The sequence below is a fragment of the Pseudomonas sp. S1_E05 genome, from assembly GCF_056337105.1.
This window is the reverse complement of the sequence record NZ_JBFRHM010000001.1, coordinates 1,595,789-1,711,131: the sequence shown is the minus strand read 5'-3', so window position 1 is coordinate 1,711,131 and position 115,343 is coordinate 1,595,789. Positions and strand designations below refer to the sequence as shown.

General features: G+C 61.2%; 97 protein-coding genes and 4 pseudogenes (2 of these 101 running past the window's edge). 42 read left to right on the top strand and 59 right to left on the bottom strand.

Annotation, left to right across the window (positions count from 1 at the left end):
• Positions 1-783: the 3' portion of an NAD(+) diphosphatase gene (gene nudC, locus AB4N33_RS07860; RefSeq protein ID WP_476456920.1), read on the top strand. Its footprint begins 48 nt before the window's first position; 783 of the gene's 831 nt are visible here — the last part of the coding sequence; the start codon falls outside the window, past its left edge; it ends in the stop codon at positions 781-783.
• Here nudC and AB4N33_RS07855 read toward each other — a convergent pair.
• Together AB4N33_RS07855 and AB4N33_RS07850 are read right to left on the bottom strand one after the other, a co-directional pair.
• Positions 751-1,530 carry a TSUP family transporter gene (locus AB4N33_RS07855; RefSeq protein ID WP_460125319.1) on the bottom strand — a complete coding sequence of 260 codons (780 nt, stop codon included), beginning with the start codon at positions 1,528-1,530 and terminating at the stop codon, positions 751-753. The two genes, nudC and AB4N33_RS07855, sit on opposite strands and share 33 nt — an antisense overlap.
• Before the next feature lie 197 nt (positions 1,531-1,727).
• Positions 1,728-2,966, bottom strand: coding sequence for an acyl-CoA dehydrogenase family protein (locus AB4N33_RS07850; RefSeq protein WP_476456919.1), 1,239 nt, complete (start codon positions 2,964-2,966; stop codon positions 1,728-1,730).
• Between the two features lie 335 nt (positions 2,967-3,301).
• Here AB4N33_RS07850 and sfnG point away from each other — a divergent pair, with 335 nt between their 5' ends.
• Entirely contained in the window at positions 3,302-4,387 is a 1,086-nt protein-coding gene (sfnG, locus tag AB4N33_RS07845; RefSeq protein WP_476456918.1) for a dimethylsulfone monooxygenase SfnG, read from the top strand.
• A 98-nt stretch (positions 4,388-4,485) separates the two neighbouring features.
• On the opposite strand, the gene AB4N33_RS07840 is transcribed toward sfnG, so the two are convergent.
• Entirely contained in the window at positions 4,486-4,962 is a 477-nt protein-coding gene (locus AB4N33_RS07840) for a nuclear transport factor 2 family protein (RefSeq protein ID WP_460125309.1), read from the bottom strand.
• Between the two features lie 56 nt (positions 4,963-5,018).
• A complete protein-coding gene (locus tag AB4N33_RS07835) occupies positions 5,019-5,582 on the bottom strand; it encodes a TetR/AcrR family transcriptional regulator (protein ID WP_476456917.1) in 564 nt (187 codons plus the stop codon).
• 215 nt (positions 5,583-5,797) lie between these two features.
• On the opposite strand from AB4N33_RS07835, the gene pssA reads away from it, so the two are divergent.
• Positions 5,798-7,141, top strand: coding sequence for a CDP-diacylglycerol--serine O-phosphatidyltransferase (gene pssA / locus AB4N33_RS07830; protein ID WP_460125303.1), 1,344 nt, complete (start codon positions 5,798-5,800; stop codon positions 7,139-7,141).
• 135 nt (positions 7,142-7,276) lie between these two features.
• Here pssA and efeO (AB4N33_RS07825) read toward each other — a convergent pair.
• The 4 genes and pseudogenes from efeO (AB4N33_RS07825) to efeU form a co-directional block, all read right to left on the bottom strand.
• Positions 7,277-8,102: pseudogene (gene efeO, locus AB4N33_RS07825) on the bottom strand (iron uptake system protein EfeO).
• A 27-nt stretch (positions 8,103-8,129) separates the two neighbouring features.
• Positions 8,130-9,419: an iron uptake transporter deferrochelatase/peroxidase subunit gene (gene efeB, locus AB4N33_RS07820; protein WP_476456916.1), complete on the bottom strand. Its 1,290-nt coding sequence runs from the start codon at positions 9,417-9,419 to the stop codon at positions 8,130-8,132.
• A 15-nt stretch (positions 9,420-9,434) separates the two neighbouring features.
• Complete coding sequence (efeO, locus tag AB4N33_RS07815; protein ID WP_476456915.1) at positions 9,435-10,634, bottom strand: iron uptake system protein EfeO; 1,200 nt, start codon at positions 10,632-10,634, stop codon at positions 9,435-9,437.
• A gap of 77 nt (positions 10,635-10,711) precedes the next feature.
• Positions 10,712-11,608: an iron uptake transporter permease EfeU gene (gene efeU, locus AB4N33_RS07810; protein WP_476456914.1), complete on the bottom strand. Its 897-nt coding sequence runs from the start codon at positions 11,606-11,608 to the stop codon at positions 10,712-10,714.
• 197 nt (positions 11,609-11,805) lie between these two features.
• Here efeU and AB4N33_RS07805 point away from each other — a divergent pair, with 197 nt between their 5' ends.
• The 6 genes from AB4N33_RS07805 (at position 11,806) to AB4N33_RS07780 (ending at position 18,755) form a co-directional block, all read left to right on the top strand.
• Entirely contained in the window at positions 11,806-12,822 is a 1,017-nt protein-coding gene (locus AB4N33_RS07805; protein ID WP_460125289.1) for an AraC family transcriptional regulator, read from the top strand.
• Positions 12,823-13,042: 220 nt separating this feature from the next.
• Positions 13,043-14,707 carry an AMP-binding protein gene (locus AB4N33_RS07800; protein WP_476456913.1) on the top strand — a complete coding sequence of 555 codons (1,665 nt, stop codon included), beginning with the start codon at positions 13,043-13,045 and terminating at the stop codon, positions 14,705-14,707.
• 16 nt (positions 14,708-14,723) lie between these two features.
• Positions 14,724-15,485, top strand: a complete 762-nt coding sequence (locus AB4N33_RS07795) for an SDR family NAD(P)-dependent oxidoreductase (protein ID WP_476456912.1) — start codon at positions 14,724-14,726, stop codon at positions 15,483-15,485.
• Between the two features lie 11 nt (positions 15,486-15,496).
• Positions 15,497-16,684 carry an acetyl-CoA C-acyltransferase gene (locus AB4N33_RS07790; protein ID WP_476456911.1) on the top strand — a complete coding sequence of 396 codons (1,188 nt, stop codon included), beginning with the start codon at positions 15,497-15,499 and terminating at the stop codon, positions 16,682-16,684.
• A 155-nt stretch (positions 16,685-16,839) separates the two neighbouring features.
• Positions 16,840-17,967 (top strand): acyl-CoA dehydrogenase, encoded by a 1,128-nt coding sequence (locus AB4N33_RS07785; protein ID WP_476456910.1) that lies wholly within the window; start codon positions 16,840-16,842, stop codon positions 17,965-17,967.
• Between the two features lie 14 nt (positions 17,968-17,981).
• Positions 17,982-18,755, top strand: a complete 774-nt coding sequence (locus tag AB4N33_RS07780; protein ID WP_476456909.1) for an enoyl-CoA hydratase — start codon at positions 17,982-17,984, stop codon at positions 18,753-18,755.
• A 108-nt stretch (positions 18,756-18,863) separates the two neighbouring features.
• Here AB4N33_RS07780 and AB4N33_RS07775 read toward each other — a convergent pair whose 3' ends face one another.
• From AB4N33_RS07775 to argH, 11 genes and pseudogenes are all read right to left on the bottom strand, one after another.
• Positions 18,864-20,015: an acyl-CoA dehydrogenase family protein gene (locus AB4N33_RS07775; protein ID WP_476456908.1), complete on the bottom strand. Its 1,152-nt coding sequence runs from the start codon at positions 20,013-20,015 to the stop codon at positions 18,864-18,866.
• Positions 20,016-20,018: 3 nt separating this feature from the next.
• A complete protein-coding gene (locus AB4N33_RS07770; protein WP_476456907.1) occupies positions 20,019-21,125 on the bottom strand; it encodes an enoyl-CoA hydratase/isomerase family protein in 1,107 nt (368 codons plus the stop codon).
• A 270-nt stretch (positions 21,126-21,395) separates the two neighbouring features.
• The gene (locus tag AB4N33_RS07765) at positions 21,396-22,103 is read right to left on the bottom strand and encodes an HPP family protein (protein WP_476456906.1); all 708 of its coding nucleotides are present in this window, start codon (positions 22,101-22,103) and stop codon (positions 21,396-21,398) included.
• A 156-nt stretch (positions 22,104-22,259) separates the two neighbouring features.
• On the bottom strand, positions 22,260-23,441 hold the full coding sequence (locus tag AB4N33_RS07760) for an MFS transporter (protein WP_476456905.1): 1,182 nt from the start codon (positions 23,439-23,441) through the stop codon (positions 22,260-22,262).
• 104 nt (positions 23,442-23,545) lie between these two features.
• A pseudogene (locus AB4N33_RS07755) lies at positions 23,546-24,894 on the bottom strand (MmgE/PrpD family protein).
• Complete coding sequence (locus tag AB4N33_RS07750; RefSeq protein WP_460125263.1) at positions 24,891-25,778, bottom strand: polysaccharide deacetylase family protein; 888 nt, start codon at positions 25,776-25,778, stop codon at positions 24,891-24,893. The pseudogene AB4N33_RS07755 and the gene AB4N33_RS07750 overlap by 4 nt, the downstream one beginning before the upstream one ends.
• Complete coding sequence (locus AB4N33_RS07745; RefSeq protein WP_476456904.1) at positions 25,771-26,613, bottom strand: polysaccharide deacetylase family protein; 843 nt, start codon at positions 26,611-26,613, stop codon at positions 25,771-25,773. The genes AB4N33_RS07750 and AB4N33_RS07745 overlap by 8 nt, the downstream gene beginning before the upstream one ends.
• 60 nt (positions 26,614-26,673) lie before the next feature.
• Positions 26,674-27,498 (bottom strand): ABC transporter substrate-binding protein, encoded by an 825-nt coding sequence (locus tag AB4N33_RS07740; protein WP_476456903.1) that lies wholly within the window; start codon positions 27,496-27,498, stop codon positions 26,674-26,676.
• A 40-nt stretch (positions 27,499-27,538) separates the two neighbouring features.
• Positions 27,539-28,303, bottom strand: coding sequence for an amino acid ABC transporter ATP-binding protein (locus tag AB4N33_RS07735; protein ID WP_460141841.1), 765 nt, complete (start codon positions 28,301-28,303; stop codon positions 27,539-27,541).
• 10 nt (positions 28,304-28,313) lie between these two features.
• On the bottom strand, positions 28,314-29,192 hold the full coding sequence (locus tag AB4N33_RS07730) for an amino acid ABC transporter permease (protein ID WP_460141840.1): 879 nt from the start codon (positions 29,190-29,192) through the stop codon (positions 28,314-28,316).
• Positions 29,193-29,327: 135 nt separating this feature from the next.
• Positions 29,328-30,755: an argininosuccinate lyase gene (argH, locus tag AB4N33_RS07725; protein ID WP_476456902.1), complete on the bottom strand. Its 1,428-nt coding sequence runs from the start codon at positions 30,753-30,755 to the stop codon at positions 29,328-29,330.
• A gap of 318 nt (positions 30,756-31,073) precedes the next feature.
• Here argH and AB4N33_RS07720 point away from each other — a divergent pair, with 318 nt between their 5' ends.
• Positions 31,074-32,039, top strand: a complete 966-nt coding sequence (locus AB4N33_RS07720) for a LysR family transcriptional regulator (protein ID WP_476458792.1) — start codon at positions 31,074-31,076, stop codon at positions 32,037-32,039.
• Here AB4N33_RS07720 and AB4N33_RS07715 read toward each other — a convergent pair.
• The 9 genes and pseudogenes from AB4N33_RS07715 to AB4N33_RS07675 form a co-directional block, all read right to left on the bottom strand.
• Positions 32,036-33,415: a UDP-glucose dehydrogenase family protein gene (locus AB4N33_RS07715; protein ID WP_460141838.1), complete on the bottom strand. Its 1,380-nt coding sequence runs from the start codon at positions 33,413-33,415 to the stop codon at positions 32,036-32,038. The two genes, AB4N33_RS07720 and AB4N33_RS07715, sit on opposite strands and share 4 nt — an antisense overlap.
• 3 nt (positions 33,416-33,418) lie before the next feature.
• Positions 33,419-33,814 (bottom strand): 4-amino-4-deoxy-L-arabinose-phosphoundecaprenol flippase subunit ArnF, encoded by a 396-nt coding sequence (gene arnF, locus AB4N33_RS07710; RefSeq protein ID WP_460125246.1) that lies wholly within the window; start codon positions 33,812-33,814, stop codon positions 33,419-33,421.
• Positions 33,811-34,149 carry a 4-amino-4-deoxy-L-arabinose-phosphoundecaprenol flippase subunit ArnE gene (gene arnE, locus AB4N33_RS07705; RefSeq protein WP_476456901.1) on the bottom strand — a complete coding sequence of 113 codons (339 nt, stop codon included), beginning with the start codon at positions 34,147-34,149 and terminating at the stop codon, positions 33,811-33,813. Before arnE ends, arnF begins: the two co-directional genes overlap by 4 nt.
• A complete protein-coding gene (gene arnT / locus AB4N33_RS07700) occupies positions 34,146-35,795 on the bottom strand; it encodes a lipid IV(A) 4-amino-4-deoxy-L-arabinosyltransferase (RefSeq protein WP_476456900.1) in 1,650 nt (549 codons plus the stop codon). The genes arnE and arnT overlap by 4 nt, the downstream gene beginning before the upstream one ends.
• Entirely contained in the window at positions 35,792-36,676 is an 885-nt protein-coding gene (gene arnD / locus AB4N33_RS07695; RefSeq protein ID WP_460125238.1) for a 4-deoxy-4-formamido-L-arabinose-phosphoundecaprenol deformylase, read from the bottom strand. Before arnD ends, arnT begins: the two co-directional genes overlap by 4 nt.
• Positions 36,676-38,666: pseudogene (gene arnA / locus AB4N33_RS07690) on the bottom strand (bifunctional UDP-4-amino-4-deoxy-L-arabinose formyltransferase/UDP-glucuronic acid oxidase ArnA). Before arnA ends, arnD begins: the two are co-directional and overlap by 1 nt.
• Positions 38,663-39,682 (bottom strand): undecaprenyl-phosphate 4-deoxy-4-formamido-L-arabinose transferase, encoded by a 1,020-nt coding sequence (gene arnC / locus AB4N33_RS07685; RefSeq protein ID WP_476456899.1) that lies wholly within the window; start codon positions 39,680-39,682, stop codon positions 38,663-38,665. Before arnC ends, arnA begins: the two are co-directional and overlap by 4 nt.
• The gene (gene arnB, locus AB4N33_RS07680; RefSeq protein WP_476456898.1) at positions 39,679-40,827 is read right to left on the bottom strand and encodes a UDP-4-amino-4-deoxy-L-arabinose aminotransferase; all 1,149 of its coding nucleotides are present in this window, start codon (positions 40,825-40,827) and stop codon (positions 39,679-39,681) included. Before arnB ends, arnC begins: the two co-directional genes overlap by 4 nt.
• A 609-nt stretch (positions 40,828-41,436) precedes the next feature.
• Positions 41,437-42,591, bottom strand: a complete 1,155-nt coding sequence (locus AB4N33_RS07675; protein ID WP_476456897.1) for a MalY/PatB family protein — start codon at positions 42,589-42,591, stop codon at positions 41,437-41,439.
• Positions 42,592-42,759: 168 nt separating this feature from the next.
• On the opposite strand from AB4N33_RS07675, the gene AB4N33_RS07670 reads away from it, so the two are divergent.
• On the top strand, positions 42,760-43,851 hold the full coding sequence (locus AB4N33_RS07670) for an AI-2E family transporter (protein ID WP_476456896.1): 1,092 nt from the start codon (positions 42,760-42,762) through the stop codon (positions 43,849-43,851).
• A gap of 18 nt (positions 43,852-43,869) precedes the next feature.
• On the opposite strand, the gene AB4N33_RS07665 is transcribed toward AB4N33_RS07670, so the two are convergent.
• From AB4N33_RS07665 to AB4N33_RS07635, 7 genes and pseudogenes are all read right to left on the bottom strand, one after another.
• On the bottom strand, positions 43,870-44,439 hold the full coding sequence (locus AB4N33_RS07665) for an NAD(P)-dependent oxidoreductase (protein ID WP_476456895.1): 570 nt from the start codon (positions 44,437-44,439) through the stop codon (positions 43,870-43,872).
• 117 nt (positions 44,440-44,556) lie between these two features.
• The gene (locus AB4N33_RS07660) at positions 44,557-44,937 is read right to left on the bottom strand and encodes a hypothetical protein (protein WP_476456894.1); all 381 of its coding nucleotides are present in this window, start codon (positions 44,935-44,937) and stop codon (positions 44,557-44,559) included.
• Positions 44,889-45,083, bottom strand: a complete 195-nt coding sequence (locus tag AB4N33_RS07655; RefSeq protein ID WP_460125217.1) for a hypothetical protein — start codon at positions 45,081-45,083, stop codon at positions 44,889-44,891. Before AB4N33_RS07655 ends, AB4N33_RS07660 begins: the two co-directional genes overlap by 49 nt.
• A gap of 224 nt (positions 45,084-45,307) precedes the next feature.
• The gene (locus tag AB4N33_RS07650; protein ID WP_460126706.1) at positions 45,308-45,727 is read right to left on the bottom strand and encodes a phage infection protein; all 420 of its coding nucleotides are present in this window, start codon (positions 45,725-45,727) and stop codon (positions 45,308-45,310) included.
• 21 nt (positions 45,728-45,748) lie between these two features.
• Positions 45,749-45,946, bottom strand: a pseudogene (locus AB4N33_RS07645) (hypothetical protein); the annotation flags it as partial.
• A gap of 396 nt (positions 45,947-46,342) precedes the next feature.
• Positions 46,343-46,846, bottom strand: coding sequence for a copper chaperone PCu(A)C (locus AB4N33_RS07640; RefSeq protein WP_460125215.1), 504 nt, complete (start codon positions 46,844-46,846; stop codon positions 46,343-46,345).
• Positions 46,846-47,451, bottom strand: coding sequence for an SCO family protein (locus AB4N33_RS07635; protein ID WP_368558313.1), 606 nt, complete (start codon positions 47,449-47,451; stop codon positions 46,846-46,848). The genes AB4N33_RS07640 and AB4N33_RS07635 overlap by 1 nt, the downstream gene beginning before the upstream one ends.
• Before the next feature lie 407 nt (positions 47,452-47,858).
• Between AB4N33_RS07635 and AB4N33_RS07630 the strand changes: the two genes are divergently transcribed.
• Entirely contained in the window at positions 47,859-48,881 is a 1,023-nt protein-coding gene (locus AB4N33_RS07630) for a methyl-accepting chemotaxis protein (RefSeq protein WP_476456893.1), read from the top strand.
• A 150-nt stretch (positions 48,882-49,031) separates the two neighbouring features.
• Here AB4N33_RS07630 and AB4N33_RS07625 read toward each other — a convergent pair whose 3' ends face one another.
• Entirely contained in the window at positions 49,032-49,775 is a 744-nt protein-coding gene (locus tag AB4N33_RS07625; protein ID WP_476456892.1) for an SDR family NAD(P)-dependent oxidoreductase, read from the bottom strand.
• Positions 49,776-50,046: 271 nt separating this feature from the next.
• Between AB4N33_RS07625 and AB4N33_RS07620 the strand changes: the two genes are divergently transcribed.
• From AB4N33_RS07620 to AB4N33_RS07600, 5 genes are all read left to right on the top strand, one after another.
• Positions 50,047-50,739: a tRNA (adenine(22)-N(1))-methyltransferase gene (locus tag AB4N33_RS07620; protein ID WP_476456891.1), complete on the top strand. Its 693-nt coding sequence runs from the start codon at positions 50,047-50,049 to the stop codon at positions 50,737-50,739.
• A 183-nt stretch (positions 50,740-50,922) separates the two neighbouring features.
• The gene (locus AB4N33_RS07615) at positions 50,923-52,974 is read left to right on the top strand and encodes a 2Fe-2S iron-sulfur cluster-binding protein (protein WP_476456890.1); all 2,052 of its coding nucleotides are present in this window, start codon (positions 50,923-50,925) and stop codon (positions 52,972-52,974) included.
• Positions 52,975-53,202: 228 nt separating this feature from the next.
• Positions 53,203-53,832, top strand: coding sequence for a glutathione S-transferase family protein (locus tag AB4N33_RS07610; RefSeq protein ID WP_476456889.1), 630 nt, complete (start codon positions 53,203-53,205; stop codon positions 53,830-53,832).
• 163 nt (positions 53,833-53,995) lie between these two features.
• A complete protein-coding gene (locus AB4N33_RS07605; protein WP_460125200.1) occupies positions 53,996-54,916 on the top strand; it encodes a LysR family transcriptional regulator in 921 nt (306 codons plus the stop codon).
• Positions 54,916-55,824, top strand: coding sequence for a LysR family transcriptional regulator (locus AB4N33_RS07600; RefSeq protein WP_476456888.1), 909 nt, complete (start codon positions 54,916-54,918; stop codon positions 55,822-55,824). Before AB4N33_RS07605 ends, AB4N33_RS07600 begins: the two co-directional genes overlap by 1 nt.
• Positions 55,825-55,897: 73 nt before the next feature.
• Here the strand turns inward: AB4N33_RS07600 and AB4N33_RS07595 are convergent, their stop codons facing one another.
• Positions 55,898-57,613 carry a cation:proton antiporter gene (locus AB4N33_RS07595; protein ID WP_476456887.1) on the bottom strand — a complete coding sequence of 572 codons (1,716 nt, stop codon included), beginning with the start codon at positions 57,611-57,613 and terminating at the stop codon, positions 55,898-55,900.
• A 187-nt stretch (positions 57,614-57,800) separates the two neighbouring features.
• Here AB4N33_RS07595 and ppk2 point away from each other — a divergent pair, with 187 nt between their 5' ends.
• Positions 57,801-58,625, top strand: coding sequence for a polyphosphate kinase 2 (gene ppk2, locus AB4N33_RS07590; RefSeq protein ID WP_460125192.1), 825 nt, complete (start codon positions 57,801-57,803; stop codon positions 58,623-58,625).
• A gap of 4 nt (positions 58,626-58,629) precedes the next feature.
• Positions 58,630-60,417, top strand: a complete 1,788-nt coding sequence (locus tag AB4N33_RS07585) for a SulP family inorganic anion transporter (RefSeq protein ID WP_476456886.1) — start codon at positions 58,630-58,632, stop codon at positions 60,415-60,417.
• Positions 60,418-60,429: 12 nt separating this feature from the next.
• Here the strand turns inward: AB4N33_RS07585 and AB4N33_RS07580 are convergent, their stop codons facing one another.
• From AB4N33_RS07580 to AB4N33_RS07570, 3 genes are read right to left on the bottom strand one after another with little or no spacing between them, the layout of a single operon-like run.
• A complete protein-coding gene (locus AB4N33_RS07580; RefSeq protein ID WP_476456885.1) occupies positions 60,430-61,866 on the bottom strand; it encodes an efflux transporter outer membrane subunit in 1,437 nt (478 codons plus the stop codon).
• 1 nt (position 61,867) lies between these two features.
• Positions 61,868-65,059: an efflux RND transporter permease subunit gene (locus tag AB4N33_RS07575; protein WP_476456884.1), complete on the bottom strand. Its 3,192-nt coding sequence runs from the start codon at positions 65,057-65,059 to the stop codon at positions 61,868-61,870.
• Positions 65,056-66,276 (bottom strand): efflux RND transporter periplasmic adaptor subunit, encoded by a 1,221-nt coding sequence (locus tag AB4N33_RS07570; RefSeq protein WP_476456883.1) that lies wholly within the window; start codon positions 66,274-66,276, stop codon positions 65,056-65,058. Before AB4N33_RS07570 ends, AB4N33_RS07575 begins: the two co-directional genes overlap by 4 nt.
• 299 nt (positions 66,277-66,575) lie before the next feature.
• On the opposite strand from AB4N33_RS07570, the gene AB4N33_RS07565 reads away from it, so the two are divergent.
• From AB4N33_RS07565 to AB4N33_RS07535, 7 genes are all read left to right on the top strand, one after another.
• Positions 66,576-67,556 (top strand): quinone oxidoreductase family protein, encoded by a 981-nt coding sequence (locus AB4N33_RS07565; protein WP_476456882.1) that lies wholly within the window; start codon positions 66,576-66,578, stop codon positions 67,554-67,556.
• Positions 67,557-67,570: 14 nt separating this feature from the next.
• Complete coding sequence (locus tag AB4N33_RS07560) at positions 67,571-68,419, top strand: TauD/TfdA dioxygenase family protein (RefSeq protein WP_460141814.1); 849 nt, start codon at positions 67,571-67,573, stop codon at positions 68,417-68,419.
• A gap of 80 nt (positions 68,420-68,499) precedes the next feature.
• Positions 68,500-69,552, top strand: coding sequence for a beta-keto acid cleavage family enzyme (locus AB4N33_RS07555; protein WP_460125175.1), 1,053 nt, complete (start codon positions 68,500-68,502; stop codon positions 69,550-69,552).
• 89 nt (positions 69,553-69,641) lie between these two features.
• Positions 69,642-70,961, top strand: coding sequence for an MFS transporter (locus AB4N33_RS07550; RefSeq protein WP_476456881.1), 1,320 nt, complete (start codon positions 69,642-69,644; stop codon positions 70,959-70,961).
• The gene (locus tag AB4N33_RS07545) at positions 70,958-71,620 is read left to right on the top strand and encodes a DsbA family protein (RefSeq protein ID WP_476456880.1); all 663 of its coding nucleotides are present in this window, start codon (positions 70,958-70,960) and stop codon (positions 71,618-71,620) included. Before AB4N33_RS07550 ends, AB4N33_RS07545 begins: the two co-directional genes overlap by 4 nt.
• Positions 71,617-71,940: a Rieske (2Fe-2S) protein gene (locus AB4N33_RS07540; protein WP_460125167.1), complete on the top strand. Its 324-nt coding sequence runs from the start codon at positions 71,617-71,619 to the stop codon at positions 71,938-71,940. The genes AB4N33_RS07545 and AB4N33_RS07540 overlap by 4 nt, the downstream gene beginning before the upstream one ends.
• Positions 71,937-72,947 (top strand): YeiH family protein, encoded by a 1,011-nt coding sequence (locus AB4N33_RS07535; RefSeq protein ID WP_476456879.1) that lies wholly within the window; start codon positions 71,937-71,939, stop codon positions 72,945-72,947. Before AB4N33_RS07540 ends, AB4N33_RS07535 begins: the two co-directional genes overlap by 4 nt.
• A gap of 248 nt (positions 72,948-73,195) precedes the next feature.
• Here AB4N33_RS07535 and AB4N33_RS07530 read toward each other — a convergent pair whose 3' ends face one another.
• Positions 73,196-74,218, bottom strand: a complete 1,023-nt coding sequence (locus tag AB4N33_RS07530) for an AraC family transcriptional regulator (RefSeq protein ID WP_460141810.1) — start codon at positions 74,216-74,218, stop codon at positions 73,196-73,198.
• A gap of 344 nt (positions 74,219-74,562) precedes the next feature.
• Here AB4N33_RS07530 and AB4N33_RS07525 point away from each other — a divergent pair, with 344 nt between their 5' ends.
• The 7 genes from AB4N33_RS07525 to AB4N33_RS07495 all read left to right on the top strand — a co-directional run bounded on the left by AB4N33_RS07525 (position 74,563) and on the right by AB4N33_RS07495 (position 86,036).
• Positions 74,563-75,129: an RBBP9/YdeN family alpha/beta hydrolase gene (locus AB4N33_RS07525; protein WP_476456878.1), complete on the top strand. Its 567-nt coding sequence runs from the start codon at positions 74,563-74,565 to the stop codon at positions 75,127-75,129.
• A 123-nt stretch (positions 75,130-75,252) separates the two neighbouring features.
• Entirely contained in the window at positions 75,253-77,256 is a 2,004-nt protein-coding gene (locus AB4N33_RS07520) for a DUF1302 domain-containing protein (protein ID WP_476456877.1), read from the top strand.
• 41 nt (positions 77,257-77,297) lie between these two features.
• The gene (locus tag AB4N33_RS07515; protein ID WP_476456876.1) at positions 77,298-78,656 is read left to right on the top strand and encodes a DUF1329 domain-containing protein; all 1,359 of its coding nucleotides are present in this window, start codon (positions 77,298-77,300) and stop codon (positions 78,654-78,656) included.
• Between the two features lie 299 nt (positions 78,657-78,955).
• Positions 78,956-80,035, top strand: coding sequence for a WD40/YVTN/BNR-like repeat-containing protein (locus AB4N33_RS07510; protein WP_476456875.1), 1,080 nt, complete (start codon positions 78,956-78,958; stop codon positions 80,033-80,035).
• 31 nt (positions 80,036-80,066) lie between these two features.
• On the top strand, positions 80,067-82,586 hold the full coding sequence (locus tag AB4N33_RS07505) for an efflux RND transporter permease subunit (protein ID WP_476456874.1): 2,520 nt from the start codon (positions 80,067-80,069) through the stop codon (positions 82,584-82,586).
• Positions 82,587-82,593: 7 nt separating this feature from the next.
• Entirely contained in the window at positions 82,594-84,372 is a 1,779-nt protein-coding gene (locus AB4N33_RS07500) for an acyl-CoA dehydrogenase C-terminal domain-containing protein (protein WP_476456873.1), read from the top strand.
• A gap of 14 nt (positions 84,373-84,386) precedes the next feature.
• The gene (locus AB4N33_RS07495) at positions 84,387-86,036 is read left to right on the top strand and encodes a fatty acid--CoA ligase (protein ID WP_476456872.1); all 1,650 of its coding nucleotides are present in this window, start codon (positions 84,387-84,389) and stop codon (positions 86,034-86,036) included.
• Between the two features lie 30 nt (positions 86,037-86,066).
• Here AB4N33_RS07495 and AB4N33_RS07490 read toward each other — a convergent pair whose 3' ends face one another.
• The 6 genes from AB4N33_RS07490 to AB4N33_RS07465 form a co-directional block, all read right to left on the bottom strand.
• The gene (locus AB4N33_RS07490; RefSeq protein WP_476456871.1) at positions 86,067-86,954 is read right to left on the bottom strand and encodes a DUF2950 domain-containing protein; all 888 of its coding nucleotides are present in this window, start codon (positions 86,952-86,954) and stop codon (positions 86,067-86,069) included.
• Positions 86,951-88,426 (bottom strand): DUF3300 domain-containing protein, encoded by a 1,476-nt coding sequence (locus AB4N33_RS07485; protein WP_476456870.1) that lies wholly within the window; start codon positions 88,424-88,426, stop codon positions 86,951-86,953. The genes AB4N33_RS07490 and AB4N33_RS07485 overlap by 4 nt, the downstream gene beginning before the upstream one ends.
• Positions 88,427-88,524: 98 nt before the next feature.
• Positions 88,525-89,196, bottom strand: a complete 672-nt coding sequence (locus AB4N33_RS07480; RefSeq protein ID WP_476456869.1) for a MarC family NAAT transporter — start codon at positions 89,194-89,196, stop codon at positions 88,525-88,527.
• 22 nt (positions 89,197-89,218) lie between these two features.
• Complete coding sequence (locus AB4N33_RS07475) at positions 89,219-89,785, bottom strand: hypothetical protein (RefSeq protein WP_476456868.1); 567 nt, start codon at positions 89,783-89,785, stop codon at positions 89,219-89,221.
• Between the two features lie 393 nt (positions 89,786-90,178).
• A complete protein-coding gene (locus AB4N33_RS07470) occupies positions 90,179-90,859 on the bottom strand; it encodes a hypothetical protein (protein ID WP_476456867.1) in 681 nt (226 codons plus the stop codon).
• A 203-nt stretch (positions 90,860-91,062) separates the two neighbouring features.
• Positions 91,063-92,013 (bottom strand): site-specific integrase, encoded by a 951-nt coding sequence (locus tag AB4N33_RS07465; RefSeq protein WP_476456866.1) that lies wholly within the window; start codon positions 92,011-92,013, stop codon positions 91,063-91,065.
• Between the two features lie 182 nt (positions 92,014-92,195).
• Here AB4N33_RS07465 and AB4N33_RS07460 point away from each other — a divergent pair, with 182 nt between their 5' ends.
• The gene (locus AB4N33_RS07460; protein WP_476456865.1) at positions 92,196-93,185 is read left to right on the top strand and encodes a DNA-binding protein; all 990 of its coding nucleotides are present in this window, start codon (positions 92,196-92,198) and stop codon (positions 93,183-93,185) included.
• Between the two features lie 99 nt (positions 93,186-93,284).
• Here the strand turns inward: AB4N33_RS07460 and AB4N33_RS07455 are convergent, their stop codons facing one another.
• Together AB4N33_RS07455 and AB4N33_RS07450 are read right to left on the bottom strand one after the other, a co-directional pair.
• A complete protein-coding gene (locus tag AB4N33_RS07455; protein WP_169866583.1) occupies positions 93,285-93,956 on the bottom strand; it encodes a response regulator in 672 nt (223 codons plus the stop codon).
• Positions 93,931-97,308: an ATP-binding protein gene (locus AB4N33_RS07450; protein WP_476456864.1), complete on the bottom strand. Its 3,378-nt coding sequence runs from the start codon at positions 97,306-97,308 to the stop codon at positions 93,931-93,933. The genes AB4N33_RS07455 and AB4N33_RS07450 overlap by 26 nt, the downstream gene beginning before the upstream one ends.
• A 262-nt stretch (positions 97,309-97,570) precedes the next feature.
• On the opposite strand from AB4N33_RS07450, the gene urtA reads away from it, so the two are divergent.
• From urtA to AB4N33_RS07415, 7 genes are all read left to right on the top strand, one after another.
• Positions 97,571-98,815: an urea ABC transporter substrate-binding protein gene (urtA, locus tag AB4N33_RS07445; RefSeq protein ID WP_169866581.1), complete on the top strand. Its 1,245-nt coding sequence runs from the start codon at positions 97,571-97,573 to the stop codon at positions 98,813-98,815.
• Between the two features lie 72 nt (positions 98,816-98,887).
• Positions 98,888-99,805, top strand: a complete 918-nt coding sequence (gene urtB / locus AB4N33_RS07440; RefSeq protein ID WP_476456863.1) for an urea ABC transporter permease subunit UrtB — start codon at positions 98,888-98,890, stop codon at positions 99,803-99,805.
• 9 nt (positions 99,806-99,814) lie between these two features.
• Complete coding sequence (gene urtC, locus AB4N33_RS07435) at positions 99,815-100,990, top strand: urea ABC transporter permease subunit UrtC (protein ID WP_476456862.1); 1,176 nt, start codon at positions 99,815-99,817, stop codon at positions 100,988-100,990.
• Positions 100,987-101,748, top strand: a complete 762-nt coding sequence (gene urtD / locus AB4N33_RS07430; protein ID WP_476456861.1) for an urea ABC transporter ATP-binding protein UrtD — start codon at positions 100,987-100,989, stop codon at positions 101,746-101,748. Before urtC ends, urtD begins: the two co-directional genes overlap by 4 nt.
• Before the next feature lie 10 nt (positions 101,749-101,758).
• Positions 101,759-102,448 carry an urea ABC transporter ATP-binding subunit UrtE gene (urtE, locus tag AB4N33_RS07425; RefSeq protein WP_476456860.1) on the top strand — a complete coding sequence of 230 codons (690 nt, stop codon included), beginning with the start codon at positions 101,759-101,761 and terminating at the stop codon, positions 102,446-102,448.
• A gap of 164 nt (positions 102,449-102,612) precedes the next feature.
• Complete coding sequence (fmdA, locus tag AB4N33_RS07420) at positions 102,613-103,842, top strand: formamidase (protein ID WP_169866576.1); 1,230 nt, start codon at positions 102,613-102,615, stop codon at positions 103,840-103,842.
• Between the two features lie 89 nt (positions 103,843-103,931).
• Complete coding sequence (locus tag AB4N33_RS07415) at positions 103,932-104,279, top strand: FmdB family zinc ribbon protein (RefSeq protein WP_169866575.1); 348 nt, start codon at positions 103,932-103,934, stop codon at positions 104,277-104,279.
• A 202-nt stretch (positions 104,280-104,481) separates the two neighbouring features.
• On the opposite strand, the gene AB4N33_RS07410 is transcribed toward AB4N33_RS07415, so the two are convergent.
• A complete protein-coding gene (locus AB4N33_RS07410; protein WP_476456859.1) occupies positions 104,482-105,078 on the bottom strand; it encodes an NADPH-dependent FMN reductase in 597 nt (198 codons plus the stop codon).
• Positions 105,075-105,929, bottom strand: coding sequence for a sterol desaturase family protein (locus tag AB4N33_RS07405; RefSeq protein WP_169866573.1), 855 nt, complete (start codon positions 105,927-105,929; stop codon positions 105,075-105,077). The genes AB4N33_RS07410 and AB4N33_RS07405 overlap by 4 nt, the downstream gene beginning before the upstream one ends.
• Before the next feature lie 68 nt (positions 105,930-105,997).
• On the opposite strand from AB4N33_RS07405, the gene AB4N33_RS07400 reads away from it, so the two are divergent.
• On the top strand, positions 105,998-106,957 hold the full coding sequence (locus AB4N33_RS07400; RefSeq protein ID WP_476456858.1) for an AraC family transcriptional regulator: 960 nt from the start codon (positions 105,998-106,000) through the stop codon (positions 106,955-106,957).
• Positions 106,958-107,359: 402 nt separating this feature from the next.
• On the opposite strand, the gene AB4N33_RS07395 is transcribed toward AB4N33_RS07400, so the two are convergent.
• The 8 genes from AB4N33_RS07395 to AB4N33_RS07360 form a co-directional block, all read right to left on the bottom strand.
• On the bottom strand, positions 107,360-107,830 hold the full coding sequence (locus tag AB4N33_RS07395) for an Lrp/AsnC family transcriptional regulator (protein ID WP_169866571.1): 471 nt from the start codon (positions 107,828-107,830) through the stop codon (positions 107,360-107,362).
• A 26-nt stretch (positions 107,831-107,856) separates the two neighbouring features.
• Positions 107,857-109,158 (bottom strand): NAD(P)/FAD-dependent oxidoreductase, encoded by a 1,302-nt coding sequence (locus AB4N33_RS07390; RefSeq protein ID WP_476456857.1) that lies wholly within the window; start codon positions 109,156-109,158, stop codon positions 107,857-107,859.
• A gap of 91 nt (positions 109,159-109,249) precedes the next feature.
• Positions 109,250-110,089: a transporter substrate-binding domain-containing protein gene (locus AB4N33_RS07385; RefSeq protein ID WP_476456856.1), complete on the bottom strand. Its 840-nt coding sequence runs from the start codon at positions 110,087-110,089 to the stop codon at positions 109,250-109,252.
• 57 nt (positions 110,090-110,146) lie between these two features.
• A complete protein-coding gene (locus AB4N33_RS07380) occupies positions 110,147-110,905 on the bottom strand; it encodes an amino acid ABC transporter ATP-binding protein (protein WP_169866568.1) in 759 nt (252 codons plus the stop codon).
• Between the two features lie 15 nt (positions 110,906-110,920).
• Entirely contained in the window at positions 110,921-111,886 is a 966-nt protein-coding gene (locus AB4N33_RS07375; protein ID WP_476456855.1) for an amino acid ABC transporter permease, read from the bottom strand.
• A gap of 287 nt (positions 111,887-112,173) precedes the next feature.
• Entirely contained in the window at positions 112,174-113,817 is a 1,644-nt protein-coding gene (locus AB4N33_RS07370; RefSeq protein ID WP_476456854.1) for an acetolactate synthase large subunit, read from the bottom strand.
• A gap of 88 nt (positions 113,818-113,905) precedes the next feature.
• Positions 113,906-114,916, bottom strand: a complete 1,011-nt coding sequence (locus AB4N33_RS07365; RefSeq protein ID WP_460141776.1) for a helix-turn-helix transcriptional regulator — start codon at positions 114,914-114,916, stop codon at positions 113,906-113,908.
• Between the two features lie 4 nt (positions 114,917-114,920).
• Positions 114,921-115,343, bottom strand: partial view of an AraC family transcriptional regulator gene (locus tag AB4N33_RS07360; RefSeq protein ID WP_460141775.1) — the final stretch only. The gene runs 594 nt beyond the window's last position; only the last 423 of its 1,017 coding nucleotides appear in the window; its start codon lies off the right edge, out of view; it ends in the stop codon at positions 114,921-114,923.

Here is a 115,343-nt window from a genome sequence, read left to right as displayed (position 1 = left end):
GGCTGGGCGGTTGCGCGCAGCCCTGAAGGCTTTTTGTTCGATGACAATGGCGCACTGTTCCCGCGCGAATGGCTCAAGCGCCAGGACCTGTCGCTGATCGCCGAGCATGGCATCGGCTATCTGGACGGCGAACCCGTCTACCTGCTGGAGCTGCGTAGCAGCGCTGATGTGCCGGGTTGCAACTGGAAAGGCCTGCGGGCGTTCATGCTCGATGGCGACCACGTGATCTACAAGGTGCTCGGGTATGCCGCGCAGATCGGCACCTGGGCCCGTGAACACCGCTTTTGCGGCAATTGCGGACAGGCCACGCGGCAGGTCAGCCTGGAAAGGGCGATGTACTGCGAACCTTGCGATTTGCGGTATTACCCGCGTATTTCCCCGAGCATGATCGTGCTGATCACCCGCGGCGATGAAATCCTGCTGGCTCGCTCACCGCGCTTTGTCACCGGGGTCTACAGTACGCTGGCAGGGTTTGCCGAACCGGGGGAGTCGGCCGAGGACTGCCTGATTCGCGAGGTGCGCGAGGAAGTGCGCATCGAGGTGAAGAACATCCAGTACATGGGTAGCCAGTGCTGGCCGTTCCCGCATTCGATGATGCTGGGCTTCCACGCCGAGTACGCCGGGGGCGAGATTGTCTGTCAGGAAGACGAGATCGAGGACGCCCAGTGGTTCAATGTCCACGAGCTGCCGCCGTTGCCGGCGTCACGCTCGATTGCCCGTTACCTGATCGACGTCTATGTGGCGCGCCGTTTAGGCCACGCTGAACCAGTGCTGCCAGGCTAGGCGCACCGTCAGGCCCAGCACCACGGTGATGAACACCGGGCGAATGAACTTGGCGCCGCCGCTGATGGCGGATCGGGCGCCAAAGAATGCACCGACCATCACCGACAGGCCCATGCTCAGGCCAATGATCCAGTCCACCTGCCCGGAAAAGACAAACACCGACAGCGCCGCGATGTTGCTGACGAAGTTCATGCTGCGCGCCACGCCACTGGCCTTGACCAGATCGATGGGGTACATCAGCAGGCTGCTGACGGTCCAGAATGCGCCCGTGCCAGGACCGGCCACGCCGTCGTAGAACCCGAGACTGAAGCCTTGGGTCGACTGCCATTTCTTCTTGATCGGCGCGTTGGCATCCAGCGGCGCTTTTGGCGTGCCGCCGAACAACAGGTAGATGCCACAGGCAAAGACGATCACCGGCAGCATCTTGTTCAGCCATTCGGCGGGCAGGTAATGAGCAACGACGGCGCCCGTCAGCGCACCGATCAGGGTGCCGACGATGGCGTGCGTCCATTGACGGGGATGAAACAGTTTGCGCCGATAGAAGGTGAAACTGGCGGTGGCCGAGCCGAAGGTCGAACTGAGTTTGTTGGTCCCCAGCACCAGATGCGGCGGTAGGCCAGCAGTCAGCAACGCTGGCGTGGTCAACAGCCCGCCACCGCCGGCAATGGCGTCGATGAAACCGGCAATGAAAGCGACGATGGCCAGAATGGCGAGTGTGGTGAGGTCAACGCTGAGTTCGAAAGGCATGGAATCGGCTTAATTCGGCAGGGTGCAGCAATGGGCTGCGGGGAAGGGCCGATATGTTACCTGTATCCAGAGTTTGCGGCGACCTGTAGGAGCGAGCATGCTCGCGATGGAGGCCGGGACACCGCTGGGTGTCAGGCTGCCAGCGTTATCGTTGGCGACCATCGCGAGCGTGCTCGCTCCTACAGGGGTTGGTTATATCATTTTGTGGTGGGCCCATTCCCAATCTGCCACACATACGGCGGCTCGGTCCCGTTGATCGCCCAATCCCCGACAATCCGGGCCTTGTAGATCACCGGGTTATGCGAGGACACCGTGCGCGCATTGCGCCAATGCCGATCCAGGGATTTGCCTTCGCGGATGTCCGAAGCCCCCAGCGCATTGAACAGCTCGCTGGTGGCCCGCTGAATCAACTCCGAGACCACCACCTGCGCTTTGGCCGATTCGAGTTCCGCATCGACATTGGCCGCGCGTTCCTGCGCTTCATTCCCCGAAAACCGCGCCAGGTAGGCTCGTTGTGCCGGCTGCGCGGCTTTCAAGGCGCTGGCCTCGGCGGCGTACACCAGCGCTGCCACTTCACCCACCACTTGCTGGATCTGCGGGTCATCACTGACACGCGGGGCATTGCCATGGCTGTAAATACGTTTGCGGGTACGGACCTGCTGCGCCACATCGCGCAGTGCCGCACGACCGATGCCGGCCAGGGTGGCGAGCAGCACCAATTGGTAGAACGCCGTCTGATATTTGAAGCGCGTGGCGAAGTCGATGATGTTGTCTGCGTCGACCTCGGCATCCACAAACCGCGAAGTGCCACTGCCGGTCGTGCGCTGGCCGAAACCGTCCCAGTCATCGCTCTGCACGATGCCTGGCTGGCGCGTGCGGACGGCCGCGATCACGTCCCCGCCGGTGTCGCTGCGCTGGGCATAGACGTCGATCCAGTCGGAAAACAGGCTGCCGGTACTGTAGAACTTCTCGCCGTTGAGTCGCCAGCCGTCGCCTTGGGGCGAGACCTTGGTCATGACGTCGCCGATGGTCACATTGCCGATTTCGGTCCAGGCGCAACCGACGATGTCACCTTCGACGAAACGTTTGAACCAGAGGTCCCGGGCCGGCCCGGGCGTTGCGTTAAGGCGGTCCTCGGCAAAGGCGAAATGCCCGCGCAGGGCTTGCGGCACATTGGAATCGGCCTCGGCCAGCTCGATCAGCAATTCAAACAACTGCGGCAAGGAGGCACCGCCGCCCCCGTATTCAACCGGCACCCGCACCGCGCCGAACCCGGCTTCCTTGAGCCACTGGATCGGCTCGTGCGGCAGGCTGCGGGCCTGCTCGCGCTCGACCGCACCGGCGGCGATGCGCTGGAAGATCGGCCGGAACCGCGCGGCCAGGTTTTCGTAGTCGGTGCCAACGGACAGCGGGTTGATGATCTGGTGTTCGGTCATGGGGACAGCTCCTTGGATCGGCAGTGGATGCCAAGGGGGATTGCAGGGTCCATGCCGGGTGCAGAGGGCCGGGGTTTACAGGGGGTGGACGTAATAAATCGCCTGTAACTGTTGCTCCACCAACAGCCGCAGCACAATTTGCCCTGACACACCACAGCCCCCCTGTAGGAGCGAGCTTGCTCGCGATGGTGGACCAGGCACCGCTGGCTCGCAGGCAGTCCGCATCATCGTTGACGTCCATCGCGAGCAAGCTCGCTCCTACAGGGGGCGGAATCCTCGGTGGCACACTTGCTGCTCTACCCCTTGGCACATCCCAACATTCCGAGGTCATGCCAATGAGTCAGCAAGCCGTCAAATTCGCCTACTGGGTGCCGAACGTCAGCGGTGGGCTGGTGGTCAGCAAGATTGAGCAACGCACCCACTGGGGCATCGACTACAACCGCAAGCTGGCGCAACTGGCCGAGGCGGCGGGGTTTGAATATGCCCTGACGCAGATTCGCTTCACGGCCGGCTACGGTGCGGAGTATCAACATGAATCGGTGGCCTTCAGTCACGCGTTGCTGGGAGCGACGACCACGCTCAAAGTGATTGCCGCGATCCTGCCCGGGCCGTGGCAACCCGCCCTGGCGGCGAAACAACTGGCGACCATCGACCAACTGACCAACGGCCGCATTGCGGTGAACATTGTCAGCGGCTGGTTCAAGGGCGAATTCCAGGCCATTGGTGAACACTGGCTGGAGCACGATGAACGGTATCGCCGCTCCGAAGAGTTCATCCGCTCGCTCAAGGGGATCTGGAGCCAGGATAACTTCACCTTTCGCGGTGATTTCTATCGTTTCGACAACTACAGCCTCAAGCCCAAGCCTTTGGGCCAACCCGAAATCTTCCAGGGCGGCAGCTCCCGTGCTGCACGGGACATGGCCGCGCGGGTGTCGGACTGGTACTTCACCAACGGCAACACCCCGGAGGGCATCAAGGCGCAGGTCGACGACATCCGCCGCAAGGCAGCGGCCAACCAACACTCGGTGAAAATCGGCGTGAACGCTTTCGTCATCGCCCGCGACACCGAGGAAGAAGCACGCGCGGTACTTGCGCAGATCATCGATCAGGCCGACCCGGAAGCGGTAAACGCTTTTGGCGATGCGGCAAAGCAAGCGGGCAGGGCGTCGCCGGAGGGCGAGGGGAACTGGGCAAAATCGACTTTCGAGGATCTGGTGCAATACAACGATGGCTTCAAAACCAACCTGATTGGTACGCCTGAGCAGATTGCCGAGAGGATCGTGGCATTAAAAGCGGTGGGAGTGGATCTGGTATTGGCGGGGTTCCTGCATTTTCAGGAGGAGGTGGAGTATTTCGGGCGGCGCGTGTTGCCGTTGGTGCGGGAATTGGAGGCGCAAGTGAAACAAACTGAAGTGGCCTGATCCTGTGGGAGTGGGCTTGCCCGCGATGAGGGTGTGTCAGTCGATATTGGTTTACCTGACACACCGCCATCGCGGGCAAGCCCGCTCCTACAACGTATTTAAAGGCCCAACTCAGACAACCCGGCATGATCATCTGGGCGACGACCCAGCGGCCAGTGGAATTTGCGCTCGCTTTCCTTGATCGGCATGTCGTTGACGCAGGCGAAGCGGTGGGCCATCAGGCCGTTCTCGTCGAACTCCCAGTTTTCGTTGCCGTAGGAACGGAACCAGTTGCCCGAATCGTCATGCCATTCATAGGCGTAGCGCACGGCGATGCGGTTGTCGGTGAAGGCCCAGAGTTCCTTGATCAGGCGGTAGTCCAGTTCCTTGGCCCATTTGCGGGTCAGGAAAGCCTTGGCTTCTTCGCGGTTGTAGGCGAATTCGGCGCGGTTACGCCATTTGGTATCGAGCGTGTAGGCCAGCGACACGCGCGCCGGGTCGCGGGAGTTCCAGCCGTCTTCGGCCAGGCGAACTTTCTCGATGGCCGATTCACGGGTGAACGGCGGCAACGGCGGACGAACTTCAGCATTGGACATTTCTGTGCTCCTAATTGAAAGTCAGTTAAAGCAAGTTGTCGGGCTTGGTTAAAGCGTTACAGGTCCAATAACTTTCGCGCCATGCATTGCGCATTATCGGCGGCACTGAGATCACCCATGACCAGCGCGAGGGTAATGGCGCCGTCGATCAAGAGCAGCAGCTGTTTGGCTTGCGTCTCCGGATCGGTTGCACCATGTTCGGTACACAGCTCGCACACGTAGTCGAGCAGTTTCTGTTTGTGTTCTTTTGCCACCAGGCGCACCGGGTCTTGCGGGTCGCCGGTTTCGCCACTGGTGTTAATGAATGCGCAACCCCGAAAGCCTTCGGAGGCGAACCAGGTGCCGAGTACGGTAAACAGGTTGAGCAGGCGGTCGGCCGGCGTCGGGGCCTGGTCGACAGCCGTTCTGTACCAGTGCATCCAGCGTTCGTCGCGTCGTTGCAGGGCGGCGACGACCAGCTCCTCCTTGTTGGCGAAGTAGCGGTAGATGCTCTTTCTGGAGACGCCGGCGGTTTTCACCAGGAGATCCATACCGGTGGCAGCGATGCCACTTTTGTAGATCAACTTTTCGGTGACATCCAGAATGATGTCGCGTGTGTCGTTGCCGGTGATTTCGTTCATGGGCATACAGTAGAACGATCGTTCTCCTTGGTCAAATATTAATTGGTTTTATTTGTGCGGGCCTCATCGCGGGCAAGCCCGCTCCTACAGGGAGCGCTTTCCACACCGTAGGAGCGGGCTTGCCCGCGATGGCGCCAGAGCAGACACCCACAAGACCCCAGCCCCTCCTTGGTGTAAGCTCTCCCATTCTGTGAATTCGACCCATTGCGAGTCTTATGCCGTCGCTTTTCAAACGCTCCCTGCTGCCAAAACTGCGCAGTTTCCCGCTGACCGCCGAGTCTGTGTCCTTCCTGTCTGGCGCTGCCGAGTTCCGCCGTTGCCTGCTGGAAAAAATCGCCGCCGCCACCCAGCGCATCTACATCGTCGCGCTGTACTTGCAGCAGGACGAGGCGGGTCAGGAAATTCTCGATGCCCTGCACGCCGCGAAACTGGCCCGTCCAGAACTGGATGTGGTTGTGGTGGTGGATTGGCTGCGCGCCCAGCGTGGCTTGATCGGCGCGGGCAAGCAGCCGGGGAACTCGGCGTGGTACCAGGAAATGACCCGCACCCACAAAAGCGTAGTGCCGGTATACGGGGTGCCAGTGCAGACCCGCGAGCTGTTTGGCGTGCTGCACTTGAAAGGGTTCGTGATTGACGATTGTGTGATCTACAGCGGCGCGAGCCTCAATAACGTGTACCTGCACAAGTTCGACAAGTACCGTTACGACCGCTATCACCTGCTCAATAACCGCGCGCTCGCCGACTCGATGCAGCACTTGATCGAGCACGGCCTGGTGGCATCCAAAGCCGTCCATCGCCTGGACTTGCCCAACCTGCCCACCACCCGCAGCTTGCGCAAGGACATTGGCGATCTGCGCAGTCGACTCAAATACGCCGCGTACGACACCACGTCTGGCAATACGGACAAAACGGGTTTGACCGTCAGCCCGCTGCTGGGCGTCGGCAAGAACAACCCATTGAGCCGGGTGATCTGTGAACTGATCGCCAGCGCCCAACATCAACTGACCATCTGCACGCCGTACTTCAACCTGCCGCTGGCGGTGACCCGGGAAATCAACCGGGCGCTGGCACGAGGGGTGAAAATCGATATTGTGGTCGGCGACAAGACCGCCAACGACTTTTACATCCCGCCGAGCGAGCCATTCAGGGTGATCGCGGCGCTGCCTTACTTGTACGAGATCAGCCTGCGGCGCTTCGCCAAACGCCATCACCGCAGCATCGACAGCGGCCAGTTGAACCTGCATTTGTGGAAGGACGGCGATAACACCTATCACCTGAAGGGCATGTGGGTCGATCAGCGTTACACCTTGCTGACCGGCAACAACATCAACCCACGAGCGTTCCGCCTCGACCTGGAAAACGCCTTGCTGATCGACGACCCCAAAGGTGAATTGCTGGAGCCGCGACGCAAGGAATTGGGGGAGATTTTCCAGCACACCACCCGGATCGAGCGCTACCAGGCGCTGGAGACCCTGCCGGAGTACCCGGCAGGGGTGGCAAAGTTTCTCAAGCGGGTGAGTCGGGTGCGGATCGAGCGGTTGCTTTACCGCATTCTGTAAAGCCGGGAAATTGATGTTGGGACGGCTGGCCTCATCGCGGGCAAGCCCGCTCCCACGGGGTAGGTGTCGTACACGCATTGTGTGAACACCCTTTAACCTGTGGGAGCGGGCTTGCCCGCGAAGGCGATCTGAGGCTTAGTTCAGCCCCAACTTCCCGCGCAATGTCGACAAGTCTTCGGCCAGGGTATTCACCGGCCCGACCAGCGCCTTGCGATCGTTTTCCTTCACCTTGTCGTAGGTTTCAAAACCACCGTCCTTCGTCCGGTACTTGGCCAGGGTCTTGTTCACCGTGGCGAAGTTCTTGTCGACCTTGGCGATGAAGGCGGCATCCTGTTTCTCGATCTGCGGACGGAACAGGTCAACGATTTTCTTTGCACCGTCGATGTTGCCCTGGAAGTCATACAGGTCGGTGTGGCTGTAGCGGTCTTCCTCGCCGGAGATCTTGGTCGCCGCCACTTCCTCCAGCAGCGCCGCTGCGCCACCCACCACTTTCTCGGGCGGGAAGGTCAGGCCGGCGACGCGAGTTTGCAGGTCCTTGACGTCTTTGTTCAAGCCATCGGCCAACTCGCCCAGACCTTGGGTGCTCTTCTCGGAAAACAGTGAGTACTCGATGCGGTGGAAACCGGTGAAATCTTCGGCTTTCACGCCTTTTTCGTGGTCGTCGACACGGGAGTCGATGGACGCGTCCAGGTCACTGAACAGTTCGGCAATCGGCTCGATCGATTCGTAGTAAACCCGGGTGGGTGCGTAGAGTTTCTGCGCGGTGGCCAGGTCACCTTTTTTTACCGCGTCGGTGAATTGCTGGGTGTGGCTGGCCAGTTCGTCCAGTTGCTCGGTGACGTAAATCTTGTAGTCCGAGATCGGCCCCACCAACTCAAGCGGCGCCGTGCCTGCGAAAGCCGAAAAAGGGGGTATTGAGCAAACCAAGGGTCAGCAGTAGGGCGAGTGGCGACTTTCTCATGAGCGGGCTCCGTTGGGGGCTGTGTGGTCAGGCGGTTTTGGTCGGTTGTGTGGCGTGCAGCAGCGAGCGGCCGATGAAGTCCTGGTCGCCCGTGACACCCGGCAGGGTGAAGAAATACCCGCCGCCGACCGGCTTGAGGTATTCCTCCAGCGGCTCGCCGTTGAGTCGGGTCTGTACGGTGATGAAGCCTTTTTCCAGGTCGGCCTGGTAACAGATGAACAACAGGCCCATGTCCAATTGGCCGTTCTTGTTCACGCCGTTGGAGTAGTTGAAGGGCCGGCGCAGGATTAGGTTGGCCTGACTGGCTGGGGTACGCGGGTTGGCCAGGCGGATGTGGGCGTCGAGCTTGGTCAGTTTGCCTTCGGGGTCACTGGCATAGTTTGGCACCTCGGTTTCAAGGGCGCCTCCCATGGGGGCGCCACTGCTTTTGACGCGTCCAAGTATGCTTTCCTGTTCCTGCAACGGCGTGCGATCCCAGCGCTCGACGAAATTGCGGATGATGCGCACCGCCTGATAGCTGCCATGGGCGGCCCAGGCCGGTTCATCGCTGCCCGGTTGCAGCCAGACGACGCGGTCCATGGTGGTGCTGTCGTTGGAGTCCGGGTTGGCCGAGCCATCGCGAAAACCCAGGAAGTTGCGCGCACTCTGGGCCGGCACGCCCGGTTTCGCCGGGGCTTGGGGCGGCACACTGCCTTCCTGCTTCCAACGCACCAGCAGCAGGTCCGGCAGGTTTTTCACGATGTCGCGCAGGGCATGGATGTTGGTATCGGCGGTATTGGCGCAGAACTGCAGGCTGAGGTCGCCGTGGCAGCAATCGGCCTCCAGCGCGTCGTTGGGAAAACCGACCATGCGGCTAAGGCGCCTGGGCTTGGCGGCGGCGAGGCCAAAGCGCTCGTCGAACAGCGAGTCACCAACAGATACGGTGATGGTCAAGTTGTCCGGCGTGACCACCGGGCCAAGAATCCCCGAATCCACTGGCGGCAGTTTCGGATCCACCTGGGGCACCGGACCGCCCTTCATCAGGAAGGCAATGCGTTCGTTGAGGGTACGGAACAGTCGCTCCAGGTCTTCGCGGTCGCTGGCCAGTACATCGAATGAGACGAGCATGCCGGAGGCCGGACGCGGGGTGACGATGCCGCTCTGGTGCAGGCCGTGAAAATCGTGGCGATCTTCGGTGCGGTCGCTGCTCGGCGCCTCGGTGACTTGTGCGGGGCTGGCGGCCATGGCCGGGCAGCTCAAGGCCGAACCGGCCAGCGCCACACCAGCGGCGCCCATGCCCATCAATACTCGGCGACGTTGAAGGTTCAATTCGTTCATCTGCTAACTCTTCTGCTACAGGCCGGAAAGGCCGAGGGCGGGATCAATGGCGTCGAGTGCATGGGCCAGTGCCTTGGCCTTGTCGGCGATCTGTTTGCGCTGGTCGGCGCTGATGCTGTCGTAGCGGGCGTAGCCGTCGTTGACCTTGAAACGGTCCAGTTCGGCATCAAGATCAGCCACCGCGCTATCGAGTGTCGGCAGCAGATCGGCGGCGGATTTGCCCAGCAACGGGCGCAACAGGTCGACAGCCTTGCGCACCGCGTCGAGGTTGCCGGCGAATCCGTCGAGGTCGGTGTGGCTGTAGCGCTCTTCTTCGCCGCTGCTGGCGCGTACGTCACCCAGGTTGTTGAGGTTGCGAACCAGAATGCTGACCAATTGTTCGGGGGGCAGCGATTGGGCCAGCAGTTGTTGCTTGAGCGTGGTGACATCGGCCAGCAACTGCCGGGCGATCGGTTTCAGGCCGTCGAGGTTGCGTTGTTGGAACAGCGCGTACTCCACGCGGTGGAACCCGCTGAAGCCGAGGTCCTGCTCGCGTTTTTCAAAGTAGTCGGCGCGGGCGTTGATGCGGTTATCCAGTTCGGCCAGGCGTTGCGCGGCCGGGGCCAAACGTTGATAGGCTACGCGGGCCGGGACGTAAAGGGCTTGCGCCTGGGCCAGGTCGCCGGCCTCGATGGCCTGCTCGAGCGCGGTGACCGATTTGATCAACGCCGTGCCCTGGCTGCTCAGGTACACCCGGAACTCCGACAGCGGCCCAACGAACGCCACCATCGACGGCTTGGCCTTGGCGGCGGCGTCGGACGCGGCGGTCGGTGTCACGTGCAGGGTGCCGCGCGGGTTGCTGAGCAGGCCGCAGGTGATCGCGTAATCGCCGGGCAGCAGGTTGGCGTTGATCACCTGGCTCAAACCGGGGGCAATGTTCTCCCGTTCCTCGACCACCAGCACACCGTCGAGTATTTCCCATTCAACGGCCCGGTCCGAGCGGTTGACGATTCGGAAACTGGCGCGACCTGCCGGCACCGTCAGTGCATTCGGTTCACAGCTGTGCGGATGGATAGTTACCAGCACTTCGTCATGATTGGCCTGGAGTTTGGCCGCGGCCATCTTCGAGGCGTAGTAGAACAAGCCACCGGCGGCGATCATCACGATCACCGAACCGGCCACCGCCCAGCGCAGCGCGCGGGGAGGGGAGGCTTGGGGTGGGGATTGATTTGGCATGAGGGCCCTTATCGATTAAACAAATATGGGTGCGACAGACAGGCCCCTGTGGTAGCGGGCTTGCCCGCGATGGACTTTCAGACGCCGCCGTGAATCAGGTATCCCGCGTCATCGTTATCGACCAGCGCGACGGTTCGACGCTTCGACGTGCTCGCTCCTACAGTTGGGATTGGCGGAGGCCGGGAGAAAAACCCCACCAACGCCACCACCAGATAAATCAGATACGCACCCAACGTGCTCACCGTCGGCGCTTCCTGGTAACCGAACATGCCGGCCAGCACCGACCCCAGCGGGCTGTCCATCGGCAGGGCGGCGCTGAAGTCGAAAAGTACGGTTTGCAGGTGGTTCCAGACACCGGCTTCATGCAGGGCCTGTACCGAGTTGGCGAGAATGCCGGCGGCCACCACCAGGATGAACAGGCCGGTCCAGCGAAAGAACGCGCCGAGGTTCAGGCGCATGCTGCCGCTGTAGATCAAAAAGCCGACGACGATCGCCAGGATCAGGCCAAGCAGGGCACCGATCGGCGCGCCCGGGGCTTCGCTCTGTTGAAACACGGCGAGCAGGAAAAACACCGTTTCCAGCCCTTCACGGGCGACGGCGAAGAACACCATGGCGATCAAAGCGGTGACCTGGTGTCTGGAACCGGCGAGTGCGTGATCGAGCGACTCATGCAGCGAATGCTTGATCGAACGCGCCACCTTGCGCATCCAGAAGACCATGGAGCTGAGGATGCCGACCGCCACCAGGCCGACCACGCCTTCGAACAGCTCCTGTTGTTTTTGCGGGAACTCGGCGCTGACCAGTTCCAGGCCACCACCCACCAACAAGGCCAGCGCGGCGGCGAGGAACACGCCGATCCACACGGCGGGCATCCACTGTCCGCGCCCGGTTTGCTGGAGGTAACTGGCAATGATGCCAACGATCAGCGCGGCTTCAATGCCCTCGCGCAACATGATCAGGAAGGGAACAAGCATTCAGCACCGTGTCAGCAATTGATAGGGTGCTAAGTTGTAACATAATGACACTCATTCCCAAATGGCAATCATTGACATTTACCTGAACCTAAGCTGAACGCATAAGAAAAAGGACGATGCCCTCTCTACTTATGTGGGAGGCAGGGTGAATCAGCTAATATGCCGGCCATCCAGGCTATCCAGGTAACGGTTGTTTAATGTCGGCAAAAGACACCATTTCCATGCAACTCGTGCGTGAAGCGCTTTCGCAAAGTTGCGAACCGGGGGCAGCTACACGGGAGGTGTTGACCAAGGTCGGCATCGATCCAACCTTGCTGGAGGCACCCGAAGCCCGCGTCCCGGCCACGGCTTACGCGCGCCTGTGGCGCCTGCTGGCGCGGCGGCGCGATGATGAGTTTTTCGGCATGGACCCGCGCAAGCTCAAGTCCGGGAGCCTGGCGTTTCTGTGTCGCAGTTCGATGATTCAGCCCAGCTTGGCGGCCGGCCTGACCTCGGCCCTGGAATTTTTGTCGTTGATGCTCGAACACTTGCCAGCGCAACTGGTACGCCAGCAAAGCCTGGCGGAAATCGTCCTGCTGGAAGATGAGCAGGACCCGCGCCGTGCTTTTACCTATTTCACCTACTGGATGATCGTGCACGGTGTGGCCTGCTGGCTGGCCGGACGGCGGATTCCCATCCTGGCGATCGAGCTGCGTTGTTGCGAGCCGGACTTTTGCGACGATTACCGGGTGATGTTCTCGGAAAACCTGCGTTTCGAGCGCCCACGCACGCGGATGATTATCTCCGCCGACTGCCTGGACCTGCCGATCAAGCGCACGCCCGACGAACTCAAACGATTCCTGGCCGAGGCGCCGGCGAACATCCTGGTCAAGTACCGCGACCCGCAAAGCCTGGCCAGCCGGATCAAGCAGGACCTGCGGCATTTGCCCGCCCAGCAATGGCCGGAAACCGAGCCGCTGGCACAGCAATTGTGCATGTCGGCTTCGACCTTGCGTCGGCGACTGGCGGAGGAGGGCCAGACCTATCAAGGCCTCAAGGACAGCGTACGCAAGGAGTTGGCGATTGGCTGGCTGGCGGAACCGAGCATCAGTTTCGCCGAGATCGCCACCCGACTGGGGTTTGCCGATGCGAGTTCGTTTTACAAGGCGTTTCGCAAGTGGTCGGGGTCCAATCCCGGGCATTACCGGAGTTTGATCCTCAACGAGGTGGATTGAGTCGCCCTTTCGCAAGCCCGCTCCCACAGATGATCGTGGCCTCTGTAGGAGCTGGCTTGCCGGCGATGAGGCCCGAAAAACACCCCACCTCCAAACCCTTGGCCAAACCAGTCAAGCAACTTGATAGCTTTGACCATTGCCCGCCACCGCACACGGAGCGAGTATTTCCCTGGTTTTTACGGTTCCCCCAACCTAATAAAAATACAGAGGGATTCTGCCGATGCGCGATTACTTGTCTGCCACCTCACAGTTCAATTATCAGCACACCGTTGACGCCGCACTGGCGGGTGACCTGACGGCCCTCAATGCCTGCGTCGAGTGTTGCGACCGGCATGCGTTGCCCGGGCGTATCGCGTTGTTCTGGGAAGGGCGCGAGGGTGCCAGCGCGACGTACACCTTCAGCGAATTGCAGGAGCAAGCCGCGCGCTTCGCCAATTTCCTGTTGGCCCAGGGCGTGGGCAAGGGCGACAAGGTCGCCGGCCTGCTGCCGCGCAATATCGAGCTGTTGATCACCGTCTTCGCCACCTGGCGCATCGGCGCGGTGTATCAACCGCTGTTCACCGCATTCGGGCCCAAGGCCATCGAGCACCGTTTGGGCTGCTCCGGCGCCAAGGTGGTGGTCACGGATGCCGTCAACCGTCCGAAACTGGCGGAAGTCGCCGATTGCCCCACCATCGTCAGCGTCGGCGGTCCGAAGGGCCAGGGCATTGTGCGCGGTGATTTCAGTTTCTGGGCAGAGCTTGCCAATTATCCCGCCGAATGCGAGCCGGTCATGCTGACGGGCGAAGACCCGTTCCTGTTGATGTTCACCTCGGGCACCACTGGCCCGTCGAAAGCACTGTCGGTGCCGCTCAAGGCCATTGTCGCGTTCCAGAGCTACACCCGTGACGCCGTCGACCTGCGTCCGGAAGACGCCTTCTGGAACGTTGCCGACCCGGGCTGGGCCTATGGCATTTACTTCGGCGTGACCGGCCCTATGGGCTTGGGTCATCCGATCACCTTCTACGATGGCCCGTTCACGCTGGAAAGCACCTGCCGAGTGATCAACAAATATGGGATCACCAACCTCACCGGGTCGCCGACGGCATACCGCCTGCTGATCGCCGGGGGCAATGAGTTCGCCAAATCGATCAAGGGCAAGCTGCGCGTCGTCAGCAGCGCCGGCGAGCCGCTGAACCCGGAGGTGATCCGCTGGTTCGCCGACAACCTTGGCGTGGTCATCCACGATCATTACGGCCAGACCGAACTGGGCATGGTCCTGTGCAACCACCACGGCCTCGAACACCCAATCCATCTGGGGGCCGCCGGCTTTGCCTCGCCGGGCCACCGTATCGTGGTGCTGGACGATAACTACCAGGAACTGGGCGTCGGCCAGCCCGGCATCCTTGCCATCGACCGCACCCAGTCGCCGATGTGCTGGTTCGCCGGCTATGAAGGCGTCCCAACCAAGGCCTTCGTCGGCAACTACTACTTGAGCGGCGATACCGTGGAGTGGAACCCGGACGGCAGCATCAGCTTTGTCGGGCGCAGCGACGACGTGATTACTACCTCCGGCTACCGGGTGGGGCCGTTCGACGTGGAAAGCGCGTTGATCGAGCACCCGGCGGTGGTGGAAGCGGCAGTGGTGGGTAAGCCCGACCCGGAGCGCACCGAACTGGTCAAGGCCTTCGTGGTGCTCAGCGCCCAGTACCGTGCTGCGCCCGAGCTGGCAGAAGAGCTGCGTCAACACGTGCGCAAGCGCCTGGCCGCGCACTCGTATCCCCGTGAAATCGAATTTGTCAGCGAGTTGCCGAAAACCCCAAGCGGCAAATTGCAGCGCTTTATCTTGCGCAACCAGGAAATCGCCAAGGCTCAAGAGGCCGCGGCGAAGAACGTTTCAGCTTGAACCCAAGGAAACCATGATGCGGATTCAAAACAAGGTTTTTCTCGTCACCGGCGGCGCTTCCGGCCTCGGTGCGGCCACGGCGCAGATGCTGGTCGCCGCCGGCGCCAAAGTGATGCTGGTGGACATGAACGCCGAAGCCGTCGCGGCCCAGGCCGAGCGCCTGGGCGCACAAAGCGTGGTGGCCGACATCAGTAACGAGGCGGCTGCCGAGGCGGCGGTGCAAGCCACGGTCAAGGCCTTCGGCGGGCTCAACGGCCTGGTCAACTGCGCCGGCATCGTGCGTGGCGAGAAGATCCTCGGCAAGAACGGCCCGCATGCGCTGGGCAGTTTCAGCCAGGTGATCAACGTCAACCTGATCGGCAGTTTCAACATGCTGCGCCTGGCATCCCAGGCGATTGCCGAAACCGAGCCGGATGCAGATGGCGAACGTGGCGTGATCATCAACACCGCTTCGGCGGCGGCTTACGACGGCCAGATCGGCCAGGCGGCCTACGCCGCGTCCAAAGGGGCGATCGTCAGCCTGACCTTGCCCGCCGCCCGTGAACTGGCGCGCTTTGGCATTCGCGTCATGACCATTGCTCCGGGCATTTTCGAAACACCGATGATGGCTGGCATGACTCCCGAAGTGCGCGATTCACTGGCCGCGGGCGTACCCTTCCCGCCGCGCTTGGGCAAACCGGACGAGTATGCTGCGCTGGTCAGGCATATCATTGAAAACAGCATGCTCAATGGCGAGGTGATCCGTCTCGACGGTGCCTTGCGCATGGCTGCCAAGTAAGAGGATGAGTCATGAACAATGATCCGATTGTCATCGTCAGCGCCGTGCGCACCCCAATGGGTGGCTTCCAGGGCGAACTCAAGAGCCTCACCGCGCCACAACTGGGCGCCGCCGCGATTCGCGCGGCGGTTGAGCGAGCCGGTGTCGCACCCGATACCGTCGATGAAGTGTTGATGGGTTGCGTCCTGCCGGCGGGCCTCGGCCAGGCGCCGGCTCGTCAGGCTGCGCTGGGCGCCGGGCTGGATAAATCGACCCGTTGCACCACCCTGAACAAAATGTGCGGCTCCGGCATGGAGGCGGCGATCCTGGCCCACGACATGCTACTGGCCGGGAGCGCCGAAGTGGTCATTGCCGGTGGCATGGAAAGCATGTCCAATGCGCCGTATCTGCTGGACCGCGCCCGTGCGGGTTACCGCATGGGCCATGGCCGTGTGCTCGACTCGATGTTCCTCGACGGCCTGGAAGATGCCTACGACAAGGGCCGCCTGATGGGCACCTTCGCTGAGGATTGCGCCGAAACCAACGGATTCACCCGCCAGGCCCAGGACGCGTTCGCCATTGCTTCCACTACGCGTGCGCAGCAGGCAATCAAGAATGGCAGTTTCAAGGACGAAATCGTCCCGCTCACCGTGACCGTCGGCAAGGAGCAGGTGCTGATCAGCAACGACGAACAGCCGCCCAAAGCCAGGCTGGACAAGATCGCCTCCCTGAAACCGGCGTTCCGCGAAGGCGGCACCGTGACAGCAGCCAACTCGAGTTCAATCTCCGACGGTGCGGCGGCGCTGGTACTGATGCGCCGTTCCGAAGCCGACAAAAGAGGTCTCAAACCGCTGGCGGTGATTCACGGCCATGCCGCCTTTGCCGACACCCCGGGCCTGTTCCCGGTGGCACCGATTGGCGCGATCAAGAAACTGATGAAGAAAACCGGCTGGTCGCTCAATGACGTGGACCTGATTGAAGTCAACGAAGCGTTCGCCGTGGTGGGCATGGCGGCGATGACCCATCTGGAAATCCCCCACGAAAAACTCAACGTCCACGGCGGCGCCTGCGCCCTGGGCCACCCGATTGGCGCCTCCGGCGCACGAATCCTCGTGACGCTGCTCTCGGCACTGCGCCAAAAAGGCCTGAAACGCGGCGTGGCGGCGATCTGCATCGGTGGCGGTGAAGCGACGGCGATGGCGGTGGAATGCCTCTCCTGAGGTACCCTCACCCTCCTGTAGGAGCGAGCATGCTCGCGATGGTCGTCAACGATGACGCGGGCAGTCTGAATGCCAGCGGTGCCTGAGCCACCATCGCGAGCATGCTCGCTCCTACAGGGAGGTTTGCCTTCAGCATAATTTTTTAAGGACCCGCCATGATCCCAAACGACGAACAACAACAAATCAGCGACGCCGCCCGGCAGTTTGCCCAGGAGCGGCTGAAGCCTTTTGCCGCCGAGTGGGACCGCGAGCATCGGTTCCCCAGGGAAGCCATCGGCGAGATGGCCGAACTGGGTTTTTTCGGCATGCTGGTGCCGGAACAGTGGGGCGGTTGCGACACCGGTTACCTGGCCTATGCCATGGCGCTGGAGGAAATCGCAGCCGGCGATGGCGCCTGCTCGACCATCATGAGCGTGCACAACTCGGTAGGTTGCGTGCCGATCCTCAACTACGGCAACGATGATCAGAAAGAACGCTTCCTCAAGCCCCTGGCCAGCGGCGCGATGCTCGGCGCCTTTGCCTTGACCGAACCACAAGCCGGCTCCGATGCCAGCGGCCTGAAAACCCGCGCGCGCCTGGAAGGCGATCACTATGTGCTCAACGGCAGCAAGCAATTCATCACCTCCGGGCAGAACGCCGGGGTGGTGATCGTGTTTGCGGTGACCGACCCAAGCGCGGGCAAACGCGGGATCACCGCGTTGATCGTGCCCACCGACTCACCGGGCTACAGCGTTGCAAGGGTCGAGGACAAACTCGGCCAGCACGCCTCGGACACCTGCCAGATCCTCTTCGAGGACGTCAAGGTGCCGGTGGCCAACCGCTTGGGCGAGGAGGGTGAGGGCTACAAAATTGCCCTGGCCAACCTTGAAGGCGGCCGCGTCGGCATCGCCTCGCAGTCGGTGGGCATGGCGCGCGCAGCGTTCGAAGCAGCCCGTGATTACGCCCGAGAACGCGAGAGCTTCGGCAAGCCGATCATCGAGCATCAGGCCGTAGCCTTTCGCCTGGCGGACATGGCCACCCAGATCGCCGTCGCGCGGCAGATGGTGCATTACGCGGCGGCGCTGCGTGACAGCGGCAAGCCGGCCTTGGTGGAAGCCTCGATGGCCAAGCTGTTCGCGTCCGAAATGGCCGAGAAAGTCTGCTCCGCCGCGTTGCAAACCCTCGGTGGATACGGTTACCTGAACGACTTCCCGCTGGAGCGCATCTACCGCGACGTGCGGGTCTGTCAAATCTATGAAGGCACCAGCGACATTCAACGCATGGTCATTTCGCGCAATCTTTAAGAAGGAGTTCATTTGTGAGTTACGAAACGATTTTGCTGGAAACCCACGGCCGCGTCGGCCTGATCACGCTGAACCGTCCGCAGGCGCTCAACGCGCTGAATGCTCAGATCGTCAGCGAACTGAACCACGCCCTCGACGGCCTGGAGAAAGACGCGAACATCGGCTGTATCGTGCTGACCGGCTCGAAGAAAGCCTTCGCCGCCGGTGCCGACATCAAGGAAATGGCCGAGCTGACCTACCCGCAGATCTACCTTGACGACCTGTTCAGTGACAGTGATCGGGTGGCCAACCGTCGCAAGCCCATCATTGCTGCCGTCAACGGTTTTGCCCTGGGTGGCGGATGTGAACTGGCGCTGATGTGTGACTTCATCCTGGCCGGCGACAACGCCAAATTCGGCCAGCCGGAAATCAACCTCGGCGTGCTGCCGGGCATGGGCGGCACCCAGCGCCTGACCCGTGCCGTGGGCAAGGCCAAGGCCATGGAAATGTGCCTGAGCGGCCGCTTGATCGATGCCGTGGAAGCGGAGCGCTGCGGGATCGTTGCGCGCATCGTGCCTAGCGACGAACTGCTGGAGGAAGCCCTGAAGGTCGCGTCGCTGATCGCCAGCAAGTCGCTGCCGATTGCGATGATGGTCAAGGAAAGCGTCAACCGTGCCTTTGAAGTGAGCCTGTCCGAAGGCGTGCGTTTCGAGCGCCGGGTGTTCCATGCGGCGTTTGCCACCCAGGATCAGAAGGAAGGGATGGCGGCGTTTATTGGCAAGCGTGAGGCGCAGTTCCAGGGGAAGTGATGTAGCGTTGCTGCTGACGCCTTCGCGGGCAAGCCCGCTCCCACAGGGATCTCATCAACATTGAGCACCCTTGTAGGAGCGGGCTTGCCCGCGATGCTTTTAGGGGTTTCAGATCAGGTAATTCTTCAGCTCGCGGGCAATCACCATCCGCTGAATCTCGCTCGACCCCTCATAGATCTGGGTAATGCGCGCATCCCGGTAGTACTTCTCGACCGGGTAATCCTCCAGATACCCATACCCGCCATGAATCTGGATGGCCGACGAGCAGACCTTCTCGGCCATCTCGGAGGCAAACAGCTTGGCTTGCGATGCCTCTGACAGGCACGGTTTGCCGGCACTGCGCAGGCGGGCGGCGTGGAGGATCAGCAGGCGTGCAGCGTTGATCTGCACCTGCATGTCCGCGAGCATATTGGCGATGCTCTGGTGCTCGATGATCGGCTTGGCGAACTGCACGCGGTCACGGGAATAGGCCAGTGCCGCTTCGAACGCCGCACGGGCGATGCCCAGGGCTTGCGCGGCGATGCCGATGCGACCGCCCTCGAGGTTGGACAGGGCAATCGCCAGCCCCTTGCCGCGTTCGCCGAGCAGGTTGGCCTCGGCAATGGTGCAATCGTTCAGGGTTACGGCACAGGTGTCGGAAGCGCGAATGCCCATCTTGTGTTCGGTACGGTCAACGATGAAACCCGGGGTATCGGTTGGCACCAGGAACGCCGAGAGACCGCGTTTGCCCAGGTCTGGATCGGTCACCGCGAACACGATAGCCAGCTTGGCGCGTTTGCCGTTGCTGACAAACTGCTTGGCACCGTTGATCACCCACTGGCCGTCACGTAGTTCGGCGCGGGTGCGCAGGTTATGCGCTTCGGAACCGGCCTGGGGCTCGGTCAGGCAAAAGCAGCCGATGGTCTGCCCGCTGGCCAGATCCGCCAGCCAGGTCCGTTTCTGTTCCTCGGTGCCGTAGTTGAGCACCGGGCCGCAGCCCACCGAATTGTGGATGCTCATGAATGCGCCGGTGGCGCCATCGCCAGCAGAAATCTCTTCCACCGCGAGGGCGTAGGCGACGTAGTCGACGTAGGTGCCGCCCCATTCTTCGGGCACCACCATGCCCAGCAGGCCCAACTCACCCATTTTTGCCACCAGCGCGTCGTCGATCCAGCCTGCCTTTTCCCAGGCCTGGGCGTGGGGGGCGATCTCGCCACGGGCAAAGTCCCGGGCCATGTCGCGGATCATGACTTGCTCTTCACTCAATTCTATATCGTGCATGGCTCAATTCCCGATCTGGTCGAAGCCGCTGAAGAAACTGGCCACGTGCTCGGCGTCCAGCGCCTGCAGAGTGGGCGGGTTCCAGCGTGGGTTCTTGTCTTTGTCGATCAGCAAGGCGCGCACGCCTTCGATCAGGTCGCCACGCTCGAACCACTGGCGGTCCAGGTGCAACTCAAGAGCGAAGCAGTCTTCCAGGCTCAGTTGGCGACCACGTCGCAGCATTTCCAGGGTCACGCCCATGGCCAGCGGTGACCGGGTCTCCAGCAGGTCCGCTGTGGTCAATGCCCATTCATGGCTGTCGGCAACAGTGACTTCGCGCAATTGCTCCACAATACTCGGCACGTCGGGCAGGGCGAAGAAGTGGTCGATGGCCGGACGCAATTTGCTCAAGGGGGCGTCGGGCAATTGCTGTACCGCCAGTCGCGCCAGCAGACCTTGCAGGTCCTTGAGTGGCGAGTCCTGCCACTCAAGGTGATCGAGAAGCTCGTCGAGGGTGCCCTGTTTTTCGCTGTCCAGGTACCAATCTGCCAGCCCGCAATACAGCGCATCGGCCGCACGCACCTGAACGCCGCTGACGCCCAGGTAAATGCCCAGCTCACCTGGAATGCGCGGCAGGAAATAGCTGCCGCCGACGTCCGGAAAATAGCCAATCCCGACTTCGGGCATCGCCAGTCGGCTTTTTTCGGTCACGACACGCAAGTCGGCGCCTTGCACCAGGCCCATGCCGCCGCCCAGAACAAAACCGTCCATCAAGGCCAGGACCGGTTTGCGATAGTGGTGGATAGTCAGGTCGAGGGCGTACTCCTCGACGAAGAAGTCCTCGTGCAGGGTGTCGCCGCTTTTGAAACTGTCATGCAGCGATCGAATGTCGCCGCCGGCACAGAAGGCTTTCTCGCCAGCCCCGCGCAGGGCCACGGCATGGATCTGAGGGTCTTTGGCCCAGGCATCGAGCTGGCGCTGCAGCAGGCGGACCATGTTCAGCGTGATGGCGTTAAGGCCGGCGGGACGGTTGAGGGTCAGGTGACCAATATGGTTGCGAACCTCGGCCAGCACTTCAATTGGCGTGGCATCCATGGACGAAGTCCTCGGAGAAGAAACCTGAGCAGTCATCACTAACTCCCTGCTTTTATTGTTTTTTGTTCAGTAGCCCGCGTGCGAGCGATCATGGATCGTACCAGTGCAATTTTGTGATGTACAACGGGGATAAATGCAGGTGGTTCCTGCATTTTTGCATGCCCCAAGACGACTACTTCCCTGTAGGAGCGAGCATGCTCGCGATGGTAGTCCAGGCACCGCGGGCATTCAGACAGCCCACGTCACCGTTAACGACCATCGCGAGCATGCTCGCTCCTACGGGGGATAGGAAATAGTCGGAAGGTGTTAAACCGTGGTGCGGCTCAACACCTCACCAATACTGCGACGTTTGGCGTGTAACTCACTGGTCTGAATCAGTTTTTCCAAATCTTCCGGCGTTACATCGATGAAGGCTTCCATCTGTGCGAGGGCATGTTTCAGATCCTCCGCGGTGATCGACTGGCTGTCCACCGGCATGTCGGCGGGCACTCGTGCAGCGGGTTCACTGGCGTTCTTGGGGTAACGGATGCGCGTCAGGTTGTTGTACGCAACGGCGCTGACCAGCATCGTCCCTGCACACAGCATCAACGGCGCCATGGCTTTCCAATCCATGGCGATGGTCGCCGGGTCGGCCAGGACCATCAATAAGGCCACTGCGCCGGCGGGTGGGTGCAGACAGCGCAGCCAGCACATCAGGATCAGCGCCATGCCGGCGGCCAGGCATGCGCTGCTCAGCGTCCGTCCGAGCACATGAGCTGCCAACAGTGCCACGACACCGGCGGTCAGATAACCGCCGATGATCGACCAGGGTTGGGCCAACGCTCCGGAGGACACCGCAAACAACAACACCGCCGACGCCCCCAGTGGCCCGATCAGGTGTTGCGCGACCTCCATGCCAAAGAACTGGCCACATAGCCAGACGCTGAACAGCGTGCCAAGCGCCATGCCGATGGCAGCGCGGCTCCATTCCGAGGGGCGGGTGTTGATGGCAGCGGGGAACCAGCGAGCGAACATTGGGCAAACGATCCCTAGCAAAAATCGAGGCAAAAAAAAGGCTTAGCTGGGATATCCAGAAAGCCCTTGAAGAAGTTCCAACTATTGGGGGAGGAACGACACACAGTGTGCCGTTCATTGCGGATGCTGACTAATTCATATTAATGCTGCTTGAGTTCACAAATTTTGCTGTAAGGCGACACGTCGACCGCTCATGAAGCACAACGACCCACCCATCGCCGTCAATACGCTCAAGGCGTAGAACATGGTGGGCGCCGGCGTATGCATGAGCAGGAAACCGCAGATCACTGGGCTCAAGGCACCGCCCAGCGCCGCCAGGTTCTGGGCGCCGTAGTAGCTGCCCCGCAGTTCTTCAGGCGCCAGCGTGTCAACGAACAGAAATTCTGCCGGGTAAATGATCATTTCACCGAGGGTGAAAATGAACATCGCCAGGCACCAGGTCACCAGGCTATCGGCAAAACTGAAGCCAATCAGGCCGAGTATGAACAGGCTGGTGCCGCCGGCAATCCAATAACGCAGTTGTTCACGCTTGAGGAAACGGCCGATCTGGTATTGAAGCAGGATCACGGTGATTGCATTGCAGGCCAGCAAGGCCGCCATGGTTTGCAGGGCGCGTTTGGAGTCCACGACCACCAACAGGTATTGCGACAGGTACAGTGTGAACCGCCCGTGTACCACGGTGCTGAGCAGACAGCCACAGGTGAACATGATCAGCGTGCGGTCGTTCTTGAGGGTGATCAGGGTTTTCATGAAACTCTGGGGCTGACCGACTGCGGGAGCAGGGGCCGAGTCGCTGGGAATTCCGCTCATCAGGAAGATGCTGCCGAACGCGATGGCACCCGCAATCAGAAAGGGGGCTATCGGATACACCCCGGCGATCACCACCCCGAGCATCGGGCCCGTGGCGTAGCCAATGTTGGTCAAGGTGTAGCGTAGGGAAAACGCCTTGGCGCGTTGGCCCACAGGCAAGTTTTCGCTGAGAATTGCCTTGGAACCGATCAGGAACAGCGCAGACGCAGTCTCTGTGATCACCAACGTCAGGGTGGTCAGGTAAAGGTTTTCAGCGAAGGTCAGCAGCACAAAACCGATGGCGCTGGACAACATGGCCAGGATCAACAATCGGCGTTTTTCCAGGCGGTCAATGATGTAGCCGCCGTACAGCGCCAGCAGGGTGGCGATGAACACGGCGATGCCCAGCAGCAGACCAACGTCCTGTTGGTTGAGGCCCAGTTTGTTGCTCAGGAACAAGGTGAGCAACGGGCTGGTGATGGCGCGGCTGACGACAATCGTCAGTGAAACGATCATCAGGCGGCGGATGACGAGCGAGTAAGTGGCCACGGCGGGGCGGATGTCCTTATTCAGATGATTGTTGTTCGTCTCGTAACCGAGGTGCTTTTATCGCGAGCCTGCTCGCGACGACTTCGGATCGGCCAGTAACCCTTTCATCGCAACCACCGTTCGAGCGATTCGACCGACTCCAGGGTTTCCAGTCGCGCTAATTGTCCCAACAAACCTTCAGCCTGCTCACGGGCAATGACGCGTTGTGCCAGGCTGAAAAATTTCTCTTCCAGCGCCGCATCACTCAATGGATTACCCGGTGCGCCCAGAGGTGGGTCCACGCAAAGACGTGCCTGTCGACCGTCCACGGTGCGCAGGCTGACCACGGGCTCGCCATCCTCGGACAGTTGAGGGTCCACTTCAAGGCGGATGCGTGCCAACCAATGCTCGATTCGTGGATCCTTGCGCGCAGCGTCTTCATAAGCTTGTAGCCTGCAATGCCCGTGAACCAGGCGCGCAGCGAGCGCGTAACGCAGGCTCATTTGCGAGGCGGCCAACGTGCTCACATCCTGGGCACCGCACATGTCGTACAGAAAACCACACAGTGAAACCTCGATGTCTTCGACCTGATCGGCACCGACCTGCAATTGCTCCAGCAACAGCCCCAGCGCATCGATTGCCGAATGGGTGCCACGGCAGGATGCGTGGGGCTTGATCGAACAGCGCGCGAGTTTCCAGACAATGCCGAGATCCGCATCCAGCGCTTCAGGGACCGCTGTATGCGCCGCCAGCGTCTTGAGGAGGCCGCCCCAGACATCGTCGAACAGATGCGTCGGCCCACTGATGCCTTGCCGGGCAAATCGTGCCGCGAGCAATCCACCTTCGGCCGCCCGGCCACTGTGGAGTCTTTTGCTTTGCGAGCCGTCATGGATAAATGCCCACACCCCCCGCTGAAGCTGCCGGCGATGCCCAGCGCAGCAAGTGTTTGCCTGGCGTCCAGACCGAGAATCCGCGCACTGGCCGCCGCAGCGCCGAACACGCCGCAGGTGGCGGTGGAATGCCAGCCGGCGCCGTTGTGCGCCGAGTAACCGCCACACGCCTCGAGCACCCGCCGTCCGACTTCATAACCCAGCACGACTGCCGTGATCAGTTCGCGGCCGCTGACCGGGCCGGGCGCCATCGTTACCGTCGCCATGGCCGCGGGCAGGACCACTGCACCGGAGTGATCGCAACCACCGGTGTCGTCCACTTCCAGCGCATGGGCGGCCACGCCGTTGAGCATTGCCGCCTGCGCTACGCTCAAGTGCCGCTCACTGCCCCAGACCAGGCAATTCCCGGTTTCGCCTTCGAATACCTTTCGTGCTTGACGGGCGATATCGCTGTCGGCACCGGCCAGTGCCGCACCGAAGGTGTCCAGTATGTGACGTCTGGCTTGGGCCACCAGCGCCGGCGGCAAGTCGTCAAAACGTGTCTCGACGCAAAACTGCGCCAGCCGGTGCATGCGTTGGGTCATGGAAGGTAATCCCGATAGTGGCGCTCGTATACCGAAGCTGGATGGTCTTCGGTGGGGGGCGGTGCGGAGTCCGCCCACCATTGCGCGACCTCTTCACCTGTGGCGATCCACACGTCCTCATGTTGCTGGATGCCTTGCAGCAACTCGCGCAAGACGCCGATTCGCCCCGGCGTGCCCATGATCTCGGGGTGCAGGCGCAGCACATAACACAGGCCGAAACGGTGGAACCCGGCGAAGTCCATTTGGAGATTGCCCAGGGTGTGGCTATAGGAGGCGATCCGCGATTGTGCGGGCGGCACCGCCGGGCTCAGGTTGAAGGCAAAGTAGGGCTCATCCTCCAGTTCATAGTGCAGAGGCAGCTCGATGACCTCGTGTGCCGTCGGGTGGGCAAATGGCAGATCATCGCCGCGCCACGACGACGACCAGCGGATGCCGGATTCGCCCAGGGCCTGGATAAAACCGGGCGCGCCGTTGCCCGCCGGAATGCGAAACCCGCTGGGGACCCGACCGGTCAGCGCTTGCAGCGCTGCGCAACCGCGGGCGATTTCCTCTCGTTGCTGGGCAAGGTCGAGCGTGTCGTAGTTCTGATGGCGATAGCCGGCGCAGGCAATCTCGTGTCCGGCGGCCTGAATTGCCTGGATATGCTGCGGGTTTTCCTCGGCGACGATGCCGGGGATGAACCAACTGCTGCGTACCTTCAGTTCGTCGAACAGGCTCAGAAGCCGATCGACGCCTCGTTGGGTGCCGTAGCGCCACACCGACAAGGTCTTGTCGCGCCCGGCGACTTCCGGGGCCTGGGTCAAGATACCGTGGATATCGTTGTAATCGACCGTCAGTACGACGGCGCAGCGGTAGCCCTCGGGCCAGTAAACGGGATCAGCCATGGTGATGCTCCTTGAGCCACCACTGGGCGACATCGCGGCACGTGGCGAACCACACGTCGTCGCGCTGGCGCATGTGTTCGAAGAGTTTTTCCAATAACAGGATGCGTCCCGGCTTGCCAGTGATCTTGGGATGGAACAGGGTGGTCAGGCACAAGCCTTCATCCATGGCGCCATCGTATTCGCGACACCAGTTATCCAACGTCAGCTCGTAACTGGCCGTGCGGTCCAGGCCCGAGGGGAAATCCGGTGCCCGCGTATAGGCCAACGAAGCGTAATCGTCCATTTCCCAGCGTCCGGGGATTTCAACCAACGGCGTGTCGAAACCGGACACTTGCACCAGGTACGGGCGATCATCACCGCGCATGCTGCTGGAATAGGTCACGCCAGCTTCGACCAGCATTGCCGGCGTCTCGGCGCGCCAATCGCCAGAGGGTGTGCGGAAACCTTCGGCACGGATGTTCAGGTGGTTCCAGAACACCTCGCGGCTGCGCTGCATCACGTCCTTCTGCTGGTCCAGCGTCAGGGCGTAAAAGGATTCGTGTTTGTAGCCGTGATACGCCACCTCATGCCCGCGCTCGACAATCGCCTGACATTGTGTCGGCCAGTTTTTCACGACCCAGGCCGGGACGAAGAACGTGGTGGGGATGCGAAAGTCATCGAGCAAATCGAGCAAGCGCGGCAGGGCCCGATAAGGGCCGTAACCACCAAAACCGAAATACTCGGGCTTGCGCCAGATCGAGCCATTGAGCATCGCATCGCCGGTGGGGCCGTCGAGGTCGAACGCCAGGGCAAGACAGGCTTTGTATGGCGCAGGCCACAGGGGGGAGGAGGACATCGTGGTGCTCCAGCTGTCTGCAGGAGCGGACTTGCCCGCTCCTGCAGTGGTCGGTGGTGATTACTTGCCGGCGTTAATGGTTACCGTCTTGATCGCGCCCAGTTCCAGGTCCCATTTCTTCAGGATTGCCTGGTAGCTGCCGTCGTCAATCATGCTCTGCAACGCGACTTTCACCGCTTCGCTCAGCTCCGGTTTTTTCTTGCTCACGCCCAGACCCGTGAACTGCGACGAGATCGGCAGGCCGACGGTCTTGTACATGTCCTTCTCTTGGGTCTTGAGGTACGGCAGGGTTTCGCTGCCCTGCATGGCTGCATCAATGCGGCTCTGACGCAGTTGCGCGCGGGCATCGGCCGAGCCTTCGGTGCCGACCACGTTGATCGCAGGTTTGCCCGCCGCTTCGCAATTGACCTTGCTCCACTCGGCGATTTCTGCCGGGAAGGTCGTACGGCGGCTGGTGCCGACTTTCTTGCCGCACAGGTCAACGATCTCGTTGGTGTCCTTGTTTTTCTGCAAGGTGTAGAACTGCGGGCCGCTGGTGAAGTAGTCGACGAAGGTCACGCTGGCCTGACGTTCTGCAGTGTCCGTCATGCCCGACAGGACCATGTCGACACGGTCGGTGGTGAGCGCGTTGATCATCTGCTCGAAGCCGGTTTCCTGCCATTTGATCTTGATGCCCAGGCGTTCGGCCAGTGCATTGCCCAGGTCATAGTCCAAGCCGGTCAACTGGTTGGTGGCCGGGTCCTTGAAATCCATCGGCGGATAGTTCGGCATGATGGCGACGACAATTTCGCCCTTTTCCTTGATGCTGGCGGGCAACTCGGCGGCGAAGCTCAAGCTGGAAGCCATGACGCCTGCGAGTACTGCTGGGATAACGAAATTCTTCATGGGTCGTTCTCTTATGTGTGTTGTGGACGCCAACCGGCGCTCAGGTTCGAACGGCAGAAATGAAGCTTTGGGTGCGCGGGTTTTGCGGACTTATTAGTATTTCTTCGGGGCTTCCTGCCTCCACGATCTGTCCGCCGTCCATGAACACCATGCGGTTTGAAACCTCACGGGCGAAGCCCAGTTCATGGGTAACGACGATCATGGTCATGCCGGTCTGCGCAAGGTCGCGCATCACCGACAGCACCTCTCCGACCAGTTCCGGGTCGAGTGCCGAAGTGGGTTCATCGAACAGCATCAGCTTGGGGCGCATGGCCAGTGCACGGGCGATGGCCACACGTTGTTGCTGCCCCCCCGAGAGTTCGATCGGATAGCTGTTGCGTTTGTCGGCCAGGCCGACACGGGCGAGCAATTCCACGGCTTCTTCATGCGCCTCTTTGGGCGAGCGCTTGAGTACCTGGCAAGGCCCCTCGATGATGTTTTGCAGCACAGTCATGTGCGGAAACAGGTTGAAGCGCTGGAACACCATGCCGGTGGACAGGCGTTGCCGGGCAATCTGGGTCTCGGTCAGTTCGTGCAGCTTGTTGCCGACGATGCGGTAGCCCACCAGTTCGCCGTCGACCCAGAGGCCGCCCTTGTCGATTTTTTCCAGCTGGTTGACGCAACGCAGCAAGGTGCTCTTGCCGGAGCCGGACGGGCCGATGATGCACAGCACTTCGCCTTGTTCGACTTCGATGTTGACGTCCTTGAGCGCGTGGAACTGGTCGTAATACTTGTTCAGGCTCACGGCCTTGACGATGTTTCTCATGTTCGACTCCTCAGGAACGCTTGCCGGCGCCGCGAGCGAAACGACGCTCCAGACGGCTTTGACCGAAGGACAGCACGGTGACGGTCGCCAGGTACCAGATGCCCGCGACGATCAGTAGCTCCATCACCCGGGCGTTGGCGTAGTAGATGTTCTGGGCGTTGTAGAGCAGTTCCGAATACTGGATGACGCTCGCCAGGGACGTCATTTTCACCATGCCGATGAACTCGTTGCCGACCGGCGGGATGATGATGCGCATGGCCTGCGGCAGGATGATGCGGCGCAACGCTTGCAAGCGCGGCATGCCGATCGACTTGGCGGCTTCGTATTGCCCGGTGTCCACCGACAGTAAACCCGCACGCACCACTTCGGCGGTGTAGGCGCCCTGGTTGATGCTCAGGCCGAGGAGGGCGGCGACGAAGGGCGTCATCAGGCTCACGGTGTCGATGGCGAACAGACCGGGGATGCCAATGGTAGGAAAGATCAACGCCAGGTTGAACCACAACAGCAGTTGCAGGATCAGCGGTGTACCGCGAAACAGCCAGGTGTAGGTCAACGCCACGTAACGCAGGATCGGGTTGGCCGACATGCGCATGATCGCGGTGATCACACCGAACACAATCCCCAACGCCATGGCGAGTACGGCCATGACGATGGTGTTGAGCAGGCCCCACATGATCGCCTGGGAAGTGAGGAACTGGCCGATGTATGACCATTCGATCTTGCCTTCGGCGAACGCGCGTACCAGGCCGATGATTGCGATGACGATCACCGTGGCAAAGAAGATCCGCCCGTAGTAACGCCGGGGCACGTGCTCGTACTGGGTGATATCGAACTGGTTTTCCGCCAGCTTGCGCTCCGCCTGGAGTCGCTCTGCCTGGGTCTGGCTCATGGTGTTTCTCCGTACATGTTTCGGTCTCCTGTGAGAGCGGGCTCGCCCGCGATGACGGCGGTTGATCCGACATCATCATGGATTGACCCACCGCTTTCGCGAGCAAGCCCGCTCCCACAGGTACGGCGTAGTGATTTAAATGCGAAAGCCCTGGTAGTTCTCGGTCCACGCCTGCTGAGAGGCGAGAGCGGTTTTCAGGCGACCGATCTGCTCGCGTACCTGTTGCGGTGCGGTCCCGCCCCAACCGCTACGGGCAGCAATGGCTGCTTCGAGGGTCAGGCTGTCGCGCACTTGCGGGGTGAGACGTTGATCGACTTCAGCCAGCAGGGCCGGAGAGGCTTCCCACAGTTCGATGTCGTGTTTCTCACAGGCTTTGACCAGCGCGCCGGTGATTTCGTGGGCTTCCTTGAACGGTACGCCGCGCACCGCCAGCCAGTCGGCGACCTCGGTGGCCAGGGTGAACCCCAGTGGCGCCTGACGCCGCAGCTCCTCGACGTTGACGGTCATGGTCGCGACCATTCCCGCCATGGCCGGCAGTACCAGCAGCAGGGTATCGACGCTGTCGAGTACGCCGTGTTTGTCTTCGCTCAGGTCGCGGTTGTACGACAGCGGCAGGGACTTGAGCGTGGAGAGCAGGCCGGTGAGGTTGCCGATCAGGCGGCCGGCTTTGCCCCGAGCCAGTTCGGCGATGTCCGGGTTTTTCTTCTGCGGCATGATCGAACTGCCGGTGGCGTAGGCATCGTCCAGTACCACCCAGCGGAACTGCCGCGAAGACCACAGGCAAAACTCTTCGGCAAGGCGGGAAATATTGATGCCCAGCATGCTGGCGATGAACAGGAACTCAGCGACGTGATCGCGACTGGCCACGGCATCGATGGAGTTTTCGCAAACGCCGCTGTAACCCATTTCCTTGGCCGACTGTTGGGGCATGCGCGCAATGGCCGAACCTGCCATGGCCGCTGCGCCCAGTGGCGACAGCGAAGTGCGGTTGTCCCAGTCCACCAGCCGTTGCACGTCACGTAACATTGACTGAGCGTGGGCCAACAAGTGGTGGGCGAATACGATGGGCTGGGCCTGTTGCAGGTGAGTGAAACCCGGGCAGATGCTTTCGATGTGTTGTTCGGCCTGCTCGACCAGGGCCTGCTGCAAGGCCAGTACTTCAACGGTCAAGGTGCGCACGTGGTCACGCAGGAACAGGCGCAAGTCATTGGCCGTCTGGTCGTTGCGCGAACGGCCGGCGCGCAGCTTGCCGCCCAGCGGGCCGAGGCGTTCGGTCAATAGGCGCTCGATGAAGGTGTGGACGTCTTCGTCGTCCAGGGTCGGGGCGATGCTGCCGGCGCGGAAGTCGTCACCAATGCGCTCCAGCGCTTCGAGCATGGCTTGGGTTTCCGACTCACTCAGCAGCCCGGCGCGTTGCAGTTCACGGGCGTGGGCCTTGGAACCGGCGAGGTCGTAGGGGGTGAGACGGAAGTAACGTTCAGGGCACCGGGACAAGGCCGCCAGGGCTTCGGACGGGCCGCTTTTGAAGCGTGCACCCCAGAGACGTTCGGTGGTTTGGGACATTGTTGTTTTCCTCGTCGGTAAAGCGAGCTGAAATCGGTATGCCAGGCCTGGAACCGTTGCCGAAATCGATACAAATCGAGTGGGCGTGGTCAGACCAAAACGGTGTTCAAGGGCAGGGGGGAAACGAAGTTACGAAAGGGGCGAAGGCTGATCGAAACGTCAGCTTTTAATAGTTCGAACCCAGTGATCTGGCACTGATGTTCTGAAATTTTTGGCGGTTGCAAAGCCAGATTTTCTGTGTTCATTATTATTAGGCCAGCTATGTTTTTGTTGTTGGACACAGGTTGTTGAATATGGCGTCTGAGGTAAATGAGCATTATGGAAACCCCACTTTCCAATTCCGGAAACCCGCCGCCAAAAACGCCTTACCGCGCGCCATTGGCCCTCAGCGGGCTGGATTTCAAACTGCTGAAAGTGTTCAAGGCCGTGGTTGAGGCTGGTGGTTTCAGTGCTGCGCAAAACGAGCTGAATGTGGGGTTGGCCGCCATCAGCAAGCAGATTTCCGACCTGGAAATTCGCATCGGCATGCGATTGTGTACGCGCGGGCGTGAAGGTTTTCATCTCACTGAAGAAGGTCGTCTGGTCTATCAGGCTTCCATAGATTTATTTGCCTCTTTCGACAACTTTAGAGACCGGCTTAGTTCGGCGCAAAACGAACTTATCGGTGACCTTGGCGTAGGCGTTATTGATAATACGATCACAGATGATAATTCACCCTTAGTTGCCGCCCTGAGGCAACTTAATGAAACATCGCCGAAGGTCAGGTTTCAGATACAGGCCTCGCAACTGGATGAGGTGGAACGCGGTGTGGTGGAAGGGCGTCTGGTGGCCGGCATCGTGCCGGTCTACCAGAAACGCGAAGAGTTCGATTATTACAAACTGTATGAAGAACGTTCCTACGTTTATTGCGCCGTCGGCCATCCGCTATTCGATTTACCGGACGCCGACATTGCCAGTCACATGCTTAAAGATTACGAATGTGTGAACCACCGTTATGCAATCCATCGCGACAAACTGAACTTCGCGCGTTATGACAGTTTTTCCGCGTCTGCCACTCAAGTAGAGGCGGTGGCATTACTGGTCAAGACTGGGCGTTTTATTGGTTTTCTGCCGCAACACTATGCGGCGGCGATGGTCGCGCAGGGGCAGCTTCGGGCGGTGCGCCCGGACCTGGTCCACATCGCGACACCGTTCGATCTGATCCTGCGCCACAACACCGTGCGCAGTCCTCTGGTGAAAGCTTTTGCTCAGGCCTTGGGTGTTGATTTGAAGGCTACGGCTTAGGCCACTCCCTGCGCCACCGGCCACTGCTGATACGGTATGGGCAAATTGCGCGACTCGCCACGGCCCATCGGGAAGTAAGTAAATCCATTGCGAGCCAGGCGTTCGGCGTCGTACAGGTTACGGCCGTCGAAGATCACCGGGGCTTTGAGGCGCTGGCGGATCAAGTTGAAATCCGGGGCCTTGAACTGCTGCCATTCGGTGCAGATGATCAACGCATCGGCGCCTGACAACACCGATTCGGGCGTGCCCATCAGCATCAACTTGTTCTCGTCGGGATACAGTTGTTGGGTTTCCTGCATGGCTTCCGGGTCGAACGCTCGTACATTGGCACCGGCCGTCCACAGGGACTCCAGCAGCACCCGGCTCGGCGCGTCGCGCATGTCATCGGTGTTGGGTTTGAACGCCAGGCCCCACACGGCGAAGGTCTTGCCGCGAAGGTCGCCCTTGAAGAAGGCGTTGATGCGATCGAACAGCTTGTGTTTCTGCCGCTGGTTGATGGCTTCCACCGCTTGCAGCAGGTCGCTGGAGCAGTGGGCCTCTTCGGCGCTATGGATCAGCGCGCGCATGTCCTTGGGGAAACACGAGCCGCCGTAACCGCAGCCCGGGTAGATGAAGTGGTAGCCAATACGCGAGTCGGCGCCGATGCCCAGGCGTACCGATTCGATGTCCGCACCCAGGTGTTCGGCCAGTTCGGCGATCTGGTTGATGAAGCTGATCTTGGTCGCCAGCATGCAATTGGCCGCGTACTTGGTGAGTTCAGCACTGCGCAGGTCCATGAACATGATCCGGTCATGGTTGCGGTTGAACGGCGCATACAGGTCGCGCATCACATCACGTACCTCATCGCTTTCGCAGCCGATGACGATACGGTCCGGACGCCGGCAATCGGCGACCGCGGAACCCTCCTTCAAGAATTCCGGGTTGGAGACGATCTCGAACTGAAGCAAGCGTCCGACCTTGAGCAGGCATTTGTCGATATGCTCTCTCAGGGTGTCGCCGGTGCCCACGGGTACGGTGGATTTCTCTACCAGAATCACGGGTTGTTCCCGATGTCGTGCCACGGCTTCACCCACCGACAGCACGTATTGGAGGTCCGCCGAGCCATCGTCCCGAGAGGGCGTGCCCACCGCGATGAACAACACCTGGCCGTGCTGCACCGCGAGCTTCTCATCGGTGGTGAACTGCAGCCGCCTGGCCTCCAGGCTTTCGCGCACCAGGCTGGCCAGCCCGGGCTCGAAAATACTCACATGGCCCTGTTGCAACAGGTCGACTTTTTTCTCGTCGATGTCCATGCACACCACGTCGTGGCCGACTTCTGCCAGCACTGCGGCTTGCACCAGGCCAACGTAACCGCTACCAAATACACTGATTTTCATGGATCACTCCTGAGTTTCTGGCGCGTGAGCGGGTCGAGAATTGATGGTGATGACGCCGAGGATGACCAGCATCACCCCGAGGCTTTTTGTAAGGCTGAACCCTTCGTTGAATACCGGCAGCGTGGCCGCCAGCAGGTACACCAGGGCGTAGCTGATGCTCAACAGCGAATAGGCGCGGCCCAACGGAAGGTCTCGCAAAGCGGCGAGCCAACAGAGCATCGACAGGGCGTAGGCAAAAATGGCGGCCAGCACTACGGCCACCGCATTCGGTGCAATGGCGGCGGTCATCCAGCCTTCGGGAGACGGCAGACGCGTCATGCTCCAGCGCATGCCCAGTTGCGCGACGCTCACCAGCAGTACGCTGGCGAGGGCGAAAAACAGACCATGGCGCGGCTTCATGCGTGCAATCCCAGAAGCGTCACACCGGCTATCACCAGCGCCACGCCTAGCCAGTGCCGGCGGTCGATGCGTTCATCGAAGACAAAACGGGCGATCAGAGTGATCAGGACAAAATTCAGGCTCAGCATCGGGTAGGCAATACTGACTTCAAGCCGCTGCAACACCAGCAACCACAGAATCAACCCCGCGCCCATTGCGCTGAGTGCCAGCCAGATCCACGGCGTGCGCAGCTTGAAAGCCAGCCCCTTTGACGCTCCGCGCCAGCTTTCCACGGCGCATTTCTGGGCCACCTGGCCCAGGCAGGTCAGCAGGCAGGCTACCAGCAGCAGACTCATGATGCCTCCCGAGGAAAGACCAGAATCACCAGGTTGCCTCGCTCATAACGTTTGCCATCCTTGGGCAGGCGTTCGATTTCACCCAGTTCATCCTCTCCCTTGACCCGCATCAACACGCCCACGGAACCACGCTGGCGGGCGTCGTGCAGCCACTGTTGCACGCGGTCGGGGTCGACGCGCTGGTGTGCGCCGTCAGGATAGGCGAGGCCATATTTCAGTTCGCCTATCGTGTTGTAGAGTGCGACGTCCGGGCGTTTCAGGCGCCAGGCCAGCGCTGATGCAGCGCCCAGGTCATTACTCAACAGGGAGGTGGACTGGCCAAGCTCATCGACATGTTCGAGGACGAACTGGTCAGGCGTCTTGTTCGCCACCACCGACTCAGGCAGCGCAGCCGGCAGCAAACCGATCAACAGCAAACTGCCAATGGCCGGTGCCGCCCAGCATTGCAGAGGCCGAAAGGCTTGCAGCAAGTTGGCCATGATCCAGCCGATCAGCCCGATGAACACCAGCACCAGGCTGTGCAGTTCGTGGTCGTACACCGGTTTTTTCAGTTGCACGTAAACCAGGGCGAGCAGGGTGATGACGCCCAGCAGCAGGTTGAACAGCCCATTGATGCCCAGCGCCCGCCCTTGTTCCAGGCGCAAGCGGTCGGCCAGGGAGTGGCCCAGCAACAGTGCCAGCGGCAGCAGGCACGGGAAGATGTACGTTGGCAATTTGCCCTTGCTCAGGCTGAAAAACAGCAGCGGCATCAATAGCCACAGCAGCAGGAACGCGACAGGCGCCTGCTGGCGGGTTTGCCAGGCCTGGCGCAAGGCCGGTGGCAGCATGCCGATCCACGGCAGGCTGAACGCAATCAGCAACGGCAGGTAATACCACCACGGCGCATCATGCTGCGCATCGTCACCGGCGAAACGGCGAATGTGTTCATGCCAGAAGAAGAACCGCCAGTAATCGGGCTCCTGGGCGTGCACCGCCAAGGCCCACGGCAGGCTCACGATGATGGCCACGGCTATCGCCAATGGGCCGTAGATCAGCAGTTCGCGCCAGCGCTTTTGCCAGAGCATCCACGGCAGGATGATCAGCACCGGCAGCAGCCAGGCGAGGAACCCCTTGGTCATGAAGCCCATGCCACACGCCAGCCCCACAACGATCCAACCGATCAGGCGCTGGACACGACCCATACTGTCCAACGCGAACCACAACGCGACCAGGCTCAGGTTGACCCAGAATGTGAACTGGGGATCGAGATTGGCATAGCCGGCTTGGCCCCCAACCACCGTGAAACTCATGTACAGCAACGCACAGGCGAAACTCTTGCGTGGTTCGCGCCATAGACGATGTGCGATCAGGTAGCACAGCAGCACGCTGAGGGTGCAAGTCAGGGCCGACACGAAACGCACGCCAAACAGGTTATGGCCGAAAATCGCCTGACTCAGGGCGATCATCCAGTAGCCGGCAATCGGCTTTTCGAAGTAGCGCAGGCCCATGAAATGAGGCGACACCCAATCACCGCTCAGCAACATGCCTTGGCTGATCTGGGCGTAACGGGTTTCGTCGGGAATCCAAAGGCCGTGGCTGGCCAGCGGCAGCAAGTAAGCCAGCAAGCAAACAACCAGCAACAACGGGAGTGTCCAGCGTGTGCTCATGCGCCTTGCACTCCCAGCCAGCCTTCTCGCCCTGCCAGTACACCGCGCGACACACGGCCAACCGGTAAGGTGCCCGGGTTGGCGGGCAGCAAGTCGCCCAAGGGACAGAATTGGATGTGTCGTTGGCGCGCGGCGGCCAGCAGTTGCCGAAAGTCGTCAGCCATCACAATGCCTTCTACTTCGGCGTGAATCGTGTAGACGTTGAGGTTGTCCGCCGTAAAGCGGTCGAGGATGAACGCATTGAAACCCTCGACGGCGACGGTTGACCCCACCACTTCATCGAAGGTTGGCAAGTCGACCGGAATCTGCGGCGTGCCAAGGCTGCCGTTGGGCAGTTTGGGTTGAAACAGCCGATGCCCCCGACAGTCGCTGTTGTAGCGAAAGCCAAAGGCTTGCTTCGCCTCGATCACACGCTCGTCCGCACGCCAACCGGCGGCGGCCGAACAGGTAATACGTTCCCCGAGAATGTCGCTCAGGCTGTCCACGCCCTGGCGAATCTGCTCGATCAGTTGCACGTTGCTCCAACGCCCGGCATTGGCCTGCCAACCGTGGTGATCCCAGGCATGCAGGCCCACTTCATGACCTGCGTCCCGCGCCCGACGCATCAGGTGCCCCAGGTCACGGCCAATCGGCTTGCCCGGCCACGCAGTGCCGGCCAGCAGGATGTCCCATCCATACAGCCCGGCGGCGTTGGAACGCAGCATTTTCCAGAGAAACTGCGGACGTATCAGGCGCCACAAGTGCCGCCCCATGTTGTCCGGACCCACACTGAAAAAGAACGTCGCCTTGACCTGTGCCTCATCGAGCATTTCCAACAGGCGCGGCACGCCCTCGCGGGTGCCACGGTAGGTGTCGACGTCGATGCGAAGACCCGCCTGCATCAACGCTTGTCCGCGATTTCGAGCATGGCTTCACGCAGGAAGAAATCCAGCGTATTGCCGATCGTTTCGCTCATCTGCACCGACGGTGCCCAGTCCAGCAGGCGCTTGGCGTTATCAATGCTGGGCTTGCGGTGGGAGACGTCCTGGTAGCCGTTGCCGTAGAAGGCCTTGCTTTCGACCTCGCGAAAGCCGGCAAACGGTGGGAAGTTATGGCGCAGGGGGTGAGCTTCGAATTGCCGTAGCAACTCCTCGCCCAACTGGCGAATGCTGGCTTCGTTGTCCGGATTGCCGATGTTGATGACCTGGCCATTGCAGATGTCGTTCTGGTTGTCGACGATCCGTGCCAGAGCTTCCACGCCGTCAGCGATGTCGGTGAAGCAGCGCTTCTGCTCGCCGCCGTCGAACAGGCGAATCGGCGTGCCTTCCACCAGGTTGAGGATCAATTGGGTGATTGCCCGCGAGCTGCCGATGCGCGCCGAGTCGAGGCGGTCCAGGCGCGGGCCCATCCAGTTGAACGGGCGGAACAGGGTGAAATTCAGGCCTTTCTGGCCGTAGGCCCAGATCACCCGGTCAAGCAATTGCTTGGACGTGGAGTAGATCCAACGTTGCTTGTTGATGGGCCCGACCACCAGGTTGGAGGTGTCTTCGTCGAATTTGTCGTCCTGGCACATGCCATAGACTTCCGACGTAGATGGGAAGATCACCCGCTTGTTGTACTTGACGCAGTAGCGCACCAGCTTGAGGTTTTCTTCGAAGTCCAGCTCGAATACCCGCAGCGGATTGCGCGTGTATTCGATAGGCGTGGCGATGGCCACCAGCGGCAGGACCACGTCGCACTTCTTGATGTGGTACTCGATCCATTCGGAGTGAATGCTGATGTCGCCTTCCACGAAATGGAAATTGGGGTGGCTGCGCAGCCGTTCGATGGCGTCGCAGCCGATGTCCAGGCCGTAGATCTCATAGCGGTCATCGCGCAACAAACGTTCGGACAAATGATTGCCGATGAAGCCGTTGACGCCGAGGATCAGCACCCGCGTGCGTCGCGGTGCACGGCCGCTTTCGGCACCGCGCAACACCGAGCCCTCCACCAGCCCGAGTTCGCCGGCCAGTTGCGGCCCACTCAGGTACAGGCCGTTGTCGTTGCGCTGGCCGGCATGGATCACCAGGGAGTCCTCGCCACAGGCGATGCGCAGCGGGTCGACGCTGATGACCCGGCCCGGCGCCTGGCCGGCGTTGCCTTTGGTGACGTCCGCGCTCCAGACAATCAGCTTGTGTTCGCCCACGGCGCAGAACGCCCCCGGATACGGTTGCGTTACTGCTCGCACCAGGTTGAACAGTTCTTGGGCCGGTTTTTCCAGAACAACTGGCCGTCAGCCGGGGAACGACGACCGTACACGGTGGCTTGTGTTTCATCCTGAGGGGTTTCGCTAACCCTTCCTGCCAACAACGCTGGCAGGGTGTCGCGCAGCAGGTCTGCCGCCGCCACCCGCAGCTTGGCGTGCAGGCTCAATGCGGTGTCGCTGCGCTCAATGGCCACGCGTTGCTGGGCAACGATCGCGCCGGCATCGGCCCGTTTGACCATGCGGTGCAGGGTCACGCCGGTTTCACTTTCGCCGTTGACCAGCACCCAGTTGGCCGGGGCGCGACCGCGATAACGTGGCAGCAGCGAACCGTGCAGGTTGAAGGCGCCTTTACCCGCCGTGGCCAGGAGGGGTTCGCCCAGCAGGTTGCGGTAGTAGAACGAGAAAAGGTAATCCGGGGCGAGTTGGTTGATGCGCTCGATCCACAGGGGATGGTTGACGTCTTCCGGCGCGTGCACCGAAATACCCTTGCGCGCGCACAGTTGTGCCACCGAGGCATAGAAGGTGTTTTCCCCGGGATCGTCGGCGTGGGTGAACACGGCAGCAATCTCGTAACCGGTATCGAGCAGGGCTTCGATGCCGGCACAGCCGATATCGTGATAGGCGAAGACAACAGCTTTTGCGCTCATGGATGAACCTGATCGGGAGAAAGGGAAGGGAGGCCGTCGACGGTGACCCCCGCCACAGGGGCGGCGGGTTGGCTGCGCAGAACTTTTTCGATGAAGAAACGCGGGCGGGCGCGCACATCGCTGTACATGCGCCCCAGGTATTCGCCCAAAAGGCCCATGCCGATGAACTGGCCACCGGTGAATACGAACAGCACGGCAAACAGCACGAACGTGCCGTCGCCCGCCCAACCGGCGCCGAACACCAGGCGCAGGACAATCAGCGCAGCGGCAAACGCCAGGCCGAGTCCCGCCATGGCGAAGCCCACAATGCTCAGCAGGCGCAGCGGCGTGGTGGTCATGCACGTGATCAGGTCGAACATCAGGTTGACCAGCCGCATCGGGCTGTACTTGGATTCGCCGTGCTCGCGTTCGGCATGGGTCACCAGTATTTCCGTGGTGTGACGGGCGAAGCTGTTGGCGAGGATCGGGATGAAGGTGCTGCGCTCACGGCAAGCGAGCATGGCCTCGACGATCGAGCGACGGTAGGCCCGCAGCATGCAGCCGTAGTCGGTCATCGCCACGCCGGTAGAGCGTTGCACGGCGAGGTTGATCAGTTTCGACGGCCAGCGCCTCAGGGCCGAGTCCTGGCGGTTGCTGCGAACCGTGGCCACGACGTCATAACCGAGCTCGGCCTGGGCGACGAGGCGCGGGATTTCCTCCGGCGGGTTTTGCAGGTCGGCGTCGAGGGTAATGACGACATCGCCCTTGCATTGCTCGAAACCGGCCATGATTGCCGCGTGCTGGCCGTAGTTGCGGTTGAGGATCACCGCCACCACCGGGCTGCACTCGCGGCTGGCAGCTTCCTCGAGGATTTGGGCCGATTGGTCGCGACTGCCGTCGTCGACCATGACGATTTCATAGTCATGATGCAGTTGCCGGCACGCCGCTTCGGTACGTCTGAGCAGCTCAGGCAGGCTGTCCTGTTCGTTGTAGACCGGGATGACAATCGACACGCATCGGATCGGGTACGGTTTCACAGGTGGGCATCCAGTGTTTGTTCAATGGCACTGACCACGCGATCGATATCGCGGGTGGTCATGTCGGGGAACAACGGGATCGAGCACAGCCGCGCGGAGTTCCACTCGGTGTTGGGCAGGGAGACGTTGGGGAATCGCTGGCGGTAGTAGGTGTGCAGGTGGGTGGCGATAAAGTGGATGCCGGTGCCGATGTTCCGCGCCTGCAGGGCTTTCATGAAGGCTTCGCGGTCCAGCCCACAGCGTTCGGCGTCGATACGCAGGATGAACAGGTGCCAGGCATGCTGCTGCGCATACGCCGGCACGGTCAGCGGCTGCACTGGGGAACCTTCCAGTCGCTGCAGATAGGTTTTTGCCAGCGCTGCGCGCTTGAGGTTGATCTCTTCCAGGCGCTCCAGTTGCACCAGGGCGATGGCGGCGTTGATGTCGGCCAGGTTGTACTTGAACCCAGGCTCAATGACCTGGGCCTGTGGCTTGCGGCCGTGGGTCATGCGGTCGTAGGCGTCGACGCCCAGACCATGAAACTTGAGCATGCGCACGCGGTTGGCCAGGGCTTCGTCGTCGGTGACGAACATCGCGCCTTCGGCGCAGGTCATGTTCTTGATCGCGTGGAACGAGAAAATCGCGGTGCCCTGTGCGCCGACAGGCCGATTCTTGTAACGGGTGCCGGCGGCGTGGGCCGCGTCTTCGATAACGCAAATGCCGTGTTTGTCGGCCAAGGCGTAGAGCGGATCGAGATCGAACGCGGCGCCAGCGTAATGCACCGGGATGATTGCCCGGGTACGTGGCGTGATGGCCGCTTCGATGTGCTCGACGTTGCTCATCAGCGTGTCACGATCAACATCGACAAACACTGGCGTGGCGCCCAACAGGCAGATCATGTTGGCGGTGGAGACCCAGGTCTGGGACGGCGTGATGACTTCATCACCGGGGCCGATGCCCAGGGCCAGTAATGTGACGTGCATGGCACCGGTGGCCGAGGACAACGCTACGGCGTGCCGACACCCGACATAGTGGGCGAAGTGTTCTTCAAGTTGCTGGTTCTTCGGCCCGGTAGTAATCCAGCCGGAACGCAGGACTTGTTCTACGGCGGCTATTTCCTCATCACCGATACTGGGTCGGGAGAAGGGCAGAAAAACTTCATCCATGGAAAACCTCAGGGCGTAAGAATTCCTTCGGCTAAAGTGCCGAAATAAATAAAGTGCTACGAACAATCCGCCCGGAGGGCAGGCCATGCGCCTGTCCAAGGGTTATCGGTAAGACTGAGGTTAGGCGTTTTTTTGTGAAAGAAACATCAAAAAGCGGTTGGAGAATCGTCTTTCTGAACGTTATTAAGCGAATGTTCAGACTTTGCTCGTTAAACCAGAAAAGTCCTACGGAAGTTACCCGCCTTATATAAAAAATATTTCAGTTGTTAGTTGGTTTATATCCAATCAAACGAAAAACATACCACTGACACCTGACACTCTGCGGCGCTCTCCGGCTCATCGCGGGCAAGCCCGCTCCTACAGGGAGGTGGTCATCTGTAGGAGCGAGCTTGCTCGCGATGGAGGTCAACGATGACGCGGGCCACCTGACACTCCGCGGCGCTCACCGGCTCATCGCGGGCAAGCCCGCTCCTACAAGGGATGTGGGCATTTGTAGGAGCGAGCATGCTCGCGATGGAGCTCAACGATGACGCTGGGCACCTGACACTCCGTGGCGTTCTCCGGGGCATCGCGGGCAAGCCCGCTCCTACAGTGGGATTGAGGGGGCTGTCAGCGCAACCGCTGGATCAGGCTGCGCTCCATCCGCGCAATACCTTCTTCGAGCAACGCACGCGGACAGCCGAAATTCAGGCGGACGAACTGCTGATGGTCGTCGCCGAAGTCCAGGCCCGGGCTCAAGCCGACCCTGGCCTGTTCGAGGAAGAATTGTTGTGGGTTCTCAAGACCTAGTGCCGAGCAATCCAGCCAGGCCAGGTACGTGCTCTGCGGCGCGTTCAGGCTGACGCCCGGCAGGCGAGTGCGAACGGCGTTGACCAGGTAATCACGGTTGGCTTGCAGGTACTCGCGCAGCTCGGCGAGCCACGGGCCGCCTTCGCTGTAAGCCACGCGTGTGGCTTCCATGCCCAGGGGGTTGACGCTGTCGACCATGCCACAACGGGCGTGGTTGACCCGTTCACGCAGGGTGCAGTCCTGGATGATCATGAACGAAGTTTTCAGACCGGCAATGTTGTAGGCCTTGCTCGCCGACATCAGGGTTATTGTGCGCCGCGCCACTTCCGGGCTCAGCGAGGCGGTCGGAATGTGTTTGCGCCCGTCGAAGCACAGTTCGGCGTGGATTTCGTCAGAGATGATCCAGGCATCCTGCGCCACGCAGATGTCAGCGACCGCTTGCAGTTCTTCCCGTGGGAACGCCTTGCCCAGGGGATTGTGCGGATTGCTCAGTAACAGGGCGCCGCCCCCGGCAAGCGACTGGCGCAAGGTGGCGAGCGGCGTGCTGTAGGTGCCGTCCGCCTGGGCATCGAAACTCAGTTCGACCTTGTTCAACCCCCAATGGGTCGGTGCGTGACGCAGCGGTGGGTAGTTGGGTACCTGTACGACGACGTTCTGTTGCGGTTGAACCAGGGCGTGCAAGGCCATGTTGAACCCCGACTCCACGCCCGGCAGGAAGATCAGTTCATGCGGCGCGACCCGCCAAGCGTATTTGTTCCAGAGATCTTCGACGATGGCATGGCGCAAGTCATCCTGGGCCACGCTGTAGCCGAGCAAAGGGTGTTCCAGGCGTTTTTGCAGGGCCTGGACGATCACCGGCGGCGCAGCGAAGTCCATGTCGGCGACCCACATCGGCAACACGTCGGCTGGGTAACGACTCCACTTCGTGCTGCCTGTGTGGTGACGGTCGAACACCTGATCAAAATCGAAAGTCATGCTCATCTCATAAAGGGCCGGGGTTAATTCGGCAGACATGATAAGCGTCAATGTTTGCGGGGGCGAGGGCGGTGTAACAGGTGGAGGGCCGAGCGGCGCAAACCGGTCCTGACGTCTATGCTGGGCAAACCATCCCGTAGCGTTGCGTCGCCCCACCAGGAGAGAGCCATGGAGCCCACGATCTTCAATGAAAAAACGATGACACGCACGTTGCTGGATGTGTTGATCCGGGCCGGGCTGATTGTGGTGCTGGTGCTGTTTTGCTTCGATATCTTCAGCCCGTTCCGCGACCTGATGCTGTGGTCGCTGATTCTGGGAATCACCCTATATCCGCTGCAAAAGCGTCTGCGTGGGCCTCTGGGGCACAATGATGGGCGAATTGCGACGCTGATCATCGTTGCCGCGATCGTGATCCTGATGGTGCCGGTCTACCTGCTAGGCATATCGATTGCCGACTCGGTCACCCGGGCCATCGACGTGGTCAAGGCGGATACCTTTCGCATTCCGCCGCCCGCCGAGTCTGTAGCCAGCTGGCCTTTGATCGGCCGGCAGTTGTCCGCCTTGTGGCTGGATGCCTCAACCAATCTGCCTGATCTCGCTGCCAAATACCTGCCGCAAATCAAGGTTGCCAGCCTGACCGTGCTGAGCAAACTCGCGGGTGTCGGCATGGGGTTCCTGGTCTTTATCTTCGCCCTGATCATTGCCGGCATCTTCATGGCCCATGGCGAATCGGGCAGCCGCAGCGCGGTGCAGATCGCTTCGCGAGTCAGCAGCCCGGAGCGCGGCCCGAAAATCGCAGCGCTGTGCACCGCAACCATTCGCGCCGTAGCACTCGGTGTCGTGGGCATCGCGTTTATCCAGATGCTGCTGGTGGGCCTCGGATTTGTTTTCCAGGGCGTCCCCGGAGCAGGTTTGCTCGCCTTGGCGGTGCTGTTGCTGGGCATCATGCAATTGCCGGTGACGCTGATAACCTTGCCGGTGATCGCTTATGTGTTCGCCACCGACGGTGCCAGCACCGGGACCATCGTCTTCGCCATCTATGTGTTCGTCGCCGGGCTGGTGGACAACGTACTCAAGCCCCTGTTACTGGGGCGCGGTGTCGATGTGCCGATGCCGGTGGTACTGATCGGGGCGCTCGGCGGCATGGTGACCAGCGGCATCATCGGGCTGTTCATCGGCCCGGTCGTGCTGGCAGTGGGGTATCAATTGTTCTGGCAGTGGGTGCAGGACGAGCCCAAGGCCGCTCCACCCGGCATTTGAGGGCAGGGGTTCAGTCCTTCATCGGTAGCTGTATGGCGTTTGACCATTGGCCATCGCGTCCTGCAGGTCATCGGTGGCCAGTTTCATGGCATTGGCACTCGAAGCCTTGTGACCCAGGCGCCAGGTGTTACGTGCGATCAAGTCAAACAGCGGTTGCACGCGATCGATCGCCTCCTGAGGCCCACCGACCAACACGTTGAGCTGGCCGGCGGCCGCCACATCCGGGCAGCCCATGACTGGAGCCGCGATGTAGTCGATGCCTTGCGCGGTGTGCAGAGTAACCAGTTCATCGGCGAAGGTTACAGCGATGCTGGACAGGTTGACGTGAATACGCGGTCCCCTGACCTGAGCCAGCAGCCCGGAATCGAGTAACACCGTGCGTAGGGCATTATCGTTTGCGAGCATGCTGAAGACCACGTCGGCGTCGAACGCTTGCGCGGCAGTGATGGCGTCCTTTGCGCCCATCGCAACCATATTCAGCACCGCTTGCGGCGAGCGGTTCCAGACCCATAGGTCATGACCGCCTTTAATCAGGTTAGCGGCAATCTCCTGACCCATGCGGCCCAAACCCAGAAAACCGATTTTCATCAGTTGTGTTCCTTTTCTCACGAATTGTCCGGACGGGCGCTGACGCTGTGTGCTGTCCGATTGCGTTAAAACAAAGCCCGGAAACCCGGGCTTGAGGCAGTGCAAAGGGGCTCGCTGTTAGTAACGCTGGTATTTCGAACCGAACTCCGGGCGGTTTTCGGCAACGATCACGTTTTTTTGCACGGAGTTCTGTGCGACCCGCTCACGCAGTTCCTGGAGGCGATCGGCGCCACCCTCGGCCACACGACGTTCGATCAGGCGATCCGAGCCGCCCTCGGCCACACGACGTTCGATCAGGCGATCCGAGCCGCCCTCGGCCACACGACGTTCGATCAGGCGATCCGAGCCGCCTTCGGCCACACGACGCTCGATCAGGCGATCGGAACCACCTTCGGCCACACGACGCTCGATCAGACGATCCGAGCCGCCCTCGGCCACACGCCGTTCGATCAAACGATCAGAGCCACCTTCGGCGACGCGTTCACGCAGTTCCTGCAAACGGTCTGCCCCCCTTCGACCAACAGCTGGGTCTGGGTGTACGACGCGACGTTCGCAGTGTTGGCCGAGGCCAGATTCGACAGACCCAGGCCACCCACGAGTGCCAGGCCGATTGCGAGAGAGGAAACTTTCGAGAAATTGATCATGATGATGCTCCGTGCGTTTGATTTGAGTGAGCCGGTAGCTGCTGCTATCCGGTGAACACAGTTAAACGCTCGGGTGTATCGTCGATGTGTGCTTGAACGCTGCGAAGTCGAGGTCTGCGTATCTGTCGGGGGTTCATATACAGACAGATACAAATAGATGAGAAACCGCCACCGTGGGGTGGCGGTTTCAGGGGGAGTGGTGCGTGCCAGGCACCGTCTTGCGGTTACTGTTCGTTGAACTGGTCGGAGTAACTACCTTCATTCATGAGCGCGGACGCCACACGGTCCGAGCCAATACCGTTGCGGGAATACGCGAGACGGGCTGCGCCGACGTGGTCAGCGCCATCGGCAGCGAGCCTGTTGGCACCGACTTTGTCAGCGCCGTCGGCAGCAAGCCTGTTGGCGCCGACTTTGTCAGCGCCGTCGGCCGCAAGCCTGTTCGCGCCGACTTTGTCAGCGCCGTCGGCCGCAAGCCTGTTGGCACCGACTTTGTCAGCGCCGTCGGCCGCAAGCCTGTTCGCGCCGACTTTGTCAGCGCCGTCGGCCGCAAGCCTGTTCGCGCCGACTTTGTCAGCGCCGTCAGCGGCGAGTCTGTTCGCGCCGACTTTGTCAGCGCCATCGGCAGCAAGCCTGTTGGCACCCACTTTGTCAGCGCCGTCAGCGGCGAGTCTGTTGGCCCCGACCTTGTCAGCGCCGTCAGCGGCGAGTCTGTTGGCCCCGACTTTGTCAGCGCCATCGGCCGCAAGCCTGTTCGCGCCGACTTTGTCAGCGCCGTCAGCGGCGAGTCTGTTGGCCCCGACTTTGTCAGCGCCGTCAGCAGCGAGTTTGTTGGCGCCGACTTTATCAGCGCCATCCGCCGCCACTGCTCCCGCGCCCACATGATCCGCGCCGTCCGAGGCCAGCGCTCGCGTCTCTGCAGCCCAGGCGCCCGGTATCGTCACCGTAGCCGAGACAACCAAAACCACGCCTGAAAGAAATGTATATTTCATGGTGTTCTCCACGATCCATCAGCCACAAAGCGCTTGAGCACGCCGGTCGTTAGCGACACGGGCTGCTGGCTGGTTACGTTGGCGATAGGCACGGGTACGCCTGGCGGTGCACGGGTGCCGACGTGCTGCATGTAAACGAGAAAGAAAACCAGATGAGTATAGGCTGTCAGGCAAAAGGCGGGGGGATTGCGGGCAACTTCCAGATCAAGGGCGTTTCCGGTGTCGATTGAAGAGGCGGGCGCTGTTACTCGCTGCCCGCCTCTGGATGAATCAATGCATCTTGCTGTGATCCATTTTGCTGTGATCCATCATGTTCAGCGCACGTGCCGGGGCGTCAACGTTGATCACTTCCTTTTCACCGTTCGCGTGCTGGACGGTCAGCACCAGCGGCACCTTGTCGCCTTCTTTGACCTGGGCGACCAGGTCCATCAGCATGACATGGTAACTGTCAGTGTTGAACGCCACGGCTTTGCCAGCGGGCAGCTCGACGGACTCGACCTGTTGCATGCTCATCACGTCGTTTTTCATGCTCGATTGATGAATCTGCACGGTTTTCGCCACTGGCGATTGTGCGCTGATCAATTTGCCGTCACTGCTCGCCGTGATCGTCATGAAGGCACCAGTGGAAGGTTGTCCGGCCACCGTCGCGCGAACCCAGGCGTCATCGACCTGGGTCTGGGCGCTGGCGTAACCGGCCAGGCCGAGCATCGACAGGCCCAGCGCCAGGCGTCCCAGGCGTGCGCAAAAGCGCGGTTTAAAGGCGTTCGAGTTCATCAGCAGACCTCCATGACGGTCAGTAAGTCTTCCGTACACTCTTGTGCCGAAAGCGAATGGGACAAGCCGACGCGCAGGTTGCCCCGGGTGTCATAAACGAAGCTGGTCGCAGTATGGGAAATGGTGTACGTGGAACCGCTTGGCACCTTTTCGTAGAACACCTCGAATTCCTTGGCTGTCTTCGCCGTTTCCTCCAGCGTTCCGTGGAGCGCGACAAACGACGGGTCGAAGGTCTTGACGTAGGCGTCGAGCATTTCCGGGGTATCGCGCTCGGGGTCCAGGGTAATGAAGACCACCTGGAGCAAATCACCGTCCTTACCCATCAGCTTCTTGATTTGCGCCGCGCGGGCCAGCGTAGTCGGGCAGACGGCGGGGCATTGGGTGAAACCGAAGAAAATCATCGGCATCATGCCGCGAAAACTGGTCAGCGTCGTGGGATTGCCTTGGGAGTCTTTCAGCTTGAAGGTCCGCCCGAGAATCTTGTCGCTCAGATCCTTGCCGTATTTGTACGACAGGCGGACGCTGTTGTCGCAGCCTGTGAGCAGGCCCAGACCGAGTAAACCGATTCCTGCAACCACCTTGCGGCGGGTCAACAAAACACTCATTTCTACAGCCTTTCTGAATAGCCCAGTCCAGGGGCTCGTAGCGGATGATTGGCGCGGGCACGAGGCGCAACGCTGCGTGCGGGTCAAACCGGGTGAATTCTACCGTTTTTCAACGCGGGCAATCGCTTGCGGCAAGCCGTCACAGACCGGTTGATCACCCTGAAAACGGGTGTTGCGCGGTGTTTGTGCGGCGTACTGTCGCAGGTCTTTTTCGCCTGTTGCACATCCGTCCCAAAAACCTGCCTGGATGGCCCCGTGGGCCCTTGCCTGAATCGAATCAGCTGATCTAGAGTCAGCACATAATTTCAGAGTGCCACCACCGATGAGTGGCGCCGTAAGAAAACGACAACATTGCTTCGATTCAATAAGGCTGCCGCCGACTAACAACTCTTTGAAGCACAAAGAAAATGATCGAACCAGAACGAATTGTCACGCTGTCGCGGGAAGTCGAGGCGCTGGCAAACCGTGGCATCAGCGATATCCAGATGATCACCCGACAGACCCGCTTGCTTGCCATCAATGCGTTGATCGAAGCCGCACACGCCGGCAAGGCCGGGCAGGGCTTCGCGGTGGTGGCAGAGGAGGTCAAGGTCATCTCCGAACGCATTTCGAAAATCGCCGGCACCATGACCGAAAACCTGCAAGCGTCCGTCAACGAGTTGACCGCGCTGGGCGAAGGCATGTGCTTTGACGTACGTGGGCAGCGGCTGGCGGACTTGTCGCTGAACATGATCGAGATCATGGATCGCAACCTCTATGAGCGAACCTGCGATGTTCGCTGGTGGGCCACTGATGCCTCACTGGTCGATGCCCTCAAGTCGGCTGACGAGCAAAACCGTGCCTACGCTTGTGAGCGACTGGGCATCATCCTCGACAGTTACACGGTTTATCTGGACATCTGGCTCGCGGACACTCGAGGGCGTGTCATCGCTACCGGACGTTCTTCGGTTTATGACAAGGCAATGGGGGCCAACGTCAGCGAAGCACCCTGGTTCAAAATGGCGCTGAAGCACAGTCGCAGTGATCAATATGATGCGGGCAATGTCTGTGTCGAGCCGCTGCTCAACGGCGCCCAGACGTGCGCCTTCAGCGCGGCCGTGCGCCATCAGGGCTCGGTGACCGGCGTGATCGGCATTTTTTTCGATTGGGAAAACCAGGCCAGGTCGATCATCAACGGCGTGCGCCTGACCGACGAAGAACGCTCGCGCAGTTGTGTGATGCTGGTCGATGCCGGCAACAATGTCCTGGCCAGTTCCAACCCGCAGGCTGCGCTGGGCCAACGCATTGCGCTGATGACCAGGGCAGGCCAAACCAGCGGGTACAGTGTCCAGCTCAACAACAGTTTGCAGGGTTATTCGCTCACACCCGGCTTCGAAACCTATCCGGGCATGGGCTGGTATGGCGTCATCGAGCAGCAATTGCCCGAATAGTCCTGTGGGCGCGAGGGTACACATATCCCTGTAGGAGCGGGCTTGCCCGCGATGGTCGTCAACGATGACACGGGGTTGTCTGATACCCAGTGGTGTCTGGGCCACCATCGTCGGAACGCCGCCCGGAGCAAGCTCACTCCTACAGGAAGATCAGCGCACGGTGTAGCCTTTGTCCACCACCCAGTCCTGGCCATACACGCTTCGGGCGCCGTTGCTCAGTTGGAACAGGATGACATCGGCCACGGACCCCGCTTCCAGGAATTCGCCACCCAGCAGGCGCTTGTTGACCTGGGTGGCGACGTTGGCCAGGTCTTGGTGAGCCAGGCCCAGTGTTGACCAGATCGGCGTCGCGGTAGGGCCAGGGGAAACCATATTGATGCGGATCCCCTGGGGCGCCAGCTCTACAGCCAGTGTACGAGCATGGGCCTGCAGGGCTGCCTTGGAGGCGATGTAGGCGGCCAGTCCCGGGAATGTAATGCCCGTGAGAAACGTGGTGATGAAGACCACCGACGCCGGGCTGGCCAGGTGTCCGCGAAGGTGGCTCAGGGTGTTCAACGCCCCGGCGCCATTGACCGCCCATTGGCGATCGAAGGCTTGCAGGTCCAGGCAGTCCGCCAGTTCGGCGATACCGGCATTTGGTACCAGGTAATGGACCGGACCCTGGCGCGACGCGTGCTGCGCCAATTGCTCGAGGTCTTCTGCCTTGGTCACGTCGCCAGATACCCAGGTCAGTTGCCCGGCAAAGTGGCGAGCCAGTTCTTCCAACCCTCCCATTTTCCGTGACATGGCCAGCACTCGAGCACCTTGGGCCAGAAGACGGGCCGTCACGGCCAGGCCTATGCCGGAACTGGCACCGGTGACGACAGCCAGGCGTCCTTCGAAATCATTACTCATCGCTGTTTATCCTGAATGAACTTGAATGGGTTTGCGTACATACCCGGTAATTCAAAATGTGGGCCAGTTGTCAGATGCCCGTAATACGGGGGTTCCAGTGCGCATGAGGTCTTTATGACTGCAAGAATCGGCGGTGATAAAGACCCTGTGCAGTCATTAAGACGCGCCTTCGCGGGTGAGCATGACAGTTGAAATGCACAGCGATGCCCGACAAAATCGCGCGCCGGTCTGGCAGAGCGGGCCAGCCATTCAAAAGCAAAGAGAGATGCCGTTGAACCAACAGACCTTGTCCAGGCGCCTTGAACGGGTGGCGGCCCATGTGCCCGCCGATGCGCGCCTGGCCGATATCGGTTCGGATCACGCTTACTTGCCGGTGGCGCTCCTGCACCGTGGCGCCATTACGGCCGCGGTGGCTGGCGAGGTGGCCTTGACACCATTTCGCGCGGCCGAACGCACGGTGCGCGAAAACGATCTGGAACAGTCCATCAGCGTGCGCCTGGCCAATGGCCTGGCGGCGATCCAACCCGCTGACGCCATCACTGCCATCAGCCTGTGCGGCATGGGCGGTGAAACCATCCGCGACATCCTCGACAGCGGCAAGGCCTGCCTGAGCGGCCACGAGCGCCTCATCCTGCAACCCAACGGCGGCGAACAACCCTTGCGTCAGTGGCTGATGAGCAACGGTTACCGCATCCTGTTGGAGGAGGTGCTGCGCGAAAATCGCTTCGATTACGAAATCATCGTGGCCGAGCGCGGCGACCCGGTGCATTACAGCGCCGAGCAACTGTACTTCGGCCCGGTGCAGATGCAGGTCCGCAGCCCGGCGTTCCTTGCCAAGTGGCAACGTCTGCTGCGAGAGCGTCAGCGAACCCTGGCAAGTTTCTCCCGGGCGCGCAATGTGCCCGAGCAGAAGGTGCAGGACATCGCCCGACAAGTCCGTTGGATTAGCGAACTGCTGGCCTGAGTGTTGCCGCCGCTCCACCGTCTGCCTGGCACCATTTCATCTGGTGAAATAGTGGATTGCATTCTGTGCGCATTCCGCCGGCAACGCTTGAAGCGGAAGATGAGCGCTCACGACGAGCCCTGCTTCAATGGGTAGCTCAGAGCCCTGATCGAAGCCGCTGACGCCAGCGCGAGGAGACCCCCGATGGACGAAGTCTCGAAAGCCCCATCTTCCCCCTGGCATGAGGGTGAGCTGACCTTGCAGCGCGCCGTCGGCGCCATCGACATGATGGTGGGCGTTGGACAGCGGCAACTGGCGCGTACGTGGATGCCGGACCAACATCGTGATTTCTACGCGCAACTGCCTTTCGTAGTGCTGGGCGCCGTGGACCGACAGGGTGACGTCTGGGCGACCATGCGCACAGGCCAGCCGGGTTTCATGAATTCCCCGACACCTCCCATCCTGACCATCAACTTGCAACCGCAGCCCAACGACCCGGCGCAGGAAGGCATGCAGGTGGGCGATGCCATCGGCATGCTCGGCATCGAGTTGCACACTCGCCGGCGCAACCGCATGAACGGCAACATTTTGCGTGAACTGGGCGAGGGCATCGAGATCGGCGTCACCCAGGCGTACGGTAATTGCCCGCGTTACATCAACCTGCGCCAGTATGCCTTTGTCGACGAGGTCAAGGACACGGTGGTCGAGGTTTCTGTAGTAGACCCGCAGGTACGCCGCATGATCACTGGCGCGGATTCCTTTTATGTCGCCACCTACGTAGAGCGTGATGGCCAGCATCAGGTCGATGCCTCCCATCGCGGCGGCAAGCCGGGTTTTGTAAGAATGGAAGAGGATGGCACGCTGACCATACCTGATTTCAACGGCAACCTCTTTTTCAACACGTTGGGCAACATTCTGCTCAATCCTCGTGCCGGGCTGCTGTTCGTCGACTTCCAGAGCGGCGACCTGCTTCAAATGAGCGGTACAGCGCAAGTGCTGCTGGATGATCCCGAGATTGCCGCGTTCCAGGGGGCTGAGCGCCTGTGGCGGTTCAAGCCGCAACGCATTGTCTACCGTCAGGCTGCGATCCCGTTGCGCTGGGTGGAGGAGGACGAGGGGGAGTCACCCAACTCCCTGATGACCGGCAGTTGGGAGCAGGTTGCCGAGCGTTTGCAGGCCGACGCGTTACGCAACCACTGGCGGCCCCTGCGCGTTGCGCACATCGTCGACGAGAGCCCAAGCATTCGCTCGTTCTACCTGGAGCCCAACGATGGCCTGGGTTTGCCCGGGTTTGCGCCGGGGCAACACTTGCCCATCCGCATTGCACTGGAAGGGCAGCAGGCGCCCTCGATTCGCACCTACAGCGTGTCCAGCGCCTCCTCGGATGAATTCCTGCGCATCAGCGTCAAGCGCGACGGCCTGATCTCCTCGCATCTGCATGATCGCGTTCAGGTCGGCGACTGGATCGAGGCGCGAGCGCCCCAAGGGCATTTCACCGTCCAGGCTGCAGAACGCCGGCCATTGGTACTGCTGGCGGCGGGTGTCGGCATCACGCCACTGTTGTCGATGCTGCGCGAAGTGGTTTACCAGGGCAAACGGATGGGCCGCATGCGCCGGACCTGGCTGGTGCAGAGCAGCCGGACCGTGAGTGACCTGGCGTTTCGTGAAGAGATCGACGCACTGGTGGAGCAGGCCGCGGACGGGGTCGAGGTGGTGCGGGTCGTCAGCCAACCGCCCATCGACGGTGATGGCGAGGACTATGACGTGGCGGGCAGGATCGATGTCGAACTGCTCAAGGCCTTGTTGCCCCTCGATGACTATGACTTCTACCTGTGCGGCCCGGGCAGTTTTACCCAGGCGCTGTACGACGGCCTGCGCAAATTGCGTATTCAGGACGATCGCATCCACGCGGAAACCTTTGGACCGTCGACGCTCAAGCGCGATGTGCAAATCAGCGTGCCGGCGCCGCCGCAGGTGCCCATGGCCACCGAGTCGGTGAGAGTGCTGTTTTCCACCTCCGGCAAGGAAGCGCGCTGGGAGCCGGGCACCGGCACGCTGCTGGAACTGGCCGAAGCCCGTGGCCTTAACCCGGATTTCAGTTGCCGCGGAGGCTCGTGCGGCACCTGCAAAACCAAACTGAGCGGCGGCCAGGTGCATTACCTCAACACCCCGGACCTGGGCCTGGCGGCGGATGAAGTGCTGATCTGCTGCTCGGTCCCGGCAGAGGGCAGCGAAACCCTGATCCTGGATATCTAGCCCCTGTAGGAGCGAGCTTGCTCGCGAGGCGTTGTGTCAGGCGACTGCAGGTGCGTCAGGATCATCGCATCGCGAGCAAGCTCGCTCCTACAGGGCCTGGATCATTCCAGAAAATGAAATGCTGGATTGCGAAAGCTGGGGATTCCGCTGTTTGTGCCAGCAGTAGAGGATGACGCCATCGCCACGATCACCGTGCCGAGCCCTCAGAATGCCAACAAGGAGTACGTCATGTCCCAGAAAGCGATCATGCTTTACCGTCATCCGTTGTCCGGTCACTCTCACCGCGTTGAATTGGCGCTGTCCCTGCTGGGTGTGCCCACCGAACTGGTATTTGTGGACCTGATGAAGGGCGAGCACAAGACTCCGGAGTTTCTCGCGCTCAACCGCTTTGGCCAGGTGCCGGTGATCGACGACAACGGCGTAGTGCTGGCGGACTCGAACGCCATTCTGGTCTACCTTGCCGAAAAATATGACAAGGGCCACTTGTTGCCAAACGACCCGCTGGCCAAAGCCAACATCCAGCGCTGGTTGTCCGTGGCCGCAGGCCAGGTCAATTCGGGCCCGGCCGCTGCGCGGTTGATTACCGTGTTCGGCGCAGGCTACAACGCCGAAGACGTGATCAATCGCTCCCACGGCCTGCTCAAGTTGATGGAAGAGGAACTGGGCGAACGTAAATTCCTGGCCGGTGAAACACCGACCATCGCCGACGTGGCCGTCTACACCTATGTGGCCCACGCGCCCGAGGGCAACGTCTCGCTGGACGATTACCCGAACGTCCGTGCCTGGCTGGCCCGCATTGAGGCGCTGCCGCGCTTTGTCGGCATGCAACGTACCGCTGTAGGCCTGCAACAGGCTTGATACAGATAGTGGGGCCTGCCGGGAGGGTGTCTCGGCAGGCTCCAACCCCGTTCGAGTGCAACCGATTCATCCCCTCATCGTGCGAAAGTCGCCGCAACCGACAATACTGGCGATTGCCCTGCCTGCGCGTGCGACAACGACCTCAACCACAATCGGGTAACCCATGGATCGCTTTCAGGAAATGCAGATTTTTATGGCCGTTGCAGAGGAAGAGGGATTCGCTGCCGCAGCCCGCACGCTGCGCATTTCTCCTCCGAGCGTGACCCGCGCCATTGCGGCAATGGAAGAACGGATCGGCACTCAGTTGCTGTCCCGTACCACGCGCAGCCTGCACCTGACCGAGGCCGGGCAACGTTATCTCGAGGACTGTCGACGTATCCTGGGCGAACTCGACGAAGCCGAGGAGGCTGCCGCCGGTAGCTATTCGGTGCCCTGCGGCCTGCTGACCGTGACGGCCTCGGTCCTGTTTGGCGAGTTGTACATCGCGCCGCTGATGGCGGACTACCTGGATCAGTTTCCCTCCGTGCACCTCAATGCGATGTTCGTCGACCGAGTGGTCAACATGGCAGACGAAGGCATCGACGTGGCGATCCGCATCGGCCACCTGCGCGAGAGCAACCTGCACGCGGTCAAGGTGGGGGAAGTGCGCCAGGTCATCTGTGCCGCTCCCGCCTATTTCAAGCGTTATGGTCGACCGCAGCACCCTGAAGACTTGAGCACTGCCAATATCGTGATGTCATCGGCCAGTCATCTGCTCAGCGACTGGGTGTTCAATCACGGCTCCACCCCCCTGAGCTTTCGTTTCAACCCGCGCCTGGTGGTCACGGCCAATCAGGCGGCGATCAATATCGCCTGTCAGGGCTGGGGGCTTACACGGGTGCTGTCCTATCAGGTCGCCAGCCGTGTCGGCGCCGGTGAGCTGGACATCGTCCTCCAGGACTTCGAGCCTCCCGCATTGCCCATTCACGTGGTGTACCAGAAAACCAACCGGATACCGGCGAAAGTGCGCACCTTTGTCGACTTCCTGGTTGAGCGTCTGAAGCGCGACGAAGCGCTACTGCCGACAGCCAAAGGCATGACGTGATGGACCGCTATCACGAGATGCTGATGTTCACGGCGCTCTCGGAGCGCCCCAGCCTTGCGTCGGCAGCACGCCGACTCAACGTGTCGGGGCCGACCGTCATGCGCGCGGTCGCCCGGTTGGAAGCTCGCCTGGGTGTCACATTGTTGCAGCGAAGTACCCGGGGCATCACGTTGACCGACGCCGGTGCGGCGTTCATGGTCGATGCATCGCGCATCCTCAAGGCGGTTGATGAGGCCGAGGCATCTGCCAAGGGCCTTCACGTTCAGGCGCAAGGCAACCTCAATGTGTTGCTGCCGCTGCTGTTCAGCCGTTATGTGATGACGCCGGTACTGACCGGCTACATGGACCAGTATCCCGAGGTCGGTATTTTCGCGCGGTATCAGGATCACGCTGCCAACTTGTACGAAGACGGCGTGGACGTGGCGGTGCTGGTGGGGCACCTGCCCAACTCATCACTGATCGCGCGCCCCGTTGGCCATGTCCGCTCGATCGTCTGCGCAAGCCCCGACTACCTGGCGCTCCATGGCGAGCCCGATGTTCCCCAGGACCTGCACAAACATCGGCTGATCGCCACCCAACCCCATCAGAACAGCGTCCAGTGGCCCTTTCAGGATCAGGGGGAGTCCATCGTCGTCAAGGCGCGCACGCGACTCAGTTGTGCCACGTTGCAGGCCGCCATCGATGCCGCCGCCAATGGCGCCGGTGTCACTCGATGCCTGAGTTACCCGTTGTACGATTATCTGCGCACGGGGCGATTGCGCAGGGTGCTGCACGCCTACGACCCGCCTTCGACGCCAGTGCATGTGGTCTATCGGGAAAGGCGCAACGCTTCGATGCGCGTGCGCAGTTTCGTCAGTTATGTGGTTGATCGGCTGCGTGAGCATCCCGCGATGCGGGCGGACGCATGACTCCAGAACAATCCCGGAGGTTGCTGAGTCCCCTTGCTGCAATCAACATAAGCGCCTTGGGGTAACCCGACTTTCAACGAAACTCCTGATCCGCCTCGCCCGTGTAACACCCCTGCAACAGCTGATAGCGGTCACGGCGGATGTGCTCGACTCGTTCCTGGACCTGTTGTTCGGGGAAACCCAGCAGCACCAGGGCGTGGGAGGCGAGCATCAGGCTGGATTCCATCAATTCGGGCACCACTTCGCTGGCCCCGGCCGCCTTGAGCTCGGGTGCACGCTGGTCATCCTGGGTGCGCACCAGAATCGGCACGCTCGTGTTTAGACTGCGGGCTGCCTGCAGGATCTTAAGCGCGGTGTCGGTATTGTCGACTGCAATCACGAGCAGGCTGGCGCGTTCTACGCCGACCGCAGTCAGCAGTTCGCCTCGTTGCGAGTCACCGTAATGCACGGCGTTGCCTGTGGCCTCAGCGTCTCGCACCGCTTGGGGATCGGTATCGAGGGCGACACAGGATTGGCCGGCGTTGCGCAGGAACCGGCCGATGGCCTGACCCACTCGACCGTATCCGCAAATCACCACATGGCTGTTCTCCTGGGCGTTGCGTGCGCTGATTTCCTCGAGTTGCGCCTCGTGGTTGGGCTTGCGGTGCAGGCGGGCCGCAATGCGCGGGGCCAGGCGCAGCAGCGAAGGAGTGAGCAGCATCGAACAAAACGTCGCGGCGAGCAGCAACCCGCCCAGCTCGGCGGGCAGCAGGTCGTTCTGTTGCATCTGCGTCATCAGGGCAAAACAGAATTCACCGCCCTGGGCCAGTGCCAGGCCGCTACGCCACGCGGTTTCACTGTCTTGCCCGCGCACCTTGACCAACAGCGCGACCACGCAACCCTTGATCAGCAGCAGGCCCAGCGTGAGGGCCAGAATCAGCAAGCCATGGCTGGCAAACAGGCGCAGGTCGATAAGCATGCCGATGCTGACGAAAAATACCCCCAGCAGGATGTCCTTGAAGGGGCGGATGTCGGCCTCGATCTGGTGCCGATAGTGGCTTTCACCAAGCAACATGCCCGCGAGGAAGGCGCCCAGTGCCGGCGACAGCCCGATCAGGTGGGTCAGCCCCGCCGCGAGCAGCACGATCACCAGGGCCAGCAGCACAAACAGTTCGGAAGAGCGCGAGGCCGCCACTTCATGAAACAGATGCGGCAACACCCAGCGACTGGCCAGGGACAGCCCGGCGAACAGCAACAGGGTCTTGCCCAGCGTGATCGGCAGCGCCCAGTACCAGGCCTGGTCACTGGCACCGGACAGCACTGGCACCAGGGTCAACAGGATCACCGCCACGACGTCCTGGAACAGCAGCACGCCGATCGCATTTTGCCCATGGCTGCTGAACACTTCGCCGAGGCTGCCCAATTCCTTGACCACGATCGCCGTGGAGGACAGCGCCAGCCCGGCGCCGAGCATGAGTGCAGCCGCCGTCGGCAACCCGGCCAGCATTAGCAACCCGCCAGCAACGGCCCCGGTGAGCAAGATCTGCAAGCTGCCCAGGCCAAACACCACCCGGCGCAACTCGATCATTTTCGACAGGGAAAACTCCAGGCCCAGGGAGAACAGCAGGAACACCACCCCCAACTCCGCGACCAGCGCCAGCACCGCACTGTCGTTGACCCAGTCGAAGGCCGTGGGGCCAACCATCAGGCCAACGCAAAGGTAGCCCAGCACCGGCGGCAGGTGCAGCCGGTGGAAAAGGGCAATGATCACCAGCGAGGCGGAAAAAAGAATCAAAAGGCTGACTAACATGGTCGCTCCGTGACGGCGCTGTGCACTGCTGGAAAATTGTAGCTGGCGGACGGCAATGCGCCGGGTTGTGATGCAAAGATGTCCCGCGTCATGGCGCCTGAACTGTTTGGATCTACACTGGATTTCGAGGATGAAACCGGGGCGTTTTCAACGCTCAGCCGCTACGTCAATTTCATGAGGCTCGGTCATGGCAAAAGCAAAGAAGAAGAGCGCCCCCAAAGCCGATTCAGCCGACAGCCCAAAGCTGAAAAACAAGGACTATCTGGATGAGCTGCGTCACCTGCATGTCGAGCTGGTCAAGTTGCAGGAATGGGTGAAGCAGGAAGGCATCAAGATTTGTGTGATCTTTGAGGGGCGCGACGGCGCAGGCAAAGGCGGGACTATCAAGGCCATCACCGAGCGCGTCAGCCCGCGGGTGTTTCGGGTGCTTGCATTGCCCGCGCCCACCGACCGGGAAAAGAGCCAGATGTATCTACAGCGCTATCTGCCGCATCTTCCAGCGGCCGGTGAAATCGTCATCTTCGATCGCAGTTGGTACAACCGAGCCGGGGTCGAGCGGGTCATGGGTTTTTGCACCGAAGAGCAGGTCGAAAAGTTTCTCAAGTCTGTGCCGCAGGTGGAGCGGGCCATCGTCGATTCCGGCGTGATCCTGCTCAAATACTGGCTGGATGTGAGTCCGCAGGAGCAGACGCGACGGCTTGAAGGGCGCATCGAGGACGGCCGCAAAATCTGGAAGCTGTCACCGATGGACCTCAAGTCCTACAGCCGCTGGTACGACTATTCCCGGGCGCGCGACGAAATGTTCAAGGCCACCGACACCGAGTACGCGCCCTGGCTCGTGGCCAATTCCAATGATAAACGGCGTACGCGCCTGAACATCATTGCCGACCTGCTCAGCCGTATTCCCTACAAGGAAGTGCCGCGCGAGAAGGTCAAGCTGCCGAAGCGGCAAAAGCCCGGTGGCTACAAAGACCCGGATTATCCGTACCGGCATATTCCGCAGAAGTTCTAGGCACATGAGTGATTCCAATACGCCGCCGCCCGTGGCCGGGCCTGGCCGCATAGCCCGTAGCAATACGGCGGAACAAAGCGGTTGGCAGCGTTGGTTGCCGGGCTTGCAGACGCTACGTCGTTATCAACTGGCGTGGTTGCCCAACGACATTGTCGCCGGCCTGGTGCTCACCACCATGCTGGTGCCGGTGGGCATTGCCTACGCGGTGGCGTCCGGTGTGCCAGGCATTTACGGCCTGTATGCGACCATCGTGCCGCTGTTGGCGTATGCCTTGTTCGGTCCGAGCCGCATTCTGGTGCTCGGCCCGGACTCGTCATTGGCAGCGGTGATACTCGCGGTGATCCTGCCGTTGTCCGGCGGCGACCCGCAGCGTGCGATTGCGCTGGCGGCGGCAATGGCCATTGTTTCCGGGACGGTGTGCATCCTTGCGGGCCTCGCCAAACTCGGCTTCGTCACCGAGTTGCTGTCCAAACCCATTCGCTACGGTTACATGAACGGCATAGCCTTGACTGTGCTGATCAGCCAGTTGCCCAAGTTGTTTGGCTTCTCCATAGAGAGCGACGGGCCGTTGCGCAACTTGTGGGCCATTGGTTCCGGGGTGCTTGGCGGCAGAGCCAACTGGGCGACATTCCTGATCGGCGCCGCCACCCTGGTGGTGATCCTGATGCTGAAGAACCACAAGCGTGTGCCTGGCATCCTGATCGCCGTGGCGGCCGCGACGATTGTCGTCGGTGTCTGGGACCTGGCGTCCCACGGTGTCGCGGTCCTCGGTTCGCTGCCCCAGGGCTTGCCCGCGTTCGCCATTCCGTGGATTACCCGGGACGATATCGTCCCGGTGCTGATTGGTGGTTGCGCCGTGGCGCTGGTGTCGTTCGCCGACACCAGCGTGCTGTCGCGGGTGTACGCGGCGAGGACCCGGACGTCGGTCGATCCGAATCAGGAGATGGTCGGGCTGGGCGTGGCCAATCTGGCCGGAGGCTTGTTCCAGGGTTTCCCCATTAGCAGCAGCTCGTCCCGTACCCCGGTGGCCGAAGCGGCGGGGGCCAAGACCCAGTTGACCGGGGTGGTCGGCGCGCTGGCCGTGGCGGTGTTGTTGATGGTGGCGCCGAACCTGCTCAAGGACCTGCCCACCAGCGCCCTGGCCGCCGTGGTGATTGCCTCGGCCATCGGCCTGATCGAAGTCAGCGACCTGCGCCGCATTTATCGCATCCAACGCTGGGAATTCTGGCTGTCGATCGTTTGTACGGTCGGTGTGGCCGTGTTCGGGGCCATCGAGGGCATCGGCATCGCCATCGTGATTGCCGTGATCGAATTCCTCTGGGACGGCTGGCGTCCGTATTCGGCGGTCCTGGGACGTGCCGAAGGCGTGCAGGGCTATCACGACATCCAGCGCTACCCACAGGCGCAAAGGGTGCCCGGGCTGGTGTTGTTTCGCTGGGATGCGCCGTTGTTTTTCGCCAATGCCGAATTATTCCATGACCGCGTGCTGGATGCCGTGGCGACTTCGCCGACACCGGTGCGCTGGTTGGTGGTGGTGGCTGAACCGGTCACCAGCGTCGACGTGACGTCCGCCGACATGCTCGCCGAACTGGACGAAACCTTGCACGCTGCCGGTATCGAATTGTGCGTGGCGGGGATGAAAGATCCGGTCAAGGACAAGCTCAAGCGCTTCGGTTTGTTTGCTCGAATTGGCGAGTCGGCATTCTTTGCCACCATCGGCGCGGCGGTCAGCAGCTATCTCGCGCGGTATCCAGAGCAGTGGGGCACCGAGGAGCACGATGATTTCGATTAGCCGTCGCTCCTCTCATGGCTGAGTCGTCCGCGTATCCGCCGCGGTCAATTGCTCTGCCTCGGTCACCCAACCGCCACCGGTGGCCTTGTACAGGTTGATCATCGAGGTGAACACTGAACCACGGGTCTGCGTGTAGTTGAGTTCGGCGTCGAACAGGCTGCGCTCGGCATCCAACACTTCGATGTAGCTGGTGTAGCCGTTGTCATAACGCAAGCGTGCGTAATGGGCGTAAGTACGCAACGCCTCGACCTGACTGGCCTGGAAAGCCATTTGTTCGCGGGATTTACTCGACGCCACCAAAGCGTTTTCCACATCGCCAAACGCCGATTGAATGGCTTTCTGGTAGGTCAGCAACGCTTCCTGTTGGAAGGCTTCGGCCTGTTGAACCTGGCCGGCGATGGCGCCCCCGGTGAAGATCGGCATGTTCGCCGCGACGCCGTAGGACCAGGTGGCGGCGGGGCCGGTAAACAGGTTCGACAATTGGTTGCTGACCGAACCGAGTAGGCCCGTCAGGGAAATGGTCGGGAAGTACTGGGCCTTGGCTGCGCCGATCTGGGCGTTGGCCGAGATCAGGTTCAGTTCCGCCTGACGCAGGTCGGGACGACGCTCCAGCAAGTCCGAGGGCAGACCGGCAGGCACCGACGGCAACGTCAGTTGTGACAGGTCGCGCCCACGCAGAATGGGGCCCGGGTTACGTCCGAGCAGTATCGCCAGCAGGTTCTCCTGCTGCGCCACCAGGGGTTCGAGTTGTGCCACCGACGCGAGGGTTCGCTGATATTCGGACTGATTTTGCGCCAGCTCCATTTCGGAGATGGTCCCGGCGCCAAAACGCAGCTTGAAGATCTCAAAGGAGTCACCGCGCACCTTGGCGGTGGTGCGGGCGATTGCAAGTTCCTGATCCAGATCGCGCAGGGTGATGTAACTGGTCGCGACCGACGACACCAGACTCAGGATTACGCTGCGACGGCCTTCCTCCGAGGCCAGCAGATCGGCACGCGCGGATTCGTTGAGGCGGCGCAGGCGGCCCCAGATGTCCAGCTCCCAGTCGACACTGAGCAGCGCCTGATAATTCTTGTAGATCGGGTCGACCCCCGAAGTCAGCGACGTCGGGCCATTATCTCGCGGCGCGCGGTTGCGCGATCCCTGTGCGCCCAGACCGACCTGGGGAAAGTACAGCGAGCGGGTTTGGCCGTAGCGGCCCTGGAATTGCTCCACGCGGGCGGCGGCGATCTTGATGTCCTTGTTCTCGAGCAAGGCGCTGCGGATCAGCTCATTGAGCACCGGGTCCTGGAACTGCTCCCACCACAAGGTGTTGGACAGGTTTTTCGCTTCCTTGTCCGCGTAGCGCCAACTCGCCGGTGTTTCGATCTCGGGCGCCTTGTAGTCGGGACCGACCATGCAGCCGGCCAGGCCCAGGCACACCAGCAAGGCAAATGAGGGCTTATGCATGTCAGTCACCCTCGTGGCGGTGTTGTGGCGCGCCGTGGGGAACGGGGCCCGAATCAGTGGTCTTCTGCTCGGCATCCTTGCTGCCGAACATGCGTTCCACCAGGTAATAGAACAACGGGATGAAGAACACCGCGATCACCGTCGCCGCGAGCATGCCGCCGATTACTCCGGTACCGATGGAGTGGCGGCTGTTTTCCGAAGCGCCGACCGCAATGGCCAGCGGCACGCACCCGAGGATGAATGCCAACGAGGTCATGACGATAGGGCGCAGGCGCTCCCTGGCAGCGGTCATGGCGGCATCGTAGGCGGACATGCCGTTCTCGCGGTTGAGCACGGCAAACTCGAAGATCAGGATGGCGTTTTTCGCCGCCAGCGCCACCAGCATGGTCAGGCCGATCTGGAAGTACACGTCGTTGCTCAGGCCTCGGATCAGCACCGCAAGCAATGCGCCGAAGATGGCAAAGGGCACGGCCAGCAGCACGCCGACCGGCAACGACCACTTCTCGTATTGCGCCGCCAGGATCAGGAAGACCATCACCAGGCCGAAGATGAACACCTGTGACGAGGCGCCTCCGCTCTTTTTCTCCTCGAAAGCTTCGCCACTGAGGGCCAGCGAGTAGTCGTTCGTCATGATTTCGGCGCTGATTTCCTCCAGCGCCGCCAGGGCCTGGCCGGTGCTGTAGCCTGGCGCTGCGTTGGCCGTGAGCTTGACGGCGGGGAAGTTGTTGAAGCGGGTCAACAGGTCGGGCCCGGTGACATAACGTGTCGAAAGCACCGCCTTGAGCGGCACCATGTCCAGGTTCTTGTTGCGCACGTAGATCTGCTGCAAGTCTTCGGCCTTGAGACGGTAGGAAGGCTCAGCCTGCAAAATCACCTGCCAAAGGCGGCTGAACTTGTTGAACTGCGACACGTACAGCGAGCCGAACATGGTCTGCATGGCGCTGTACACGTCCTCGACCGGCACGCCCAGTGACTCGGCTTTTTCCCGGTCGACGTCGACCATCAATTGCCGGGAATGGACGTTGAAGGTCGAGGTGATGGCTCCCAGTTCCGGCCGGTCCTTGGCTTTGGCAATCAGGGTGCCGACTACTTCCGCCAACTGATCAACGCCGCCGTCGCCCTTGCTCTGCACCCAGACTTCCATGCCGCCGGTGGTCCCAAGGCCCGGAATGGACGGTGGGTTGACCGGCAGGATGATGCCTTCCTGCACGGTAGAAAAGGCACGCGCAGCTTTCTGGATCACCGCCGGGGCGCTTTGCTGTTCAATGGTGTCCGAGTCCTTGTAGCGCTCCTCGAAATCCTTGAACCCGACGAAAAACGCCGCGGCGTTGTTCTTGTTCTGGCCATCGAGCAGGCTGTAGCCGTTGACGATGGCCACGCCTTCGACCGACGGATCGTTCTGGAAGAAGTCACTGGCGACCTGGCCGACCGCGCCGGTGCGATCCAGGCTGGCGGCGTCGGGCATGATTACTGCGCCAAGGAGATATCCCTGGTCTTCCGGCGGCAAGAAGGCGCTGGGGATGCGCTGAGCCATCAGCACCATCAGCACGATCATCCCGGCGAACAGCAACAACGCCAGCACAAAACGCTTGATCAGGAATGCCACCGAACGCGAGTAGCCCTCGGTCATGCGCTCGAAACTGCGTTCGAACCAACGGAAGAAGGCGTTTTTCTCGCCGTGCTGCGGCTTGAGCAGCAAGGCGGCGAGGGCGGGCGACAGTGTGAGGGCGACCAGCCCCGAAATCACCACGGAAATGGCGATGGTAATGGCGAACTGTTTATACAGCTGACCGGTGATGCCGCCCATGAACGCCACCGGTATAAACACGGCGCACAACACCAGCACGATGGCGACCACGGGGCCGGCTACTTCATCCATGGCCCGCTTGGCCGCATCCTTGGGCGTCATCTTGTGCACGTGCATGTTGCGTTCGACGTTCTCGATCACCACGATCGCGTCATCCACCACGATGCCGATGGCCAGCACCATGCCGAACAGTGTCAGCATGTTCACCGAGAACCCCAGCGCGAGCATGCCGACGAAGGTGCCGACAATCGATACCGGCACCGCAATCACCGGAATCAATGTGGCGCGCAGGCTTTGCAGGAAGAGGAACACGACGATCACCACCAAGACCAGCGCTTCGAAAAAGGTGTGGATCACCTCGGAGATCGAGGCACGGGTGAAGGCGGTGGTGTCCATCACGATCTTGTATTCAATGCCTTCGGGAAAGGTCGCCTTCATGTCGGCGAGGGTCTTGGTCACTGCCGCCGAGACGTCAAGGGCGTTGGCGCCAGGCTGCTGGTAGACGGCGATCAGCGTTGCCGGTTTGCCCTGGTACGTGCTGCGTAGCGAGTAGTCCTTCTGCCCGAGTTCGGCGCGGCCGACGTCCTTGAGCCGCACGATGGCGCCGCCCTGGTTGCTGGCGCGCAGGATAATGTTCTCGAATTCGGACGGTTCGGTCAGGCGGCCCTTGGTGGTCACGGCAAATGACTGCTCGACGGCGGTGCCGGTGGGCGACTGGCCGACCCGACCGACCGCAAACTGCTGGTTCTGGTTGGCGACGGCCTTTTGCACATCGGCGGCGGTAATGCCCAGTTGGGCCATGCGATCTGGCTTGAGCCAGATGCGCATTGCGTAGTCCGGTGTGCCGAAGATGCTGGCCTGGTTTGCGCCGGGGATGCGCTTGAGCGCATCAAGCACATAAAGGTTGGCGTAGTTGGCCACGTAAGTGCTGTCGTAACGGTCACCTGCGGAATAGACCGCCAGCACCATCATGAACGCCGATGATTTCTTCTGGACCTGGATGCCCTGGCTCTGCACGGCGGAAGGCAGTTGCGGCAGGGCCAGGTTGACCCGGTTCTGTACGTCCACCTGGGCCAGCGCCGGGTCGGTGCCGATCTCGAAGAACACGTTGAGGGTCATGTTGCCCGTCGCCGAGCTCGACGAGTTCATGTAGATCATGTTGTCCGCGCCATTGACCTGCTGCTCGATGGGGGCGGCGACGTTATTGGCCACCACCTGCGCATCCGCGCCGGGGTAGGTCGCCGCGACAGTAATTTGCGGCGGCGTGATGTCCGGGTACTGGGCAACGGGCAGCGCCAACATGGCCACGGCACCGGCCAGGGTGATGACGATGGAGATGACCGAGGCGAAGATCGGTCGGTCGATGCAGTAGTGAGAAATGCTCATGGGCTTTTCCCGCCCGTAGCCGCGCCGGCTTTTATGGTTTGACCGGTTTCAGCGGGGGCGGGCGCAGGTGCATTGGCCTCGGTGATTTTCAGCGGCCCGCCGGGTGTCACCCGCAGCGCGCCATCGACGACGATGCGTTCGCCGCTGCGCAGGCCCTTGTTGATAAACCAGTTGTCACCTTGCCATTCGCCCACCTCGACTACCCGCTGTTCGGGTTTGCCTTCGGCATTGACCACCCAGACAAAATGACTCTTGGCGCCCTCAAGCACGGCTTTTTGAGGCACCAGGATGGCGTCCGGGCGCGACGCTCCACGGGCCAGCGCACGTACGAACTGGCCTGGGCGAAGCAGGCCGTTGGGGTTGGCGAGCACGGCGCGTACCAGGAAGGTCCCGGTTTCCTGGCTGTAGGATGGGGCGAGGAAGTTGACCTTGCCTTTCTCCGGCACCAGGGTGCCATCGGCCAGCATGATTTCGACGACGAAGTCGCTGCGTGGCGGAAATTTCAGGTGTCCGGCGGCGATTTCGTCGCGGTACTTGAGGTTTTCGTTTTCCGAAAGGCTGAAGTTGACGTACATCGGGTCCATTTGCGAAACCGAGGTCAGCAAGCCGGATTCGCCGGGGGTGACGTAGCTGCCTTCCTGTTTTTTCGCGTCGCTGGACAGGCCGTTGAGTGGCGAGGAAATGGTGGTGTAGCTGAGGTTCAACTGTGCAGTGCGTACCTCGCCCTCGGCGGCAAGCACGGCGGCCTTGGTTTCGCGCTCGGCGCCCACGGCATTGTCCAGGTCCATCTTGCTCACCGCGTTTTGCGCCGCCAACGGGCGCACGCGGGCCAGGGTTGCCTTGGCGACTTCCCAGCGCGCCTGTTGCTGGGCCAATTGCCCCTGGGCCGAGACCAGCGCGGCCTCGAAGGGCTTGCGGTCCATCTGGAACAGGACCTGGCCGGTTTTAACCAGGTCCCCCTCGGTGTACTGGCGTTTGTCGAGGAAGCCGGCAACCCGTGCGCGGATCTCGACTTCACGAGAGCTCTGGGTCTGGGCGACGAATTCGAAGGTGACCGGGGTATCGCGAGCCGTGACGGTCATCACGGTGACATCCGGCGGTTGGCGGGCTGGTGCGACCGGCTCTTTGCCGCAGCCTGCAAGCAGGCTCGAGAGCCCCATCAGAACGACAACTGGCGCGCACAAGCGCTGCCAGACAACGAATGAATTCACACCCATGCCCCCGCTCCCTAAAGGTCTCCCGATCAGAAGCGTAGTCACAAAGTATGCGCTGCGCTAACCGCGATGGAATCGGCACAAAACCCTGTAGGAGCGAGCTTGCTCGCGATGGACTCCAGGACAACGCGGGGCGTCAGGTATCCAGCGTTATCGTTGACCGCCATCGCGGGCAAGCCCGCTCCTACAGGGGGCTGTCATCAAATGAAAAGCCATTGTCGCCCGATGACAAGCGACTTCCCGGTCACCGCCCTACAGTCCAATCAGCGCAATTCGACAATGCTGACTGGGGAATAACAAAAATGGCCAAAGCCGTACGCTTCTACGAAACCGGTGGTCCCGAAGTGCTTCGTTATGAAGAGGTCGAGGTGGGTGACCCGGGCCCGGGCCAGGTGCGCCTGCGCCACGTGGCCGTCGGCCTGAACTACGCCGACACCTATTTCCGCAACGGTACTTACCCGATTCCGATGCCCAACGGCATGGGCGTCGAAGCGTCCGGGGTTGTCCAGGCCATTGGCGAGGGCGTGAGCAACGTCCAGGTGGGTGATCGCGTCACCTATACGGGCTTTCTCAATACCTTGGGTGCCTACAGCACCGAGCGCCTGATCCCGGCGGCACCGCTGATCAAGCTGCCGGAAACCATCAGTTTCGAAACAGCGGCGGCCATGACCATGCGCGGCCTGACGTCGTCGTACCTGATGCGCCGTATCTACGATTTCAAGGCCGGCGACAGCATCCTGTTGCACGCCGCAGCCGGCGGGGTCGGCCTGATTGTTTCGCAATGGGCCAAACTGCTCGGCCTCAATGTGATCGGCACCGTGTCCACCGAGGCCAAGCGTGAAATCGCCAAGGCCCACGGCTGCAATCATGTCATCAACTACAGCCATGAAGACGTCGCCCAGCGCGTTCGCGAGCTGACCGATGGCGTGGGCGTCAATGTGGTGTTCGACAGCGTCGGCAAGAACACTTTCGCCGGCTCCCTGGACTCGCTCAAACGTCGGGGCCTGATGGTGTGCGTCGGCACTGCGTCCGGTCCGATCCCGGCGTTCGATCCGGTGATGCTGGCCATGAAGGGCTCGCTGTTTCTGACCCGTCCGGCCCTGGCTGACTACATCGCCGACCCTGCGGAAAAAGCTGCCCTGGCTGGCGAGTTGTTCGATCACGTCGGCAGCGGCCGGATCAAGATCGAGATCAACCAGCACTATGCGTTGCAGGACGCCGTCCAGGCCCACCGTGACCTGGAATCGCGCAAGACTACCGGCTCTTCGATTTTCGTCATCTAAGGGAGTGCCCTGCCATGAAAGTCGAACAATTGACCTGCAGCCTCGGCGCTGAACTGCAAGGCGTGAACCTCGCCGATGCAGTGCATGACGACGGGCTGTTCGCCGAAATCCGCGCGCAGTTACTCCAGCACCGGGTGTTGTTCCTGCGTGACCAGGACATCAGTCGCGCCGACCACGTGGCGTTTGCCCGGCGTTTCGGTGAGCTGGAAGACCATCCGGTGGCGGGCAGCGACCCTGACCATCCGGGGCTGGTGCGCATCTACAAGAACCCTGACCAGCCGATGGACCGCTACGAAAACGCCTGGCATACCGATGCCACCTGGCGCGAGGCGCCGCCGATGGGCTGCGTGCTGCGCTGCGTCGAGTGCCCGCCGGTAGGCGGTGACACCATGTGGGCGAACATGGTCCAGGCGTACGCCAATTTGCCGGAAGACGTGAAGGTCAAGATCGCCGACCTGCGCGCCCGCCACAGCATCGAAGCCAGTTTTGGCGCGGCGATGCCCCTGGAAAAACGCCTGGCGCTCAAGGCGATGTACCCGGACGCTGAGCACCCGGTGGTGCGTACCCACCCGGAAACCGGGGAAAAGGTGCTCTTCGTCAACGCCTTCACCACGCATTTGAGCAACTACCACACCCCGGACCGTGTGCGCTTCGGACAGGACGCCAACCCCGGTGCCGGTGAGTTGCTGCGCTACCTGATCAGCCAGGCCTACATCCCGGAATATCAGGTGCGCTGGCGCTGGAAGCCCAACAGCATTGCCATCTGGGACAACCGCAGCACCCAGCATTACGCCGTCATGGACTACCCGCCGTGCCATCGCAAGATGGAGCGCGCCGGGATCATCGGTGACAAGACCTACTGATTTTTTGCATCCGCACTCGTAAAGCGCCCGCCCGGCAAGACTCCAGGCGGGCGGGACAATCATAAGAACTGGAGTAACCCATGCAATTCTTCGACGATTCCCTGCACCCCGAAACCATGGAAAAGGTGGTGATCACCGTGGCCCCGTACGGCCCGGAATGGATGCCGCAAGACTTTCCCGAAGACATCCCACTGACCATGGACGAGCAAGTGCAGAAGGCGGTGGACTGCTACGAAGCCGGCGCCACGGTGCTGCACCTGCATGTCCGTGAGCTGGATGGCAAGGGGTCCAAGCGTTTGTCCAAGTTCAACGAACTGATTGCCGGTGTGCGTGAAGCGGTGCCGGACATGATCATACAGGTCGGTGGTTCGATTTCCTTTGCTCCGGAAAGCGAAGGCGAAGCGGCCAAATGGCTGTCCGACGACACCCGCCACATGCTGGCCGAGCTGACGCCGAAACCGGATCAGGTGACAGTCGCCATCAACACCACCCAGATGAACATCATGGAGTTGCTGTATCCGGAGTACCTGAAGGGCACGTCGCTGGACAATCCCATGGTGCATGCCGCCTATAGCGAAATGACCGTACCGGCAGGTCCGGCCTGGGTTGCCGAGCACCTCAAGCGTCTGATGGACAACGGCATCCAGCCGCATTTCCAACTGACCGGCATGCACGCCCTGGAAACCCTGGAGCGCCTGGTACGTCGTGGCGTGTACATGGGCCCGCTGAACCTGACCTGGATCGGTATTGGCGGTGGTTTCGACGGTCCGAACCCGTTCAACTTCTTCAACTTCATCCACCGCGCGCCGGACGGCTGCACCTTGACCAGCGAGTCGCTGCTCAAAAACGTCATGCCCTTCAACACCATGTCGATGGCGATGGGGCTGCACCCGCGTGTGGGCAATGAGGACACTATCATTGATCACAAGGGTGATCGGTTTGGTTCGGTCGATCAGATCCGGCAGACCGTGCGCATCGCCCACGAATTGGGTCGCGAAATCGCCACCGGCAAAGAAGCCCGTGAGATTTATCGCATCGGTGTGAAGTACAACAGCATCGAACAGACCCTGCTGGCCAACGGCATGGCCCCCAACCGCAAGGCTGGGCAAAAAGGCGTGCCGCAACGCGGCTGACCGGTGGCGGGTGCGGCCCTGTGGTCACGCGCTCGCCGAATCGCTACACGCTTGATAACAACAATAAAACAAAGCTTCGAGGAGGCTGAATGGCCTTTCACCCAATCGCCGCAGACGACGATGTCGTCGCGGTCGCACGCCCATACGCCTGGATCGTCTTTGCGCTGACGTTCGGCCTGTTGATTTCCGACTACATGTCGCGCCAGGTGTTGAACGCCGTGTTCCCGCTGCTCAAGGGCGAATGGGCCCTGAGCGACGGTCAGCTCGGGTTGCTCAGCGGCATCGTTGCACTGATGGTCGGGCTGCTGACGTTCCCGCTGTCGCTGCTGGCCGACCGGTTTGGTCGGGTCAAGAGCCTGGCGCTGATGGCACTGCTCTGGAGCCTGGCCACCCTGGGCTGCGCCCTGGCCCAGGACTATCAGCAGATGTTCGTCGCCCGGTTCATGGTCGGCGTCGGCGAAGCGGCCTACGGCAGCGTCGGCATTGCCGTGGTGATTTCGGTGTTCCCCAAACACATGCGCGCCACTCTGGCGAGTGCGTTCATGGCCGGTGGCATGTTCGGCTCGGTGCTGGGCATGGCCCTTGGTGGGGCCATCGCCGCCAAGCTTGGCTGGCGCTGGTCGTTCGCCGGCATGTCGCTGTTTGGCCTGGTGCTGGGTCTGCTGTACCCGATCATCGTCAAGGAGGCGCGCATCGCTCCGCAACGTGCTGCCCAGGCGGCCAAGGCGACAGCGCGGGTCAAACAGCCCTTGCGCACGCTGTGGTCGAGCCGTTCGGTGGTGGCGACATACGTCGCCAGCGGATTGCAGTTGTTCGTCGGCGGCACGGTGATGGTGTGGATCCCCAGCTACCTCAACCGCTATTACGATATGCCCACCGACAAGGCCGGTGGCATGGCGGCGGTCATCGTACTGTGCAGCGGCGCCGGGATGATCCTGTGCGGCATGCTCAGCGACCGGCTTTGCCGAAACGCCCCCGAGCGTAAGGTCAACCTGGCCATCGCGTTCTGCCTGGGCAGTTGCCTGCTGCTGTCGGCGGCGTTCGCCCTTCAGGCCGGGCCGTTGCAACTGCTGCTGATCTGCCTGGGCATGTTGATTGCCACGGGCACTACCGGCCCTTGCGGCGCCATGGTTGCCAACCTGACCCATTACTCGGTGCACGGCACCGCGTTCGCCACGCTGACCCTGGCCAACAACATGCTGGGCCTGGCGCCCGGGCCCTTCCTGACCGGGCGAGTGTCTGACCTGATTGGCCTGCATGCAGCGTTTCAACTGGTGCCGCTGGTCAGCCTCGGAGCTGCGGCGGTGTTCTTTTATGCCAGGTGTCATTACCACAAAGATATTGCCCGGCTGGCGGGTCAGAGCGTGCCTGAGCCTGTCAGTGAAGCCGGGCTAGAGGTGAAGTTGTGAGTCGTCGTTTACGTATTGATGTGTTTTTCGATTTCATCTGCCCCTGGTGCCTGATCGGCAAGCGTCAATTGGAGCATGCCCTGGTGCAGTTTCGCAGTCGGCACCCGGACGTACAGGTCACCACCATCTGGCATGGGGTGCAGTTGTTGCAGCAATTACCGGTAGAAGGCGAGCCTTTCACCGATTTCTACCGCAAGCGCCTGGGTAACGCCGAGGCCATGACCCTGCGCCAGTCACAGGTACAGCAGGCCGCGGCGGCGGTTGGCCTGGCGATAGATTTGAGCCGCATTGCGACGATGCCCAACACTGGCGACGCCCATCGTCTGTTTGATCGCGTCAGCGTGACCGGCAATGAAACCCAGCGAGAAATGCTGCTCGAAAGGCTTTTCGCCGCCTACTTCTACAGGCGCGAAAACCTCGGGTGCCGTGAGACTTTGCTCGCCATCTGCCGGTCCTGCGGTATTGACCCGCAATCGGTGGCCGATTGTTTGAAGGGCGACGGTACCCCCTTTGGCGGAATGCCCGGCGCTCCCAGTGGGGTGCCGAGTTTCCAGATCGATCGCCGCATCACGGTGATTGGTGCGCAACCGGCCCAGGCGCTTCTGGGAGCAATGAGCGAAGCGTTGAAGGAAGGCATTCGCGAGCGCGAGTCGGCATGACCCGGCGCATTCCCGTGCCGGCCGGCAAATACCCGCAGGCCGGTGGCCGGGCACTGTTTGAATTCGAAGACAAAAGCCTGGCGTTGTTCAACGTCGACGGGCAACTGTTCGTCATCGACGACAGTTGTCCGCATCAAGGGGCGTCGTTATGCGGAGGGCGGCTTGATGGACAGGTCATCCAATGCTGCGCCCATGGGCTGCGTTTCGACCTGCGCAGCGGTTATCTGCTCAATTCCAATCTGGTCAAAGTCAACAATTATCCGGTCGAGATCATCGACGACCAGGCGTTCATCATTCTTTGCGAGGAGGCCGCGCCATGAGCGCCATTGCCCTGACCCGAATCCACAGCCGCACCCGCGAACTGGCCCCGGGTTTCATCGTCAGCCTGATCGTTGCTGCCGCGGCTTCGTTCCTGTCCGAACACTACGGTGCGCCGGTCATGCTGTTTGCGCTGCTGTTGGGCATGGCCCTGAATTTCCTGGCCGGGGAGGGTTCGTGCAAGGCCGGCATCGAGTTTACCGCACGCAGTGTGTTGCGCATTGGCGTGGCACTGCTGGGCATGCGTATCACCCTGGAGCAGATGGTGGCGCTGGGCTGGAAACCGGTGGCGCTGGTGGTGATTCTGGTGGTGGTGACCATCGGTGTGTCGGTGGTCGCGGCCAAGGCGCTGGGTTTTCAGCGACTGTTCGGCATGCTGACCGGTGGCGCGACGGCGATCTGCGGTGCTTCGGCAGCGTTGGCACTGGCGGCGGCGCTGCCTAACCATCCGCAGAAAGAGAAGGCCACGCTGTTCACCGTGATCGGGGTGTCCGCGCTGTCGACGCTGGCAATGATTGTCTACCCGATGATTGCCAACTGGCTGGCGTTGTCGCCGCAGGTGGCCGGCGTGTTCCTGGGCGCGACCATCCATGACGTGGCCCAGGTGGTGGGCGCCGGTTACAGCATGTCCACGGAAACCGGCGATACGGCGACGGTGGTCAAGTTGATGCGCGTGGCCATGCTGCTGCCGGTGATCGTCACGGCAGCGATGATCACCCGCCTGCAAGGTGCCGACCCCACCGGCAAGCGCCCGCCGCTGTTGCCGTGGTTCGCGGTCGGCTTCCTGATCCTGGCCTGCATCAACAGCACCGGCTGGGTGGCGCCAGTGGTGCAGGGGTCGGTCAATGAGCTGTCGCGCTGGTGCCTGGTGGTGTCTATCAGTGCGCTGGGCATGAAGACCCAGCTCAAGGAGCTGGCGTCGGTGGGCATCAAGCCCATCCTGCTGATGGTGGGTGAGACGGTATTCCTGGTTGCGCTGGTGCTGGTGTTGCTGCACTGGGGCGCGTGAATGGCAGGGCCTCATTGCGTCCCACCTCCTCGGCGCAATGAGGTTGTCGACTGGTGTTGCACACACCGGTTGTTTTGCGGCGACTGTACCAGCAGTCGCCGTTTTTTTGTTTGTGCTTGACCCATTCTCTGTAGGAGCGGGCTTGCCCGCGAAATAATCCTGAGGCCGCCGCGGTGAATCAGGCTTCCCGCGTCATCGTTCACCACCATCGCGAACAAGCTCGCTCCTACAGTGATTTGGGGTTGCCGTCAGGAATCCGCCGGTGCCTTTGGTTGTTTCTGCGCCGCGCGCCACGCGGCCGGCGGCATGCCGAACTGGGTGATGAACCAGCGGGTGAAGGAGCTGGCCATCGAATAGCCGAGCATGTCGGCGATGCGGCCGAGCGAGTAGCCGGGGTTGTCCAGGTAGCGCAGCACCAGGTCGCGGCGCACCTCGTTGATGAGGTCGTTGAAGACGCAGCCATCGTCCTTGAGGCGCCGTTGCAGGGTGCGCACGTTCATGCCCTGGCTCTGGGCAACCTGTTCGATGGTGGCGCGGCCCATGGGCAACAGCAGATAGACGGCCTTGCGCACCTCGAACAGCAGTGACGCACCGTCATTGTTCTGCAACGAGTCGAGATAGTTTTGCGCATAACGGGCCATGGCCGGGTCGGCGGCAGGGTTGGGCATGTCCAGGCTGGCGTCGGGGCAGACGATTCCGTTGAACTCGCTGCCAAACTCCAGGGTACAGCCGAACAGCCGCCGATGCAGTTGCAGGTTGTCCGGCGCCTGGTGCATGAAATTCACGCTGTAGGGGTGCCAGTGTGAACCCAGTACTGCGGCGCACAGGCGGAACATCACACCAATCGCCAGTTCCGTGGCCTGGCGGCTCGGCATCGGCGCTTCGGTCACCACCTCTTCACGGATGATCACCATTTTGCCGGCCTCTTCGATGAAGATCGCCAGCGAGTTGTTCATCAGGTGCCTGTATTGCACCACCACTGCCAGGGCGTCACGCAGGGTGCGTTGATGGCTGAGCAGAAGGCTGACCACGCCGAAGTCCGAGAGCTGGCGTGATTCGGCCATGCTCAGGCCGAAGGTCTGGCAGCCGGTGGCGGCCGCCGAATCTTCCAGCAGGCGCACGGCGGCATCGATGGAAATACGGGTCTCCGGCGCCTGCAATTGCGCCTTGCTCAAGCCGACACCGGCCAGTACGTCGCGTGGGTTGAACGACAGATACTGGGTGACCTCCAGGTAGTTGGTCAGGACGGCGGCGCGAACAAGCTTGGTCATGCGATGTCTTCCCTGGGCCGGTTGTGAGCGTGGCGACTATAGCCAGCGCATCGGCGGTTGAACAGTTGCGAACGCACCGCCAACCGTCGTCCCGCGCAGCCTGGAATCATCGTTGCCTGGCGCGCCAGATAGCGCGCATCCATTGATTACAGCGGCCTGCAGCGCATTCGTCGAGGTATTTGACCAGCGGTCGACGGTTGTCGAATGGCGCGGGTTTGTCATGAAAAGAAAAGTGCATGACGTCCAATGAAAAGCGCCGGGGGCGGGGGCTCTTTAATGTCAGTCCTACAAGAAAGTACTGACCACCGAGTCAGTCAAATCACCGTGATAGCAAAGGTGTTGACGTGGACAAACTGCAGACATCCGCCACCGTTCTGATCGTTCCCGGCTTGCGCGAGCATGTGGCCGAGCACTGGCAGACATTGCTCCAGGACCGCCTGGCCAAGGTTCGCAGTGTGCCGCCGTTGACGACCGACAAGCTCGACTGCATGGCGCGCGTTCGGGCGATCCAGCATGAAATCGAGCAGATCGACGGGCCGGTGATTCTGGTCGCCCACAGCGCTGGTGTGTTGATGGTCGCGCATTGGGCCGCGCATTACCGCCGGCCCATCAAGGGCGCGTTGCTTGCCGCACCACCAGACCTCGATGCTGTCTGGCCCCAGGGCTATCCATCCGCCGAATCCCTCGGCAGCCATGGCTGGCATCCGCTTCCACAAGCGCCACTGCCGTTTCCCAGCATCGTGGCGGCCAGTACCAACGATCACCTCGCCAGTTTTCCTGCCGTGACGCGCATGGCGCAAAACTGGGGCGCCGAATTGCTCGATCTGGGCGATGTCGGCCATCTCAACCCGGCCGCAGGATTTGGCCACTGGCAGCACGCCGAGGCACTCATCCTGCAGCTGGATCGCTAATACAGGAGCCGGACTGGCAACGCACCATACGGCATTTGCCCTCACTCCTGAAACGCCAACCCCTGGTGGTCGGCGAGAGGGCGGCTGCGCTTAAAACAAAATAAAAATGGCGGAGACAACGCAATGCACAACACCAAGACTCACGGCTTCACCGGTTTACGCTACAGCTTGCTGGCCTCGGCCGTACTCGCCGCGATCATGCCCGTGGCCCACGGCGTCGAGATCGATACGGGAAACCCGGATTGGAACGTGCGCCTGGATAACACCGTCAAGTACAACTACGGCGTGCGCACCGAAAGCGCCGACAAGCGCATGTTGGGAACGCCGAACAACAACGACGGTGACTACAACTTCCGCAAGGCCGGCACCAATATCACCAACCGTGTCGACCTGTTGACCGAGATGGATGTGGTCTATCAGAACCACATGGGTTTTCGTGTCAGTGCCGCCAGTTGGTATGACAAGGCCTACGAGAACACCGGCTCCAATTCCAACCCGTTCGTCAACGGCAATGGCTCGACATCCGGCCTGGTCGCCAACGACCCACGCCTGGCGGGCGTGACCCGTGACAACGTGGGTTTCGGCAGCCCGCACCTGAGCAACTATGCGCAGCGTTATTACACCGGCCCGTCCGGCGAAATCCTCGATGCCTTTGTGTTCTACAGCACCGAGGTCGGCGAGGAGTCGATGCTCAGCGTCAAGGCCGGCCAGCACAACGTGTTCTGGGGTGAAACCCTGCTCAACCCGGTGCACTCGATGAGCTACGGCCAATCGGGCCTGGACCTGGCCAAGCTCGCGGCGTCGCCGGGCACCGAAGCCAAGGAGCTGTTCGTCCCGCGTAACCAGCTGTCGATGTCGTTCACCGTCAACCCCGAGTTGACCGTCGCCGCCCAGTATTTTCTCGACTGGGACGCGGCTCGGCTACCGGAAGCCGGAACCTACTATGGCGGCTCCGACCTCGTGGGTTTCGGCGCGCAGTCGTTCCTGCTCGGCAACACTAACGCTGTTGTGCCTGGCAGCCCTCTGGGTTGTGGCCTGGCGCCGTGTAACGGCCTGACCAACGTGCGCCGGGGGCATGATCTGACGCCAGACAAGCGCGGCGACTGGGGCATCATGGCCAAGTGGTCGCCGGCCTGGTTGGATGGCACCCTGGGCGTGTACTACCGCGAAACCTCCGAAATCCTGCCGCAGGCGTGGCTCGATGCCCGGGGCCTGAGCTCGGCCAACGCCAATGGCACTCGCCCGGCGGGCCAGGTGCCGGCGGTGATCAACACCCTGAACTCGCTGAGCACCGCGACCTATCAACTGGCCTATGCCGATAACATCAAGATCGTCGGCCTGAGCCTGTCCAAGGACGTCGGTGGCATCAGCGTGGGCTCGGACCTCAACGTTCGGCACAACATGCCGCTGGCGAGTATCCCGGCAATCGTCAGTACCAACAGCCCGTTGGGCCTGGGCCGGGGGCTTGGGCTGCTGCCAGCCCGCACGGCGTCGACCGGCGTGGTCTACGACACGCCGGAAAAGGGCGACAGCATGAGCGCCACCGGTGACACCCTGCACTGGACGCTCAACGGCCTGATGACCCTGCCGAAAACACCGGTTTTCGATTCCGCCACCGTGTTGGCCGAACTGTATTACAGCAACTTGCTCAAGCTCGATAGCAAGAACGAGGCGCTCTACAAGGGCAAGGACAGCTATCACGGCATTGATGCGCCAACCCGTGACAACTGGGGCATCGCCGTCAACTTCACCCCGACCTGGTACCAGGTGTTCCCGGGCATCGATCTCAACGCGCCAATGTCGGTCAACGTTGGGCTGGACGGCGTGTCGCCCGTTTCCGGCGGCGGTGCCAAGGACACCGGCAACTACGCCGTGGGCGTTGGGGCGGTTGTGTACAACAAATACTTCATTGACCTGAAGTACGTGGACTCTTTCGGCAAGACCGACAAGTGCGACGTCAGTGGCGTGAGCACCGGTCCGACCGGTGGTGACGGCTCCACGCCAAACGCTTTCAGCGGCAACCAGAACTACGCCTGCTACGCCGGTGGTTATTCGGCCTTTTCCGGTGGCGGTGCCACGACCGAAGACCGTGGTGCGGTGTACCTGACGATGAAAACCACTTTCTGATTCACCACTGGCTTGCGCACTGCAAGCAGGAGAACGTCAAGATGAAATTCGCCAAAACCCTGTTGGCCGCTTCACTGGCCATGGTCCTCGCCGCCCAGGCACAGGCCGCCGTATCCACCCAGGACGCTGCCAAGCTGGGCAGTAACCTGACCCTGGTCGGCGCCGAAAAGGCCGGTAACGCCGACGGTTCCATCCCTGCCTACAGCGGTGGCCTGACCACGCCGCCGGCCGGTTTCAAGTCCGGTGATAGCATGCGCCCGGATCCGTTTGCCAATGAAAAGCCGCTGCTGGTGATCGACGGCAAAAACGTTGACCAGTACAAGAACCTGCTCAGCGCCACTACCGTGGAACTGGCCAAGCGTTTCCCGACCTTTCGTGTTGACGTTTACCTGACCCACCGCACCGTGTCCTTGCCTCAGGCCGTGCTGGACAACGGCGTGAAGAACGCCACAGGCGCCAAGTCCCTGGAAGGCGGGTTGGCCATCGACAACGTGCTGCCCGGCGTACCGTTCCCGATCCCGCAGTCGGGCAACGAAGCGATGTGGAATTTCCTGTTGCGTTATCAGGGCGTCAACATCAGCTCCAAATACGACTCCTGGAACGTCGACGCAGCAGGCGTGCCGAGCCTGGCGATCACCGGACAGGCGTTCATTTCCTACCCGATCTACGAAAACCTGGCGCAGCCGATCAGCAGCGCCGATGTGTACTACCAGATGAAACTCGCCTACACCGGGCCGGCTCGCCGGGCAGGTGAGGCGGTAATGCTCAAGGACGCCGCCAACCCGCTGCAACAGCCGCGCCGCGCCTGGCAATACCTGCCGGGGCAACGTCGCGTGAAGTTGGCGCCGAACCTGGCCTATGACACCCCCAACCCGGGTACTGCGGGTGCGGGCACCTACGATGACGTGTTCGTGTTCAACGGAGCGCTGGACCGCTACGACTGGAAGCTGGTCGGCAAGCAGGAAATGATCATTCCGTACAACACCTACAAGCTGACCTACGCCCAGGACCCGAAAGCGCTGACCACCGCCAATCACCTGGCCAGCGACTACGTACGGTGGGAGAAACACCGCGTATGGGTGGTCGAGGGCAACCTCAAGGCCGGTGCCCGCCACATCTACCAGAAACGTCGCTTCTATCTGGATGAAGACAGCTGGACCGCTGTGGCTTCCGACCAGTACGACGCCCGTGGCCAGTTGTACCGGGGCTCATTCGCCTTCCTCAGCCAGAGCTACGACAAGCAGGTCCCGGACTCCACGCCATTCATGATTTATGACCTGGTCGGCGGCTCCTACAACATCAACGGTGTGGTCGGGCCTTACGGTGGGATCAAGTACATCGATCCGCTTTCGAAGGCGCAATGGTCGGCGGAATCGCTGGCGGGCGCCGGGATCCGATAGCGGTCTCTGACGCCTGAATTCCTGTAGGAGCGGGCTTGCCCGCGATGGCGGTGTACCAGACACAGCAGGTTTGAATGCCCCGCCGCCATCGCGAGCAAGCTCGCTCCTACAGGGGATGCGTATTTGTGTGGGAGCGGGCTTGCCCGCGATGGTAGTCCGGGCACCGCGGGGTGTCAGGTTGTCAGCGTCATCGTTAACGACCATCGCGACGGTGCTACGATTCGACAAGCCCGCTCCCACAGGGGGCGTTGCCATTGGCGGGACGGTCCTTGTGGGTGATTTTCCGGAGAGGAAGCGGTATGGGTTCGAACAACAATTTCCGGCGCGTGGCACTGGCCTGTTTACTGGCCAGCGCGCAGGGCGTCAGCCAGGCCGCCGCGTATGTCGATGTGCTGGACCTGCCAGCCAAGACCAGTGCCCTGGCGACCAGCAGCCCGCTGTCCGGAACGACGCGGGCGGGCGAGCGCCTGGTTGCCGTGGGCCAGCGTGGCCACATCGTCTACAGCGATGACGGCGGCCGTCAGTGGCAGCAGGCTCAAGTACCGGTCAGTGCTGATCTGAATGCAGTGAGCTTTCCTGATGCCAACCAGGGCTGGGCAGTGGGCGGCGACGGCGTGGTACTGCACAGCAACGACGGCGGCAAGACCTGGGAAAAACAACTGGACGGACGCCAGATCGGTGCTCTGTTGGTCAAGCGTTACCAGGAACTGGCCGCCGCCGAGCCAGACAACCCGCAATGGCCGCTGTGGGTGGCCGAAGGCGAACGCATGACGGAGCAGGGCGCCGACAAACCGCTGCTCGATGTGTGGTTTGCCAACGAGCGCATGGGTTACGCGATCGGCGTGTTCAACCTGATTTTGCGGACTGACGACGGTGGTCAGAGCTGGACGCCGTTCCAGGATCGCACTGACAACCCGCAGGGTTTCCACCTCAACGCCATCGCCTCAACCGGCGATGCGTTGTACATCGCCGGCGAGCAGGGCCTGTTGCTCAAGTGGGATGACGCGTCGCAGCGCTTCGTTGCGCGACCGACGCCTTATCAAGGCAGCTTGTTCGGCGTGGTCGGCAAACCGGGCGAGGTGCTGGTCTACGGCCTGCGCGGCAACGTGCTACGCAGCACCGACGGCGGCGCCAGTTGGGCAGCCCTCGACAGTGGCCTGCACGTGAGCATTACCGCCGGCGTTATCGACGCCCAGGGCAATTACCGCTTGTTCACCCAGGGTGCCAGGAGTCTGGTCAGCCAGGGCCGCGGCGCGCAGATGCGCCTCGTGCAGCAGGCCGAACCGGTGCCGGTGACCGGCGTCACTCGCGCCAGCGCCAGGGACGGCTCGCTGTTGCTGGTGGGCGGCCGTGGCGTGCGCACGCTGACCGTTGAATAAGCCTTCGAACCCTAACAACGAGAACCCGGACATGGGCAATATCAAACAAGAAAGCATGCCGGTGATCCGCGACCTGCGCGATTTCGACCGTCAATCCGGCAATGTGCTGGAACGCCTGGTGTTCAACTCGCGCCCGCTGTTCATGCTGCTCATGGCCCTGGCCACGGTGGTGTTGGGCTACATGGCCGTGACTCGCCTGGAGCTGCGTCCCAGCTTCGAAAAGATGATTCCGCAGAGCCAGCCGTACATCCAGAATTTCCTGGAGAACCGCCAGTCCTTGCGCGGCCTGGGCAACTCAGTGCGGGTAGTGGTGGAAAACACCCAGGGTGACATCTTCGACCCCGGTTATCTGGACGTGCTCAAGCAGGTGAACGACAAACTGTTCCTCACCGAAGGCGTCGACCGTGCGTGGATGAAATCCCTGTGGAGCCCCGCTGTGCGCTGGACCGAGGTCACAGAAGAAGGCTTCCAGGGTGGGCCGGTGATGCCTGATACCTATCAGGGCCAACCGGAACAGATCGAACAGTTGCGCCAGAACATCTCCCGCGCCGGCATAGTCGGCAGCCTGGTGGCCAGTGACTTCAAGTCGAGCATGCTGATCGTGCCCTTGCTGGACAAGGCCACGGCCAGTGGTAAGCGCATCGACTACCGGGCGTTCTCGCAGATGCTTGAGGAACAGTTGCGCGACCAGATCGAATTTGCCGGCGACAGCTCGGCGCGCAAGGCCGGGGAGGAGGGCAAAGGGCCGTACAAGGTGCGGGTGATTGGTTTTGCCAAGTTGATGGGTGACCTGATCGACGGATTGATCCAGGTGATGATGTTCTTCGGCCTGGCGGTGCTGACCTCGCTGGCAATTATTTACGCCTACACCCGTTGCGTGCGCAGCACGTTGCTGGTGGTTGGCTGTTCGCTGATCGCGGTGGTCTGGCAGCTCGGTATCGTCGCCTGGTTGGGGTATGCCATCGACCCGTATTCGGTGTTGGTGCCGTTCCTGATCTTCGCCATCGGCGTGTCCCATGCGGCGCAGAAAATGAACGGGATCATGCAGGACATCGCCCGCGGCACCCACCGCCTGATCGCCGCGCGCTACACCTTTCGCCGCCTGTTCATCGCCGGCGTCACCGCTCTGCTGGCCGATGCCGTGGGCTTCGCCGTGCTGATGCTGATCGACATCCCGGTGATTCGCGACCTGGCAATTACCGCCAGCATTGGTGTCGCGGTGCTGATTTTCACGTCGCTGCTATTAATGCCCGTGGCCTTGTCCTACGTCGGCGTAGGTTCCAAGGCTGCCGAGCGTGCGCTTAAAATCGACAGCCGTGCCGATCGCCACAAGGGCTTTGGCCGGCTGTGGGACCTGCTGGATCGCTTTACCACGGCCAAATGGGCGACCGGTGCCGTGCTGGTCGCGGTGCTGATGGGCATCGGTGGCTTCATGGTCAGCCTGCACCTGAAGATCGGCGACCTGGAAAGCGGGGCGCCGGAGCTGCGTGCCGACTCGCGCTACAACCGTGACAACGCCTACATTACCAGCCATTACGCGCTGTCCAGCGACCTGTTTGCGGTCATGATAAAGACGGCCCCGGAAGGTTGCCTGAACTACAAGACGCTGATTCTCGCCGATCGGCTGGCCTGGGAACTGCAGCAGTCGCCCGGTGTGCAAGCCACGGCTTCGCTGGTCAATGCCGTGCGCCAGATCACCGCCGGCACCTATGAAGGCAACCCCAAGCTCAACAGCATCCAGCGCAACCAGGACGTGCTCAACTACGCGGCGCAGCAGGCGTCGGTCAATTCACCGGAGCTGTTCAACACCGACTGCTCGTTGATGCCAGTGATCGCTTTCCTCAAGGATCACAAGGCCGAGACCCTGGATGAGGTGGTGGCGATTGCCGAACGCTTCGCCAGGGACAACAACAGCGACGATCGCCAGTTTTTGCTGGCAGCCGGTTCGGCGGGGATCGAGGCGGCGACTAACATCGTCGTGCGCGAGGCCAATCGCACCATGCTGTTTTACGTGTACGCCGCGGTCACGCTGTTCTGCCTGATCACTTTCCGTAGCTGGCGCGCCACTGTGGTCGCGCTGTTGCCCCTGGTGCTGACCTCGATCCTGTGTGAAGCGTTGATGGTGGCCATGGGCATCGGCGTAAAGGTCGCGACCCTGCCGGTGATCGCCCTGGGCGTGGGGATTGGCGTCGACTACGCCTTGTACCTGCTCAGCGTGCAACTTCACTTCCAGCGCCAGGGCCTGCCACTCACCCAGGCGTACCGCAACGCGGTGTCGTTCACCGGTCGTGTGGTCGGGCTGGTGGGCATCACCCTGGCAGCAGGCGTGGTGTGCTGGGTCTGGTCGCCGATCAAGTTCCAGGCCGACATGGGCATCCTGCTGACCTTCATGTTCCTGTGGAACATGCTCGGCGCGCTGATCCTGATCCCCGCGCTTTCCTACTTCCTGCTGCGTGAGCGCACGCCCATGACGGCGTCTGTCGGCAGCGCTGACCACATCGAAACCACCGAACGTCCCGGCATGGCCCAGGCCGTGAACACTTGCGAGTAAGTCACTAATGTCTGATTACAAAGCTCCCTTGCGCGATATGCATTTCGTCCTCAACGAAGTTTTCCAGGTGTCCAGGCTTTGGGCCAAATTGCCCGGCCTGGCCGAGGTGATCGATGAAGAGACCGCCTCGGCGATACTCGAAGAAGCGGGCAAGATCAGCGGGGAGGTGATAGCGCCCTTGAACCGCGCCAGCGATGAACAGGGTTGCACCTGGAACAACGGCGTGGTCAGCGCTGCGGATGGATTCGCCGAGGCCTACCAGGCGTTTGCCGAGGGTGGCTGGGTCGGCGTGGGCGGCGATCCGCAATACGGCGGCATGGGCATGCCCAAGGCCATTTCGGCCCAGGTCGAGGAAATGGTCAATGCCGCCAGCCTGTCGTTCGGGTTGTACCCGATGTTGACAGCGGGCGCCTGCCTGTCGATCAAGGCCCACGCCAGCGAGGCATTGAAGGCCACCTACCTGCCGAACATGTACGCCGGCACCTGGACCGGTTCGATGTGCCTGACCGAAGCTCACGCCGGCACCGACCTGGGCCTGATTCGTACACGAGCCGAACCGCAAGCCGATGGCAGCTTCAGGGTCAGCGGCAGCAAGATTTTCATTACCGGTGGCGACCACGACCTGACGGAGAACATCATTCACCTGGTTCTGGCGCGCCTGCCGGATGCACCGGCAGGGCCCCGTGGCATCTCGTTGTTCCTGGTGCCCAAGGTGCTGGTCAATGCCGACGGTTCGCTGGGCGAAGCCAACGCCTTGTCCTGCGGCAGCATCGAACACAAGATGGGTATCAAGGCGTCCGCCACCTGCGTGATGAACTTCGACGGCGCTACCGGCTGGATCGTCGGTTCACCGGGCAAAGGCCTGGCAGCAATGTTTACCATGATGAACTATGAGCGGCTGGGCGTCGGGATCCAGGGCCTGGCCCAGGGTGAACGGTCTTACCAGAACGCCGTGGCTTATGCCCGCGATCGCCTGCAAAGCCGGGCGCCGACCGGGGCGCAAGACAAGGGCAAGGCTGCCGACCCAATCATCGTCCACCCGGACGTTCGGCGCATGCTGCTGACCATGAAGGCCCTGAACGAAGGGGGCCGTGCGTTCTCCAGCTATGTCGCGCTGCAACTGGACACGGCCAAGTACAGCGAGGACGCCAACCAGCGCAGCCGCGCCCAGGACCTGGTGGCACTGCTGACACCGGTGGCGAAGGCCTTCCTCACCGACATGGGCCTGGAAACCACCTTGCACGGGCAAATGGTCTTCGGTGGCCACGGCTATATTCGCGAGTGGGGCCAGGAACAATTGGTGCGTGATGTGCGCATCACCCAGATCTACGAAGGCACCAACGGCATCCAGTCGCTGGACCTGCTGGGACGCAAGATCGTCGGCAGCGATGGCGCGCTGTACCGCCTGTTCGCGGCAGAAATCCGCCACTTCATCGCCCATGCCTGCGCTGACCTCTGTGAGTTCACCCGTCCACTCAATGCCGCGGTCGACACCCTGGACGAACTGACCGAGTGGCTGCTCGACAAGGCCCGCAGCAACCCCAATGAGATCGGCGCAGCCTCGGTCGAATACCTGCACGTATTTGGTTACACCGCCTACGCCTACCTGTGGGCCCGGATGGCCAAGGCCGCTATGAGCACGCATTCAACCGATGATTTCTACGCCAGCAAACTGGCCACCGCGCGTTTCTATTTCGCCCGCTTGCTGCCACGCATTCATTCGCTGAGCACGTCGTCCATGGCCGGCAGCGCCTGCCTCTTCGCCTTGCCAGCCGATCAGTTCTGAAGGGAAGCCCCACCATGATGGCGACAAAAATAATTCCGCCTGCCGACGGCGCCCACGCCTATCCATTGCTCATCAAGCAATTGTTGCTGTCCGGCGTGCGCTACGAGCCGGGGCGGGAGATCGTCTACGCCGACAAGCTGCGCTACAGCTATCAAACCCTGAACCAGCGTATCCGCCGCCTGGCCAATGCGCTGACAGCCGCCGGGGTCAAGGCCGGGGACACCGTGGCCATGCTCGATTGGGACAGTCACCGCTACCTGGAGTGTTTCTTCGCCGTGCCGATGATTGGGGCGGTGCTGCACACGGTGAACATTCGCCTGTCACCCGATCAGGTGTTGTTCACGATGAACCACGCCGAGGATGACCTGGTGCTGGTACATGACGACTTCCTGCCGTTGGTGGAGCAGGTTCGCGACCGCCTCGAAACGGTAAAAGGTTTCATCCGCTTGAGCGACGACCAGGCTGTCGATACTGCGCTGCCTGTGTTGGGGGAGTACGAGCAGTTGCTGGCCGGCGCATCGGATCAGTATGACTTCGCCGACTTCGACGAGCATTCGGTGGCGACGCTGTTCTACACCACCGGCACCACGGGCGACCCCAAGGGCGTGTATTTCAGTCATCGCCAACTGGTCCTGCACACCCTGAACGCCGCTGGCACTCTTGGTGCCTACCAGGGGCAGCCGCTGTTGCGTTCCGACGACGTGTACATGCCCATCACTCCGATGTTTCATGTGCATGCCTGGGGCGTGCCCTATGTGGCGACGATGATGGGGCTCAAACAGGTCTATCCCGGCCGTTACGAGCCCAACACCCTGGTCCGGCTGTTCCGTGAGGAGCAGGTCAGCTTCTCCCACTGCGTGCCGACCGTGCTACAGATGATCCTCAACTGCGAGGAGGGCAGGAAGACCCGCTTCGAAGGCTGGAAGATGCTCATCGGTGGCAGCGCGTTGCCGTTGGGGATCGCCAGCGAGGCCAGCGCCAGGGGCATGCGGGTGCATGCCGGCTATGGCATGTCGGAAACCTGTCCATTGCTGTGCCTGACGCACCTGCGCGATGACGACCTGGCGCAACCGATGACCGAGCAACTGTTGACCCGCATCAAGACCGGCACGCCGATCCCGCTGGTCGATTTGAAGATCATCGACGCCAACGGCCACGAGGTGGCCCATGACGGCGAGTCCCTGGGTGAGGTCGTGGTGCGTGCACCCTGGCTGACCCAGGGTTACCTGAAGGAGCGAGAGAAGGGCGCCGAACTGTGGCAGGGCGGTTGGCTGCACACCGGTGATATGGCCTCGATCGACCCGCAAGGCTGCGTGGAAATCAAGGATCGAATCAAGGACGTCATCAAGACCGGCGGCGAGTGGATCAGCTCGCTGGAATTGGAAAGCCTGATCAGCGAACACCCGGCGGTGATGTCGGTCGCGGTGGTGGGCATTGCCGATGAGCAGTGGGGCGAGCGTCCGATGGCCATGGTGGTGTGCGAGGCAGGGCAGTACCTGGATCGCAAGCTGCTGGAAACCCATCTGCAAGCCTTTGTCGATGGCGGACGCATCAACAAATGGGCGATCCCCAAGCAGTTCAAGTTCGTCGCCGATATCCCGAAGACCAGCGTTGGCAAGATCAACAAGAAACTCATCCGCGAAAGCGAACTGAGCGCTCGTTGATCGCCTGAGCCGTCGCCCCGGGAGCGTTCGCTATTGCGGGGCGACGGTGACCTCCTGCCAACTGTCATCGGGGTCGAACAGCTTCATCGCCTGCGCCAGTTTGGCGCCATCGGGGCCCAGGTCTTTCTCGAAGACCTGGCCGTCATGGCTGATCATGAAACTCATCACGCCGGTGTCGTCGTATTTGACGGGCCAGGCAATCATCGCGAAGCCGCGGCTCATCTTGTCGCCGATCAGGTAGCTGTAGGCACCACCTGGTGCCGACGGTCCCTGGCCGTCTAGGATGCGGAAGTGATAACCGTGCCAGCCTTCGCCGGCCACACTTTTGCCGAACAACGGCCCCAGTGGGCTGATCTGCCCGCTGTCGTCTTCCGCCCAATAGAGCCCATCGTGCTTGCCGGGTGTGCTGAAGATCTTTTGCGCATATTCCAGCGCGCCGTCGCCATCACGATCCACGGTGGCATAGTCCATTTGCGCATCGTGATAGGTCAGCACCGCCTGCTGGGCGTCCAGTTCGTTGCGGCCGATGCGCCGGGTGCGCAGCTCGGCGTCTCCGGCCTTGATGTCGAAGCGCCAACCGCTTTCGCCTTTCAACAAGGGAATGGGCAGGGGCCAGTTGTCCTTGCCCACTGTCAGGGTGGCCTCGCGTTCGCCGGTTTTTTCGATGTGATGCTGCTCGTGGTATTGCCTGAGGAAAGCCTCCACATCCTCGCGCTGCGAACCTTTTCGCGGGATGTAGGTTTGCCAGTCCTTGCCCAGCAGTTCGGTCAGCCGGGCCTGATCGGCGCGCTCGGTGCCGAGCGCCTTGACGAAGGCCTCCGCGGCTTTTTCAGGGGTTGGAAAGGATTGCTGCGCTGCTGCAAAACACGACCATGCCAGGCCGAACAACAGCACCGATGTTTTCAAATACCTGTTCATCGACGGCCCCCCCGCGAACGTGCCCCGGCCCCGGAAGGCCGGCTGATCTGGCGACCCTCAGCCCGTGCGCCGCCACCGCCACGCTGGGCGGACGCCTGGCTGGCCCGGCCACGCAGGGCCTGGGCATTGGATTGCGACGGCGAGCGCACACCGGCGAAGGCGTTGTTGCGGGCGGCGCCGCGTTGCTGGGCGCCCTGGCGGTTCTGCTGCAAGTCCTGGCGGCGCTGGTTGTTCTGCGCGGCTTCGCGGCGCGGTGTTTGGTTTTCGCGCATGTTGCGTTGGGTGTTCTGGCTTCGGTCAGTCGCTCTCGGACGGTCCGTACCGGATTGCATGCGGTTGCCGACCGAGCCTTCGGACCGCGCCTGGCGCATCTGGTCCTGCGCCTGGCGATTGCTGGTAGCCGGACGCTGGATCCCGGCCCTGTCCATGGAATTGCGGGCCCGGTCGCGAGCCTGGGCGCGCTGGGCGGTGTCCCCGCGAAAGGCTTCGCGCTGGCGGGCGCCGTCCAGTTGGCGGCCGTACTGTTCACGACTGCGAGCATCTCGATACGGCACACCGTCGCGATTGGCCGGGTTGTGCTGCCACTTGTTGCTGTTGATGCGGTTGTTGATGTTGTTGCCATTGATGTTGTTGTAGCGGTTGACGTCGATGTCGACGTCGTTGTTGCCCCAGTCGCAATCGCCCCACAACGAGGCGACGATCGCTACCCCGGTGCCGAACGCCAGTCCGGCCACGAGGGCCTGCCCCGGGTAGTACGCCGGTGGCGGCGGGTAGTAGGCGGGCGGCGACGCCGGGTAAGGCCAGGTGCCGTAGGTGGTCGTCGGGTTATAGGTGGGGACGTACACCACCTGCGGGTCGGCGGGCTGGATGATGATGGTGGAATTGCTGCTGGCCGGTGCCGCTGGCAGGGTCTCGGCTTTCGGCCGGTCGGCGGGAGCAGGAGCGGGAGCGGCGACCTGTACCGTTACGTTCTGGTACTGGTTGCTCTCAAGGTTGCCGGCGGCCTGCGCCTGGCGCCGCAGATTCTGTACGCCACTCATCAGGTCGTCCGGTTGCGCGAGGAAGGCATCGCCCAGGCGCTGCACCCACACCGGGTCCTGGCCCAGGGTGGCGAGCACCTGCGGAAAAGCGACCAACGCCTGCACGCTGGGGTCCCAGGGCTGATTGGCCACCTGCTTGACCGCGTCGTCGCCCTTGGCATTCGGGTTGGCCTTGGACCAAGTCACGGCTTCGGCGACTTCCCCGGGATAAGTGCTCGCCATCAACACCTGTGCCAGCAATGGGTCGGGATAGAGCGCGATGGGGGCGGCCATTTGCTCCAGTTGTTCCTGGGTGAACACCGGGTCTTTTGCAGGTGGCGCGACGGCCGCTGTCTCGACCGGTGCCGGGGGCGTGTCCGGCGTTTGGGCCAGAGTGGTAGCCCCACTTAGAAACACAACGACTGACACCGCGTAAACCCATGAAATACGCATTGCCTTACCCCTGTGCAACCACGTTGGTTGGAGATGAAGGGATCCATGTCGAGACCGTGTAAACAGGCGATTTTCAAGCCCATCGACAAGCGTAGCTGCTACTGCGGGCGCAGCGTGTGAAAGTTGCTGTCGATGAGGGTTTGTACGATTTCCACCGCACCGTTGATTGCAAATTGTGCGCCCATGCACACCAGCAAAAAGCCCATCAGCCTTGAAATGGCATCGATGCCTGATTTGCCGGTCAGGCGCATGATGAACCCCGAGCCGCGCAGGCATAACCAGAGAATCAGCGCGGTCAACAGGAAGATCAGCGGCGGTGCTACCCAGATCACCCAGGCGGGGAACGCCGTGCTGTGCTTGATCGTGGCGGCCGAACTGATGATCATCGCAATCGTCCCGGGCCCTGCGGTACTGGGCATCGCCAGCGGGATGAAGGCGAAATCGATTTGCTCCGTGACGGCATCGGCGGGCTGGGGCGCCGGTACCGGCGGAAACAGCATCTTCAAGCCCATGATGATCAAGATCCCACCACCGGCCATGCGCAGGCCCGGTATGGAAATGTTGAACACGTCCATGACGAGCTCACCTACGTAATAAGTGAGCGTCATGATCAGGAAGACATACAACGACGTGAGGAAGGCCTGGCGGTTCTTTTCCTGCTGGTTCAGGCCTTTGCTCAGCGCGATGAACAACGCCACCGTGGTCGGTGGGTTGGTCAAGGGCAACAGTGCGAGAAGCCCGAGCGCAATGGCGTTGAGCAGGTCGGTCATGTCGGCGCTTTCTCTGGCCGGCTTAGCGTGAGGTTTTGACCTGGAGGAATTCGGTCAGAACGGCGTCGACCGTCTGCCCGACCTTGAGGTTGCCCATGCGTGCCTGAAGATCAGGGTTTTCAACCTTGACCACACGCACCGGCCCTTCAGGCGGCAGCAGGGTCACTTCGTGATCCTTGAGGTTGATGGCGGTGATCTTCGACGTCACCCGAACCTCACGAATCGCCTCGCCACCGGGGTTGGGGTTATCCTTGGCCACGCGCGCGACCATGGATTCATTGCTGACTCCCGGTTGATCACCGATATTGGTATCGAGCACATAGGCCACCGAACGCGCCACCTTGATGTCGACCTTGTCGCCGACTTGCAGGTTGTGCAGGTTCTTGGCCTGGTCGGAGAGTTGGATCACCACCGGTTTGCCCTCGGGATCTTCGATGGTCACCTGGCGATTCGCCGCGTCGACGGCCAGTACCTTGGAGATGATCTGACCTTCAAGGGTCTTGCTCCCCAACGGGATTTCGGCAGCTTGGGCCAGGGACATGATTGAGGCAAGAGCACCAGCGCAGGCAAGAAAGCGTATCGATTTCATAGGACTGCATTTCCATGTGATGTTGGATTGGGCTGCGCGATGCAAGGCTCAGACACGGCGCATTCGCCAAAGCATAGACATTGATTGGCGATGTGCTTGACGTAATCACCAGCGGATTTGTATGCATGCTTTTTTATCTGTGGGAGCCTGCTCGCGATGATCGTCAACGATAACGCGGGTATCCCAATGCCCTGCGGTGTTCTTGCGACCATCGCGAGTAAACTCGCTCCTACAGGGTTACGGTGTACTTAAACGGTTGTGGGAGGCAGCCACCGGACCTGTGGGAGCGAGCTTGCTCGCGATGAAGGTCAACGATGACGCGGGTGGCCTGACGCTCCTCGGCGCTGTCATGCCCATCGCGAGGTCGCTCACATCAAACCTGAATTAACGTTTTCAATACAAATCGGAATGCGTTGGCCAAGGTCGCATTTCACTCAGCAAGTGTTCCTCGTTTATCTCATGCAGAGACGGCAATACGGCGAGATGATCATACTTGGAGGGTGCAATAACCATCTCCAAGTGATTTCTATTGGCTAAACGGTTGTTGCCGCTATCTGCCTGTGACAGCCGTTTGTCGCCGTTTGGGTCGCCGTCCGACGCCTCTATTCCCCAAGCCATGTCCTGACCAATCTGGAAGCCGTCAAAATTCTTGGCATAGACCCTGACGAGCTCTGGAACACCTCGCTCCCCATCGTGGCGGGGTGTGACATCGTAATTCGGAGGTTGCGGATCTCCGGCTTGCGTAGAGGCGTCTGCGTAGTCAAGTGCTTTTTCCGGCGAGAGCGCAATGTAAAAACCGCTACCTCTGGCTTGTCCATCACTCGAACCGCAGAATTTAGTATTGAGTCCGGTTTCGCACATGCTACGCAAATTGACTTTGTTAGTACCGTGGTAGCCAATGAATTGGTAGCCGGCCTCCCGCAGTGCGTGATCAGCATCTCGGATATGGTCAATGGCGCGGTTATCTGCAACATCGCCGAATCCCAGCTTCCCCAGCACGTTTTGCGGTATTGTCGAGTCATCTCTGACTCGAGTCGGGCAGAGCAGAGGCAGACAGATTGGCGAAGTTTTCATAAGGTGGTCCTCGTTTCGGCAGCATTGCAGGTCAAGTTGTAGTTGGAGCACTTTTCTCTGAAAGAGAGAGTGTGGATACCGACTGACTAGTGAACCTGGTCAAAGTTGTGGAACACCAATATAGACATGAGCCATGGAGGTAATCCTGATCACCCTACACAGCTAGGGGTTATTCAGTGCGCCCAGAGGATAGGCTGTCTCTGTTAAGTCACGAACACACCAATCTGCTGCGGCGCCTGAACCGCCAGCCCGCCAAACGACGCTGCCGAGTCCACATACCGCAGCGCGGATTTCACGTCCTTCCAGCCCACGTAACTCATCAAGCCCTTGATGTCCCAGCCGTTCGCCGACGCCCAGGTGGCAAAGCCCCGGCGCAGCGAGTGGCTGCTGTAGAGCTCGGGCGCGACACCCGCTTGCTCAAAGATGCGCCGTAACAGTGGAACCAGGCTGTTGGCGTTGATCCCTTCTTCAGCCAGGTGGCCCCAGCGATCGATCTTCCTGAATACGGGGCCATGGGCGATGCCGGCGGCGGTGATCCAGTTGATGTAGGCCTGAACGGGGCAGAGTTTCTTCAGGGCCGGGGTGTGATAAGTCGCCCCCAGATGCTGCCGGTCGCCCTTGGAATGGGGCAGGTAGAAGGTGATGCCGATGCCTGCTTCGACCTGGGTGTGCTCAACCTGCAAGCGTGCCAGTTCATCCCCGCGAAACCCGCGCCAGAAGCCAATCAGCACCAGTGCGATGTCGCGCCGATGACGCATGACACCGGGCCAGTCGCCGTGCGCCTGGGCCAGGCTCGCTTGTTGCTCCAGCCAGCCCACGGTTTGCTCCAGGTGAACGAGTAGCAGCGGGGCGGCCTGTTTTACCGGGGCAGGATGCAGCGTGCGGATGCCCTTGATCATCTGCTTGACCGTGGGTGTCTTGGTGGGATCGGGAAACCCCTGGGTGACGTGCCACTGTGCCAACGCCGCCAGCCGCTGTTTCAGCGTGCTGATCGCCAGCTTGTCCGCGTACTCGGCGAGGTAACGCACGATGCCATCGCCGGTCGCTGGCAGGAAACCGCCCCACGTCACTTCGAAATGCTCCACGGCCGCGCGGTAACTGCGTCGGGTGTTTTCCCGCGTGCCGGCCTGCAGATAACGATCAACCTTGTTCATGACGGGGTTCCTGCGCAAAACGGGCTCTCAAGCAGATCACGATGGGCGAAAACTACCCATCACATTCGATAACGCTCAATTATGTTATCAAAGACCGAAGGTTGCTTTGTGTAATTTCTATACATAACGTAGTATGTAAATACGTATTACGTAATACAGTATGAAATAGTAGGAGCGAAAACATGGCGCGTGGCGGTGTAAACAAGGTAATCGTCCTGAAAGCGAGGCAATCGTTGCTGGCACGTGGCGAGAATCCGAGCATCGACGCGGTCCGTATCGAGCTGGGCAATACCGGCTCGAAAACCACCATTCACCGTTATCTCAAAGAGATCGAGACGATCGATCCGGCGCCGCCAACTTCGTCAGAGCGCCTGAGCGAGGAGCTGACCGCGCTGGTCGCCGGTTTGCTGGAGCGACTCCAGGAAGAGGGCAGGGAAGCGATTGACCTCGCTCAGGCACAATTCGATACCGAGCGTACCGACTTGCAGCAGCGGCTCGACGCCTCCCAGGTCCAAGTCGCTTCCTTGCAACGTGAGGTCGATATCCAGAAAAGCGCGCTGGCGGCACAGTCCGAAGAACTGCAGCTCTGCCAGGCCAGCCTTCAAACCGAGATCACCCGCAATGCGCGCCTGAGCCAGAGTTGCAGCGACCTGGAGCTACGGGTGCAGGAGAAGGACGAACAGATCCGCTCCCTTGAGGACAAGCACCAGCATGCTCGTGAGGCGCTCGAGCATTACCGCAATGCGGTCAAGGAACAGCGCGATCAGGAACAACGCCGCCACGAAGGCCAATTGCAGCAAGTCCAGCTCGAGCTTCGCCAGTTGCAGCAAACCCTGATGCTCAAGCAGGACGAGTTGACCCGCCTTAACCGTGACAACGAGCGTCTGCTGGCCGAAGCCCGACAACAGGCGAAGGCCATGTCCACGCAGGGGGATTCCTTGCAGCGCTTGTCCGATGAAAATGCCCACATGAAAACTTCGGTCGCCAGGGCTGAAGGCGCCAGGGAGTTGCTGCAAGAGCAGATGGGTGTTTCCCGCGATGAAATCAAAAGGCTCGAAGTCGAGCTGGCGCGAGCCGCGTCCGAGGCCGCGCACCAGTTGCAGCAATCTCACGCGCAGGTCGCGGCGTTGCAACAGACGATCAATCAATATCAAACAGGTGAAGAGCGATGACCCATGAAGAAGCAGGACGCAACGCGGTGTCGGTGGAGCGATCGAGCCTCAAGTCTGCCCACGAACGCATCGTCGAGATGTTGATGGCTGGCGAACGGATCAACCTTCTTTTGCCATCGCGGCGAGCGCTACCGAGGTTGCAGCCGTCCGCGTCTCCACGCCGAGCTTGATGTAGATGTGCTCAAGGTGCTTGTTCACGGTCCTTGGGCTCAGTTGCAGGATGTCGGCAATGTCCTTGTTGGTCTTGCCACATGACACCCAGCGCAGTACCTCGACTTCGCGTTCGGTCAAGTGAAAGCGGTGGGACAGGCGGGTGAAGACCAGCGCGTCATCGAACCCCACCTGCTGGGACGAGTCGCGCGCCGATTGCAACGTGCGTGCGGTACGCAGGTGCGAGGCGACCCGTGCGACCATTTCTGCGCACTGTATGGGTTTGGTGACGTAGTCGATGGCGCCGGCCTCGAATCCCTTGACCACATGATCGGTGTCGGTGAGTGCCGTCATGAACAGCACCGGAATGTTCGAAGCCTCGGGCTGTTGCTTGATCTGTCGACAGGTTTCAAAGCCGTCCAGGCCGGGCATCATCGCGTCCAGCAGGATCAGATCCGGTCGCCGGCGCTGGATGCGCGTCAATGCGCTGGTGCCATCCAGCGCGACCAACACCATGTAGCCGGCTTCATCCAGCGCATCGGACAGCAACGCCAGGTTATCCGGCGTATCGTCGACAATCAGGATGACCCCTTTCTCAGTCGGCTGGGTGATGGCGTTCATTGAGCACCTCCTTTAACTGCAAACTCAGTTCGTCCAGGCGAAAGCCCTTGGCCAGCAGCCGCAAGTCGGCGATGAAACTGGCGCTGGCGACGCTTTGACGCTCGATGGCATCCAGCTTGTTCTGGATGCCGCGTACGTGCCCGAGCCCGCACAGTTCATACAAATCTTCCAGGTCCTGGCGGGGCGGTAGCACCCACGGCACCTTTATCTGTGCGGTATTGGGCGGCCGGTGTTGCCACTCCAGTTTCAGGTGATGCTTGAGGCGGTCGAGCAAGTGGCGCAGGTGCACGGGCTTGGACAGGTAGTCGTGGCCCAGACTGTCCTCTGTGCTGGTGTTGGCATTGGCCGACAACACAATCACCGGCACATCGGAGCGGGCGTTGTGGCGGATCATGCGGATGGTGCTCCAGCCGTCCATGTCCGGCATCGACAGGTCCATGAGGATCAGGTCCGGGTGCAGCAGCGACACCTGGCGCACGGCCTCCAGGCCGTTCTGTGCCTGGACGATCTCGAAGCCCAGGGGTTCGAGCATCCCGGCGATGACCTTGCGATGCTCGATGTGGTCATCCACCACCAATACCCGGCGGCGCCGGCCTTCGTAGCCGATCACATCATGGTTGGCGTCCTCGACCGCCTTGGGCACCCGCACTTCGGAGAGGAACAGGCGCACCTGAAAGTGCGTGCCTTCGCCCTGGGTACTGGAGACGGAGAGGGCGCCGCCCATCAGCGAGGTCAACATGCGGGTGATGGTCAAACCCAATCCCACGCCATTGTCCTGGCGAGTCTGGCCGCCACGCTCGAAGGGCTGGAAGATGCGCTCGATTTGCTCCGGGGCAATGCCGATGCCGCTGTCGATGATGTCAAAGATGGCGGTTTCCCTGCGGTAGCTGACACGCAACACCACTTCGCCACGGTCCGTGAAGTTCACCGCGTTGCCCAACAGATTGATCAGGATCTGCCTGACGCGTTTTTCGTCACCGCGCACCACCATGGGCATGCGCCCCTCAAGTTCCAGGCGAAAGTTGAGGTGCTTCTGGGTGGCTGTACTGGCGAAGATTTTCTCAAGGTCGTGCAGGAACTCCTGAAACAGGATTTCCGACGGCTCCAGCCGCAGTTTCCCCGCCTCGATCTTCGCCACGTCCAGCAGCCCGTCGATCAACGACAACAGGTGCGAACTGCTGCGCATGATGGTTGCCAGCGGGTCCTGATGTCGTGCGGGCGTTGCCCCATCTCGTTGCAGGATCTGGGTAAACCCCAGGATGCTGTTGAGAGGAGTGCGCAGTTCGTGGGAAAGCCCGGTGATGTAACGACTCTTGGCGGCATTCGCCGCTTCCGAGGCTTCCTTGGCTTCTTGCAGCGCCAGGTCGGTTTTCTCGTGGGCTTCGATCTCCTGGATCAGCAAGGACGTCTGGCGCTCGGATTCTTCCTGGGCGACGCGTCGACTTTCCCGGGTCAGCACGATCCACCAGGCCAGCACACCGGCACCGACGCACACCATCAGGAAGGCCTTGAGGAACGCCAGCGTCAACATCTGTTGAGCCGACGGATCGACCAACCCATGGGCGACCTGTTTGTAGATCAGTGCGAGCCCTCCTGATGATCCGGCCAGCAGAATCGCCAGCAGGCCCAGGTATTGCGCAAGGCGTGTGTGCAGATAGCGACGCGGCAGGCGCGGCAACATGCGGCTGATCAAGTCTTCCAGTTGCAGGGAGAGCCGCGCCCGGGTCTTGCACTGATCGGCGCAACGCGCGTCGAGCGAGCAGCACAGCGAGCAAATGGGCGTGCGGTAGGCGGGGCAGTACGCCATGTCTGGCGTTTCGAAGTGGTTATTGCACAGGCCGCACCGCAGGTTTTCCTGTGGACCTTCAGGGTAGAGCAGGTTGCTTGCGCTGGTGCGGGCAATGTAATAACGCCCCTGGGTCAGCCACGCCAATAGTGGCGCGGTGATCAACGCAATAGTCAGCGAGATCAGGGGCGGCGCCGCCTGGGCCAGCGAACCAAACAAACCGAAGTGGGCGCAAAACGAAGCGAGCGAAGCGATCAGCATCGCGCCGACCCCCACCGGATTGATGTCGTAGAGGTGCGCGCGCTTGAATTCGATGTACCGGGGTGACCAGCCCATCGGTTTGTTGATCACCAGATCGGCAACCAGGGCACCAATCCAGGCAATCGCCACGTTCGCGTAAAGCCCCAGCACCTGCTCGATTGCATCGAACACGCCCAGCTCCATCAGCACCAGTGCGATGGCGACGTTGAACACCAGCCAGATCACCCGACCGGGATGGCTATGGGTGACGCGGGCGAAGAAGTTCGACCAGGCCAGGGAGCCGGCATAGGCATTGGTCAGGTTGATCTTCACCTGGGAAATGATCACGAACAGGGTCATGGCCGCCAGTGCCCATTCAGGCGAACTGAACACATAGCGGTAGGCGACCAGGTACATTTGCGTCGGCTCGGCAGCTCGCTCGATGGGCACTTCGTACTGCAAGGCCAGGAACGCGAGGAACGCTCCGGCCATGATTTTCAGGGCGCCGGGGATGATCCAGCCGGGGCCGGCCATCAGCAGCGCCGCCCACCAGCGTTTGCGATTGCGCCGGGTTTTCTCCGGCAGGAACCGCAAGTAGTCGACTTGCTCGCCAATTTGCGTGACCAGCGACAGCGCCACACTGAACGCGGCACCGAACAACAACAGATCAAAGGTGCTGCCTTCGCCTTCGCGCCCCGAAAAGGTCATCCAGTCGCTCAAGGCCGTGGGGTTTTTCCAGATCACAAAGACATAGGGCACCAACAGCAGGATCAACCACAGCGGCTGCGACCACATCTGCAAGCGGTTGATCAGGGTGATGCCGTAGGCCACCAGCGGAATCACGATCACCGAACAGATGACGTAGGCGAGCGCCAGGGGAATCTGGAAATACAGCTCCAGGGCCAGGCTCATGATCGCCGCTTCCAGGGCAAAAAATAGAAAGGTGAAACTCGCGTAGATCAGCGACGTGATGGTCGAGCCGATGTAGCCGAAGCCCGCACCACGGGTGAGCAGGTCCATGTCCACGCCATAACGCGCTGCGTAGTAGCTGATGGGCAGACCCGTGAAAAAGATGACCAATGCGGCGGCCAGGATGGCCCACGCGGTGTTGGTGAAGCCGTAGCTCATCACCAGGGCGCCACCAATGGCCTCCAGCGCCAGGAACGACACCGCGCCCATGGCCGTGTTGGCGATGCGAAACTCGGACCATTTGCGAAAGGCCTTGGGGGTGAACCTCAACGCGTAGTCTTCCATTGTCTCGTCGGCGACCAGGCTGTTGTAGTCGCGGCGGACTTTGATGATGCGCTGGGAGCCAGGTGGAGACACGATACGCTTCCGCAGGAGAGTTGAAGGGCGCTGACAGGGTCGGTCGAAGCAAATTCCGTGCCCCGGCCTTGGGGCCCTGTCCTCGGCGAACGCCCGCGATCATGCCAGCCCGGCGCGGTGCTGGCGGTACGTCAAATGACGTACTTCCCTACGTCAAGCTGCGTATACCGGGTTAATGCCCCCGGCTTCATGCTGCGTCCACCTCGTGACGAAACGCCATTCAGAGCGTTTGCCGCGAATCACCCGCACAGGAGCCGCATCAATGGAAAAATCATTACCGGGCGCCAAGCGCTTTCTCCCGCGACGGTTGACGCTGGGGGCCGCCGCGCTGTCGCTGATCGCCGCCAGCATTGTTGGCCAATCGGCGCTGGCGGATGACGCCAACACCACGGGCCTGGCGGTGACCGCCACCGAAGTCACCGTGGGCCAACTGCATTCGGCCACCGGCACCATGGCGATCTCCGAAACCGGTTCGATCCAGGCCGAACGCCTGGCCATCGACCAGATCAACGCTTCAGGCGGGATTTTGGGTCGTCAGATCAAGGTCGTGCAGGAAGATGGTGCATCCGACTGGCCAACCTTCGCGGAAAAAGCGCGCAAGTTGCTGGTGGGCGACAAAGTGGCAGCGGTGTTCGGCTGCTGGACCTCGGCCTCGCGCAAGGCAGTGTTGCCGGTGTTCGAGAAAGAAAACGGCTTGCTGTACTACCCCACGTTCTACGAAGGGCTGGAACAGTCCAAGAACGTGATCTACACCGGCCAGGAAGCCACTCAACAAATCATTGCCAGCCTGGACTGGATCGCCAAGGAGAAGGGCGCCAAGACGTTCTACCTGATCGGCTCCGATTACATCTGGCCGCGCACCTCGATGAAAATTGCCCGCAAGCACATCGAGAACGTGCTGCACGGCACGGTGGTTGGCGAGGACTACTACCCGTTGGGCAACACCCAGTTCGGTTCGCTGATCAACAAGGTCAAGCTGAAAAAGCCTGACGTGGTGTTCGCCGCCGTCGTGGGCGGTTCCAACGTCGCTTTCTACAAGCAACTCAAGGCGGCAGGCGTGACCGCTTCCAAGCAGAACCTGCTGACCCTGTCGGTGACCGAGGATGAACTGCTGGGTATCGGCGGCGAAAACATGGCCGGTTTCTATGCGTCGATGAAGTACTTCCAGAGCCTGGACAACCCGAACAACAAAGCCTTCGTCGATGCCTTCAAGGCCAAGTACGGCAAGGACGCGGTGATGGGTGACGTGACCCAGGCGGCCTATCTCGGCCCTTGGCTGTGGAAGGCGGCGGTCGAGAAGGCCGGCAGCTTCGACATCGACAAGGTGGTGGCCGCATCCCCGGGCATCGAGCTGAAAACCGCACCCGAAGGCTACGTGAAGGTCCACGACAATCACCACCTGTGGAGCAAGACCCGCATCGGCGAAGCCCAGGCCGACGGCCAGTTCAAGGTGATCTACGAGTCGGATCTGATCGAACCGAACCCGTTCCCCAAAGGTTACCAATAAGCCTCGTTCAAGGTGGGGGCGGGTGCCCTCACCTTGAAAACGCCACGCTCTATTCATTCGGAGACCACCACCATGCAATGGCTGACTGATTTCGGTGCCATCGTGGTCATGCAGGGGTTCAACGGGCTTTCCGTATTCTGCGTGCTGCTGCTCATGGCCCTGGGGCTGGCGATCATTTTTGGCCAGATGGGCGTCATCAACATGGCCCATGGCGAATTCCTCACCGTGGGTGCCTACACCACCTACGTGCTGTCGACGCTGGTGCAAAACTACCTGCCGTCGATGCAGCCTTACTATTTTTTCTTCGCCATCGCCTTGTCATTCCTGGTTGCAGGCTCGCTTGGCTGGGTGGTCGAGCGGGTGATGATCAGCCGTTTGTACCACCGGCCGCTGGACACGCTGCTGGCCACCTGGGGTTTGTCGCTGGTGATGCAACAGGCGTTGCGCTCGATTTTCGGCGCGCGGGAAGTCAGCGCAAACCCGCCCGAGTGGCTGATGGGTGCGGTCAACCTGACCGATTCCATCGAGATCCCGCGCAACGGCTTGTTCGTCATGGCCCTGACCGTACTGATGACCGGTGGCGTGTTCCTCATGCTCTATCGCACGCGCTGGGGCTTGCAGGTACGAGCAACGGTACAGAACCGGGTGATGAGCCGGGCGGTTGGCATCAATACCCGTGAAGTGGACCGCATGACGTTCGCCCTGGGTTGCGGGGTCGCGGGGGTCGCCGGTGCCGCGTTTACCACCATCGGCTCGACCGGCCCGACTGCCGGCTCGCTGTATATCGTCGACACCTTCCTGGTGGTGGTGTTCGGCGGCGCGCAGAGTCTGCTGGGCACGATTGCCTCGGCGTTCACCATTGCCCAGACGCAGTCGGTCTCGGAATTCTTCATGAGTGGCTCGATGGCCAAGGTGCTGACCTTGTCGGCGGTGATCCTGATTCTGTTGCTGCGCCCGCAAGGGTTGTTCGCAAGCAAAGTTCGCAAGTAGAGGCCGCTGATGAACACGATAGACAAACTCATGGGTGGGCGGCAGGGCGTGATTGGCCTGCTGATTCTCGCCGCGCTGATCCTGGTAGTGTTTCCACTGACCCTCGACGCCTTCCGCTTGAACATGGTCGGCAAATACCTGACCTACGCCTTCGTCGCGGTTGGCCTGGTGTTGTGCTGGGGTTACGGCGGCATTCTCAGCCTGGGGCAGGGCGTGTTCTTTGGGCTTGGGGGCTATTGCATGGCGATGTTTCTCAAGCTTGAAGCCAGTGACCCGGAAAGCACCAGGATCCAGTCCACGCCGGGAATTCCCGATTTCATGGACTGGAACCAGATCACCGAGCTGCCGGCCCTGTGGATGCCGTTCCACAGTTTCAGCTTCACCGTGATCGCGGTGGTTGCCGTGCCCGTGATCCTCGCCCTGGTGATTGGGGCGGCGCTGTTCAAGCGGCGGGTGGGGGATGTGTACTTCTCCATCGTCACCCAGGCGATTGCGCTGATCCTCACCGTACTGATCATCGGCCAGCAGGGCCTCACCGGTGGCGTTAACGGCATCACCGATCTCAAGACCCTGCTGGGTTGGGATATTCGTGGGGATGGCGCCAAGCTGATTCTGTACTTCATCAACGCGGTCCTGCTGCTGGGCTGCATCCTGATGGGCAAGTTCATCCTTGCGTCCAAGCTGGGGCGCCTGCTGATGGCCATGCGGGACAAGGAAGAACGGGTGCGCTTCTCGGGGTATGACGTCGCCGGTTTCAAGATCTTCGTGTATTGCGTGGCGGCCGGGTTTTCCGCGATTGGCGGGGCGATGTTTGCCTTGCAGGTGGGCTTCATGTCGCCCTCGTTCGTGGGCATTGTGCCGTCGATCGAGATGGTGATCTTCGCCGCCGTGGGTGGACGGATGTCATTGCTGGGGGCGGTCTATGGATCGCTGCTGGTCAATTACGGCAAGACCTATTTCTCCGAGTCGTTCCCGGAACTGTGGCTGTACCTCATGGGCGGGTTGTTCATCGCCGTGGTCATGTACTTCCCCAATGGCCTGGCCGGGGTTTGGGAGACACACGGGCGCAAATGGATCGCACGGTTCGTGCCGGCCAGGAAGGTCGTGACAGTGGCGCCGATCATCAAGGCCGAGACTGCGATAGAACCCTCTGCAACCACCCGCCCGATGGAGACCCAGTCATGAGCCAGGCGACCGCTTTTCATATGCCCAAGCCCGTGCTGGCCATCGAGGGGCTGACGGTCTCGTTCGACGGTTTCAAGGCGGTGGACAACCTCAACCTGTACATCGACCGCAATGAAGTGCGCGTAGTGATCGGTCCCAATGGCGCTGGCAAGACCACGGTGCTCGACCTGATCTGCGGCAAGACCCGCGCCACAGCCGGCAGCATCGACTTCAAGGGCCGCGAACTGACGAAGATGAAGGAATACGACATTGTGCGGGCGGGTGTCGGTCGCAAGTTCCAGACTCCGTCGATCTACGACAACCTGTCGGTGTTCGAGAACCTGGAAATGTCGTTTCCCAAGGGCCGCACGGTGTTCGGCGCGCTGTTTTTCAAGCGCAGCGACGAGGTGGTGCAACGTGTCCACGAAGTGGCGGCGGACATCTTCCTCGGTGAGCTGTTGCAGCAGCAGGCGGGGCTGTTGTCCCACGGCCAGAAACAGTGGCTGGAAATCGGCATGTTGCTGATGCAGGACCCGGAGCTGCTGATGCTCGACGAGCCCGTTGCCGGCATGAGTGTCAGCGAGCGCGCGCAAACCGCCGAGCTGCTCAACCGCATCAGCCAGGGCCGCTCGGTGCTGGTGATAGAGCATGACATGGAGTTCGTGCAGAGCATCGCGCACAAGGTCACGGTGCTGCACCAGGGCAAGGTACTCGCGGAGGGCAGCATGGAGGCGGTGCAGAAAAACCCGAAAGTCATCGAAGTCTATCTGGGCCACTGAGGAGCACGGCATGTTTGCAATCAATCAGCTGGCCTGCGGCTACGGCCAGAGCCAGATCCTCCACGACCTGGATCTGAACGTCGCGAAGCAGGAAATCGTCGCCGTCATGGGCCGTAACGGCATGGGCAAGACCACGCTGTTCAAGAGCCTGATGGGCATCCTGCCGCAATGGCGTGGCCAGGTGGCTGTCGAAGGCGTGAACATCTCGGCCATGGAAACCCATGCTCGGGTGGAGCAGGGCCTGGCCTATGTACCGCAGGGACGAATGATCTTCCCGTCCATGACCGTGCTGGAAAACATCCAGACCGGTTTGCCGGCTTCGGCCAGGGGCAAGGTGCCGGAAGACCTGTATGCGTTGTTCCCGGTGCTGTTCGATATGCGCAGCCGGCGCGGCGGCAACCTCTCGGGCGGGCAGCAGCAACAACTGGCCATCGCCCGTGCGCTGGCGACCAATCCCAAGGTATTGCTGCTGGACGAACCCACCGAGGGCATCCAGCCCTCCGTGATCAAGGACATCGCGCGCACCCTCAAGGAGATCCGCAATCTGCGTGACCTGACCATCGTCGTGTCCGAGCAGGTGCTGTCGTTCACCCTGGAAATCGCCGACCGGTTCCTGGTGATCGAGAAGGGCCGCTTCGTGATCGAGGAAACCCGGGCCAATGTCGATGAGGCAACGATCAGCCGCTATTTGTCGGTGTAACTCGTTGATACAGCTCGCAGGCTTGGCCCTTTGAAATAGCCACTACACTCAAACCCGATCGTTTGAACCGCAGTCACCGCAGGGCCCGCGCTTAATGAAGTCGCGCAGGCCCAAGGCGTTCGTTCGCCTGCGATCGGGGATATTTCCATCCAAGGAGAAACGCAATGACCGAAGTGTTGATCAAAGTCGACCTGAATCAGCCGGCCACTGAAAACGAGCAGATTCACAACCGCTGGCACCCGGATATCCCGATGGCGTGCTGGGTCAGACCCGGTGACGACTTCATCCTGGAAACCTACGACTGGACGGCGGGCGCGATCAAGAACAACGATGACGCCAGTGACGTGCGTGATGTCGACCTGTCCACCGTGCATTACCTGTCGGGACCGGTGGGTGTGCACGGCGCAGAGCCTGGCGACCTGCTGGTGGTCGACCTGCTCGACATCGGCGCCAGGGCCGATTCGCAGTGGGGCTTCAACGGTTTCTTTTCCCGGCAGAACGGTGGCGGTTTCCTCACCGACCATTTCCCTTCGGCGCAGAAAGCCATCTGGGACTTCAAGGGCATGATGACCAGTTCCCGGCACATTCCAGGCGTCGAGTTCGCCGGCCTGATCCATCCCGGTCTGATCGGCTGCCTGCCGGATCACAAGATGCTCGCCGAGTGGAACCGCCGTGAGCAGGAGTTGATCGACACCAACCCCGAGCGCGTACCGCCGCTGGCCAACCCGCCATTCGCCAAGACCGCCCACCTGGGCAAGATGAAAGGCCCCGAGCGTGACATGGCCGCCGCCACGGGCGCCCGTACCGTACCGCCGCGCGAACACGGCGGCAATTGCGACATCAAGGACCTTTCCCGCGGTTCGAAGGTGTTCTTCCCGGTGTACGTCGATGGCGCCGGCCTGTCGGTGGGCGACCTGCACTTCAGCCAGGGCGACGGCGAAATCACCTTTTGTGGCGCCATCGAAATGGCCGGCTGGGTGCACATGCGTGTCGAGCTGATCAAGGGCGGAATGGAAAAATACGGAATCAGGAGCCCGATCTTCAAGCCCAGCCCAATCATCCCGACCTACAACAAATACCTGATTTTCGAAGGGATCTCGGTGGATGAAAGCGGCAAGCAGCATTACCTGGACGTCAACATCGCCTACAAGCAGGCCTGCCTGAACGCCATCAACTACATGACCAAGTTCGGTTATTCGCCTGCGCAGGGTTATGCATTGCTGGGCTCGGCGCCCGTGCAGGGGCATATCAGCGGGGTCGTCGATATTCCGAACGCCTGCGCGACGTTGTGGCTGCCCACCGAGATCTTCCAGTTCGACATCAACCCGAGTGCCAACGGTCCGACCCGTTTTATCGATGGCAGTATCGATTTGCCGATTGCGCCGGATAAATAAGCTCGCGTTCGGAAGTGCTTCCGGTGCAGGACGCGAGTCTTGCGCCGGAATCCATCAGGGATGAACAGTGATTTTTTGGAGTTCTTTCTATGGCTATGTACGAATACGATTGCCCCGAATGCGGATACTTCACGGCGATGCGCCCCATGGCAGACAGCGCATTGCCCTGTGATTGCCCGGCGTGCGGAACATCGAGCCTGCGGGTGATCCTCTCGGCGCCTGGGCTGGCCACCATGGCCGGCAACACACGCAAGGCCATCGCCGCCAACGAGCGCAGCTCACATGCACCCAAGACCGTCGATGAATATCGCGACAGCGCCCGACATCCAAAAGGCTGCGGTTGCTGTGGCCCGAGCCAGAAAGTCGAGCCGAGCAAGACCAACCCCCATGCACTCAAGGGCAAGGCCTCGGGGCGGCCGTGGATGATCAGCCACTGAGCGAAACAAATAACCTGTAGGAGCGGGCTTGCCCGCGATGGCGGTGTATCAGGCGCCGATGATGCTGGATATCGCGAGCAAGCTCGCTCCTACAGAGATCGATGTTGCCCCTGTGGGAGCGGGCTTGCCCGCGATGAGGATGTATCAGGCGCCGACGATGCCGGATATCGCGAGCAAGGTCGCTCCTACAGTGGGCGTTTTTTTACATGCCGTTGGCAAACTCCGGGTCGCCCGGACGCAGGCGTTCGTTGAGGCCGCGCAGGGCGTGGGCGTATTCAGCCAACCCCCCAAGCGTCCAATCAGCACGCCGCCGAATGCGCAGGTCTTCGGCACTGGCGCTGTCCGGGCCATTCATCACCGACTCCACCTGCCGCACGATCAACTGCTCAGGCAGGTAGCAGATCCGGCAATTCTTGTAGCTCGAGGCCCGCAACTCCGACAACGGATAAGCGCCACCCTGGCCCGAGGACACACCCACCAACAGCGCCGGCTTGTGCCCCAGCTCACGGTAGCCGGCATGGACGAACAGGTTCTTCAACGCCGGGCACGCCATGCCGTGCCATTCCGGGGTCAGCACCACCAGCGCATCGGCCTCACGCAACACGGCGCTGTGATCAGCCCACACGCCACCCACATCTTCGGCCGGCCACAAAGGCAGGGGCGCAGCACCAAGGTCGATCACCCGAGGCTGTTCACACAGTGCCAACGCCTGTAAACGCGCAGCGAGAAACCCCGCTACCTTCGACGATTGGCTCGCTTGCTGGCTGGAACCTGCGACAAGGACGATGTTCAGGCTCATTTGGCCAACTCCTGATTGGATGGACGTTGCGCCTGTACACGTTTGCTGCGCGCCAATGGCCAGAACAACTCCTGCTGCCAGCTCACCGGCTTCATGTCCTCGATACCGTAATGCTCGGGACGCCGGCGGGTGATTTTCGCCGAGCCGAACAACACGTCCCAGAAGAACAGCAGGTTGCCGAAGTTACCCTTGTAATGGGTCACGCCGTCATCGGCATTCAGCCCGTGGTGGGCCGAGTGGGTGGCGGGCGTGGAAATGGTCCGTTCCAGCAACCACATCAGCGGGCGCAACGCCGGTACGCGGTAGAGCTTTTCGTCCCAGGGCACGCTGCTGTGGGCGGAGAAGATCACCAGCATCTTGACGATCAGGTAGCCGTAATACACCGGCGCCAGTCCCATGTAGATCAGCATCCCCGAGAACCATAGGCCAGGCATCAGCAGGTAGTAAAAGCTGTTGTTGCGGTAGACGATGCGGATGCTCATGTAGGGCGCCGAATGGTGCGCCCGGTGCAGCGAATACAGGAACGGCACCTTGTGGCTCAGGCGATGCCACCAGTACTGGGTCATGTCGTCCAGCACCAGGAACAAGCCCAGGCCGAGCAGCCAGTGCACATTGGCCAGGCTGTCTTTCAATTGCGGTGCGAAATGATCCAGTAACAGGCTGCTGAGCAAGGTCACCAGCGGCAGGGTCACGCCCATCAGCAGGCTGGAACCGAGGATTTCGATGATCACGTCGCGCCGCTGGCCACGGGGCTGGGTGAAACAGGCGCAGGCGATTTCCAGGGCGATAAAGCCAATCAGAATGGCAAGGATGATCGGTACCGGACTGTTGGAGATTATTGTTGTATTCATGGCACTCTCTGGTTGGGGCCGATAATGGCGACGCCCGACAATAAGAAACCATGGGTCCAGCTCAAGCTATGCGCAAAACGGACAGAATCACCGCAAATCCGGTCAAGCCTTCGCCCGAACGATTTCATCGTGGTCCGTTGGGGCGGGTGCTGGAGCGCTACCTCGACAGTTGCACGCTCAAGGCCCGCAGCAACTACAGCATTGTTGCCCTGGAACAGCTGTGGCGCAAGGCCGCCAGTCATGATCCGGCCATCGGCCTTAAGCTGTTTTCGCATTTCACCCGCCAGGATTGGCATGTGCTGGCACATGCTTGCCTGTACAGCGCCAATCTGGAGGAGTCGATTCGCTTCTGGGCGCGTTACGCACGCCTGGCTTCGGACATGGACAACATCGTGCTGGTCGAGGAGGGCGACTGCCTGGGTGTCGAACTCCGCATCGAAGCCCCGGCCAGCCTGGCGCGGTATGTGGTCGAGCACTACTCGGTGATGTCACTCACTGTCCTGCGCATCGGCACCGGCCTGACCCTGCTGCCGAAGCGCGCGTCTTTCGCCCATCCGCGCCCCGCGTATCATGCGCAGTACGTCCAGTGGTTCGGCGACAACGTGCAGTTCGGGTGTGAGCACAATCGGTTGTACTTCACCCGTTCCAGCTTGCAGACGCCGCTGCAAACCCACAATGCCGGGATGATGGAAGTGCTGTGCCAGGAACTGGACCGGCGCCTGGCGCAACAGCACCAACTCAGCGGCTGGGCCGGCCGGGTGGTGCAGGGGATTCGCCAGAGCCTGGTCGCGGGGCAGGTTTGCAGCCTGGAGACCCAGGCGCAGGTGTTGAACCAAAGCCCACGGACCCTGCGCCGGCGCCTGGACGAGGAAGGCCTGACCTTCCGCTACCTGCTCGACCGGGTGCGGGCAGAGCTTGAGCAGTACCTTGAACTGCAAGGCAACACCCGCACCCAGATCGCTGCGCAACTGGGCTACAGCGACCTGGCCGCCTACGTCCACGCCCGAAAACGCTGGCGCAGTCTTTAGGAGCGAGCATGTCGAAGCGTCGAACCGTCGCGATGGCGGGGTGTCAGGCGCTGATGAGGTTGGATGTGCTGGCCCCATCGCGAGCAAGCTCGCTCCTACAGTGTCTGAGGTCGTACACAAAATCTGCGTTCACCGAGAAACCTGTAGGAGCGAGTTTACTCGCGATGGTGGTTAACGATGACGCGGGGTGTCTGGATGCCTGCGGTGTCTGGGACACCATCGCGAGCAAGCTCGCTCCTACAGTGTCTGAGGTCGTACACAAAATCTGCGTTCACCGAGAAACCTTGTAGGAGCGAGTTTACTCGCGATGGTGGTTAACGATGACGCGGGATACCTGGATACCCGCCGTGCCTGGACTACCATCGCGAGCAAGCTCGCTCCTACAGGGGGCAATATGCATGGTTAGAGGCTCAATTTACGGCTGAACTTGGTCTCCATCACGATATGCGAAGCGGTATGGGCCACGCCCTTGATCATGTTGATCCGGGTCAGTTCGGCGTTCAGTTCGCTCAAGGTTGGGGTCACCAGGTGGATGATGAAATCCGATTCGCCCGACACCGCATACACCGCCTGCACCGCGTCCATCTTGCGCAGCGAGGTCATGACGTCGGTGTAACTCTTGTTGGTGCACGAGGTCATGGTGAAGCAGTTGATGGTCTGCTGCAGCCGATCCTGATCGATGCGCACACTGTAGCCCGTGATGACGCCGGCCTTTTCCAGGCGGGTGATGCGTTCCTGCACCGCCGAGCGCGATACCCCGAGCTTGCGAGCCAATGACGCGGTGGGTTCGCGGGCATTGGTTTGCAGCAGGCCAAGCAGTTGCCTGTCCTTGTCGGTGAGGTTGAACAGCGGACCGGAACTCTGCACATCCATGGACACGTACTTGACCTCGCGGGGGTTCAGTTGCTCTGTGTCGCTCGGCGTTGCGAGCGGGCTTCCTGGAATATATCCATCATCTTGAGGCCGGCGTAAACCGTTTGTGCTGCCGCCGGTCCCAGCGGACCACCGTTCCATTGCAGGCCATAGGCGTCAAACAGTCGGTAGCGATCGGTTTCACCGCAAATGGCTTCGGCAATCACGCGCCCACCAATCGGCGCGGTGTTCATACCATGGCCACCAAACGAAGTACACGCCCACAGGCCCTGGCCCAGCGGGCCTATGTGCGGCATCTTGTGCCGTGCGTAGCCCATCAGCCCGGACCATGCCTTGTCGATCCTGACGCCGCGTAATTGCGGGTAAACGTCGAGAATGTCGTCGGTCAGCAGTTGCCCCAAACGCTTTTCATCCTGCAGGTTGCGGGTGGTGATCCGGCCGCCCCAGAGCAGGCGGTCGCCATCGACGATGCGGTAGTAGTCCGAGGCACGACGGTTGTCGCCCACGGCATCGGTGGTGCGCATCACCTCTGGCAGACGCTCGCCCAGGCGTTCGGTAAGTACCGCGTAGGTGGCGATCGGCAGGAAGGCCCGGCGCAGCTTGCCGAACTCGCGACCACCATAGCCGCCACAGCAATACACCACGTGCGCGCAATCGACGCTGCCTTGATCGGTGATCACTCGATGGCGTCCGCGCTCGCTCTCGACACGCACCATGGGCGATTGCTCATGGATACGGCCGCCGCTGGCTTCGATCAGCCCGGCCAGGCCCAGGCAGTAATTCAACGGGTGGAAGTGAAAGCCGTGGGTATCGCGCAGCGCCTGGAAGTAGCGATCGGTCCTGAGCCGCTCGCGCACGGCCTGGCGATCCAGGTACTCAAGGTGAAAATCAAAATCGGCAGCCATTTTATCGCGGGTGCGTTGCAGGTTATCGCCGTCGTCGTAGCGCACCACGCTGAGCTTGCCCGACGTGGGCGCGCAACCCGCAAACTGATGACGGGCGATCATCCCGCGCACGGTATCGACGCCTTCCAGCGACAGCTTGAACAGCGCAGAAGCGGTCGCCTTGCCGCATCGCCGCTCGATGGCCGACAAGCCTTCGGACCAGCCCTGTAGTACAAAACCGCCGTTACGCCCCGAAGCGCCCCACGCCACGCGGCCGGCGTCGAGCAGCACCACTGACTTGCCCCGCGAGAGCAGCTCCCAGGCCGTGCTGAGCCCGGCCAGCCCCGCGCCGACGATGCACACATCCGCCTGCGTGGCGCCCGCCAGTGGCGCACGTTCGGGCGCGTATTGCATGGTGGCGGTGTAGTAATTGTTGATGTACATGAAGGCTCTTGTCCTTTTCTTCACGGCACAGGCGAGCCGGGCGCCGCGTTTAAAACGGGCGCTCGGCAAGGCTTGGGTAGTTTGCTGCGGGTTACTGGACCTGGGTCAGGTCCGCGCCGTACCACTTCTGCGACAGCTGCTTGAGAGTGCCGTCGGCTTTCATCTCCGTGACGATCTTGGTCAAGGCGCTGTTGAAGGCGTCATCACCCTTGTCGGTCGCGAGGGCCAGAGGCTCGTAGTACGCGGGTTTGCCTTCAACCTGCACGATCGGATAGCCATTTTTCACTGCCGCGACGATGGTCGGCAGCGCTGACAAGGTGGCGTTCAGGCGCACACCGTTACCCATGCGCAGGTCATCCAGCGGGCCCATGCTGTCACCGTAGGTCTGCACCTCGCCAGGCTCAACCTCATAGGTGAAGGGCGGCACGTCGGCGGCGTCGATCTTGAGGCGGCGGTTGATGTAGTCCTCGGACGTGGTGCCGGCTTCGACGCCGATGGTCTTGCCATTCAAGTCTGAGGGTTTGGCACCGGCGGCATCCTTGTGTACCGCGAAGACGTAAGGCGTGTAGTAGTAGATCGCCGGGAAGTCCAGCACCCGACCGCGCGCGGTGGTGGGGGTCATGGAGCCCACCGACAGATCCCAGCGATTGGCCCAGCGCCCGGCGGTGATGATCCCGTACTCGGGCGTGACGAAGGTGACCTTGCTGCCAAGGCGCTTGGCGATTTCGGTGGCCACATCGATGTCGAAGCCTTGCAACTGGTTATCCGGGCCGAGGAACGATTGCGGCGGCCAGTTGGCGGCGGTGGCGACCTTGATCACCTTGGTGTCGTGGATGCGGTCCAGGGTCGCGCCGGCCCAGGCGGCGCCTGCGGTGGCGGTCAACGCTGTAGCGACGGCGGCTGCGGTGAAGAAGCGGGTAAGTGAGCGCATGAGTCAGTCTCCAGTAGTCTTTGTGCTGGTTTTGTTGTTATCGACGGCTGATGTTTCTCAGTGGCTGAGAATCTGTGACAGGAACTCCCGGGCGCGGGCGTGCTGCGGGTTGTCAAAAAACTCGTTGGGTTTGGCTTGCTCGATGATGCAGCCCTGATCCATGAAAATGATGCGGTCGGCCACGCGCCGGGCGAAGCCCATCTCATGGGTGACGCAGACCATGGTGATGCCGTCCTGGGCCAGTTCACCCATGACATCCAGCACTTCCTTGACCATCTCCGGGTCGAGCGCCGAGGTGGGTTCATCGAACAGCATGATGCGCGGGCGCATGCACAGGGCGCGGGCGATGGCCACGCGTTGCTGCTGGCCGCCGGAGAGCTGGCCGGGGAACTTGTCGGCCTGGTTGCGGATACGCACACGGTCGAGGTATTCGTAAGCCAGTTCGCGGGCCTGCGCATCGCTGAGCTTGCTCACCAGACGCGGTCCAAGCATGAGGTTATCCAGCACGGTCATGTGCGGGAACAGGTTGAACTGCTGGAACACCATACCGACCTGGCGGCGGATGTCGGCGACGCGTGTGGCCTCGCGGGTCAATTCGGTGCCGTCGATATGGACGCTGCCTTTCTGGAAATCTTCCAGCAGGTTCAGGCAGCGGATCAGGGTGGACTTGCCGGAACCCGAGGGGCCGCAGACCACCACGATTTCGCCGCTGGCGATGTGCAGGTCGATGCCCTTGAGCACATGAAAGTCGCCGTACCACTTGTGCATGTCGCGAATCGAGACGGCGGGGGACAAGGCGGTTGCAAGCTGATTCATCACAAGGCTCCTGGCTTAGCGGTGGGCACGGTTGAAGTGCTTTTCCAGGCACGCCTGGACGGTTTCCAGCAGGATCGACAGCAGCCAATAGAGCACGGCGGCGGTGATGAGCATTTCCAGATGGCGGAACTCGGCCCGGCCCTGGGTGCGTGCCAGGAACATCAACTCCCAGACGCCGATGACCGAGACCAGCGAACTGTCCTTGAGCATCGAGATGAACTGGTTGCCGGTGGGCGGAATGATCAGGCGCATCGACTGCGGCAGGATCACCCGGGTCATGGCCTGCCAGGGGTTGAGGCCGATGGCCCTGGAGGCTTCCCACTGGCCACGAGGAATGCTGCTGATGCCGGCGCGGAAGATCTCGGTCATGTACGCGCCGTAGCACAGCGACAGCGCGAGGATGCCAGCCGGCACCGCGCCAACCACATAGCCCAGCTGCGGGATGCCCAGGTAAATCAGGTAGATCTGGATCAGCAGCGGCACGCCCCGGAAGAACGAGGTGTAGAAACTGGCGATGGCAATCGCAAAGCCGTTGGACGACAGGCGCGCAGTGGCGCCCAGCAAGGCAAGCACGAAGGCGATGGCAATCGAGATCGCCGACACGTAAACGGTGGTGAACACACCCTGCGTGATCATGAAGCCGACTTTGGTGGCGATGAAGCTGTAGGACAGGTTGAAGGTGTCGAAAAACAGCAGGAACAACGCCAGCAATTCGCACCAGACCGTAATGATCTGCGTGCGCAGTGGCAGGCGGCCGAGGATGAACAGGTTGAGCACCAGCGTCAGGGTGAGGGTCCCGCCCACCGCGATATCACGCGCCAGTGGCGCCTGCAGGTCCAGGACGATAGGACCCATCAACTGGGACAGCCGACCCTGACCCAATCCAAACACCAGCGTAATGATGAAAATGATCACAGCCACCGCACCCATGAAGGCGGCGCTGTCGGTCTTGCGAGGTTTGACGACAAGGTCTTTGTACATGGCTTACACGCCTCAGGGGGAACCCCTTTATTGTTGTAAGTCCATTATGAGACGGCAAAATGCCGGGCGGCAGCCGGCGATTTGATGGGTTGTTGGGTTTGTTTTGGCATTTGTCAGGGTTAAAGCCATACAAATGGTCAGCAGACCCTGCAGGAGCGAGCTTGTCGAAGCGTCGAAGCGTCGAACCGTCGAACCGTCGCGATGGCGGTGTGTCAGGCACCAATGATGTTGGATGTGCCGGCCTATTCGCGAGCATGCTCGCTCCTACAGGTTGGGGGAGATCTGATTTAGACCGCCAAACTCCGCTCACGCAACTCGCTATTGAGAATCCGGTCGTTCTCGCTGTAGTCCACCGGGCAATCGATCACATGCACGCCCGGCGTCTTGATGCAGTGTTCGAGCAACCCCAGGAAGCCTTCGGCGCTTTCCACTCGATGGCCGTGGGCGCCGTAGGCCTCGGCATATTTGACGAAGTCCGGGTTGCCATAATCCAGGCCGAAATCGGTGAAACCCATGTTCGCCTGTTTCCAGCGGATCATGCCGTAGCCGTCGTCGCGCAGGATCACCACGGTCAGGTGCATACCCAGTCTTACCGCCGTTTCCAGTTCCTGGCTGTTCATCATGAAACCGCCATCGCCGCACACCGAAACCACCGGACGATCGGGGTGCACCAGATGCGCTGCCATCGCGGACGGCAGACCGGCGCCCATGGTCGCCAAAGCGTTGTCGAGCAATACGGTATTGGGCTTGTGCGCCTTGTAGTTACGAGCGAACCAGATTTTGTAGATGCCGTTGTCCAGCGCTACGATGCCTTCGGACGGTAATGCACGGCGGATGTCGGCCACCAACCGCTGCGGGTACACCGGGAAGCGGTCGTCGTCGGCGCCTTCGGCGATCTGCGTTTCGTTGGCTTCACGGATCGTCATCAGGCGAGTGAAGTCCCAGTGCGACGTGTCGTTCAGCGCTTCACCTATCTGCCACACGGCGTTCGCGATGTCGCCGATCACTTCGATCTGCGGGAAGTACACCGCATCCACCTCGGCGGAACGGAAGTTGATATGGACCACCTCGGTTCCACCGCGCACCATAAAGAACGGGGGTTTCTCGATCACGTCATGGCCGATGTTGACGATCAGGTCCGCCGCTTCCACCGCGCGATGGACAAAGTCCCCGGCTGACAGCGCCGCGTTGCCGAGGAAACGCGGATGACGCTCATCGACCACGCCCTTGCCCATCTGGGTCGTAATGAATGGGATGCCGGTCTTGTCGATCAGTTGTTTGAGTACCTTGGCGGTCATCTTGCGGTTGGCGCCGGCGCCGATCACCAGGATCGGGCTGCGGGCGGTGCGCAGTTTGTCGACGGCGGCTTCCACCGCCTTGTTTTCCGCCAACGGCCGGCGGTGCAGGCTCGGCGGGATCGGTGTGCTGTCGGTCTGCTCGGCGGCGATGTCTTCCGGCAGCTCGAGGTGCACGGCGCCGGGCTTTTCTTCTTCGGCGAGGCGGAAGGCCTCACGCATGCGCGCCGGGATGTTATCGGCGGAAGCGAACTGGTGGGTGTATTTGGTAATCGGCGCCATCATCCCGCACACATCGATGATCTGGAACCGACCTTGCTTGGACTTCTTGATCGGCTTCTGCCCGGTGATCATCATCATGGGCATGCCGCCCAGGTACGCATAGGCGCTGGCAGTCACCAGGTTGGTGGCGCCGGGGCCCAGGGTCGAGAGGCTGACGCCGGTCTTGCCGGTCAGGCGCCCGTAAGTGGCGGCCATGAAGCCGGCGGACTGCTCGTGGCGGGTCAGCACCAGCTTGATCTTCGACTTGCGCAGGGATTCGAGCAGGTCGAGGTTTTCCTCGCCGGGAATGCCGAATACGTACTCGACACCTTCGTTTTCCAGGCATTGCACAACGACATCGGCAGCCTTGGCCATTTGCGATATTCCTCCAGCGAGTTGTAGGGGACGGGGTTGTCAGGCAGCTTAGCGCGACACCGGCGTATTTAGGCACCGAAAAACGACACTAGACAGCCGAACGACGTTCCGCGCGTAGGCGATAAGCACCTGGAGAACAACCAAACCAGCGATTGCAGGCTCGGTAAAAGCTGCTGATCTCGTTGAAGCCCAGTCGTTGGGCGATCCTGGCCGGGCTCTGATGGGTGAAGCGAATCAAGTGACGGGCCAGTTGCAGTCGGCATTCGTCCTGGAGCTCCCTGAACCCGGTCAATTCATCGTCAAGACGGCTGCGTAGCATGCGCGGCGTGAGGTTCAGCGCGCCCGCAGTACTTTCCAGAGAAATCACGACACCCTTGGCCAGACCAACAACAATGTGATTTTTAACGACCGAGGAGGTTTTAACCGGGAAATTCTGAAGTTCGCCGTTGAGCATGATGTCGTGATGCAGTCGCAAATCGGCACATCGTGTGGGCAGTGGCAGATGCCAGTCTGTTGGCGAAAAAGAGATCTTGTTCACCAGATCGGAGAACGTCAGGTGCGGCCCGAACATGTGTTGTAACGCAGTACAGTCTACAGGTTGGTCGTAGCTGAACGATGCGGCGATGGGCTTGACCCTTCGCGCTGGCAAAAGCCATTCAACAATAGCGATGATGGTCGAAAGATAACAATCGATATAGGACCTGGACAGCTGGAGCAATTCCAGTCGCAGGAACACAATGCTGTAACTATCCGCTTCCTCAAGGATCAGCAGGGGAAGGCCGTCGGATAAAAGCGAAGAGGAGTGTGCGAGGACTTTAAGCGCATCTCCCAGTGTCGGGCTGGACATCATGGGATAAAGCTGCGAATAGAGCTGGCCCGGATGGAACAGTTCGCGGCAGTGAAGGCCAATGTCGGGATTCTCGGCGTCTGCCTCGAGGAACCCCATGAAGTTCGAGATATCCTCGATACGCACCCTCTCGGCGTTCGCCGCTTCTGCGCTCAAGCGCGCATGCAAGCCATTGACCCATTCAGAGGGAGGGGGCGCATATTCCTTGAGTCTCAACACGATTCGGGCGCAGGAGGAGGCAAGCGTCGTCATGGCCTCAAAGCACCTCGATGCTGTTGGTTTTTCGCGCCCGGAGCTGCCCGGGGGACAAGCCGAACCAACGCTGACAAGCTTTATGCAGGCTGCTCGATTCACAGAACCCAAGCAGTGATGTGATTTTCTTGAGACTCATCGTAGAGGTGCACAAGAGGTTGTTGGCGAGCTCCTTGCGCAGTTGCTCCTGCAAAGCGGAAAAAGTGAAACCCTCATTCTCCAGGGACTTTTGCAGCGTTCGTTTGCTCATGCCCAGCGTCAGCGCCATGTTCTCGAGTGAAGGCAGCCGGCCATCTGAGACACCGGCGGAAAAAGCCGAGCGAACTTTCTCGACCAGCGATCCTTTCACCCGCTCTTCCAGCAGCGCCTCGGCATATCGGCCGTGAACGGCGTCCAGCGCAGGGTTGCAGGTCGCCACGGGAATGGC

Bases quoted from the DNA above. Each gene is read 5' to 3' on its own strand.
- AB4N33_RS07855 (WP_460125319.1), bottom strand. From the start codon at position 1,530: ATGCCTTTCGAACTCAGCGTTGACCTCACCACACTCGCCATTCTGGCC.
- AB4N33_RS07850 (WP_476456919.1), bottom strand. From the start codon at position 2,966: ATGACCGAACACCAGATCATCAACCCGCTGTCCGTTGGCACCGACTAC.
- sfnG (WP_476456918.1), top strand. From the start codon at position 3,302: ATGAGTCAGCAAGCCGTCAAATTCGCCTACTGGGTGCCGAACGTCAGC.
- AB4N33_RS07840 (WP_460125309.1), bottom strand. From the start codon at position 4,962: ATGTCCAATGCTGAAGTTCGTCCGCCGTTGCCGCCGTTCACCCGTGAA.
- AB4N33_RS07835 (WP_476456917.1), bottom strand. From the start codon at position 5,582: ATGAACGAAATCACCGGCAACGACACACGCGACATCATTCTGGATGTC.
- pssA (WP_460125303.1), top strand. From the start codon at position 5,798: ATGCCGTCGCTTTTCAAACGCTCCCTGCTGCCAAAACTGCGCAGTTTC.
- efeB (WP_476456916.1), bottom strand. From the start codon at position 9,419: ATGAACGAATTGAACCTTCAACGTCGCCGAGTATTGATGGGCATGGGC.
- efeO (WP_476456915.1), bottom strand. From the start codon at position 10,634: ATGCCAAATCAATCCCCACCCCAAGCCTCCCCTCCCCGCGCGCTGCGC.
- efeU (WP_476456914.1), bottom strand. From the start codon at position 11,608: ATGCTTGTTCCCTTCCTGATCATGTTGCGCGAGGGCATTGAAGCCGCG.
- AB4N33_RS07805 (WP_460125289.1), top strand. From the start codon at position 11,806: ATGTCGGCAAAAGACACCATTTCCATGCAACTCGTGCGTGAAGCGCTT.
- AB4N33_RS07800 (WP_476456913.1), top strand. From the start codon at position 13,043: ATGCGCGATTACTTGTCTGCCACCTCACAGTTCAATTATCAGCACACC.
- AB4N33_RS07795 (WP_476456912.1), top strand. From the start codon at position 14,724: ATGCGGATTCAAAACAAGGTTTTTCTCGTCACCGGCGGCGCTTCCGGC.
- AB4N33_RS07790 (WP_476456911.1), top strand. From the start codon at position 15,497: ATGAACAATGATCCGATTGTCATCGTCAGCGCCGTGCGCACCCCAATG.
- AB4N33_RS07785 (WP_476456910.1), top strand. From the start codon at position 16,840: ATGATCCCAAACGACGAACAACAACAAATCAGCGACGCCGCCCGGCAG.
- AB4N33_RS07775 (WP_476456908.1), bottom strand. From the start codon at position 20,015: ATGCACGATATAGAATTGAGTGAAGAGCAAGTCATGATCCGCGACATG.
- AB4N33_RS07770 (WP_476456907.1), bottom strand. From the start codon at position 21,125: ATGACTGCTCAGGTTTCTTCTCCGAGGACTTCGTCCATGGATGCCACG.
- AB4N33_RS07765 (WP_476456906.1), bottom strand. From the start codon at position 22,103: ATGTTCGCTCGCTGGTTCCCCGCTGCCATCAACACCCGCCCCTCGGAA.
- AB4N33_RS07750 (WP_460125263.1), bottom strand. From the start codon at position 25,778: ATGGCTGATCCCGTTTACTGGCCCGAGGGCTACCGCTGCGCCGTCGTA.
- AB4N33_RS07745 (WP_476456904.1), bottom strand. From the start codon at position 26,613: ATGTCCTCCTCCCCCCTGTGGCCTGCGCCATACAAAGCCTGTCTTGCC.
- AB4N33_RS07740 (WP_476456903.1), bottom strand. From the start codon at position 27,498: ATGAAGAATTTCGTTATCCCAGCAGTACTCGCAGGCGTCATGGCTTCC.
- AB4N33_RS07735 (WP_460141841.1), bottom strand. From the start codon at position 28,303: ATGAGAAACATCGTCAAGGCCGTGAGCCTGAACAAGTATTACGACCAG.
- AB4N33_RS07730 (WP_460141840.1), bottom strand. From the start codon at position 29,192: ATGAGCCAGACCCAGGCAGAGCGACTCCAGGCGGAGCGCAAGCTGGCG.
- argH (WP_476456902.1), bottom strand. From the start codon at position 30,755: ATGTCCCAAACCACCGAACGTCTCTGGGGTGCACGCTTCAAAAGCGGC.
- AB4N33_RS07720 (WP_476458792.1), top strand. From the start codon at position 31,074: ATGGAAACCCCACTTTCCAATTCCGGAAACCCGCCGCCAAAAACGCCT.
- AB4N33_RS07715 (WP_460141838.1), bottom strand. From the start codon at position 33,415: ATGAAAATCAGTGTATTTGGTAGCGGTTACGTTGGCCTGGTGCAAGCC.
- arnF (WP_460125246.1), bottom strand. From the start codon at position 33,814: ATGAAGCCGCGCCATGGTCTGTTTTTCGCCCTCGCCAGCGTACTGCTG.
- arnE (WP_476456901.1), bottom strand. From the start codon at position 34,149: ATGAGTCTGCTGCTGGTAGCCTGCCTGCTGACCTGCCTGGGCCAGGTG.
- arnT (WP_476456900.1), bottom strand. From the start codon at position 35,795: ATGAGCACACGCTGGACACTCCCGTTGTTGCTGGTTGTTTGCTTGCTG.
- arnD (WP_460125238.1), bottom strand. From the start codon at position 36,676: ATGCAGGCGGGTCTTCGCATCGACGTCGACACCTACCGTGGCACCCGC.
- arnB (WP_476456898.1), bottom strand. From the start codon at position 40,827: ATGGATGAAGTTTTTCTGCCCTTCTCCCGACCCAGTATCGGTGATGAG.
- AB4N33_RS07675 (WP_476456897.1), bottom strand. From the start codon at position 42,591: ATGACTTTCGATTTTGATCAGGTGTTCGACCGTCACCACACAGGCAGC.
- AB4N33_RS07670 (WP_476456896.1), top strand. From the start codon at position 42,760: ATGGAGCCCACGATCTTCAATGAAAAAACGATGACACGCACGTTGCTG.
- AB4N33_RS07665 (WP_476456895.1), bottom strand. From the start codon at position 44,439: ATGAAAATCGGTTTTCTGGGTTTGGGCCGCATGGGTCAGGAGATTGCC.
- AB4N33_RS07655 (WP_460125217.1), bottom strand. From the start codon at position 45,083: ATGATCAATTTCTCGAAAGTTTCCTCTCTCGCAATCGGCCTGGCACTC.
- AB4N33_RS07640 (WP_460125215.1), bottom strand. From the start codon at position 46,846: ATGAACTCGAACGCCTTTAAACCGCGCTTTTGCGCACGCCTGGGACGC.
- AB4N33_RS07635 (WP_368558313.1), bottom strand. From the start codon at position 47,451: ATGAGTGTTTTGTTGACCCGCCGCAAGGTGGTTGCAGGAATCGGTTTA.
- AB4N33_RS07630 (WP_476456893.1), top strand. From the start codon at position 47,859: ATGATCGAACCAGAACGAATTGTCACGCTGTCGCGGGAAGTCGAGGCG.
- AB4N33_RS07625 (WP_476456892.1), bottom strand. From the start codon at position 49,775: ATGAGTAATGATTTCGAAGGACGCCTGGCTGTCGTCACCGGTGCCAGT.
- AB4N33_RS07615 (WP_476456890.1), top strand. From the start codon at position 50,923: ATGGACGAAGTCTCGAAAGCCCCATCTTCCCCCTGGCATGAGGGTGAG.
- AB4N33_RS07610 (WP_476456889.1), top strand. From the start codon at position 53,203: ATGTCCCAGAAAGCGATCATGCTTTACCGTCATCCGTTGTCCGGTCAC.
- AB4N33_RS07605 (WP_460125200.1), top strand. From the start codon at position 53,996: ATGGATCGCTTTCAGGAAATGCAGATTTTTATGGCCGTTGCAGAGGAA.
- AB4N33_RS07600 (WP_476456888.1), top strand. From the start codon at position 54,916: ATGGACCGCTATCACGAGATGCTGATGTTCACGGCGCTCTCGGAGCGC.
- AB4N33_RS07595 (WP_476456887.1), bottom strand. From the start codon at position 57,613: ATGTTAGTCAGCCTTTTGATTCTTTTTTCCGCCTCGCTGGTGATCATT.
- ppk2 (WP_460125192.1), top strand. From the start codon at position 57,801: ATGGCAAAAGCAAAGAAGAAGAGCGCCCCCAAAGCCGATTCAGCCGAC.
- AB4N33_RS07585 (WP_476456886.1), top strand. From the start codon at position 58,630: ATGAGTGATTCCAATACGCCGCCGCCCGTGGCCGGGCCTGGCCGCATA.
- AB4N33_RS07580 (WP_476456885.1), bottom strand. From the start codon at position 61,866: ATGCATAAGCCCTCATTTGCCTTGCTGGTGTGCCTGGGCCTGGCCGGC.
- AB4N33_RS07575 (WP_476456884.1), bottom strand. From the start codon at position 65,059: ATGAGCATTTCTCACTACTGCATCGACCGACCGATCTTCGCCTCGGTC.
- AB4N33_RS07570 (WP_476456883.1), bottom strand. From the start codon at position 66,276: ATGGGTGTGAATTCATTCGTTGTCTGGCAGCGCTTGTGCGCGCCAGTT.
- AB4N33_RS07565 (WP_476456882.1), top strand. From the start codon at position 66,576: ATGGCCAAAGCCGTACGCTTCTACGAAACCGGTGGTCCCGAAGTGCTT.
- AB4N33_RS07560 (WP_460141814.1), top strand. From the start codon at position 67,571: ATGAAAGTCGAACAATTGACCTGCAGCCTCGGCGCTGAACTGCAAGGC.
- AB4N33_RS07555 (WP_460125175.1), top strand. From the start codon at position 68,500: ATGCAATTCTTCGACGATTCCCTGCACCCCGAAACCATGGAAAAGGTG.
- AB4N33_RS07550 (WP_476456881.1), top strand. From the start codon at position 69,642: ATGGCCTTTCACCCAATCGCCGCAGACGACGATGTCGTCGCGGTCGCA.
- AB4N33_RS07540 (WP_460125167.1), top strand. From the start codon at position 71,617: ATGACCCGGCGCATTCCCGTGCCGGCCGGCAAATACCCGCAGGCCGGT.
- AB4N33_RS07535 (WP_476456879.1), top strand. From the start codon at position 71,937: ATGAGCGCCATTGCCCTGACCCGAATCCACAGCCGCACCCGCGAACTG.
- AB4N33_RS07530 (WP_460141810.1), bottom strand. From the start codon at position 74,218: ATGACCAAGCTTGTTCGCGCCGCCGTCCTGACCAACTACCTGGAGGTC.
- AB4N33_RS07520 (WP_476456877.1), top strand. From the start codon at position 75,253: ATGCACAACACCAAGACTCACGGCTTCACCGGTTTACGCTACAGCTTG.
- AB4N33_RS07515 (WP_476456876.1), top strand. From the start codon at position 77,298: ATGAAATTCGCCAAAACCCTGTTGGCCGCTTCACTGGCCATGGTCCTC.
- AB4N33_RS07510 (WP_476456875.1), top strand. From the start codon at position 78,956: ATGGGTTCGAACAACAATTTCCGGCGCGTGGCACTGGCCTGTTTACTG.
- AB4N33_RS07505 (WP_476456874.1), top strand. From the start codon at position 80,067: ATGGGCAATATCAAACAAGAAAGCATGCCGGTGATCCGCGACCTGCGC.
- AB4N33_RS07500 (WP_476456873.1), top strand. From the start codon at position 82,594: ATGTCTGATTACAAAGCTCCCTTGCGCGATATGCATTTCGTCCTCAAC.
- AB4N33_RS07495 (WP_476456872.1), top strand. From the start codon at position 84,387: ATGATGGCGACAAAAATAATTCCGCCTGCCGACGGCGCCCACGCCTAT.
- AB4N33_RS07490 (WP_476456871.1), bottom strand. From the start codon at position 86,954: ATGAACAGGTATTTGAAAACATCGGTGCTGTTGTTCGGCCTGGCATGG.
- AB4N33_RS07485 (WP_476456870.1), bottom strand. From the start codon at position 88,426: ATGCGTATTTCATGGGTTTACGCGGTGTCAGTCGTTGTGTTTCTAAGT.
- AB4N33_RS07480 (WP_476456869.1), bottom strand. From the start codon at position 89,196: ATGACCGACCTGCTCAACGCCATTGCGCTCGGGCTTCTCGCACTGTTG.
- AB4N33_RS07475 (WP_476456868.1), bottom strand. From the start codon at position 89,785: ATGAAATCGATACGCTTTCTTGCCTGCGCTGGTGCTCTTGCCTCAATC.
- AB4N33_RS07470 (WP_476456867.1), bottom strand. From the start codon at position 90,859: ATGAAAACTTCGCCAATCTGTCTGCCTCTGCTCTGCCCGACTCGAGTC.
- AB4N33_RS07465 (WP_476456866.1), bottom strand. From the start codon at position 92,013: ATGAACAAGGTTGATCGTTATCTGCAGGCCGGCACGCGGGAAAACACC.
- AB4N33_RS07460 (WP_476456865.1), top strand. From the start codon at position 92,196: ATGGCGCGTGGCGGTGTAAACAAGGTAATCGTCCTGAAAGCGAGGCAA.
- AB4N33_RS07455 (WP_169866583.1), bottom strand. From the start codon at position 93,956: ATGAACGCCATCACCCAGCCGACTGAGAAAGGGGTCATCCTGATTGTC.
- urtA (WP_169866581.1), top strand. From the start codon at position 97,571: ATGGAAAAATCATTACCGGGCGCCAAGCGCTTTCTCCCGCGACGGTTG.
- urtB (WP_476456863.1), top strand. From the start codon at position 98,888: ATGCAATGGCTGACTGATTTCGGTGCCATCGTGGTCATGCAGGGGTTC.
- urtC (WP_476456862.1), top strand. From the start codon at position 99,815: ATGAACACGATAGACAAACTCATGGGTGGGCGGCAGGGCGTGATTGGC.
- urtD (WP_476456861.1), top strand. From the start codon at position 100,987: ATGAGCCAGGCGACCGCTTTTCATATGCCCAAGCCCGTGCTGGCCATC.
- urtE (WP_476456860.1), top strand. From the start codon at position 101,759: ATGTTTGCAATCAATCAGCTGGCCTGCGGCTACGGCCAGAGCCAGATC.
- fmdA (WP_169866576.1), top strand. From the start codon at position 102,613: ATGACCGAAGTGTTGATCAAAGTCGACCTGAATCAGCCGGCCACTGAA.
- AB4N33_RS07415 (WP_169866575.1), top strand. From the start codon at position 103,932: ATGGCTATGTACGAATACGATTGCCCCGAATGCGGATACTTCACGGCG.
- AB4N33_RS07410 (WP_476456859.1), bottom strand. From the start codon at position 105,078: ATGAGCCTGAACATCGTCCTTGTCGCAGGTTCCAGCCAGCAAGCGAGC.
- AB4N33_RS07405 (WP_169866573.1), bottom strand. From the start codon at position 105,929: ATGAATACAACAATAATCTCCAACAGTCCGGTACCGATCATCCTTGCC.
- AB4N33_RS07400 (WP_476456858.1), top strand. From the start codon at position 105,998: ATGCGCAAAACGGACAGAATCACCGCAAATCCGGTCAAGCCTTCGCCC.
- AB4N33_RS07395 (WP_169866571.1), bottom strand. From the start codon at position 107,830: ATGGATGTGCAGAGTTCCGGTCCGCTGTTCAACCTCACCGACAAGGAC.
- AB4N33_RS07390 (WP_476456857.1), bottom strand. From the start codon at position 109,158: ATGTACATCAACAATTACTACACCGCCACCATGCAATACGCGCCCGAA.
- AB4N33_RS07385 (WP_476456856.1), bottom strand. From the start codon at position 110,089: ATGCGCTCACTTACCCGCTTCTTCACCGCAGCCGCCGTCGCTACAGCG.
- AB4N33_RS07380 (WP_169866568.1), bottom strand. From the start codon at position 110,905: ATGAATCAGCTTGCAACCGCCTTGTCCCCCGCCGTCTCGATTCGCGAC.
- AB4N33_RS07375 (WP_476456855.1), bottom strand. From the start codon at position 111,886: ATGTACAAAGACCTTGTCGTCAAACCTCGCAAGACCGACAGCGCCGCC.
- AB4N33_RS07370 (WP_476456854.1), bottom strand. From the start codon at position 113,817: ATGGCCAAGGCTGCCGATGTCGTTGTGCAATGCCTGGAAAACGAAGGT.
- AB4N33_RS07365 (WP_460141776.1), bottom strand. From the start codon at position 114,916: ATGACGACGCTTGCCTCCTCCTGCGCCCGAATCGTGTTGAGACTCAAG.